Below are 86,598 nucleotides of genomic sequence, written 5' to 3'. Positions count from 1 at the left end.
CATAACAATACAAAGATATATGTATTTTATGGTACCATGCAATACATAGTACCATACGAAACAAAACAAATACATTAATTAGCTGATTATCAAAGTAATAATTTTTTAAAATTATTTGTATTTCATTTCTATCAGGAATTTTTTGGATATTTATCCCCATGATTAAAATCCTACTGGACTATAAATGGTGTTTTATTTGGGCCATCATAGTCATTGTTTTATGTACACTCCCCGGAAATAATTTTGATACAGTTCCCAGCTACCCTGGAATGGACAAACTCGTTCATGCAGGGATGTTCTTCGTATTTTGTACACTTATGTACAACGGTGTTATCCAACAATTTAGCGGAAAACCAACTCGCTGGTTACCTATCTTTATTGTCTCTTTTTTCGGTTTTCTATTTGCAGGATTAACAGAGTTACTTCAGCTCTATATTTTCACTTACCGTAGCGGTGACTGGTGGGATTTATTTGCTGATTCAGTAGGCATTGGTATGGCCGGATTTGCTTATTTATTGAATTACGTGGACCGGAGACATTAATGTCGGTTAAGCCTGGATTTTTTCGATGATCCGGGGATGGGATGGTGTTACTGTGCACGAGCCAAAGTCGCTACGGATACCTTACATCCCAGAGACTCCTGTAAGCCAAGCACACCCGAGACAATAGTCGCACCGGTTGTAAGGACATCATCAACAAGCAAAATATGTGCATCCTGCGCCAACGAAATCTGTTTACAGGTAAAGATGTCTTCCACATTTTCATAACGGGCTAAACGGTCCTTACCTGTTTGCGTCATGGTTGCCCGTTTACGCAACAATAGATCCTCTTGCAACGGAATATGCATTGCTCGTGACAGTCCACGACCAAAATAGGTCGATTGGTTATAACCTCTTTTTCGAAGCTTACTCGCATGTAATGGTATTGGAACAATAGCCGATAATCCAACGTACAGTTCGGATTGAAGGAGCTTGAGGCCGTACTGATAACCAAAATATTCGGCCAAAAATGGTTGGTTATTATATTTAATCTGGTAGATTAGCCGCTCCACACGACTCCCCTTTTGTAGGAGGAGAAAAGAGCAGGCTTCCTCTATTGGAGCTTTCCCCCAAAGCTGTCTCGCAGTGTCATTATCGGAATACGTGTGAAAATTGGTATAAGGCAAATGAAAATCACAGGCAATACAAATGTATTTCTCCTGATATTTAAGTGCACATCCACAACAGGCACATTCTTTTGGAAAGAATATGGTAACAAAATCCCCGAGAATATTCCGTAGATCAAATGACATAAAGCTAACTTCCTCAGCTAAAGATAGCAACAATCTTGCAAACTAAGCCTCAGCGGTCTCTTTATCCTTATCTTTTATGGCCAATTGCCCACAAGCTGCATCAATATCTTTTCCACGGCTCCGCCTAACATTCGTTATGATCCCCTGACTCTTGAGGTAGTTGGCGAATACATCTATCTTGTCAGCTTCGGCATTCAGGAAGTCAGCCAGTGCAATTGGGTTGTATTCAATCAGGTTTACTTTACATGGTACATGCTTACAGAATTTGGCAAGTTCCTTTGCATCTTCCAATTCATCATTGAAATTGTTGAACACAATATATTCAAATGTAATTGGGCTCTTTGTCTTCGCATAGAAGTATTTCAGCGCTTCCGCTAATGCATTTAAGGAATTTTGTTCATTGATTGGCATGATCTCATTGCGCTTTTTATCATTGGCAGCATGTAGTGAAAGCGCCAGATTAAAACGCACCTGATCGTCCCCTAATTTTTTGATCATTTTCGCAATACCAGCTGTGGATACTGTAATTCGCTTTGCAGCCATATTAAGGCCATCCGGAGCTGTGATCCGCTCAACAGATTTCATCATATTGGCGTAGTTTAACAAGGGCTCACCCATGCCCATATAAACAATATTCGTTAGGGGCTGACCGTAATTTTCTTCGGCTTGTTTGCTGATGAGCACGACCTGATCATAAATTTCATCCGCATTAAGATTACGTTTTCGATCCATATAACCAGTCGCACAGAATTTACAAGTTAAACTACAGCCGACCTGCGAACTGACACAGGCTGTCATACGCTCAGGTGCAGGAATCAATACCCCTTCTATGATATTACCATCATAGAGCCTAAAGCTACTTTTGATTGTTTTGTCGGAGCTGATTTGCGATTCCTTAATTTTGACAGCATTGATCGTAAAATTTTCCTTCAGCTTTTCGCGCAAGGCCTTGCTCAAATTACTCATTTGATCAAAATCTACACAAGACTTTTCCCATATCCACTCGTAAATCTGCTTTGCACGAAAGCCCTGTTCACCCAACGCGGTCAATTGATCTTTGATCTGACTCAAAGACAAACTCCTGATATCTATTATTTTACTTTTTTCGATCACGGTACAAAGATAAGAATAATTAAGTGACAAAAAATCCCGTTCTAAAGAAAATAGAACGGGACAACTGTTATGTATGTGTTTTAAAATAGGTAGATTCGCTATTATTTAGCCATGTATAGCCTCTTTATTTCCGTAGGACTGGATTAGCTTACCTTCAAAATCCAACCACTCTTTCCAGCGTTTTTCCACATCGACATCTACGGAATATTTCTTTGCAAAATTCAGGAAGGTTGTATAGTGATTCGCTTCGGAAACCATCAGATCGTAATAAAACTGAGCAAGCTCCTTGTCTTGGATATTTTGGGACAAGACCCTAAACCGCTCACAGCTACGCGCTTCAATCATCGCAGCGAACAATAATCTGTCGATAAAAGCCATATTCCGGCTACCATCTTTTTTGGAAAATTTCATCAGCTGACCTACATAATCATCCTTTCGTTCACGCCCCAACGTATAGCCCCGCTCCTTGATGATGTCAATTACCATCTTAAAATGTTCCATTTCTTCAATGGCTATTGCCGTCAATTCATGAACCAGATCTTCATGTTCTGAATTGTTTGTGATCAAGGATATCGCATTTGAAGCGGCTTTTTGTTCACACCAGGCATGATCGGTTAAAATCTCTTCCAAATTTCCTTCAGCGATATTTGCCCATCGCGGATCTGTCAACAACTTAAGTCCAAGCATCTTACTATCTAACTAAAATTTACTGGCAAAGGTAGGCAATATCCCGGCTTAAAAAAAATGATACTGCGTTCTTAGCTATCTTTGTTTAGTAATGTCCTAATTTTAGGAGCTATTTTTTCCCCATAAATCTCAATAGACCGCAACATCTCTTTATGTCCAGGTGCTCCCACATCCATATGTGCTGAGAAACGTGTCAATCCAAATTTCTCATGGATTTCCAAAATTTTATCAACGGCATATTCTGCGTCCCCAACAATAAGGTGTCCTCTAGAAGACCTGCCGAAATCATATTGTGTCCGTTGATAGGATGGCCATCCACGGCTTGCTCCGATACGGTCCATCTGTGCCGAGTAGATAGGATAGTAATAATCTGCAATCTGTCCACTATTATCGCCAAAAAAAGCATGCATATGAACGCCAACTTGAAATTTCGACATATCATGTCCATTATCTTCATAAGCTTGGCGATACATTTCGAACAAATGATCGAAGTTCTCGTACATGCCGCCAATAATTGCAAACATGACAGGCAGACCAAGTTTTCCGGCACGGATCACCGATGATGTGGTCCCACCAACCGCTACCCATATTGGCAACGATCCATTCTTTGGTCTCGGAAAAATCTCTTGGTTGATCAAAGGTGCCCTAAAATTTCCGCGCCAGGTAACTGTATTCTGTTTATTCAACCGGAGTAATAATTCCAGTTTCTCTTCAAACAAATCCGAATAATCCTTCAAGTCATATCCAAATAATGGAAATGATTCGATAAATGAACCTCTGCCCGCCATAAGCTCTGCCCGACCATCGGACAGGAGATCGACTGTCGCAAAATCCTGAAATAATTTAACGGGATCGGCCGAACTTAGTACGGAAACAGCACTGCCCAACCTGATGTTTTTGGTCACTGTAGAAGCTGCTGCCAATATAATCTCTGGAGCCGCGACGGCATAATCTGCCCGATGGTGCTCACCAATACCAAAGAAATCCAATCCAACCTGATCCATCAGTTTGATTTCTTCAATAATTTCTTTCATTCTATCCTGTGCTGCCTGGATCTGACCTGTACTTGGATCTATCCGAGAGTCACCAAACATTCCTATTCCTAATTCCATGTCTCTATTTTAAAACTAATTCAAAAATAGCTGCTGCATTTCACAATTTATTTGATCTAGGATAAGAAATACTAAAAAAGAGATAACGTTGCTTTAACGACCTGCTCTGCATCGCCACTAAAATGGTGTCCTCCTGAAAGATATTTCTTACTGAAGTTTTTTAATGTAATTTTCTGCAGTGGGAATTCAGCCTCATCATCCCCTAATACCACACTTGTTTTGATACCTTCTATCCGATTTATTTCTGCTATTACATCAAGGCTGCGCTTGGCATTGCTCCTGCCCAAAATATCAGCAATATGAATTTCCAGATCCGTTGAAACTGAGGGCTCCAATAACACAATGCTTTGCACGTTTTTCTTGATCAGGGGATCAATACGGTTTATGATAAAAGGCACCGCATCCGCCCCAAAGGAATACCCCACAATAAAAAGCTGGAGATTCTGCCGCGAGCGCATTAGCTTTTTAAGCGTATTTGATATATCCGCCGCGATATCCTTGGGTGTTTTTTTCTTCCAAAAATAGTTCTTAGAATCAATAGCAGCCACAGCATATCCGGCATGAGCAATTAACTGACATATTTTATTCGAAAAAGTATTGAAACCACCATCTCCGCTTAGGTAAAGTACCAGAGGCAATACCGTTTTATTGTTCCAATATTTCATATTGATCAACCGTTGTTGCGCAAAAGCATGAAAGACCATGCAGCCAATTATAAATAAAATGATCAATTTCTTCATAGAAATCGTTTTTTGCTTAACTGGAATGAACTGATATCAATCATTCGGTTTCATCACTTTAACTAACGCAACCGGAAGCGGTATCAGATCAAAATCGTTATCAAAGATAAGGTATTTGTTTTCCCAAAAAGTCGCATACTTCTCTTTAAAATCACGTAAACTGTGGTAATGTTTAAAATTTCCGAGTCGCGTTGACGCAAATTTCATAATCTTTTCTGCGGGACTCGCTGTTGCTTCCAACCCCGCCATCGGAACCATCCCCAAGTTCAGGTAGCTATATTTTTGCGCTTTTGCATATCGAATCAATTCAACGATTAGCGCATCCATACTTCCACCTGGCGCCGCCATCGACTTCCGAATCATATCATAAGTACACTCATCTTTAGCATAATCAGGAATAATATTCAAGAAAGCAACGATTTTGCCGCTTTCATTTTTAAGGACAATGATATCCTGTTCAATAAGCTCGTCGGCAATAAACATACCTTGTGAAAAGACCATTTCCTTCCTATCGAATTCCTTTAACCATTCGTCAGAAATGACCTTGAGTTCATCCAGGATTACTAGTGGCTGCGGCGCCTTTAACACTGCAGTTGTAAATCCTTTTTTCTGGATCGCATTCAGTCCATTACGTAATGATTTACGCTCTTTCCCCTCCAAGCTAAATGTTTCCAATTCCAAAAGAGCTTCCTGTCCGATCGCTATCTTCTGCTTCCGAAGGGATGAAAAATGAACTAGGCTATTTTCATCAACCCGATAATAAATAGCTTTTAACCCATTTGAATAACAATAACGATCGAATTCTTCAACTAGCTCCTCTTTATCTCCCTGTTCGCATACGGGCTCATCCAATACGATCGCAAACTCATTGGCAAGTCTATAAGCTGTAAAGCCCTCTGAAATCTCGGAGAAAAAAAGATATTTGTCTTTCCCGAGTTTGAAAAAATCCATGGGCGATTGCCCAAATTCATTCAACAATAGTTTCGCCCGTTCGAGTTTAGATTGACTAGAATCCTCATCCGGAATCAAACGCGGACGAGCGAGGGCGTAGATTAAAAGAAACCAGCAAAAAATCCCTAAGACTTGTGTGATACGCAAGAATTCCTGCCCAAAATTTGTTTGAGGCATCAGATCATTATCAGCGAACAACAAAAAACTTTTTGCAGTATGGTAAAGAGACTGCCGCCAAGTAAATTCAACGCCAAAATGCTGTTTATCAATAAAGTAAAAGCTTACTACATCAAATAAACAGACCCCGCCTAATGCTACGGCAAAGGTTATGAAGCCAATCCTTATCCAGCGGATATTACTTTTAATCCGATACTGCTTGTAACTGATCCCCAAGAAGATAAGGGTCAATAGGGCTACCGATGCTTCTTCATAGTCCAATGCTTTAAACACATGTCCAAACAAAGATAAAGCACTGAATACAACAGCAATCCAGAATGCGACACGAAACCCTTTGATGAGATAAGCCGAGGTAACCAACAAACCTATTCCCAGAACAAATACCATAAACTTAGATGCATGGATAGCTTCCAGCGGTAGGTAAAACCGGTCTAATTTCAGTGGAGTTAATACCGAAACGATATTGACCATACCCAAAAAGAAGATCAACAATGCCGGTCCCACCCGTGCCAAAAGCTGTCTACCACGCCAGGCAAAAGCGATCAATCCCAAGAATAAAGGTAACCAGAATTCAAATACACGATATAGGATGGTTATCCCTAATCCTGCTGCCTGCCCGTATCCATATGCCTTGAAAATATAAAGCATGGTTAATTCGACGGCACCCAATCCTCTCAAAAAGGGCGATACAATCATTAGAACTACCGAAACTGTATAAGCGATGGCTGCCGCCTCAAATGAATGATCTAGGCCCAGCGCATACATGCTGACAAAAGCATGCGCTATCCCGCAGCCCTCAACGACCATTGAAGCCATTATTGTCCCTAGGAGGTATTTCATTTTGACTTCCCCAGAAAATATTTCGTCGATATTGGAAGCAACTGCTGGAAATTTTAATTCCATCCAACGATAGATCCCCTTATGCGTACGAAAGGACCATACAAACCAGAATATAATGGTTAAAAGCAATCCCAAAATCAATAGCGAAATCCAAGCGTTACCAAAATTTTTGTTGTCCCAAATTGTATATAATATCACAGGGACGCCAATCATAAAGACAGTCAACAACCCGACGTAACCATATAAAGCGCCAGCTTGATGAATCTGTGTCGTATTTAAATTCCTTTTTCGTAATTGGGTAGTTGTATAAGCCAGGGAGCTAATACCCCCCGCAGGAAGAAAAACACTCAGTAAATTTCTTTTTAAGAATAGGTCTATGGCAATTTTCAAGCTGATCGAAAGACCAATCGCTTTAAAACTCTGCACATACATCAGGCCTTGTAGTAACACATAGAGCAAAGTGATACCAATACCGACCGAAACCCAAGTTAGATCCGCCGTTCTCAGTTGAGGAATAATGGCCGCTAGCTCTTTTCTTTCGTTTCTAAAAAAGACGAAGGCAAGTAAAATAACCAAAACAGCTATTAGCTCCTTCCAATAAGTTTTTGGTGAGAAATGTCGAATGCGTTGAACAATAGTCTTGCCCATATTATCGTTTATTGTCTAATAACCATACCGTATATATAAACACGAAATAAAGCTAATCGTTTCAAAATGACAAATTGTTAAGTTTTCGTCAATTCTTTTGACATTAATCAGTAATTTTCACCCATGAAAGAGAAAAGGGTATTGTTCATCGGACTAGTTTGGCCCGAGCCAACATCATCAGCCGCCGGTTTTAGGATGATGCAATTGATCGAGACATTCCTGGATCGTTCTTATCAAATCACTTTTGCTTCTGCAGCAGCCAAATCTCCTTATAGCGCACCATTGAGATCACTGGGTATCGTCGAACAGCCTATTGTATTGAACAGTGACAGTTTTGATGATTTTATCACCCAGCTACAACCCGATATTGTTGTATTCGACCGGTTTATGATCGAGGAGCAATATGGTTGGAGGGTAGCTCAGCAATGCCCTAGTGCGCTTCGGGTACTCGACACCGAAGATCTCCATTTGCTAAGGCAAGCACGGCAGGCCTGTATCAAAAACAACGACAATTTTTCCTTTCAGGAGCTGTTTACGGAAACAGCGAAAAGAGAGATTGCCTCGATATTGCGTTGCGATCTGTCATTAATCATTTCGGAATCCGAAATGAAAATTTTAACAGAAATATTTCGCATTTCACCAGATATTCTATATTATCTCCCCTTTCTCGAAAATGAGATTACGGCTGAGGATATGAATACATGGAAACCTTTTGAAGAGCGGAAAGATCTGTTATTTATTGGCAACTTTATCCATGAGCCCAACTGGCATACCGTGCAATACCTAAAGACAACGATTTGGCCGGTTCTTCGTAAAATGCTTCCAAAAGTAGAATTACACATCTATGGTGCGTATCCAACGCAGAAAGTCCTTCAACTGCATAATCCCAGAGAAAATTTTCATATCAAGGGAAGAGCAGATTCCGCGAAGGACACTATGTCCAACTACAGGTTATTGGTTGCGCCGATCCAATTTGGAGCCGGAGTAAAAGGCAAATTTATTGATGCCATGCATACAGGCACTCCTTCTGTCACCACTTCCATTGGTGCCGAAGCGATGAAAGGCAATTTATCTTGGAATGGTTTTATCGCAGATACCGCTGAAGTATTCTGCCAAAAAACCACTGAACTTTATAACGATAAAACCGCATGGAAAACAGCTCAAGCCAATGGTATTCGTATCATCAATGAACGTTATGAAAAACGAAAGTATCAAGCGGACTTTATGACCAATTTGTCCCTACTTAAAGTGCAATTGGACAAACATCGGCAACAGAATTTTATTAGCCAGATCCTGTTGCATCATACATTACAAAGCACAAAATATATGTCGCTGTGGATTGCTGAAAAGAATAAGCAATAATTTAATTTACATCCCGCCACCAAGGAGCATATACGCTGTCTAATTTGTTCAGATGCACCAGTTCACCTATTTTTGGGGTAATCAGTTTGCTACGCTCTTTTTGGGCGATCTCATAAAACTTCTCCATAGGCTCCCTCCATCCGTGCATGGCCAAAGCAAATTTCGAAGAGTGGACAGGCAAGGTGGCTTTAGCTTGCAGATCTTTCGTTTCGAGGCCCCATTCTTCGGGCAACGAATGGATATAATGCCAGGCATCATTATACTGTCCATTTTCTAATATCGCCAGATCAAACGGACCAAATCGCTCGCCTATGGTCTTGAAGTGTTTCCCATAACCACTGTCACCGCCCAAAAACAAATTGTATTTTGGAGTTTTCAGTACAAAGGAAGTCCAGAGGGTATTATTCCTTGTAAATCTGCGTCCGGAGAAATGTCTTGCAGGGGTAAAAGTTATCTGAAAATTGGGATCAAGGTTCACTTGATCATACCAATCGCCCTCTATAATTTGCTCAGGTTTATACCCCCAGGCTTCAAAATGTGCCCCAACACCTAAACCACAAATAACCTGGACGACTTTCTCACGCAGTTTGGCTACCGTCTCATAATCGAGATGGTCATAATGATCGTGCGAAATAAAAAGGTAATCTATTTTAGGAAAGTCAGCTGCAGTATAATCCACTGCAATTTTAAAAGCTCTGTTACTCCCTGGCACAGGTGAAGCATTTTGACTGAACACAGGATCAACGAGCAGCAGTTTTCCGTCAATCTTCAGCAGATAGGAAGAGTGACCAAACCAGACCAAAATATCCTGTTCCGGCAGATTTTTCAGATCACATTTCACCGCCGGTAACACAACCAATGGCTTCAGTCCCGGTTTTTTATTGAAAAGAAAATCCCACATTAAAGAGACGATATTTACATCATTCTTTAGGGCGGGAGTCACTTCAAGATTATGAAACACCCTATTTCTGAAGTTGGGCGACTGTCTCATCCGCGCTAGCCGATCACCTTTCATGCTTCCGCCAAACATCGGGTGGACAAAATAATAGAGCAACCCACTGACGAAAACAATCAATAGCATCCCTAAAATAATCCATCCCACATTCCTCATTTAGAAACTATTTTTCCACATCATGGATTCGACCGGACGAACGGTCTTGCCATTATATTTTGCATTACCTTTTGTATTGTAGAAGGTTTCAATCTCTCCTTCCACAGCAAAATAAATCAACTGGCCAATTGGCATTCCGGCATATATTCTGACTGGCTGTGCGACAGAGATCTCCAATGTCCACGTATTACAAAATCCCACATCACCTTTACCAGCCGTAGCATGGATATCAATCCCCAAACGGCCAGTACTAGATTTCCCTTCCAAAAAAGGAACATGCTTGTGCGTTTCTGTATATTCCTGCGTGACGCCTAAATAAAGGGTATTAGGTTCTAATACAAACCCTTCCTCTGGAATTTCAAAATGATCAATTTCATTATGTTTTTTGGCATCCAGTACACGGTCTACATAGGTTGCCAAATATTTCCCCAAATGCACATCATAGGAATTTGTTCCTAAACACTTACGGTCAAACGGTTGAATGACAATACTGCCATTTTCAATCTCTTCAAGAATTCTTTTATCCGATAAAATCATGTGTATCAAAATAGCAAGAGCATCAGGCCATGCTATATAAATTCAAAAATACGGTTCTCACACAAATTTTTATGTTATTTTTTATTTAAAGTGCTGTTTTTTATTGTCAATTCGCTCTTTTAAAGTTGAGAGCATCTCCATCCGTCCAAACACTTCAATTTTTCAAAACGCCAATACTTGATTGTGCTGTAATATGCGATTTGTTTTTTAAATTTGGGTATGAGTCTAGTGTATTTACGTGAGATCGATAACCAAACCAAATTTGCTATTTGGAGGATTGAAGAATCGGATGATGATTTATTGTCCAAACTTCAGCTGGATGAACGTGAGAAAGCCAAATTAGGCTCTTTTAATAAAGGTAAACGACGGTTACATTGGCTTGCTACACGTGTCTTACTGCGGACCCTTCTAAATACTTCGCGTTATATAGACTGTCCTTCCGATGCGAACGGTAAACCTTATTTAGCCAATTTTCCACAGAAGATATCACTTTCACACTCCTTTGACTATGCCGCCGCAATGATAAGTACCAAGGGAGAGGTTGGGATCGACATGGAAATTATCAAGACGAAGGTAGAGCGGATCCAGCATAAGTTTCTCAAGCCTGATGAACTCGCTTTTATCACAAAAGGTGCAACGCAATACGAACAATTATATGCCTGTTGGTGTGCCAAAGAAGCCATCTATAAACTTCAGGGGAATTCTGGTGTTTCCTTCTTAAACAACATGACGATACAACCATTCGAATATCAAAAACAAGGTGTGTTAAAACTCGAGCTTGACAGTAGCCAGCACAAGCAGATTTATGAGGTGCACTATGAAAAATTCAATGAATATATGCTTGCATATGCTGTTGGATAGTGTCGACAAAAAAATAATTTTTCTCAATTTCAGTGAATTAGCAATAGAAGCGCACTTTTTTTTTGTGCTTATTGAAAAAGCTTCTATATTTGCAGCATCACAAAGAAAATGGCCCGTTCGTCTAGGGGTTAGGACGCAAGATTTTCATTCTTGAAACAGGGGTTCGATTCCCCTACGGGCTACTAAAGAAACAAAAAACCTGCAATTTTGATTGCAGGTTTTTTTGTTTCTATGTACACGCAATAATAGCGATGATGATCAGGCCTTCAATATCTTCGCTTTTTCCTGGTCAAATTCTTCTTGATTGATAATTCCGGCATCCAGCAGATCCTTTAAATCAAACAAAGCTTGCTTTTTAAGTCCCATATCCATCGGCGAAGCTGGTTCAGCTATTCTGGCTCCTGCACTGATGGGGCCATCATCCACTGCGTTTGTTTTCGCGCCGAAGTCTATCAATAATCTTGTTATCTCATTAAATCCCTGCATATTGGAATAATCTATTGGCTTTTGCTCAATAACATTAGAAATATCAGTCAGCGCACCGTTTGAAAGCAAATAACGCAATACATCTTTTTTTCCATATGCTGCCGCATAGTGCAAAGCTGTATTACCGGAGGCATCCTGTTTGTCTATAGTCGCACCACTATCCAACAGCTGTTTTACCAAAGACAGATAACCCATTTTCGTAGCAGTATGTAATAATGTTTCTCCGGCGTAATGTGGTTCATACCCCAAAATAAAAGTACGTCTTCCTGTTTTTGCAATAAGCTTCTCCAAGTATTCTCCATCTTTCCCATCAAATGAATCTACAGGGCGAGCATAATCCGCTGAAAGCCCTCGTTCCAGGAACAAGGTTAACAGTTCCTTTTGATTACTGTTACACACGTACCAAACTGGAGAGATCCCTTCGGCAGATTCGGCAAAAATATCACTGCCTTGCTCTAGTAATCTCTGTGCGAGCACACGATTCCCCATTTTCACGGCTAATAGCAGGGGGCCTTCGCTTAGATCGTTCAACGTGTTGACTGCGGCGCCATTATCCAACAACATATTTACAATGGGCACCGACCCTAATGCTACTGCAATGTTGAGTGCCGTATTGCCTGCTTTATCGGTGATGTCCAAATTGGCTCCTTGTGACACCAGCAATTGAACGACAGGGGGATATTTTGCCTGCACAGCCAACAACAAAGGCGACTCCGCATCATTGTTCAATGCATTTACATCCAATCCTGCAGCGATCAGTTTCTCAGCCATATCCTGCTGTCCGGTTCTAGCTGCGATATGAAGCAAACTATTTCCTGCGAAATCATTGATATGGGCGTTTGCACCTTTATCCAATAAATACACTGCAGCCTGCTTTTGTTTTTGTAATAATGCAAAATACAAGGGTGTCTCCCCTCGGTGATCTTCATAATCTAGCGTAGCTCCCGCTTCAACTAATTTTTTAACCAGATCTTGGTACCCTCGATGGGCTGCATAATGTAATGCTGTTCGACCTAATTCATCCGTATACGACACATCGACTTGGTTTTTTTCCAATAAGATTTCAGCAATCTTGCGTTTTCCCCCTTCGCATGCAACTATAAATGATTGAGACATGAATTTTCTTTTGATTTATTGTTTTAATAACCACTCCACGGTCTTTACCTTGAGATTGTCCTCCATCGCATAATCAACCGCTTTCTTATCGTTTCCATTTTCCACTTGTGGATCAATTCCCTCAGCCACTAAAACCTTCACTTTCTTGTAGAGATCCCGTGCTTTGTTTTCATCGTAATTGATTTGTTCTTGACAGACCTTATGTAGGAGTGTGTTCCCTTCATTATCAATATAGTTTACATCCAGATATCCTTTTGATATTACATCTTGCAACACGGTAGCGGACTTCTCTATCAACCAGTCGACTCCGGTCTTCTCTTTCTGATACCAGAGGGAAGGTTCGGTAAAATCTGCACCATGCTCCAACAGCATGGAAAGAATTTTTAAATTTTGGTCACTGTCCGTATGCATTGTGCGCAGGAAAGCATTAAGCAGATTCTCCCCTTGTTTAGTGGTACTATGGAAATCTGGTACCCCATAATTCAGAAGTTGTTCCAATAAGTTTGCATTGGAATGCCTTACAGCAGCATAATAAAATGAAGTTTCGCCATGCCAATCTTTCTGATTGGGATCTGCGCCAGCATTCAATAAGCTTATCACAACCTCAGGCTTTACGCTGTCTACAGCCATGTGTAAAGCTGTTTTTTGTTCTACATTTGCTGTATTTGGATCAATCCCTTCCGATAATAACCACTCCACAATGTCTAAAACACGGTCGGTAGGTTGCATACGCAGGGTACATATTTTAAACAATAATGTCTGCCCATATCGATCTATTTTGTGAATATCAGCGCCTGCAGCGACTATAGTTTTTAGAAGGGAAATCGCTGTATTTTCTCTCAGTGCATATTCAAGCAATGTTGTCCCTGCGACCTCTTCATTTACATCATCAACCTGCTCTAAATAACTTTCGAACCATTTTAAATAACTTTCGAGCTGGTCCGGAGCCACAATTGGGGGCTTTATTAAAATATTGATAATTGTTGTATCGAAGCGATCATAGTCATATAGATCTGTTGAAATGAAACCATATTCAACAAATTTTGATAAAATGCTATAATGCTGCTGTCGAATCAATTGTCCGACTGCACTGTTTAGTGCATAATCCTGGAATTCAACTTTCCGTGTTACATGTTCAAGGATTTGCTCCATCCCCTTGATATCCCCCTTACCCGAGCACGCGGCAAGCGATCGTAATTCATCATTTGTCATTATTCAATTCTATTAGATCAAAGAAAATGGGCTAAATTTCTTTAAATCCTCTTTATTTCATTATTTTTTTACAGAACGAGCTTTCATATATCTAGAAATGACTATGTGCTCAATTATTGGCCCATGAAGATATTTCTTATCTACCTATAAGAAACGATTGAACGCATAAAAATAGTATAAAATACGCGATGGACACTATTTTTAAAAAAACAAAAATGTTACACTTTCATCCGGTATCCCACTTTCTTATTGGGGGAATTGGGGTGGTCTTTTTTCTAGAAAAGCCGAGACGCCCTCTTTAAAATCCTCCGTTCCGAATAAGTGACCAAAGGCATCCATCTCTACCTTATTACCGTCTCTTTTTTTATCTCCAGCTGCATTGATGGCATCAATGGCATTGGCAACCGCGACACGTGAACGGGTAAATATTTTCCGAAGTATTTCTTCGGCCCTTGAGATCAGTTTTTCTTGCGGAACGACTTCATTCACCAAGCCCATTTCATAGGCTTTATGCGCATCAATCATATCACCTGTTAAAATCATCTGTATAGCAGGTCCCTTTCCGATCAGGGCTGGCAAACGCTGTGTCCCCCCATAACCCGGGATCAGCCCCAACGAAACTTCTGGAAGTCCCATTTTCGCATTTTCAGAGGCAATACGCATATGACAAGCCAGCGCCATCTCAAGTCCACCACCTAAAGCGTAGCCGTTGATGGCCGCAATAACAGGTTTTGGAGCCCCCTCAATAAGATCTGTAAAGATGATATGCCCACGCTCACTTAACCAACGTGCCTGAACAACTGACAAGTCAGTAAACTCCTTAATATCCGCCCCTGCGACAAATGCTTTATGACCAGCTCCCGTCAATATAATTCCACGGACATGATTATCCGAATTGAGCTGTTTGAAAATTTCCTGCAATTCATCGAGGGTCTCCTGATTCAGCGCATTCATTTGAGGCTCACGGTCTATGATGATATAACCAATGCTATCTTTAACCTCATACTTTAAATTCGAATATTGAGTCATAAGACTAAAAATTAAAATGTATGGATGCTGTGAAGGTGTCTGAAGGAACCCCTTCTCCACCTTTGTAGCTCAATCTTTTTTTATACTCTAATCTAAGCAATTTAAAGATATTATCCACGCCCACCAAGCCCTCAACATAAGGTTTATTACGGACAGCTTTCGTCTGAACAATACCATCTTTATCTGCTTCAAATTTAACGTTTTCAGGGGTTACAAAGGGGTTGTTCACATCGCTCAGTTTTCCATAAAAAGCTTTGAAGCCAGACACCTCACGCCATTTCAGTCTTCTGAACAAAGGAATTCTATTAAAGAAAAATCCGTTCCAATTGTGATAATAGGTCAATTTTAAAAACTGATCCGATGCAAACTCCGAAGCTGCCATCAAATCAAAGTTGACCAAGGGACCAGATTTGTCTTTAGTAACTTCAGGAAGTTCCAATAAGGTGTACGGCAAATGTTTCCCCCAGATCCTTCCTCCCGAAAATTCAAAATCTGCTTGTCCGGCCGGAGATAAAAACATCCGTTTGAAGACACTGAACCGCAAAGCATCATAACTATAATCTGCTCCCCAAAAGCCTTTCAAACCCTTGTTATATTGCAGCGTAAAAATTGGATATTTATTTTCTACTGTACCACGGTCCAAATTATGGTACGTAAAATCTTCATTTGGAGCCCAACGCAAGATGAGCTGTAGGTCATTTGTATTTACCGCACGGATCGTATCAGGGTTGGGTAAACTATTGATATAAAATAAATCACCCCGCGGCTGTCTACGTGTATGTGTAAAAGCCGTTCCAATACTGACATGATTACCAAATTCGATCAGATGATCAACGCGATAGATATCATTGAATTGCCATTTATTTGGCCTATTCTTTCCAAAAGAACGGAAAAAACCATCACCTTTCAGAAATCCTAAATTTCGTCCCGGCTCCATCACATCGTGCTGTACTGTAAAGCGCAGGTAGTTTGCGGGAAACTGGACAATGCGTTCTCCATTTAATGTGAACGCAGTACTCAGATAATACTTAAATGCCTTATCTTTGTCGCCATAGGCGGTATACCCTTCGATAAATGCCTTTTCAGAAAACAAACGTGTGGTTCGCCCGCTCAACCGGAAACGATTACCTTCATAATTATTCCGGCTATAGAGATACTCCAACGGCCCAAACTCAAATTTCCCGGCATTATAATACCCCTTTGCCAATAAATAACCCAATGAAACCAATTGGTTGAAAGAACGCATATTCTGAACGGAATCAACTTTCTGATAAGCCCCCAATTCGGCCTTGCTCAATGCTGTAGGCCTCACTTGAATCATCGGGATTTTTGCCGCAGATTGAAGCAGGTATCTTTTTTCAACAGGCACACCTACAAAATTCTCATCCGAGATCGAATCTGTCCGATGCCCCAAATATTGTGTTTCCCTACGTCCATATAAAACGTCCGATTTACTTGCACCAAACAATATTTTTAAATCGGTATGCACCGGAATCATACTACCGTTTTTAAATTCGCTGTAGCTCAGGTCAATCTGTACATCATTGATCCAGTTGATATTTGCCGCCTTTCCAATATTCAATGTTGCCTGCTGAACAGCAAACCGTGTATCATCTGAGATAAGGAGAACACCATAGAACAATAAATCAATCTTGGATTTGCCCTCAAAATGAAGTTCGATATAGTCCTTACCCGCTATTTGAATAGTATCCTGTATACGATATTTATAAAAAGCTGTGGCACCGGTGGCTATTGGACTCAGTATCCCTTTATTCGTAATCTGTATCGTATTCTCATAGAGATCGACATTACGAAGTATTGTTTGGAAACGCGTCTGCCAGTTATCGTTATTGAAAAAACGAGGATTTAATTCCGTTTGATTGTGACTGGTGACAATCTTTTTGCTTCGGTTAGGATTATGCGAAGAAAAGACATTTGCATAATTTTCCTCCATATAGAATGGGGCGATCGTGACACCTCTAAATACGGTAGAGTCTATATTTTCGAAAAGGAATCGAAATGGCTTTGGAAACTTCTTAGCCTTTTCTTCTGGATTTACAAAACCAAATTGTGTCTTCTCATACTCGTCGAAACGAATCTCGGGAATACGGGTATAATGATTTTGCGGGCGATGGGCAATGACTTGTTCTATCAGCGCAATCGCTGGATCTTTTGGTTTCTTATTTTTTCGATTGATGACAACCATATCCAGGGTATTGTCTTTCGAAGTCAAGCGAACCGTCATCATTGTATCAGGCCCCCGGTGTACATCTATCGTCCTTCGTTCATATCCCACTGCCCCAAATGTCAATTGCCGATGCTGCTTTTTGTCCTGAATCTTAAAATAACCGAGTGTATCACTGATACCACCTCCATCCTCTCCAACCCAATTGATTGAAACGCTACCAATCCCCTTCCCGGTCTGTGCATCAACAACCTTCCCACGAAGAAATTCTTGCGCACCCACTTTTCCTCCCAACAGGATGAATAATAGTACCACACTCAAAAAGCTTATCGAAAAAGATTTAACACACACTTTAAACACCATCTGCAAACTGATAGGATTTCTTTTTTACAATATACAATTTGTATTCAAGAGTTATATCAATAAATATAAAAAAAGCATAGCGAAATCGCTATGCTTTAATAAACAACAAGTATTTTAACAGAAACTTTATATTAACATTAAAAAGCAGTCTGGATACACCCCAATAAGAATCGTCAATCCGACTGCAAGCAATAGGACAAATGAATAGTTCCACTGCACATTTACACAGGATTCTTCACTTTCTCTAAAATACATCGCAACCACTACTTTCAAATAATAGTAAACTGCGATAGCTGCATTGATCACCGCTAAAATTAACAATACGATATGGTAGTTCTCCATTACTGAAGAGAACATCATAAACTTACCAATAAACCCTGCAGTCAATGGAATACCTGCAAGTGAAAGCATCGCTACAGTGATTGCAAATGCCAACATTGGATTTCGTTTTCCTAATCCGTTAAATGCTTCAAAATGCTCTGAACCCGTAGTCTTCTTTACAAGAATCAATCCTGTAAATGCAACAACTGTAGCAAGTGAATATGCAAGCCCGTAAGCGAAGATACCATTTGCTGAAGTCGCTCCCACAGCTATGATGGCAAACAGCATATAACCTGCGTGAGAAATACTGGAGTAAGCTAGCATACGCTTGAAAGAAGATTGCATTACAGCGGAAATATTTCCGACAAACAAGGTGATAATTGCGATGATCAGGAATACTGGTGTCCAAAAATCTTGTAAAGGAAGTAAACTGTAACTAAACAATCGCAATAACCCCGCAAAGGAAGCTACTTTAACGACTGTACTCATATAACTTGTTATCAGAATAGGTGCTCCATCATATACATCAGGTGTCCAAAAGTGAAATGGTGCCGCACCAACCTTAAAGGTGAGACCAACAATAAGCAATAGGATACCACCATAAAATAAAGGTGAAATCGCATGTGGGTTGTTTACAACATATGCTTTTATCTCCGCTAGATCAAATGAACCTGTGGCTCCATATAGCAATGTAATCCCAAATAATAAAAAACCAGTAGAGAATGCCCCCATCAAAAAATACTTTAGTGCAGCCTCATTAGATGCCTTATCTCTTTTACGGATGCCCACTAGAATATAAAGCGCAACGGACATGATTTCAATACCTAAAAAGAGCATGGAAAAATTATGATAACTGTTTACCAAAACGGCCCCTGTCAGTGAAAATATCAATAACGAATAATATTCCGCCACTTGTCCACCTTCGTCAAAATACCCCTTTGAGATAATAAATATACACAACGTAACAGCAATACATAAGACCGAAAAAGCAACCGCATAATGATCAAAATGGACCATCCCGCTAAAAAGTGGTCCCTTGTCTATTTTCCAGTCGTTCAATAAGAAACCAATGGCAATCAAGAATCCAAGGATAGAAACAGGTAGAAGCAGTGTTTTTGCCTTGAACAAACCAAGATAAAGAACAACTAATGCTAATATTGAAAGTGTAATTATAGCTCCCATACAATTTGATATATCTATTTATCTGCCTAAAAATGTACTTAAAACTTCCACTGAACCCGCAGAAAGATTCAATAGGAAATTTGGGAATATACCGATATAGAGAATCAAGAAAGAGATCAAACCCAACACAACGAGCTCTCTCCCTTTTATATCCTCAAACTGTATCGTCCTGTCCGTTGTTTCCCCCAACATCGTCTGCTGATAAAGACGAAGCATATATACAGCACCTAATATCAGCGTTAATCCGGCAAAAACTGCAAACCAGAATCCATATTGAAATACACCTTTCAACAGCAGAAATTCACCAATAAAGCCATTCGTTAACGGCAATCCTACAGCGCCCATACAGATAATCATAAAAAATATGGCCAATTTTGGCGCTTTGCTTGCTATTCCGCCAAGTTCGGACAGGCGCCGTGTCTGTGTACGTTGCTGCACGATATCTAGCACATAAAAAAGACCGACAACTGAAATACCGTGATTTAACATCTGTATCGTTGCCCCACTTAGGCCATTTGTATTCCAAGTGAAGACCCCCGCACTGATCAACCCAACGTGTGCAATAGAGGAGTAGGCGATCAAGCGTTTAGCATCGTCCTGTTTAATGGCAATGATAGAAGCATACACAATTCCGATAACGCATAGGATCATTGCGAACTGGCCATACAATGCTACCCCCGTCGGAACCACAGGCAATAGCCAGCGCATCAAACCGTATACCCCCATTTTCAACATAATACCAGCTAACAACATCGTACCCGCAGCCGGCGCATTTGTGTAAGTATTGGGTTGCCAGGTATGAAAAGGGAAAATTGGAATCTTAATCGCAAACGCAATAAAAAATGCCCAGAATAACCAACGTTGCGTGCTATCCCCTAATTCCAAAGCAATAAAGGATGTCCACTCAAAATCATGGTTGGGCACTTGCTGATAGAGATAAAGAATTCCGATCAACATCAAAAGGCTTCCAAAAAAAGTATAAATGAAGAACTTTAGATTAACCCGAATACGGTCACCTTCGCCCCAAAGCGCGCAGATAAAATAAATCGGAATCAACGCAATCTCCCAGCCCACATAAAACGTAAAAGCATCCAATGCCATGAATACAAGCAGTAACCCCGCCTGCATAAACGCCATCAAAGCATAAAAATTACCTTTATAGTTTTTAGCAAAAGTAGTCGCGATAATAAAAGGCATCAATCCGTTGGTCAACAAGATCAACGGTAAACTAATCCCATCTATCCCGAGGTGAAAATGAATATGTAATGTCGAAATCCACTCCCAATTTTTTTCAAATTGCATTCCGCCATTTGGGTCAAATTGACACAGGAACGGAATAGTCAATGCGAGCGATACTAGTGATAAAATCAACGCGATTGACTTTGCGGCATCAGTCTTTAATAGCGCTAAAATCAATGCGCTTATTAACGGCAATAAAATAAGTAGAAAAAGGTTATCCATCGATTATACTAAATATTAAAGACTCAAAAATCCATAAATGAAAATAGCAATCACTCCAATTACCATCATCAATAAATAAAACCCAACATTTCCATTTTGAAGCAAACGGAGCACTTTTCCCGTATCAAATGTCGCCTTACCAGCTCCATTAACGATGCCGTCAATCCCACGTTGATCCACCACATTGCCAAAGAAACTCGACAGCCAGTTGATCGGACGTACAACAACCGCATCATATAGTTCATCGACATAAAATTTATGGTAGGAAAGATTTGCCAGAAAACCACGCGGAACTTCATCTCCCTCCGGTATCTGCTGACGTTTGACGTAAATATTGTAAGCAAGGGCAACCATAATGAGTACACCTACTACGGAAACCGCCATCAGCATATATTCGGTACTATGCTCCAAATGATGTGCAGCAGGCACCAGTGCCTTTCCTTCGGCAAATACCGGTGCCAGAAAATCTTCCAGCCAGTGGTTTCCACCTAGCGCTGCCGGTAAATTGATCGCTCCACCAACAACAGAAAGCACTGCTAATACCATTAAAGGGACAGTCATACTCTTGGGTGATTCATGCAGGTAATGTTTTTGATCGTCCGTGCCTCTGAACGTACCAGAGAACGTCATAAATAGCATTCTAAACATATAGAAAGCCGTCATTAACGCTCCCAAAAATCCGAGGCCCCATAAGAGCGGATTGGCTGCAAAAGCATGAGCTAATATCTCATCTTTGGAGAAAAATCCGGAAAACGGTGGAATACCCGCGATTGCAATCGTTCCGATCAGCATGGTCATATAAGTGATCGGCATTGCTTTCTTTAATCCCCCCATTTTTCGCATATCCTGTTCATCACTCATCCCATGAATCACTGATCCGGCACCGAGAAAGAGTAAAGCTTTAAAGAATGCATGGGTCAATACATGAAAGAATGCTCCTGTAAATGCGCCCACACCAAGCCCGAGAAACATATAGCCAAGCTGTGAAACTGTTGAATAAGCCAAGACTTTCTTAATATCATTCTGCGTTAATGCAATAGCTGCGGCCAGCAAGGCGGTACAAATTGCAATGATGGAAATCAATTGTAGGGTAATCGGCGAGAGTACGAATAATACATTTGACCGTGCGATCATATAGATACCTGCTGTCACCATGGTCGCTGCGTGTATCAAGGCCGATACAGGCGTAGGGCCAGCCATAGCATCGGGTAACCAAGTAAACAAGGGAATTTGTGCAGATTTGCCCGTTGCAGCAATAAAAAGCAATAAGGTGATGCTGACGACGGCGATGTCTCCCGCGGCAAAATTCTTCGCCCCAGCGAATACCGTAGAAAATTCGAGAGAACCAAAAGTTCCCAATATCAAAAATACAGCTAGCAAAAAACCTAAATCACCAATTCTATTCATCACAAAGGCCTTTTTCGCTGCATTTGCATACGAAGTATTTGTATACCAGAATCCAATGAGTAGGTAAGAACAGAGTCCAACACCTTCCCAGCCAATAAACATGACGAGATAGTTAGAGCCCAATACCAAGAGCAGCATGAAAAAGATAAATAAATTTAAGTAGGCGAAAAACTTACCAAATCCCTTATCATGGTGCATATATCCAATAGAATAAATATGGATCAAAAAGCCTATACCGGTGACAATCAACAACATGATTGCGCTCAATGGGTCGACCAAAAAGGAAAGGCCTATTTTGAGGTGCCCCACCGAAATCCAGTCAAATACATGTTGTTCAATTATTCCCGCTTGTCCGGCCTGTCTTGATTGATAGACCTCCGAAAAAAGAATGCAACTGCAGATAAAAGAAATAAGAACCACGGCACTGCCCAAAGCACCGATCATACCTTTGGAAAATGCATTTCTGCCTAATCCATTCACTATAAACCCGATTAAGGGCAAAAGGGGAATCAACCAAATTAATTCACTCATCGTATTTATTTCTTAAGTTCTACCAACGAAGTTTATTTAAGGAATCGATATCCACAGACTTCGTATTCCGATATACCATAATGATAATAGCAAGGCCGACGGCTACTTCCGCAGCTGCAAGAGCCATAATAAAGAAGACAAACACCTGTCCTGATGAATCCCCATGCTGCACCGAAAATGCCGCTAGCAGCAGATTGACAGCGTTAAGCATCAATTCGATGGACATCATAATAATAATTACGTTACGACGGATAAGCACCCCCATCACACCAATAGCAAAAATAATAGTGCAAAAAATCAAATAATGATTTATTGGTACGCCCTGCAACTGTTGAACAACTGTTTCCATTAGATTTGTTTAGGTTCTTTCTTAGCTAATAATATCGCTCCAATCATTGCCGTCAATAATAATAATGAGGACAGTTCAAAAGGAAGCAAAAATTCGTTAAACAATACCTTCCCTAGATTTTTTACCAATCCAATTTCAGGATTAATGACTGTCAGAGGATTGGAGATCTCAAACACACGGTATACGCCCAAAAAAGTCACTAATAGGCAGCAGCCTGCAATCACGCCCATAAATTTGACCAGATTGGATTTCATCGGTTCGGTATCCTTATTTAAATTGAGCAGCATGAGTACAAATAAAAAGAGTACCATAATAGCGCCCATATATACAATAAAATTGACCACCGCCAAAAACTGAGCATTCAATAGAATGTAATGCACTGTGAATGTGAAAAAGGTAATAACTAAATACAATACACTATGCACGGGATTCTTTGTAAAGATGGTCATCAGCGCAAAGAAAATAGACAAGAAGGCTACAAAATAAAATACTGTCATAATTTCTTGAATTAACTCTTTAATTTGGTAATATCAAAGGTCGGCTCGACCAGCTTGTCCTTTCCATAGATAAAGTCTTTACGTAGGTAATCTGCTGTCACATGTGGCCCATCCAAATAAATAGCTTCTTTTGGACAGGCTTCTTCACAAAGACCGCAGAAAATGCAGCGCAACATATTAATTTCATAAACGGATGCATACTTCTCTTCACGATAGAGGTGTTCTTCACCTTTTTTTCTTTCGGCAGCAGTCATCGTAATCGCTTCCGCAGGACAAGACAGCGCGCATAATCCACATGCAGTACAGCGTTCGCGTCCTTCTTCGTCTCGCTTCAACGAATGTTGCCCCCTAAAATTCTTTGAATAAGGCCTTATTTCCTCCGGATATTTAATGGTGGGGATCTTCTTGAAAAAATGTCTCAATGTAATCCGCAGGCCCCTGATAATTGCCGGAAAATAGATTCTTTCCGAAAAGGTCATTGGCTTTTGTTCGATTACTTTTTTACGATTGCTTAGTTGCATAAAATCCTTTCTTATGATGAGAAATAAGTATCTTTAATCAATGTAAATACACCTGTAAGTACAATATTGGCAATGGCCAATGGAATCAGCATCTTCCAGCCCAGATTCATCAATTGATCATAACGGAATCGCGGTAAAGTCCAACGTACCCACATAAAGAAAAAGATAAACCCAAATATTTTCAGGAAGAATACGATTACACCAATAATGGTGATCCAATTTGCTGATAGCCCCAGATCATTCATAAAAGGGAAGTTATATCCTCCGAAATAAAGTGATGCCATTAACGCTGAGGACACAAACATATTAATGTACTCGGAGAACATATAAAGTCCTAATTTCATGGACGAATACTCGGTATGATAACCGCCGACTAATTCAGTCTCACATTCCGGCAAATCAAAGGGAACACGGTTACACTCAGCAAATGCGCAGACCATGAAAATAATAAATCCGAGCGGCTGTGCCCAGATATTCCAATTGACAAAACCAGACTGCTGGACTACAATTTCTTTAAGTGAAAGGCTTTGGGTTACCATCAGCAAGGCAATGATGGAAAGTCCCATAGCAATCTCATAACTGATGCTCTGCGAAGCCGCACGAATTGCGCCCATTAAGGAGAATTTATTATTGGAGGCCCACCCACCGAGCATAATACCATATACGCCCAGGGCAATAACGCCAAACATATACAATATACCAACATTAACATCTGCTACCTGTAGAGACACTACCCGATCCCCAAGATGAAGCTCCTGCCCCCAAGGGATAACGGCCGAACTGATACAGGCGGTAATGATGGCGATAGTTGGCCCGACAATAAAAAGCACCTTGTGTGCACCAGCAGGAATAATTTCTTCTTTAAAGAAGAACTTTCCACCATCACATAAGGGCTGCAGGATCCCAAACATACCTGCCCGGTCCGGTCCATATCGGTCTTGCATAAAACCTGCTATTTTACGTTCCGCCAGTGTCGAATACATCGCTATTACTAAAGTGATAACGAAGATAACCGACACCAATATTAATTTTTCTATAACAAAAGACCACTCCATGATTCGTGCTTATTTCAATTTTTCTGTTCTAGCCAACTGTTCGCGATTTTGCTGTTGAAGTATTGGATTCTCCTTCACTACTTTTGGCGGGTTAAATAGTTCATAATGATTGGCGGAAATCACAGATTGCGGATCGATTTCTGTTGGTTCATCCAAAATCCAATCGCTTGTTTTTTTCTGATCAAAGCGGCAGGTATTACAGATAAATTCCTCCACCTCACCAAATTCATCCTTCCGCGCCGTCACACGTAGAACATCCTGCCCCCTATACCATAATGTCACGTTGCCGGAGCAGGTCGGACAATCGCGGTGTGCATCTACAGGCTTTGTAAACCAGACCCGATTTTTAAATCGGAAAGTTTTATCGGTCAGTGCGCCAACTGGACAGACATCAATCACATTGCCCGAAAAATCATTGTCAATTACATTTTCGATATAAGTCGATATTTCTGAATGATCCCCTCGGCCCAAAATACCATGTACACGCTCATTCGTAAGTTGATTCGCAACATAAACACAACGGTAACACAAAATACAGCGGTTCATATGCAATTGGATTTTGTCCCCTAGATCAATTCGTTCAAAGGTGCGTCGATCAAATTCATAGCGTGTTTCTGCACTGCCGTGCTCATATCCTAGATCCTGTAGTTTACATTCTCCAGCTTGATCACAGATCGGGCAATCCAAAGGGTGATTGATCAAAAGAATCTCAACAACGCCCTTTCTAGCCTCTACCACCTCCGGAGAAGTAATGTTCTGCACTTCCATGCCATCCATAACGGTGGTGCGACAGGATGCTACGAGTTTTGGCATTGGCCGAGGGTCCTTTTCGGAACCTTTCGATACCTTAACCAAACAAGTGCGGCATTTTCCACCACTCCCTTCCAGTTTAGAGTAATAGCACATTGCAGGCGGAACGATATCCCCGCCAATCTGCCGTGCAGCATTTAATATAGTTGTCCCCGGTGCCACCTCTACTGGTATACCGTCTATTGTGACCTTAAACTTTACATCTTCCGCTTCTGCCATGATCGTTATAATTTATCGTTACAGCTTTTATTATGATACAATTGGTTGTAATGGATCCGCATAATGCGCCAGCCCATAATTTCTTGTCTGAGACTCTTCGGGGTGTAATATATGCCATTCAAACTCATCCCTAAAGTGCCTGATTGCCGCAGCCACAGGCCAGGCGGCTGCATCGCCTAATGGACAGATGGTATTTCCCTCGATCTTGCGCTGTACATCCCAAAGCAAGTCTATATCAGACATGGATCCATGTCCACTTTCTATTTTATGCAACACCTTTTCCATCCAGCCTGTTCCTTCCCGACATGGCGAACATTGTCCACAGCTTTCATGATGATAGAAACGGGCAAAATTCCAGGTATTTCGGACCACACACTGATCCTCATCAAACACAATAAAACCACCCGAGCCAAGCATAGTCCCTGTCTGAAAACCACCATCGGACAAGGATTCATAGGTCATCAAACGACTGTTACCAGCAGCTGTTTTTAAAATAAGGTTTGCTGGCAGAATAGGTACCGACGAACCACCTGCCACAACTGCTTTCATCCGCTTTCCGTTGGCTATACCACCACAATATTCATCTGAATAAATAAACTCTTCTACCGGTAGACCAAGTTCGATTTCATAAACACCGGGTTTAACGATATTACCACTGGCCGAAATCAATTTAGTTCCCGTACTACGCTCCACACCGATCTTTGCATACTCCTCTCCACCCAAATTAAGAATAGGTACAGTTGCTGCAATAGACTCCACATTATTTACTACTGTAGGGCAATTATATAATCCCGCTATAGCCGGAAAAGGAGGTTTGATACGTGGATTACCACGCTTACCTTCTAGAGACTCCAATAATGCGGTTTCTTCACCACAGATATAAGCACCTCCACCCGGCTGTACATAGATTTCCAAATCATATCCTGAGCCCAAGATATTTTTACCTAAAAACCCCTTCTCTTTTGCTTCAGCAATCGCACGTTCCAGGATTCTGATCTGCGGCATCATCTCACCGCGCACATAGATATAAGATGTATTTGCGCCAAGGGCAAAACTAGACACAATCATTCCCTCGATCAAGGCGTGTGGGATATGTGTCATCAAATAACGATCCTTGAATGTGCCTGGCTCAGACTCATCCGCATTACAGACCAAATAACGGGGCACTCCCTCAGGTTTTGCGAGAAAAGACCATTTCATTCCTGTCGGAAAGCCTGCGCCACCTCTACCACGTAGTCCAGATTTTTTCACCTCCTCAACCACATCTTCGGGAGACATTGTCTTTATTACTTTTTCAACAGCAACATAGCCCCCTTTTTGACGATAAACCTCAAAGGTATTGATGCCGGGAACATCGATATGTGTCAACAAAAGTTTACGTGCCATATTATTCTGTTTTAGCTTTTAAATTATCAATCAATTCATCCACTTTAGCTTCATCCAAATTCTCATAGAAGGTATATTCAGGTCCAATTTGTAGCACTGGGCCAAATCCGCAGGCAGCCAGACACTCGACTCCACGCCAGGAAAAAAGACCGTCAGCCGTCACATCACCCTCTTTTACGCCGAGTTTTTGTTCTAAATGTCCCATGATTCGCTCTGCCCCCACTAAACAACAAGGACCAGTACGACAGATTTCCAACACATATTTACCTTTAGGCTCCAGCAGAAACATCGTATAAAATGTCGCCACCTCGTAGACTTCAATCGGTAAAATATGGAGATAAACAGCTACTTGATCCATTGCATCAGCACTGACCCAGCCAAATTCCGCCTGAACCAAATGCAAAATCGGCAATAGACCCGATTTCTGTTTCCCCTCAGGATAACGGCTTACTACTTCTCCAAACTTGGCTAGCAATTCGGGAGAAAACGTTACATTTTCATTATGTTGTTTTACACTAAGCATCTAATTCTCCTGCTATAACGTTAAGACTACTCATATTTAAAATCGCATCTGAAAGCAGCATTCCTGCACTCATAGGCGCAAACATTTGATAATTGACAAAGGATGGCCTTCTAAAATGAAGTCGGTAGGGTGAGCGACCACCATCGTGGATTAAGTAAAATCCAAGTTCACCATTTGCTCCTTCCACCGCATGATATACTTCGGCCTTAGGCGTGTCTACCTCGCCCATGACGATTTTAAAGTGATAGATCAGCGCTTCCATATTGGTATAAACCTGTTCCTTCGGTGGCAGGTAGAAATCAGGCACTTCGGCATGGAACACGCCTTTGGGTTCCTTTTCTATTTTTTCCAGCGCCTGCTCAATGATGCGAAGTGATTGCCACATCTCCTCATTTCTGACCATAAACCGGTCATACACATCACCTGTTGTACCCACAGGGACCTCAAAATCAAACTCTTCATATGAGCAATATGGATTTTGTACCCGTACATCATAATCCACACCTGTTGCCCTTAGGATAGGTCCGGACCAACCATAGTCCAATGCTTCCTCAGGAGTAACGGCAGCGACACCCGAAGTTCGTTCGATAAAAATCCGGTTACGCACAAACATTTCCTCAAACTCCTTCAATACCGGTGGGTAGCGTTTCAAAAATTCACGGATTTTCTCAAAAGCAACGGTATTAAAATCCCGTTCAAATCCGCCAATGCGGCCGATATTTGTTGTCAGGCGAGCGCCACAGATCTCCTCAAAGATCTCATAGATAAACTCGCGTTCCTGCATCACATACAAGAATCCCGAAAAAGCTCCGGTATCAACTCCCAGGATTCCGTTGCAGATGATATGGTCCGCTATTCGGGCAAGTTCCATCACAATGACCCGCATATATTGTACACGCTTCGGAATCTCGATTTTTAACAGCTTCTCAACGGTCATGTGCCAGCCCATGTTATTGATAGGTGCCGAACAATAATTTAATCGGTCCGTCAATGGTGTGATCTGATAAAATGGTCTATGTTCAGCAATTTTTTCAAAAGCACGATGGATATAACCTATAGTAGAAACACCACTGACGATACGTTCTCCGTCAATTTGTACAACATTCTGGAATACACCATGTGTGGCCGGGTGCGTGGGACCAATATTCAAGGTGATCAGCTCATCCTGTGGATCATTATCATCAAAGACTGGCTGATTCGATGTCATCTTGCTTATAAACTCGCTCATATCATATAAATTAACGGCCGAAATACAAATCTTTCTTATCTACACGATTTGGATCTTCCAAGGGATATTCCTTTCGCATCGGAAAAACATCCATATCGTCAACATTCAGAATCCTTCTTAAATCCGGATGCCCTATAAAGTTTACACCAAAAAAATCATATGTCTCACGCTCCATCCAGTTCGCACCCTTCCACACAACCGTAGCCGTTGGTATTTCAGGATTTGGACCATACAGAAAGACCTTAACCCGTACGCGGATATTGTAAATCAAACTATGAATATGATAGACAACAGCATACTCCTTTTCGAGATGAGGATAGTGTACCGCAGTAATATCAGTTAAATGAACAAACTGTAATTCATTATCCAACTTCAGAAAACGCAACACATCGATGATATCATCCACATCCACAAGGATGGTCATTAAATCATGTGCATCCGGAATCTCTACGATCTTTGAAGGAAAACTTCCTTGTAGTTTGTCTAATAAAAAACTGTTTTCCATCTTTTATTTATTAGTATGTATACCGTATTTTTCTAAGAGTGCCTTATATTCAGGCGTATTTCGCCTATTTAAAGTCTCATTTTTGACTATATCCTGTAAGCGCAATACACCATCTAAAATAGCTTCGGGCCGCGGCGGACAGCCCGGCACATACACATCCACAGGGATGATCTCATCAATCCCCTGCAACACAGAATAGGTATCAAAGATTCCGCCGCTAGAGGCACAGGCCCCCACGGCAATCACCCATCGTGGCTCCGCCATTTGGACATAGACCTGCCGCAAGACGGGAGCCATTTTTTTTGCGATAGTGCCCATGACCAACAACATATCTGCCTGACGTGGAGAAAAACTTGGACGTTCCGCACCGAATCTAGCCAAATCGTACGTTGATCCCATGGTAGCCATAAATTCGATGCCACAGCAGGATGTAGCAAAAGGCAAAGGCCACAATGAATTTGCACGCGCCAATCCAATAGCTTTATCCAAACTTGTCGCAAAGAAACCTGCGCCCTCTACTCCCGGAGGAGCTTCTGCCAATTTTATATCACTCATGAAAAGACGATTTATAAGGTTTAAGTACAATCGGCCCTTGTAGCCAATTTAGTATAGGACAACTTAGTCCCAGTTCAATGCTTTTTTCTTAATGACATAGATAAAGCCCAATAAGAGCAATCCCATGAATATAAACATCTCGATTAAGCCTTGAAAGCCCATTTCTCTAAAGTTGACAGCCCATGGATACATGAAAATAACCTCAACATCGAAAATGACAAACAAGATCGCCACCAGAAAATATTTTATGGAAAAGGGCTGCCTCGCATTACCGATGACTTCAATCCCGGACTCAAATGCCCCAAGCTTATTCTCGGTCCTGACTTTCGGCCCTATAAGGTGTGTAATAATTATGGTCCCTACTCCGAATCCTACTGCTACGATAAGCTGTATGAATATAGGTAAGTAGTCTATCGGCATACTATTGGCGTGCTCCATCTCAATCAGAATTTATATTGGTAACTGTCTCTAAATATAGAGATTCCAAGACTAAATTCAAAACAAAAAAGGCGTAGATATTACTATCTACGCCTAATTTAGAATGATTTTAGTTAAGCTTATTTTAAAGCTTCTAAGTATCCTTTAACATCCTCGTTCGCTGGATCAATTTCCAATACTTTCTGGAAGGCTTGTTTTGCTTTCGCTGTATCTTGTTTCAAATAGTGGAAAAGGCCTATGTAAGTATAACCATCCACTAAATACGCTTTATTTTTTTCTTGCGTACCTCTTTGATTAATTGTATCAATCAATTTTTGGAATGCAGCGACAAAATCACCTTTTGGCTGTGCCATATCATCGGAACCCAAAGCTGAAAAAGCTTTGTAATATAACGCGTTAATCAGGTATTTATCTTGCGCCTCTTTGTTATCAGTGGTTTCAATGATCGTGAGCTCTTTTTGAGCATTGCCAAAGTCCGCAATAGCTTGATTTCTCAATTCTTGATTAACGTAGTTTCCTTCCGCATCTTTCGCCTGGCTATCTTTTTTGAAACCGATTTGGTAATTACCTTCACCAGCATAATAGTGCGAATCGAAGTAGTAAGGCGTATCTTTATACTCACCTACAAGTCCAAATAATGAAACCGCGGTTTGTAATTCTTGCTCTTGGTATTTCGCAAATGCCAATTCTGCAACCTCGCCCAACAGCTCTTTGTCACCTTCAATTGCTTTCTTAATGTTTGCAATACCTTTTTGGATATTTGCTGTGTTTTCCGGAGTCAAAACTGGAGCAGCCGCTACAGCCGTGCTATCTGTTGCAGTACTATCCGCGCCAGCAGCCGGAGCAGCAGGTTTCGGACTGTTAGTCGCAATCTCAGCCATACCCAAGTACATGTAATCCAAAGGAATTACACGGTCTTTTTCCATCTTGCTGAACATTTGATTTAAATAATCCAATGCTTTTGGATAGTCTTTCGATTTTTGGAACGCAATATATCCTAAATAACGATAGATTTTTGGATCTATAGATGGGTTTTTTGCCAATTCTTCCGAAACCGTTTTTAACTCATCATATTGACGTGCGTAAACCAAGAAATCGGCATAACGAATTTTAGCCTCCAAAGTATTGTCACCCGCTACTTCTAAATATTTCTTGTATTGCGCAACACCTTTATTGTTTAATTCAACGTATTTCTCATCCGTAGTACCAGGCATTTTCGACCATTGGTAATACGTTTCTGCCAACTCACGATAAGTAGGCGCATAAGTAGGCGTCTCTGCAACGATAGCCTCCAATTGTGTTACCGCCTCGTCGTAAGCTTGAGCGCCACGAACAATAACTGCCTGCCCGACTTTAGCTTGAACAGAATTTGCATCAATATCCATGGCATCACCATAGCTTGTATAAGCCAATGAACCTTCTCTCAAACCACGGTATGCATCACCTAAGGCCAAAGGAATAGCAATATCTTTGGTATTTTTTGCTTTCGCTTGCGTCAAATATTCCAAAGCTTTCGCATAATCCGGTTCTGGTGTATTGATGTATGCACGACCGATTTCCAATAATGGTTCGTAATCTTTTTTACCTAATTTTGCAGTTGCCAAGGCAAACTTAGATTCAGCGCTAGCTTTATCTTTTTTCAATAAGTCAACATAACCCAAACCAACATTATTAATCGTCGCTTTTGGATCAGCAGTCAAACCTTGGTTAAAAATCGCAGCGGCAGAGTCTGCTCTGTCGTTTACCAAATAAACTTGACCCAAATAGAAATAATTATCTCCATTCTTAGGTTGCTTAGTCACTAATTGTTGAAGAATAGTTTTCGCTTTACCATAGTTTTCAGCCTCGATGGCTGCTCTAGCATCTTTCAAACTCTGTGCACTTACGGTGCCCACAGACCCAGCCAATAAAAGACTAAATAATAATTTACTGTTTGTCATAATCTATTTTTGTACTATTTATTATCTATTTAATATAACTCTCATCTCTAATAATGATCTCGCGTCCGGGCATTGTTTCAGGGACCAATCCCGCTTTTAATACAATGCGCTGTCCGCGATCTCCTGTCAAAAATGCGCTAAAGCCTAAGCCCAAACCCATATTTGGCTGATAATTCATGATGTAAACCGGTCGTATGAACGGATACACTCCGTCGGCTATGGTTGACTGTGATGGCTTATAAAAAAGCCCCTTAGACTCTCCCGCACCCACATTTTCAATGCTCAATGTACGAATTTTATCCAATAATTTCGAATTTTTTTCAACAGCTTTTAAATACCAATTATAACCGATAACGCCCACAGCATTTGTATTCTCACTGATATACTTCATTACGTCCTCGCTATCCTTCATCGCTGAAATAGCCTTTGGATCAACTTTCTCCAGTTTATAGTAGTCCTTTAAAAAACGTAGTGTACTTGAATTCGCATTGTCAAAAATCAAACGTTGGCCACTTAAATTACCCTCCAACAAAGACTTAACGTTCTTTTGGGACATTATAGTATCGGCACTGCTACGATTATTGATTAATACAACAGCGTCGGATGCCATCTGAAAAATTTTAGGCTGAATACCGCGCTTCTTAAAATAGTCATCCTCCTGGCCAGTTAGCTTTCTGGTTAACACAATCACATAAGCAGAATCTGCTAACAATGCATTGACCGCTTTGATTTCTGGTCTTACCATAAGCTCAAGACTGGAATTCGGATATGAACTCTCAAATACATCAGCAGATTCTTTAATGATCGGCAATAACGTCTGATCGACTAAAACCGGCAATTTGCCAGTTAGAATATCATCACTCTCCTTTTTCTCCTTAGTCCTGTCTTTGCAGGATTGAAATAATCCCGCACAAAGTCCAAGCGTTACAAGAATTACACTATATTTTCTCATACGATACATCATACAATTAGACAATTAAAATAAAAGAATAGTTTAATTTTTGAAGAGAGTTGATTGAATTAAAAAGAGCGCCAGCCGCTAATTAAAATTGTTTTGCCAAAGTCGTACAAACCGCATAAAAGAATAGAGGATCAATACAACGCCAAAGACTGTTTTGTACGTCGGATTAATCTCAATGGGAAAATTATCCCAAAAAATAATCAGTAGGCCCAAAACAAAATAAAAACCAAACATAAATAGTCCTAAAATAGACAGAAATCGCTTTAAAGGCGATTTCTGTCTATAATTAGAATTATTATTCGAATTAAAATCTGTCATTCTAATTTTGAATAGTATTCAAACGAATTGGCAGGGTGTAAGCTACACGAACTGGACGACCATTTTGAATACCTGGTTTCCATTTTTTAGCTTTTTTCAACAACTTAACAGCTGCATCTCCCGTACCATATTTCAAATCGCGTTTTACGTTGATATCTGTCAAGCTACCATCTCTTTCCACGACGAAAGAAACTTCCACAACACCGTTGATTCCATTTTCTAATGCCGCTTGCGGATAATCATAGTTAGAAGAAATCCATGACATAAACGCTTTCATACCTCCAATTGGCTCTGGATTTACCTCTACCGCCGTAAAGATTTTATCTCCATTTGGATCTCCATTTGGATCTCCTTTTGAAACACCTGTGATTCCACCGTCTTGTTTCTTCGAACCAAATTCACCACGTGCTACGGAAGTACCTGTCGGACTACCTTTCAACGTGATACGCGCCGGAGTTTTGTTTGGATCTTTCAACTCTTCCTGAGAAGCAACTTCTTCCACAACTTTATTTGCAGGAGCTACTTTTGGTTCAGGAAAACGAATCAAATCCTCTTTCGGCACATCCATTGCCACTTGCTGAGGTTTCTCTTCCGGTTCTTGTGGAAGGGGCTCCTCTTCTGGCGGTTCTGGTGGTTTGATCTCTTCAAGGTCTTCCAAGGTAACTTCTGTTACTGCCGGAGGTGCTTCAACAGGTTTCTTCGGAAAAATTTTATCTCCGAAAAGACGAAGAAGACTTGCAAGAACTACCACGCCAATTACGACAAGTAATCCTCTATTAGTCGCTTTAGGGGCAAGTCTACGTAGCTCATAAGCGCCGTATTCCTTGTTACGTCCCTGAAAAACGACATCAAGCCATTCTTTCTTAAAAATATCTAATTTTGACCCTATCATATTTTTATACTTTATCGTGCTACCTAATAATGATTAATCATTGTAGATATTATCACGTTTTAAAACCTCCACTTCTTCTGGACTGATTTTAGCAATCATGTAACGTTTGACATCAACGATTTTCATTTCGTCAAGAATATCAACTAGGTTACGTTGCGTGCTTTTATCACTCGGTCTAATGATAACGATCAAATCCTTACCGCCAGCAACGCGTGGTACATAGGCTTTTTTCTCCATCAATACCTTGCGAATACCATCAGCTCCGTAACCAACAGTCGTTGGTCCTTCGATCGGATTTTTTACTTGTCCGTAAATCACAGAGACTTTGTTATCAGATCCCAATAAAACTGTCAATGAACGGTTGTCAGCTGTCAATAAATCCGGCTGAGGCTCATCCTTAACTTTATTTTTATCTGGCATCGCCACGTCCATCGCTTGTGGTTTATTTAAAGATGTGGTCAACATGAAAAAGGTAATCAATAGGAAGGCCAAATCCACCATGGCTGTAAGGTCGACCTTACCACCATTTTTCTTGGACCGAACTTTCCCGCCTTTGCCTTTTTTACCACTATCCTGATTTAATTCTGCCATTTTTTGTTCTTATTAAATCGTCAATTATTTTTCCTCAGCACGCATGCCAGTGATGAAACTAAATTTGTTTTGCTTTTGATTACGCAACGTTTCAATAACCTGGTTTACAGAAGGATATTTTTCATTTGCATCAGCTTTGATCGCAATCTTCAAAGGACCCGGGTGAACAAAATTCTTGTCCGATGATTCCTTTTCTTTATTTACTTCTTCAGCAGCTAAACGTGTGTTTTGCACCCAGTAGTACAACTCATTAGAGGTATTTTCTGTACTGTCAATCGGAATACCAGTTTGTACACCTTTTTCAGTGCGCTTGCTGCCGTCCAGAGCCAATAACCCCTTCAACTTAGACATTGGTACACCAAAATTTTCCATCAGTTTGAAATGATCATAGTCCTCTTGCGAAAAGCCAATGCCATATTTTGCAGACATTCTTTCCAATGCTTTTACGCGAACCTGTTGATCTGTCGTTCCAAAGAAAACTTTTCCACCATCACCGATCGTAATCATACCCACATTAGAGTCAGGTAATTTATCTTTCGTAGTTGATGCTGGGGTATCCACCGTCAATGCTTCCGGTTGGCGCGCTGTCGCCGTTAATACGAAGAACGTAAGCAGCAAGAACGATACGTCACACATCGCTGTCATGTCGATTGACGTACTGGCTCTTTTTACTTTTGCTTTACCCATTTTAAATTCTTCTTTTTAAATTAATTAAACTCAATCTTCTACACTATGATGCTTTAGATTTTTGATTTCCATAAAATAAAATCAAAAATTTTCATCACAGTTCCTATTTGTGGTTTGCAGCGTATGTTTGTACGATTGAGAAACCAGCTTCGTCGATAGAGTAAGTTAATTTATCGATTTTTGCAGTAAAGATGTTATACAATACGATAGCGAATGTTGAAGTCGCAATACCTGTAGCTGTATTGATCAAGGCCTCAGAGATACCGTTTGCTAATTTAGCTGAATCAGGAGCGCCACCGGTTGCCAATGCCGAGAAGGCTTTGATCATGCCTGTTACTGTACCTAATAGACCACATAGTGTACCGATAGAAACTAATGTTGCGATTACGTTTAAGTTTTTCTCTAACATTGGCATTTCTAATGCTGTAGTTTCTTCAATTTCTTTTTGAATTGCGATAGTAGCTTTTTCAGTATCAACATTAACGTCAGCTGATACGGCTTTGTATTTCAATAAACCAGCTTTTACTACGTTTGCCACTGAACCTTTTTGTTTGTCACACTCAGCGATAGCTGAATCGATGTTTCCACCATTAATCAAAGATTGGATTTTTCTAACAAAGTTTCCAACGTTTCCAGTACCAGAAGCTTTGTTGATAACGATAAAACGTTCTACAGAGAAAACCCATACCATCAAGAATAAACCAAGCAAAACAGGTACGATAGCCCCAGCGTGGTAAACCATTCCTAAATAGTTACCTGGATTAGGAGCATTTTCAGGATTGTTGTCAACGAAGTTAGTTGGATTACCCATTACAAATTTCCATAAACAGAAACCAACGATGAAACAGATGATAATTGCAGCTTGAGCGAAGAAAGATCCTCCGTTGTTGCTTTCTTGTTTTGCAGCAGTTTTAGGTGCGTTTGCCATTTTTCTAATTTTTAGTTTTTTACTGTTGTTTAAATATATAATGTTGTTTAAATTATATGCACTCTTATTTGCTTTTGAAACCAATTTTGCAAAGCAAATTTAATATTTAATGTCAAATTTAAAATATTCATCTCAAATATATAAAAAAAATCAAATTTGTTTTTTCAAACTGAATACACCTACCATGGTGTCATTTTTCTCAGCAGTTCCCGTTATATAATCCTTATTACTATCAGCTAAATCGCTTATTAGCAATAATTATTTTACAATGAAAACCATTTTTTTTTTGATATGCAAGAAAAACGAGGAATTTAAGCGACAAAAAGTAAGTGATTACTCATGTTTTTTAATAATTCATTGTGTCTCGCTCTTGTCATATTCACCTAATAAACAATTCATTAGATTTGCTATAATTAGCACAGATATAGTTGTTTAACCACCAACCAATTTTACCCGATATCCTTCCTTAAGTAACAACTCATAGATCTTTTGCTTAAATTCGCCTTGGATCATAATCTCTCCATCTTTGACCGCCCCGCCTACTCCGCACTTTTGTTTCAACAATTTGCCCAAAGCTTCCAGATCTTCTGTCTGTCCCACAAATCCGGTCACTAAAGTAACAACTTTGCCCTTCCGCATTTTCCGGTCGAGCTGCACTTTAAGATTCTGCTGGTTTACCGGTAAGGTCTCTTTTTCCTGAAATAAATCAGCAAGTTGATAGTTAAAACTATCATCTGTCGAATATACAACGCCTTCGTATGACTGTTTCTTATTTTTGCTCATAATTTTAACAAATAATTTTTATTGCCTTGGGCATAATGGAAATATTTAGTTTATCACCTAATTCGATGGGCTCCCCATCCACATGAACTGGTGAAATCGAATCTACCTCGATCTGAATATTCTTTCCTGGTATAATTTCCACGTAGCTTGACTGGTCTGCAGACTTATTGAATAGGTGGAAAATCATTTTTGGCAAGATATACAGCGGAAACTTATGTACAATACATACATCAAGTATGCCGTCATTCACCGAAGCTTGAGGGGCAATATATGCATTGTTTCCGTACTGCGGTGAATTAGCAACACTAATCATAAAGGCCTGCCTTTGGTATACCTTACCGTCTATCGTTAATTTATAATGAGCAGGTTGGTATTTGCTCAACACGTTAAAAACAGATTTCATATATCCCAAGGGCCCCCGGATATTTTCGTTGGCAAAATTCTCACTTACAGAAGCGTCGAAACCTAATCCGGCAATATTAAAAAAGCGTCGGTCATTAATAACACCACAGTCCACTTCAATGGATTCAAAACGATTTATGCGGCGAATTGCTGCAGCTTCATTCATTGGAATACCTAAATAGAGTGCCAGCCCATTTCCAGAACCCTCCGGGATAATCCCCAAAGGTATTCCCGATCCGACCAAAGCAGAGCCCAACTCATTGATTGTCCCGTCTCCGCCGACCGCTATTACCGCATCATAGCCTTCCTTAATGGCCTGTAAGCCGATTTCATAGGCATGATTGGGTCGCGCTGTCTGCTGAAATGTCGGATCAAATTTCTGTAAATCCAGTACATCTAATACCTGCTTTTTGAAGGAAGTCTTGCGTTTTCCTCCTGAAATAGGGTTAATAACAAACAATATTTGTTTACGTTCTGACATATCCAAAGATAGCGGAATTTACCAATTTCTTAAAATAATGTAATCTTGTACCGTTTTAACGTCGCTTTCTAATTTTTTAAAATTAAAAGACAAATTTGATTTTAAATATCCCACAAAGTATCGTAGCTTTGTCGCAACAAAAAATAGAATGTGGACTGATTTGCGTGCTGTTGCATACACAAAGCAACGACAAGGAGATTGCAACCACAGTAAAAAAGTGCTAAAAACCCTTCGCTATCACGGCTCTTATCACTTTGCTGTTATTTCATTTCTAGCGCAAATCCAATATTAAAATTACGTAAGGCATGGCTTATTTATTTACGTCAGAATCTGTTTCTGAAGGGCATCCGGACAAAGTTGCGGACCAAATTTCAGATGCATTAATAGACAATTTTTTAGCATGGGATGAAGACTCACGTGTTGCTATTGAGACTTTGGTGACGACTGGACAGGTCGTTCTTGCTGGTGAGGTTAAATCAAACATCTATCTGGATGTACAAAAAATAGCCCGCTCTGTTATTCAGAAAATTGGCTATACAAAGTCTGAATATATGTTTGAAGCAAATTCTTGTGGTGTGTTATCTGCAATCCACGAGCAGTCTGCAGATATCAATCAGGGTGTGGATCGAAAGACGAGACAAGAGCAGGGAGCTGGCGACCAAGGAATTATGTTTGGCTATGCCAATAATGAAACGGATAATTTCATGCCTTTAGCCCTAGACCTTTCTCACCGTCTTTTATATGAGCTCGCAGAACTACGTAGGGAAAACAACGAAATAAAATATTTACGGCCTGATGCGAAGTCACAAGTAACATTGGAATACGGTGATGACCACAAACCGAAGAGGATTGATACCATTGTCATCTCTACACAGCATGATGACTTTGACGCCGAGCCAGTCATGTTAGACAAAATCACACAGGATATAAAAACAATCTTAATCCCTCGTGTCAAAGCGCAATTAAAGCCAGAGCTTCAGTTGTTATTTAACGATGAGATTAAATTTCATATCAACCCTACCGGAAAATTCGTTATCGGCGGCCCGCATGGAGATACTGGACTTACTGGCCGTAAGATTATTGTCGATACGTATGGTGGAAAAGGTGCTCATGGTGGAGGAGCCTTTTCTGGGAAAGACCCCTCAAAAGTGGATCGTTCGGCGGCTTATGCAACCCGCCATATTGCCAAAAACTTAGTTGCGGCAGGGGTAGCTGACGAAATCCTCGTTCAGATTTCTTATGCAATTGGTGTAAAAGACCCTATGGGAATTTATGTGAATACGTACGGTACATGCAAAGTAAATCTGACAGACGGTCAGATTGCTGATAAAATAGCGCATTTGTTTGACATGACTCCTTATGGCATTGAAACTCGTCTTGGTCTAAGAAATCCGATCTACTCCGAGACAGCAGCATACGGTCATATGGGTAGAACACCAAGAAAAGTGACGAAGGAATTCGAAAGTTCCACAGGAGAAAAGAAACAAATTGAGGTTGAATTATTCACCTGGGAAAAATTGGATTACATTGAAAAGGTAAAAGAAGCGTTTGGTCTGTAAGGACTAATCAATAAAATAAAAAGAGATGCAAAAAATGTATCTCTTTTTTTGTATCTTACTATTTCTAAACCATTCATAATGAAAAGAAGAAATTTTTTACTTGCGCCAATGGTGCTCATCACAGCCCCAACATGGGCAAATCCAGCAAAGTCAGAGGATGACCTGCACTCAAATACGATTGTACATGTTGTTAATTTTTGGCTAAAGAAAGACATCAGTGAACAGGATAAAAAGGACTTTGTTGGCTTCTTTGAGGAACTACGAAAAATAGATACCATCAAGACACTCAACTATGGTGTTCCAGCAGCAACCAATGCGCGCCCCGTCGTCGACAATAGCTTTGACTACACATTGATTGTCACGTTCAAAGACCTTAAAGATATCACTGTTTACGAAACACACCCAATCCATCTTAAGGCGATCGAAAAATATCAGCATTTTTGGACGAAAGTAATGGTCAAAGATACTTCCATCATCAAATAAGTCCGCGCGCCTTAATCTCTAAATATTTATTGATTGAGTTGATGGTTAAATTTTCTGGCGCAGTATATATCGTCTGAAACCCATTACGAATTAATTCCTGCACAATAAGTTGCTTCTCATAGATAAACTTTTCAGCGATAATCTGATTGTAGATTTCAATGGTCTTTTTCGGAGTGCTTTTGGCGAGGGCTTCAACTTCAATGTTTTTGAACACAACAACAACGATGATATGGCTTCGGTTTAACATGGACAGATAGTTTAGCTGTCTTCTTAAAGAGTCCAAAGTTTCAAAATTAGTATAAAGAAAAATCAGCGAACGTTTATTGATATGTGCATTTGCATAACTATAGAGTTTGCCATATTCAGGCTCCTCAAAATTTGTAGTCACTTGATATAGCGCTTCCGAAATCTTGAGCATCTGGTTGTTTCTCTTTTCGGCTGGAATAAAGACATTCACATCCTTTGAAAAGGTCAATAACCCAGCGCGATCTTGTTTTAATATCGTAGCATTCGAAAGGACCAGAGATGCATTGATTGCATAATCTAATAAAGTGAGACCATCAAACGGCATCCGCATCGCGCGCCCCAGATCAATAAATGAATAGATTGGCTGGGATTTTTCCTCTTCATACTGATTGACCATCAGCTTTTTGACCTTTGCTGTGGCCTTCCAATTCATATGGCGATAATCATCCCCCTGAACATAGTCCCTAACATGGTCAAATTCCATTGCCGATCCAATGCGCCGTATACGCTTTATGCCCAATTCATTCAACCTGTTGCTGGTGGCCAAAAGCTGATATTTTCTCAATTGAATATAAGACGGATAACATGGGATTTCCTGTGTCTGACTGGTTACAAACCTCCGTTTGAAAAATCCAAAACGTCTTACCAATGCCATACATCTACCAAACTTATATTGCCCCCGTTGTGTTGGCCGCATTAAATAAGAAATTTCTGTACTTTGATGAGCGGATAGACGGGTAGAAAACTCCTTATTCCGAATTTGAAGTTGTATTGGAAATTCTTCGAGGATTTCTATGACAGTGGGAAACGGATAAAAAGAATTGACAATGAGCTTCATGGGATTTTCATCGCCATTGGACAACTTCTCCGGGTATACCCGCGTGATTTCGATATGCCCTTTCCCCGAAAATAATACGATGAAATCAAAAATCAATACAGCCAGCCAAAGCCAAAACAGAATCCAGGCAACAACAAGCAATCCTTTTATAAAAAATGAAATCACAAAGAATGTCGCTATCGCCAACAACGAATAGAAAAACTGATTGGTTAGAAAGAGCTGTTTTAATTTTCTCATTATCTTGGAATTTCTACCGTATTAATGATTTGGTCAATAACATACGCGGTTGTAAAACCCTCCATTTCGCGTTCAGGAGTCAGCATCACCCGATGTCCCAACACCGCTGCCGCTACTCTCCGAATATCTTCTGGCGTGACAAAGTCTCTTCCACTCAACGCCGCTGATGCTTTGGCCGATTCGAGCAAGGCAATTGAAGCTCTTGGCGATGCTCCCAAGGTCAAACTTGGATTGCTACGTGTCTTTATAATCACTTGAGCAATATAGTTTAGCAATTCCTCATGCACGAAAATAGACTTAATAAGGCGTTGAAACGAAGAAATTTCCGCTGCTGAAACGACTGTGTTGACTTGATCCTCTTTATTCAAAGCTTTTTGTGCGTGATGCTCTTTTAAGATCTCCAACTCCTGTTCCAGTTCGGGATAATTCACATTGATTTTAAAAAGAAAGCGGTCGAGTTGCGCCTCTGGCAAACGATAGGTCCCCTCATGCTCGATCGGATTTTGCGTAGCGAAAACAATAAATGGAACAGGCAAAATATAGGTACTTCCATCGACCGAGACCTGATGTTCGGCCATACTTTCAAAAAGAGCAGCCTGAGTTTTTGCGGGTGCACGATTGATCTCGTCAATCAAAACAACATTGGCGAATATCGGCCCCTTTCGAAATTCAAATTCATTACTTTTTAAATCCAATATCGACGATCCGGTCACGTCTGAGGGCATCAAATCTGGTGTAAATTGAATGCGTTTAAAGTCACTGCTGATGGTCTTGGCAATTAATTTTGCGGATAAGGTTTTCGCAACGCCCGGCAAGCCTTCTATCAACGAATGCCCCGACGCCAAGATCGAAATCAATAACATATCAATCAATTGATCCTGCCCAACGATAACCTTTTTTACCTCCGACTTTACCTGAGCCATTTTATCATACAAAACCGATATATCAATTCGGTTTTCAAAGGATATATATCTATCGAAGTCACTCATATCATTTTTGCTTTATGTTTAAAATCTTCTATAATTTCATTAATCTGCCGTAATCCGGTCAAGTCATGTTGTTGTATTCCCTGCATTCGAATTATTAGTCCTATTAAATGCTGAATGTCGGCTAAAGGAACACCTGATCTTTCTGCCAATTCCTCGCAGAAACCATCTTCTTCTAAGGCAAGGGTATCCATATGAAAACGGGTCCGTAGGTCATGTAGAAAATAATCAATTTTTTTGTCAACCATATTGCCCGGTGTACCATTTTCGTAATATAGTGTCGCAATCGTTTCACAAAATTCTTTGGAAAGATTCTGTTCGGGTTTGATAATCGCGACTGCGCGTTGTTCTCTTTTACTCTTAAACACCAGTAAAAGGATAAGTCCCCCCAATAGGACATACCATGCCTGTCGTAAGCCCGTGCTGGTCAACAAAACCCGTAAGGGCGTACGATACTGATCCCTATTCGCTTTAAAATCATACCAGGCGATTGGCTTATCATTTAAATAAGATAATGCTTTTGCAGCATAAGCATATTGAGAAGCTGAATTCAGTAGATAATAGTTTCCAAATAAATCGGGGGTCAGATGCAGGTAAAGCCTACCTTTACCAACCTTTACCTCGACAAAATTGGGTAATAGATAGTCCTGGTAAGTAATCCCCCCAAGGATGGTTGTATTCTTTGGAAGTTTACTGAAGACCGCACTTAAGTCCGATTTACCATAATGAATTTTAGTATTATCATTGGTTAGCTTAACGCTCAAATGACTTTTAATTTCCACGCCTTTCTTATAGCCGTAGAAATTTTGCACCTTGATACCTAGGGAATCTAAAAGATTATAGTCAATCGATTCAGCGATAATCATCGCTTTTCCTCCGCGAGCAACATATGTAAGTAATTTATTTTTCGCAGCTTCGCCTAAGGAAAAATACGACGTATAAAACAGCAGATTCATCGCTGTTCCTTTCGTACTATCCAGGTATTCATATAATGGTCGCCTGACATCCACATTACGTTGATCAATAATATGCTTTAATTCTTGCCTGAGCACATAAGCTCCAAAAGGATTTTTATCTTTTGCATCGAAGGTCCGATCCCAAATAATCGGTTTCTTGCTCGTGATATCAATGACACCAATCAGCAATAAGACAGCTCCCAATAATATCAATCCAAATTTTACTGACCCTTTCATTTAATTTGATGTTGATATTGGTTAAACAGTTGTTCATACTGACTAAAATCGGACTCATTTAATTCAAATTGTCCGAACCAGATGTAGTCAAATACTCGTGTGCACTCCTCAAATCCAGCACGCAGGGCATTATGCTGAATCTCATTCGCAAAATCGGCATTTGTCTTACTATGCTTCCATTTGATATGACCCGCATGTGCTAGCTTTTGGATATTCAATAATTGTAGGTAACGAATTCCCAATGCATAATTTCGCCGCTCGATAGCCTCCTTGATATACGGACTAAGGTCGCTGTTCATCAGGTTTCTCTCCACATAAGCCAATGTATCCAAGGGATCTTTTCCCTGCTCATGTTTAATGAAATACTGGTTTTTATTGTATAACACTTTGTAAAGTACAAAAGCCAATGCGATTAAGGCTAGGAAGGCAAATACATATCCAAATTCTTCGTTAAATTTATACGGATTATCAGGCATGATATCCCCCAGCCATTGGGAAATACGTTGTAAAATCCTTTGCAGTACACTTACCTTATCTTTAATATTTTCGGAATACACAAAATCATCATGCTCGTATCGCTTGATAATTTCTGGATAGGGGTCCATTTTATAAGCTCGTCCCTGGCTATATTTGGGAATAGAATCAAATAAATGTGGGTCCCAAAGAGCCTCTTTACTATTCACAGCTTCGGTCATTGCAATAGAATCCACCGTAGCAGAATCTATGGCGTCGGCGGCAGAATCCACAGCCACAGAGTCTGCTGTATACGTTTCCGAATCCTCAGTCTGCGGTTTGGGGTCACAGGCGCTTAATAAAAGCATAGATACAAAAGCAAAAACGAATAGCAGCCTATTCATCTGTACCTCCGATCTGATCAATCATCCCATAAATACGTTCACCGAATTTGAGATCCTTGGCCGTTTCGTAAATTATACCATTAGCCAAAACACCGGACATGTATAAGAATAATGTAAATAATGTAATAAACATACCGCCCAAAGTCATCAGTAGTTTTCCCCAGGACGAATCAAAGAAGGCTGTGTCCATTCCCAAAAAATTGTAAGATATCAGGGAAACGATAATTAAAGGGACAACAGAAATCATCATAACGGCCATTTGGAAGATAAAATTGACAATATAAGTTGCTACACCATATTGAATCAATTTTTTGCTCAACATCACATAGGCATCCGTGAAACAGCTACCTAGATCAGAATAACCTTCGCGATAAAATAGAAAAGAACTGAATAACCAGATTCCCACCATAGACATCAATATACCAATCGCAAAACTTCCAATAAAGGGGATAAAGGCGGAGAGAACTGCAACAATGGCGAGTGGTATAAAAACGACGATCAAAGCCAAGATCATCGCCAGTAGGAACATGAAATACCGGCCGATATTTACCCTAAAATTGTGAAGCACCTCTTTTCCCGTAAACAATGTATTTTTACGTTCTTTCAGCAGAAGAAAATACTCTATAGAAATGCCATACACATATAGACCAAGCGCAATCAATGCTAAAATCAGTAATGCAGCCCAAGTAAATCCATCTATATCTTCAAACGAATTACTGTTGGCCGAAAAGGTAATTTTTGTCGAAAGGAAATAATAGACCAAGGCTATTCCAGCTAGCGGTAATGCCGAGAGACCAAAAATAGTCGTCACAAAGTGCTTATAGATCAATTTAAAAAGATCAATAAAGTTTTGGACAAAATCGCCTATCTTTCGTTCTTTCTGAAATTCAAAATCTACTTCCATTGAAATCGTTTTGCTAATCGATAGGGATTAATAACATAAAAAAATAATATAGCCAGCAAAGATAGCAGAATGATAAATAGACTGAGCCATATTGATACCTGATAATATCTTGTTACAAAGCCCTCCAACGTGCCCGCGACAATAAAAAATGGTATCGTGCTGACCAAGACCTTCATAGCAATCTTTGCGGTCTGAACGAAAGACGCCAACCGGGTATACGATCTTGGAAACAAGATGCTATTTCCTATCGCAAGGCCACAGCCACCAGCCACAATAATTACAGAAATTTCAATCGTGCCATGGATCCAAATCGCCGACATAGCCTTTCCCATCACACCGTATTGAAAAAACATCTGGTGGAAAGCGCCCAACATAATGCCATTGCTAAACAATACATAGCCTGTACCAATACTTAGAAACAATCCAAATGCAAAAGCCATAAAGGCTACGCGAACATTATTGATTGTAATCCAGATGGCCGAGCCAAAATTACTTCCTTTTCCATAGACGGCAGCCGGATCGCCCGCTCTTATGCTTTCTATCGTTGAATCAACATAAAAATCACCTAAGATAAGCCGAATAAAATCGATGTCATACATCGCTGAAAGAAAACCAATAGCTGATGCGAGAATAAAAATCAATAAGGAATAAAAGAGCGGCCTACGGATCGACCAAATTGCATGTGGAATCTCCTGATTAATAAAAGATTTGAATTTATTGTTCGAGGCCTTACGGTCCTTATAGATTTTTTGATGGGCGGTTACAGCAAGTTCATTTAAATAATTTCGTACCTTACTGTTGGGATAAAATGTCTGCGCGTAGGCCAAGTCATTTGTTAGCTCAATATAGTTCGATGCCAGTTCATCTGGATCAACCTGCATGTTAATTGACAAATTATTTTCAATTAACGTCCATTTTTCTTTATTTCGTTCTACAAATGATGCTTCTCTCATTAATTTTTTTAACTGGCTAAACCAAATATATGAATAAGCTTGAGATAAACACAGCACAAAATGTAAAAATCCAGTATAATCTTGCTAGCCTGGGTTCGAGGATGATCGCATTTGCCATCGATTATTTTATTATCGTCTGCTACTTTTTCTTTTGCATGTTTCTATTGGATGCATTAAATATCACGAGTAAAGACCCTTATCTTTTCTATGGTATAATTATGGGCATGACCTTACCAGCATTTTTTTATACCCTAATTACCGAAACGGCATTTGCTGGCCAGACCATCGGTAAAAAAATCATGAAAATAAAAGTTGTTAAACTTGATGGTTCACGTGCAGACTTTTATCAATATCTATCCCGATGGACATTATCAATAGTAGATATATGGATGACAATGGGCGGTATTGCAATTACCTCAATTGTCCTATCGAAACATGGTCAACGTATCGGAGATATTGCTGGGGAAACATCCGTCATTAGTCTAAAACCCAGCCTGAAACTCAGTGATACCATTTATGAGGAGACTTTTGAGAACCATCCTATTTTATTTCCTCAGGTCATCAAACTGAGCGACAAAGATGCCAATGTTATCAAAGAGGTTTATCAAACGGCATTTGACAGGAGGGACGTAGGCATATTGACGGCTTTGGTTCAACGTTTGGAAGCGGTGATGGAGGTTAAACATCCTGAAAAAATGACTCCGAACGACTTCGTTCTACAAGTCATGAAAGATCATTACAGCATGTTTAAGGACAAATAGCCCCGCAATACCTTATTAAGTTCTACTATCACCTGGTTAAGAGACGAATATTCCTCGGATATAACACGGCTTTTATACGCTCATGACCGAATCAGCACCGTACAATCACCGAAGAAGAACCGTACAAGTACCGTTAGAAGTCAGCTATTGATGTACCCTTTAATCCGCATTTATCAAGAAAGTGCTGTGGATTTTAAATATAAAAAAAGGGGCAAGTTGTGAACTGCCCCTTTAAATTCTTTAGTTACGACAAATTTTAAGCTGTTACAGAAGCCGCTGAAGTTTGTACTTGACGATCGACTTTTTTCACTAAGCCTTGCAAAACGTTGCCTGGCCCCACCTCTACGAATGCAGTAGCACCATCCTTAAGCATATTTTGTACTGTCTGCGTCCAACGAACAGCACCAGTCAACTGTGCAATCAGATTCTGCTTAATAATAGCAGGTACGGTCTGTGGCTGCGCATCAATGTTTTGATAAATAGGGCATCTTGGAGAAAGGATATTCGTTGCTTCAATTGCCGTTTGCAACTCTACTTTAGCCGGTTCCATTAATGGCGAGTGAAATGCACCACCAACATTTAATTTTAGTGCTCTCTTCGCTCCTGCCTCTGTCAACAAGGCGCAGGCTTTATCTACGCCTTCAATTGATCCGGAGATGACCAATTGTCCAGGGCAATTGTAGTTCGCAGCAACAACCACCGCATCCACTTTGGCACAAATTTCTTCCACGACACTGTCTTCTAACCCCAAAATTGCAGCCATCGTTGAAGGCTGTAATTCACATGCTTTTTGCATCGCATTGGCACGCTGGGACACCAGCTTCAATCCATCTTCAAAACTTAAAGCACCCGCCGCTACCAACGCTGAAAATTCACCTAAGGAGTGCCCTGCTACCATAGCTGGCTGAAAAGAGTCTCCTAAGGCTTTAGCCAGAATAACAGAATGCAAAAAAATTGCAGGCTGTGTGACATTGGTCTGTTTCAATTCCTCATCCGTACCAGAAAACATAATATCTGTGATGCGAAACCCTAAAATATCATTGGCTTTCTCGAATAAAGCTTTTGTTTCTTCATTTAAATTATACAGGTCCTGACCCATTCCAACAAATTGGGCTCCTTGACCAGGAAATACGTATGCTGTTTTCATCTGTTATATTTTTTTCTTTAAAGGCTGATGAGCACTCAGAAGCTCGCTTTCATATTTAAGAATTACTGTAACCGCAAATATATAGAATTCTATCAAATATTAATCCTCTGGGACAAAACTCAACGACAGCATCTTCCGGGGGTCAAATACATCCTGCGCAATATTTAAGAGATTAGCGCTATCTAAATGCTGTATTTTTTCAATCACCTCATCCAATAAAATAACACGGTCATAATCCATCACATTTTTGGCGGCCGAAATAATCATGCTCATCCTATTTTCTTCTGTCAAGGCAATTTGACCAATAAACTTTTGTTTTGCCTTCTTCAACTTAATAGCTGACAAGGGTTGCTCACACATTTTATATAGCTCTCTAAATACGAGTTTTTTAGCCTTTTCTACCTTTTCTTCGTCAGTCCCGAGATAAATGCTAAATAATCCTGTATCCGAGAAGATCGTGTAATTAGATTCGATCGTATAGGCAATACCATATTTTTCGCGGATGGAAAGGTTGAGGATAGAGCCCATTCCCATTCCCCCTAGCATATTATTCAAAAGCAACAGCCCTGTTTTACGTTCATCACGATAGTCATAGGCCAATGACCCGAGCATATAATGTACCTGATTAATAGGCTTGGGAACTTCAAGGTGTTGTACCGTAATTGGTTGCACATCATTTCTGGAACGCGAAATAGCATGTTGTCCTATAGCTCCGAAAGCCTTATGTAACAACTTTTCTACCTCTTTTAAACTGTAGTTACCTGTAATACCGATGACCATTTCATGGGTATCGTAATTAGCCTGCATAAAGTCTGTGATATCGTTCTTTTGCAATGCTAAAAGTTGATCTTCAACGCCCAGTATATTGTGTCCTAAACCTGATCCGCTGAATACAAGATCTTCGAAATCATCGACAATCGATTCTTCAGGGCTATCCAGATAAGAGGCCATTTCATCAACGATAACCGATTTTTCTTTATCAATTTCCACTTCAGGAAAAGTAGAATGAAAGAAAATATCCTCAAATAAATCCAGCGCCCGGTTGAGATATGGTTGCAATATAGAGGCATGAACACAAGTGTATTCTTTTGTCGTATAGGCATTCAGGTCCCCCCCGACGGACTCCAGATAATTGATAATCTGCTGTGTAGAGCGCTTCTCGGTCCTTTTAAATATAAGATGTTCAATAAAATGGGCAACACCATACTTACCCTCCGATTCGTCCCGGGAGCCTGCATTGATGACCATACATACATGGGTTACTGGCAAATTTTGATATTGGAATACCACACGGATTCCATTTGAAAGTCTAATGATTTCGTACTCCATTCAGTTTTTGAAATTTCTCTAATTGATGTGTTTACGCATAAATTTGCGTGGGTGAAAGGCAAAACCACTCTTCTTATAGAGATGAATGGCCCGCTCATTATGTTCCTCGACTTCCAGCAGGATCATTTTGCAGTTTTTCGATTCCAAGTAGGAAGATACAAAATCAACGGCTAGTTTTCCAAGTCCCATTCCTCTAGCTTTCTCGCCTACAAAAAGTTCATCGAGAAGCCCTACCAAGCCTTTGAATTCAAAGCTAAAAAAATAGGTGACGATCATATAGCCTAAAACATCTTCTCCATTGCGAATCAACCAAGCTTGCCCGAATTGAGGATTGTTGATAAAAAGATCAAAATTATCAATTGTTATATCGCGGTCGATAGCATACCCATCGATGGCATAAAACTCTTCCATCATTGCTACAATGGACGGAATATCTCCTACCGTTAACTTATCAAATCTTATCATTTCACACACTTTTTTGCAAAGCTAGGGATTTTTAAATGCAAAACGGTCATAGTGAAATCACTATGACCGCCTTTATTTTTTTGTAATACAGCTATAGGTTACATACGAGGAGGTCTCATCCCTCCGGGGAATCTGTTTTCGCCTTGTGGATTACCCATCGCAAATTTTTGGAATTTGTAAGTGAATAACAACATAAAATAACGTCCGAGACGGTTCGTCCGGCTATCTGTCGTTAAGAAGCCATCTACAGTACGAGAAAGATTTGTTTGCTGATTTAACAAATCAAATGCCTGCAGACGTAAAGTCCCACGTTGATCTTTTAAGAATCTCTGTTCCACATAGGTATTGATAATGAACGGATTGGAAGACAAACCTTGACCATAGCCCTGATTGAAAGATTTCGAAAGATCAGCGCCAAAGATTGTGTTCTTCAAAATATTATATGAACCAATTAATGTTGGTGTCCAGGTCTGAATATCGCTATTTCGCTGTAGTAAGCTATTTTCTGTATGTGTAAATTGGTAACGAACACCCGGATTAATTTCCAGATTCTCGGATGGATTGTAACGAAACATTAATCCCTGAGTCAGGACAAAATTACGGGCAACATTTTTCTGTCCGATATTATCATTTTCATCTATGGAAGAATAACCAATAGTTTTATTCACCGAAATACCACCCATCAACATCACATTGAAGGTTTTTTCTTTCCAGGATTTACCATAATGGTAAAATGAATTGATCGCATACGGACGATCGCCGTTCTCATTCAAATAACGTGTTTCTGAGATCAATGCAGAATCTATTTTTCCTGTTGTAGGGTCTTTCTGGATAGGACCGTAATACGATTTGTTTAAACTAACAATCTTATTGTCAGTTAGGGAACCATTGAGGAATACAAAGAAATTATTACCCTTTTGAAAGTCGTTTTTACGGAATCGTAATTTCAAATCGTGATTAAATTCTGGATTTAGGTTTGCATTACCATACACGATATTCGTTGAACTTGTACTCAAATTATAAGGCAATATTTGCGATACACCCGGTTCTGTCGGGGACCCGGAGTAGTTTACACTTAAGTTGGATTGACGTGAGAATTTATATTCAAAACGCGCAATTGGCATCCAGTTCATGTTGTTGCGGGAAATCGGAATGATCTCGCCCGAGTTGATTGCTGCCCCAGTCAGATGAGAAGGTTGCCCGGCCACACCCACCGAATACGTCACCTTGTCATTGCTAAAGAGATAGTTGGCTCCGATCTTGTGAGTTATAAAAGCGTAGTCATAATTATAATCTAGATTTAGCTTCGCATTTTCGAATGCGTTTTCAATACTGTTGTCATCTCTATCGTAACCTTTTTGACTGATATTATTGTCATATTTATTCTTGTTGAAGTCATAGGTCACCTCTAATTTGCCATTTTTAGATAAAGGTTCGGTATAATTTACGGAAGCTCCTGCATTCCAGCTTTTATTGAGCGCCTCCTGAATTGTACGTTGATATATGTTGCTCATGGACTGATTGACATTGGACGGATCGGAAATATACCTGTCAAGTATCTGATTTACATCTTTATCAGTTTTGGCATTATTGTAATTGAAATTAAAAAACAAGTTGCGTCCATTATCATTCAATTTACGATTATATAAACCACTGATACCGAACCGCGGCGCTGTGGAGTTTGTTCCATTTGTCAGCGTCTGCCTATTATCCAAAATCTCCCTTAAATATGTAATAGAATTCGTTATGGAATTATTATCTCCGTCATCATATCCAAACTGCGGCACAATCTTAATATAATCTTTTGCTGTCGGCTTCCACTCTACGTTTGCTTCAAAACGATGATTTCCGCCAATGGTATTTGAATTCGCATCGACACTGTCCGCTTGTGACCGACCGGGCGTTGCATTTACAATATATCTTTGTGAAAGGGTTGTATTATTGCTATGGCTATAACTATAGCTGCCGTAAGCTGTCAGCTTATCCGAAAAATCTTTACGAAAATTAAGTCCAATGGAACCTATCTTGGTCAGGCCATCCGAGCCGCCAAACATACCGCCTCCACGACGTCCACCGCCACCTTGGCCGCGACGGGCCCCACCTCCCGTGGTATTGAAATCAAACAGGGGTGCATTGGTATTGTTTAAATTTCCGAGAATGGAAAGCTGCTCCCCTTCGCGCATCCCCATCCACATTCCTGTCGCCTGATAACGATCTTCTGTCCCATAGCCCGCACGAAGTGTCGTCATATGGCCTTGGTTATATTTCGGATCAATCTGAATATTCAGGACTTTTTCAGATTCGCCATTTTTATTTCCGGTAATGTTGGCCATATCGCCATAGTCGTCAATAATTTGCATTTTTTGCACAATATTGGCCGGAAGATTCTGAGTGGCGGTCTTAACATCGCCTCCAAAGAAATCTTTCCCATTGATTCTGACCCTTTTGACAGACTCGCCCTGTGCAGTGACATTGCCATCTTTATCGACTTCAATACCTTGTAATTTTTTCAGTGCATCCTCTGCAACTGCCCCATCACGTAATTTCAGATCCTTCATGGTATACTCCAAGGTATCGCTTTTCACAACCACCGTCGGCACACCGTCCACAACAACTTCCTCAAGCATCTGAGAATTCTGCTGCAGGGTCAGACTAGGGATAATATATTTTGCCTTACCTTTAGGAAATACGAACTCTTTTTCGAAGCGCTCAAAACCCAGGTTGGAGACCGTAATCTTAAACGTATCGGCTTTGATTTTATCAAAGGTAAAAATCCCCGCCATGTTTGACCCAGCAGTCATGGAATCCAATTTTGACGTCAACTTAACTGTCGCTCCCGCAATGACGCGGTTCTTGTCATCTTTCAACATTCCCTGTACGCCTTTGGTCTGTCCGTATACGGTCCATCCTGTTAACATACTTAACAAAAAAAGCAAGAAGCCTCTCATAATACTTATTTTTATATTTCTATAACTGACAATCTTTGACCGAATGCCCCTGTCTAAGTTTAACCAACCCATCTCTTTCCTATTTGCAACAGCGCATTCTAAATCTTTACAAAAGAAGATATTATTAGTGTTAATTAATGTAAAAGGGCATTATTCACACAGAAGTTACAATGCATAACTCTAATTTTATTTGTAATTTCGTTCATTTACAGAATAAGAAAGATGCTATTATCATATTATCAAGATCAACAAATTGAAGCTGGATGTGACGAAGCGGGTAGAGGTTGTTTGGCGGGTCCAGTTTTTGCCGCGGCAGTAATTTTCCCAACTGACTATCATCATGCATTGCTCAACGATTCGAAACAGTTAAGCGAGAAAAAACGGATGGAAATGCGTCCCATTATCGAACGGGAAGCACTTGCCTATGCTGTGGCGAGTGTCTCTGCCGAAGAAATAGACCGCATCAATATTCACAATGCCAGTTATCTTGCCATGCATAAAGCTTTGGATATGTTAAAGATAAAAGCTGAATATATTATTGTGGATGGCAATAGGTTTATTCCCTATCAGACAGTCCCTCATTCCTGCATTATCAAGGGAGATGGAAAATATCTTTCTATTGCAGCGGCTTCCATTCTAGCAAAAACTTACCGCGACGAATACATGGATACGATTGCTTCGGACTATCCTGCTTATGACTGGCTCAATAATAAAGGCTATCCGACTGTAAAGCACCGGACTGCAGTGCTTGAATACGGGTCAACACCACATCATAGAAAAAGCTTTAGAATAACTGATCCACAGCTCAAATTATTCTAAAGCTTCAAACTTTTTAAAAGAAACAGCCAATTATACAGCTGTTTCTTTTTTTGTATTCCGTAAAGAGAAATATGCTGCTGCGACTATCCCTAACCCGAGGATAATCGACGATATTAAAGTCAATAAATTCCCCATCTTGTGTGACTCTGGATCAAAGATAAATTCGACTTTATGCGTTCCCGCAGGCAACTGTAAGGCTCTTAACAAATAATCGGCACGTATTATTGGTGTTTCCTTTCCATCCACATAAGCTTTCCAGCCCTTATCATAAAAAACCTCGGAAAATACCGCAAAAGCATCATTAGCAGCAGTATATTCATACTGCATTTTATCGGGATGATAGGATGTCAGTTTAATTTCGCCTGCTGTCGCCGCACTTGAAGTTTTTGCCTTGATTTCATTTTGATATTGTTGGTTCAAGAAAGCTTCTTTACGCGGATCAAAAGAGCTTATTGCTTGCATTTCCTCGGCGTTTCCTTTTACAAACGTCACTTTGTCCACAAACCAGGCATTACCGGCCGCTGTGCTCCGTCTGACAATTCGCTGCGATTGATTTTGAGGATCTGTCGTAATCAGGTAACGCACATTAAACATATCAAGCACGTCTTCATTAAGCGCTCCATTGAACTGATTCTCTAAAATCTCTTGGAAACGCATCAATTTCGCCGCATGGTAACCTCCTAACGATTTATGGAAATAGGATGGACGGGCATCAGCGAATGGATCGGTCGTTAGATCCAATACGCGATAACTTAGATCTTTATCCAATAAAATTAATTGATCGACCTCGCGTTGCTGGAATACCTGTTGTGTAGTCGCTCCTTTTTCCATAAACGATTTATCGTTTAAAAAGCGTTTATCCACACTCCACAGATCGAACAGGAACAAGACAAGCAATGTACCCAATAACACGCCCTCATTAAGCTTATTCTTTAGATAAAACCAAACAAGTCCAAATGTAAGCAATACAATGACAAAGGAACGGTAAGCATCTTTACTTGCGATATCCTTCCGATCTAGGACCAGCTGATTCACCAACTCTGTAGCTGCAGACTTATCACCGATTTGCTGAGTGAAGGTTTCGATTAAATTATTATGTTCGGCATTTCTGAAATTTAAGAACAGATCGGGTAGCAAACCGATCAGCAGACAAACTCCGCCAACACCAGCAAAAGTATACAGCACTTTTTTGTTCAAATTCGTAATTTCTTTGGCCCTCGTCAACAGTTCATTTACTGTCATAATAGCCATCAGCGGTACTGTGATTGAAACGAGTACCAAGATGGATTCAACGGCTCTAAATTTATTATACATTGGAAAATAGTCAAAGAATAAATCCGACACCAGTGTAAAATTCTTACCAAACGACAAAAGCAGTGCTAAAACTGTAGTCGTTAATATCCACCATTTGAAGCGGTTTTTAACAATGACAAGTCCCAAGATGAATAAGAAGAAAACACCAGCTCCAAAATACCAAGGTCCAGATGTAAAACGCTTATCTCCCCAATAGGTAGGCATTCCTTGGGCAATTTGACCTGCTTGAACAGCCGACATTCCGCCTTTTTCCATGAAGAATTTGGCCACATGCGACTTTTCGTCCAATTGGCCACCACTAGCGCCACCATAGGCATTGGGAATCATGAAGGTCATGGTCTCGCCAACACCTTGGCTCCATTCATAAGCATATTCCTTGTCAAGCCCTTTCTCCTTTGTATTATTATTGTCCACCTTTGTGATATTCGCATGACCACGCGTACTCAGTTTACTGTACTCCCAGGTAGGCAATAAAATGGAAGCATTTACCATTAAAGCAATAATAACCGCAATTACCTGTCTGCCTGAGGCAATAAAGAATTCCTTTAGTTGTTTTTGCTTGATCGCATCGGCTAATGTAAAAATGACGTATACCATCAAGGCCATTAACAAGTAATAAGTCGTCTGTAGGTGATTGACACGAATTTCCAAGGAAAGAAACAACGCAAGCAGCACCGGCCCCCATAACTTGCTCCCACGGTAACACATGATCACCGCAGCAATTACAGGTGGTATAAAGGCGATGGCATTGGCCCTGGTAATATGGCCTGCTTCTATATAAATAAAGTTGTAGGAAGTAAAGGCTATAGCCACTGCGCCCACCGCAGCGAGCCAGGGTTTGATACGTAGTACGCTAAAAAGAAAATAGGCCCCCAATAGATAAAACAACACCGTATCCATCGGACTTGGAAAAACAAATTTGACAGCTTTCAGCACATAGGTACCAATGTTATTTTCATTTCCCTGCCAGATTTGATAGGTAGGCATCCCGCCAAACATGGAATTCGTCCATAAAGGAGTCTTCCCGTCTTTGGCTTTATAATCAAACAATTCCTTTTGTCCAGCTTGCGCCTGTACCACATCAGATTGAGCAAGAGTCTTTCCCTGCCAAACGGGCGTGAAATAAAAAAATACTAGCACAATAAAGATCGCAATAACAATCAAATGTGCCGAATTTACCTTAAACCAATTTTTCATTTATCCTCTTAGGTTGTTTAAAAGTCTTAAAAGCCAAACTTAGATAAATTTGTTTTTATATACAATTATAATTATACGCAATCAATTAAATACACGTCCCTTAGTTCGGGAAAGAAAAAATCCCCGAATCCTGTATTTCGCAACACGATTTTCCCACCATCTTCAATATGCTCAGCCCTTAAGGATGCGTTCAGGTCCAATTTTACCAAAAAAAGAGGCTGCACCATCATTGAAATTCATGATTGTAAAATCAGAATTAAATTTGGACATATGTTTTAATATTATCGATCGTATAAAAGAGGGCCAAAATCTTAATATGTTTTGGCCCTCTTTTGTTAAATCGAATGTAGTGTCAAAATTTCAGTTGGCATCAAACGCCAAAACTGACTTTTGATGTAGCCTCCACTCTAGGTCTATTTCATCTTAACAGCGGTGCCTGTTGCGCCGACCATCATCATCCCACCCGTTCCTACTGTTTGGAAATCCAACCGCACGCCGACGACAGCATCAGCACCCAATGCCCTGGCACGATCTTCTAATTCACGCAATGCAGCCTCACGGGTTTCCTGAAAGGCACGCTCATAAGAATTGGATCTTCCACCAAAAAAATCCCTAAAACCAGCCATCATATCTTTAATGGCATTCGCTCCCAGGACAACCTCCGAAGAAACTATCCCCAGATAACGGTCGATCTGGTGTCCCTCAATAACACTTGTTGTTGTTAATAACATAATTTTTATTCTCCTTTTTGAATTAACTTATTGATATTGGACAATTCTCCAAAAACCACTAAGATATCTCCTTCTGCCATCACGGTTTCAGATGTGGCAATACCCGATGCTTCCTTTTGCTCTTTGGTGATTCCGTCTTTTTTTGTCTCTGTAATTTTTACTGTTGTCAGCACGATAATTTTATAAAGGTTGGTCAGATTTGCCTCCTGTAGGGTCATACCCACATAACGCAAGGGAACCTTTGTTTCAACGATAGAATATCGATCTGAAACCTTAAACGAATCAACGATATCAATATTGTCCAACCGCATCGCCAATCGCTCAGCGGCTTCCTCCTCTGGCATAATATACTCATTGATCTCCATGGCTTCTAAAACCGTTTTCTGCAGATCAGATACGATACGGCCAATGATCCGTTTTACTTTTAGTTGCTTCAGAAGCGCTACTGTCATGAGAGAGGCCCCTTCATCTTCTCCTATGGCGACAATTACCGCGTGGGCATCTTTTAAAGGCAATGAAGATACAGCTTCCCGGTCTGTAGTATCTAAACATACGGTGTGCGTGATCTTATCTTTGAGTTGCTCTACGATACTTAGATTTCGATCTGCTCCGATCACTTCATGACCGAGTTCGGTCAGATGAACGCCCAAAGAGCGGCCGAAGTGCCCTAATCCTAAAACAATATACTTCATAACTCAAACTAAGATAAATTTATTTTATTTACAAGTTTAATTGATCGTCCGACAAAAACAGCCCGCTTTAATTCGCTTAAATCCTTAAACATCCAAAGGAACAAACATTTAAAACAGGATCTTTTCCTCAGGAAATATAATATTTCTGCGAGTCGTATTTTTGATAAAGGCAACCAATAACGTCAACATACCCACACGACCGACCAACATCGTCACAACAATGATCAGTTTACCACCCATGCTTAGGGAAGGTGTAACACCTAAGCTCAATCCGCAGGTCGTATAAGCAGATAATGATTCAAAAAGTAAATCTTTCATGCTTTTGTCCGGATCGGTAAAAATAAGGACAAAAAAACTCAGTCCAACGACAAGGAATGACAATAAAATAATCGCAAAAGCTTTATTGACGGATTCGCTCGCTATTCTTCGTTTAAAAATCTCGATATATTCCTTTCCCTTTGCCAAGGATATGATATTCATAAAAGACAGCGCCACAGTTGTCACTTTTACGCCACCGCCGGTAGATCCCGGAGAAGCACCCACCCACATCAATACCATGACCAGAAAAATAGTTGGCGCTCCGACAAAGCTCAAATCAATGCTATTATAACCCGCCGAACGCGCAGCATTTGCCATAAAAAAAGACGTCGCCCATTCGCCATCCCAGCCTTTTTCCAAAGAAAGGGTGTTCTTTCTTTCCAAAAAATAAAAGAAAAGTGTAGCTGCAACAATAATAATCCCATTACACAGCAAGACCAATTTGGAATTAAAACTAAAGCTCCAAGCTTTATGTTTGTAATTTTTCTTGGTGACCAAACGGTGATACCAGAGCAACAAGAACTCCTTTATATAGGTATAGAAGTTCAGCACAATTCCAAAGCCTAATCCTCCGAGAATAAACAAAGTGGACAGCGCCAGTTGGAATGGATAGTTGAACTTATAGGCCTCATTGGTGATTCCTCCTGACAAAATAGAGAACCCAGCATTACAGAATGAAGAAATGGAATGGAAGATCGAAAAGAAAATCATACTCCCCATATTGGGGAAATTAGTACTTTCCAAGGTCGTAAAGATTAATACTGCACCAAGAAATTCAAATAAAAGCGTAATAAATATTATGGTCAATAAGGTTTTTATGACTGAAGCTACTTTATTTTCTCCCAAAATCTCACCAAACATCAATTGGTTTTTGAATGAAAATCCACCGGAGAAAAAATAACCAAAGAAACCCGTAAATGTCATAATTCCCAATCCACCGACCTGTATCAATACTATAATAATCGTCTGACCGAACATGCTGAAGTTGGTCGAGATATCGGCCACCGACAACCCGGTTATGCAAACAGCACTCGTGGCCATGAACAGTGCATCTACAAAACTCAATGGCGCTTCTATCGTCGTGCGTGGCAGCATCAGCAGAACTGTCCCTATCAGGATAAGCACAAGAAAGCTAATAACAAACAGTATGGTAGGATTAAAATAAAAATTATCAAAAAAGAGGGTACTTTTAGACAGTTCAGCAATAAAAATAATATAGATACCCAAGTAAATCCATTGTTCGCGCCCAAAAACAGAAAGGGCATCGATACCCGCAAAACGGGCAACCAGAATAAAAATAAAGTAAATCAGGATGAGGAGCCCTGAGTAATGTTCAACAGCAATTTTTTTTAGTGCATAGATGGATGATGATTCCCGCAATGCAATCATAAAGAAAAGGACAAAAAATAGGTAATGAATCGTTTTCCCTAGTAGTATACCTAATACGGGGTCTGTTACATACCCTACATTGAAAATAACAATCACAGCACAAATCATGCTGGCATAAAACATGATCTTATCTACAAGACCGTTTTTATATTTGAAAACAAATCGAACGAAACTTAATATCGAATCTACCATTATAAACCGCAAACTAAGATAAATTTGCCTTTATTCAAAAATCTATCTATTTCTTCTTCATGTAGGTGCGATAATTTCACGTGAAACGGAAGTCGCTACCACTTTTCTCCACTTCATTCCAGACAATCTTCTAGCCTCCGGGATTTTCTTTCTCTAATTCCTTTTCAGCTTTTTCCCGATCCCGTTTTCGCTTTTCTTCTATTTTGGCGGCCGCTTTTTCTTCTTCTTCTTTTTCTTCTTTTAACAATTCCTCAGCAGTTTTATGCTTCTTAAATATCCCTGAGAATAATTTCTTCGCTTTTTCGACACCACTTACCACCTTTTCAACCCGATCAGCTGTATTCATCAATTTTGCCTCCCGTTCAGGCCCCAAACCAACACATTGTTTAATTCCCATGAGCAAACTTTGCCACATCGCCTTGAAAAAAGGATGATAAGGATCCCGATGCTTATTGATATGACCAACAGTGTATTTACCATACAGATCCGGATTGCCAGGATTAAACAACACCTGATTAACCATAAATGAGAGAAATCCCTTCTTTTCCCTGCGCCCATCGTCCCCTGTTTCGGAAAGAATATTGACTTTCAGATCGTTGTAATCCATTTTAAATGTACCCTTGCTCCGGTAATCATTCGCCCAAACATCAAATACGATCCGTTTCAGATTACCAGATTTAACTTCAACGTTCAGCAGTGGTCGAATCATTTTGTTGACAACCGTTAAATCCATCTGGCCAAGACTGCCTTTATAAGTATAGGCTCCCACTTTGGAAGTCATATCAAAAACAAAATTAGTGAGTAACTTGCCCGAGTTCATAAAGTTGGTGCTCAGGTTAGCACGCATAAGCTTTTGTTTGAGCAATTTTGTTGAATCATTCGTTACATTCAGAATTGTGCCATAAGTGTGATCAAAAGTAATGGTTCCAATCTGACTGTATTTGTCGCTCATCTCGGAATAAGAAACACCAATATTATCCAAAAAAAGCGAATCAATTCCTAACCGGGTCGACATTTGCATCAATTTCATATGGGGAGCATTTCCGATCTGACGCGTAGCAGTACCCTTGTAATGTTTATCACTATAAATCGAAAGCTGCCCATTTTTTAAGAATGCTTTCTGTGCATAGACCTTTTTATCTCGGGAAAGCTGCCCAAAATTAAATTCCGCTAATTGCAGGGTGTCCATTTTAAAAACAACATAACTTCCTCCTTCCCCCTTCTTTCTATAATAAGCAGCCTTGTTTAGCGTCGGTTGGTAAGCAACTTTAGTCAAAAGGACGTTCCGGTCCTTACTATTGATCTTAAGTTTATCAAAATCAATTTTATAAAAGCCATCCGGAGTTTTATAGGTAAACCCAGGGACTTCTATATCAATCATCTTCGTGTGATAAAAACGTTGTTTATCTTGTTCAGAAGTTGAATCAATAAGAACATCATCAATTCGCACTTTTACTTTTTTTATTTCAAAGTCTTGCTGTACGCCCTTTTGTACCTGCGTATATTTAAAATCAATATCATTCAAGTTGATCGCTTCAACATGGATCTTTTTTAGATTTTCCTTTATTTTCTCATATAAAGGCTTTTTAGGGCCATGACTAACTGTATCGTTATAACGGTGTACTTCATTGATTACATGGATTGTCGGTGTATCTACAGTAATATCGTGCAAGAAAAGCTCTTTGTCCATCAACACCTTACGAATACCAAAGCTTTTGATCTTAAGCTTGTTAATAGTAATCTCGAAACGATTGTCAGGAGCCTTTTCCATCCGTTCCAATTTCTTATACACTAAACTATCTGGAACTAAATGAAGATTTTCAATCGTTAGATTGCCAAGAGCCAAATTAACGTGGATATCCTCATAATGAACAGTATATAAACTGTCCGTCGCCTGCAAAACCAGCTGCTTAATTTTGGTATCCAATAAAGGCTTCCACTTATTGCTAAAATACCAGATGCTTCCAGTCAAAGCCAGAAGAATAAACACAGCAATACCAATGATCCACTTAAAAATAGGCTTCATAAAGTCACAATCTCTTTGTAATTTAGTCTTTATTTTATTGAATAACAAACCATATTAAGCCGGTTTTGTTTCAAATACTATTAAATAATGCAATTATGCAGCTCCGAATACGACTTTTTTTATTTCTCGTACCTTTTTGGCTACTTGTACTCAGTTCTTGTTCAAATTCAAAACCCGAAACAGGCTTCTATTTTTGGAAAACAGTATTTCAGCTTGACACTGTAGAACATCGCGCACTAAAGGAGGTTGCTGCTAAATCCATATATACACGAATTATGGATATAGACTTTGACCCTTCTGGTGTTCAGGCTGTGCCCGTTAGCCCCATTACCTTCTCCCAGCCAGTCCCTAAAGAACAAGCGTTAATACCAGTTGTATTTATCAATCAACGCATTTTTTCTGAAATGGACAGCTTAGAGATAAGAGCCCTAGCCAATAAAATTGTCCCATTTGTCTCTGCAAAAATTAAACAAGCTGGCAAAGAAGAATTTAATGAATTACAATTGGATTGCGACTGGACGCAATCCTCGCGTGACAAATTCTTTTATTTGCTCAAATATATACAGGAATTACCAGCCTTAAAAGGGATTGTAGTAAGTTCAACCTTAAGGTTGCATCAAGTAAAAAACACCGTTACAAGCGGTATCCCGCCAGTCAAGAAAGTGACTTTAATGTGCTATAACATGGGCAACCTACGTCAGTTTGGAAATCAGAACTCCATTCTGAATCAACAGGACCTAAAGACCTATTTGGGTGGTACACTTCGCAATTATCCTTTGGAAATGGATATCGCACTTCCCCTATTTCAATGGTTTGTAGTTTTTAGAAACAATAATTACATCGGTATTTCAAAGCATATCAGTGAACAGGATATCAATAATACAACCCTATTCACCCATAATCCCAACAGTAATTTATATATTTTAACTGTCGATCTCCCCAAAGCAAACCTCAAAAAAGGAGATGTCGTGCGCTTTGAGAAAGTAACACAAAACGATCTTTTACAAACGGCAAAATTTTTGAGGGGAGAATTGAAAGGGAAAAAACATCAGCTTATTTTTTATCATTTAGACCAAGCTACATTAGCAAATCATGGCAATGCCGAGTTACAGGAAATTATTCGTGCTTTCTAGCACTACACTTGCATTCTTCTTTGGAGAAATTGCAGTCAATATCGCATGTGGTCCTGAAGTTGACCCTTATGACAACCAGACGACTTACTATCTTCCGAATCTTGAGGACAATGGATTTTCTGCATTTCAATACATTCCTTATCAATTTTTATATACTGAAGAAGCTCCGATCAAAGAAAGTCGCGTCAATAGCGAAGCTTGGGCAAAGCACTTAGGATCAGGTGTAAATACAAAAGATATCGAACAATTGATGTACCAAAGCGATTCCGCAACATCCAATCTGGTCAGTAATCAACAAAAATCATCCTGGGGCACTCTTCCTGACTCCATCAAGGGAAACACATTTTTACAAACCTTAATTGATGGTAAACATGAGCCTGAACGCGCCTACTTTGTTTTTACAAAAAAACAAGAACCCATAACAAATGTTGAGCAAAATTACTGGGATCCCGATACACGGAATTTTAAGGAGATCGTCCAATACGCTCAACTGGCTGAAGAGCAGATCAACAAGCATAAAAAAAACAGTTTCCTTTTTGTGCGTTATGCCTATCAAGCTGCTCGCTTATATTTATTCGGACAGGAATATGCTAAAAGCATCGCTGTCTATGAAAAATATTTACAGCCGATCACAGGAAACGAGGCGATCTTAAATTGGGCGCTTTCCAACTATGCTGGAGCTGTCCGTAAAAATGGGGATGGTGCGAAAGCCGCCTATCTATTCGCTAAGCTATTCACAGCCAGTCCGGAAAGACGTGTTTTGGCCTACTCAAACTTTCATTATATCACAGCTTCTGACACTGAAATTTTTCAATATGCAGCCAATGATGCGGACAATTTTAACCTAAACGCCATTATAGGTTTCGGCACAGGTGATCGCACCATGAAATATCTAGACGCCTGTTACAGGCTTGACCCCGCTAACACCATTAATGCCGTTTTGCTAGGAAGAGAAGTCAACAAAATAGAAGGAGACATGAATGAGTCTTTTTATATCGGCTATGGAGAAAATTACAGCTATTATTCCCGAAACGAGAATAAAAACACTGTTAAACAGCACTTGGATTCCCTTCGCAATTTTGCTTTAAACCTCTATCAGGACAAAAAATACATTCAGCCACAACTCGGCCTAATTACTGCCGCTTATCTAAGCTGGATGAATAGAGAAAATGAACAGGCAAAAAAATATCTTGTCCAAGTAAAAGAAAATGAATTGAATCCTAGGTTGGGCGATCAATATCAGATTACTGTGTTGCTTACCCAGTTAGCCGACTGGCAAACCAGCAAACAGATTGATCAACCAAAGCTGGTCAAAACATTAACATGGCTAGAGGAGAAAGCCAAGCAGGATGGAAAAAACTCAAGCAACAGAAAGGAATGGAGCTATAGTGCTTTCGAATACAGCAATTATAGTTTAATCGCCAGAAACATCCTTCAAAATCTCGTCGTCAAACATTATCTCAGCACACAAGATACGGCTATGGCGAGTTTAGCAGCTGTGAAAGCCGATATCTTCTACAATTACGGCGTCGCTAAGGATTCTCTTGAAGACAACATGCAATGGTCTACCATGCATTTTTGGGAAAATAATCTCACACCTAAAACATTGTTAAAAATAAGAGCTTTATTGTCTGACAATACACAACAAAATACACTATCCCGGTTTTTACTTGAAGATATCAAGCATTTTAATCGGGATTATCTGACAGAGCTTTTAGGTACCGCATATTTACGGGAACTGGATTTCCAGAAAGCAGCAACGACGCTACAGGCGCTTCCTACGAACCACAAAATAAGGGAAATAAAGAATTGGTATAATGAAGATGAAACAGATGTTATACCCAATCCGTTTATCGTTACCGTCAATGACTATCCCAAGAAATACGGAAAAGAGAACACAACGAAACTAAAATATGCGGAGCGCATGGCGCGATTGGAAAATGCAATAAAAAGCGAAAAAAACAATCAGAAAAAAGCCGATTATTACTTTCAGATGGCTACGGGAATTTACCAGACCAGCACCTACGGAAATGCCTGGTCATTAGTTTCCTACGATTGGTCATCCACGGATAGTCATGCCGCCTCAACAATACACTGGCAGCGGAATTATTTACAGGCAAAATCAGCAAAAGAATGGTATGGCAAAGCACGTTCACTAAGCTCAGATAAAGAATTTAAGGCCAAATGTACATTTATGCTTGCAAAATGCGAACAGAAAGATTTTGTTTATAAAGAAGACACACGCTGGAAATATTATGATTCTCCATTGAAAAATCCGTTCTATCGCTTTTCGCTGCAGAATAAGTATTTTAGGGAACTTAACACACAGTATAAGGACACTCCATTTTTCAATACCGCTTCAAGGGAATGTACTTATCTAAGAGACTATATAAATCTTACACAAGCCTTAAAATAAAGACGCTCTTTCCTTTAAATAAAGAAAGGCTTCCAAATGTGTGGAAGCCTTTCTTTATTATGCTCTACTATCTTCATTATGATACATACTGAGATAACTATCGTAACGGGATGATTCAATCTCGCCTTCCTCGACAGCTTCCATAATGACACATCCCGGTTCGTTGATATGTCGACAGTTATTGAACCGACATTGGTTCATCAACGCACGCATCTCAGGGAAAAAGTGAGACAGTTCTTGTTTTTCGATATCCACAATTCCCAATTCGCGAATGCCGGGTGTATCAATCAGTTTTCCCCCAAATGGTAAATCAAACATTTCCGCAAATGTAGTCGTATGCTTCCCTTTATCTGACCAATCCGAAATTTCACCGGTTTTCAAACCATATTCTGGTACAATAGCATTAATCAACGTAGATTTGCCTACACCGGAATGCCCCGACACCAATGTAATCTTATCCTGAAGCAATTCCTTAACAAGATCGATATTTTTTCCTGTCAACGCCGATACCTCATAGCATGGATAACCTATCCGTTCATAAATGGCTTTATACTCGGCCAATATTTCTAGGCCCTCATCACTAAAAAGATCGAGTTTATTAAAAATAAGCACTGCCGGTATGCTATAAGCTTCAGTGGTCACCAAAAAACGATCGATAAAGCCCAGCGATGTTGGTGGAGAAGCTAAAGTAACCACCAGAAAAGCTTGATCTAAGTTAGCACCAATAATCTGCGTTTGTTTGGATAGATTGACCGACTTTCGAATAATATAATTGCGGCGGGGTTCCAGTTCACGAATGACAGCACTTTCAAGATCCGGTTCCACATCGAAATGTACCCAATCTCCCACAGCCACAGGGTTGGTTGTTTTAATTCCTTTGGTACGAAACTTTCCTTTGATCCGGCAATCATATCGCTTGCCGTCTTCGCCCAAAACCTGATACCAGCTACCCGTGGACTTTGTTACCAATCCTCTCATAGAACCTCTTGCATTAAATGTGTCATAGCACAAAAATCGGAAAAATTTATTAAACTTACGGTTTGATGAATTTCTTACCTTTGTAAGGAGACTAAAATTCAATTTTGTGAAAAAACTATTTCTTTTAGATGGAATGGCTCTTATATATAGGGCATATTTTGCATTGAGCAAGACCCCACGTATCACCTCTACAGGGTTGAATACTGGGGCAATCATGGGATTTACCAATACACTATTGGAGGTATTGAAAAATCAGCAACCTTCTCATATAGCGGTAGTGTTCGACACGGCTGCACCTACAGCACGCCATATTGAATTTGAAGCCTATAAAGCACACCGCGAAAAAATGCCCGAAGATCTTTCGGCTTCTATCCCATACATCTACCGACTGATTGAAGGATTCAATATCCCGATAATTACCATGGACGGTTATGAAGCCGATGATATCATCGGAACATTGGCAAAAAAAGCGGAGCAAGAAAACTTTCAAGTCTACTGTATGACACCTGATAAAGATTTTGGTCAACTTGTCTCGGACAATATTTTTATTTACAAGCCCGCCCGTATGGGTAATGGAGCCGAAGTACAGGGAGTGAAAGAAATCCGAGAAAAATGGGAAGTCACTGATGTCTGCCAGGTCATTGACATTTTGGGTCTATGGGGTGATGCAGTAGATAATATTCCAGGAATTCCTGGCATTGGAGAGAAGACCGCAAAGAAATTAGTGCAAGAATTTGGTTCAGTTGAAGGAATAATAGCCAACGCCGATCAGCTTAAAGGCAAAATGCGTGAAAATGTCGAAAATTTTGCAGAACAGGGATTGATCTCAAAAAAATTGGCGACAATTCTATTGGACGTCCCCGTTGAGCTTGACGAAAAAGCATTGGAACTTGAGGATCCAAATAAAGATATTCTCGAGCCCCTCTTTGCTGAGCTGGAATTTAGAACGCTTGGAAAAAGAGTTTTTGGAGAAGATTTCTCCATACTTGAAAAGAATAGCCCTTTGAACGGACAAATGGATTTATTCGCTGTACAAACGACAACGGTAACAACGACTACAGATATCGCAATAGAAGTTTCGAATGAAAATATCGCCTTAAAAAACATTCATAATACTGCGCACGAATACACTTTAATTGATACGACCGAAGAACAAGAAAAGCTTGCCAAGGAGCTTGCGGCAAAGGAGAGCTTTTGTTTTGATACTGAAACAACAGGATTAGACGCAAACCTTGCTGATGTTGTTGGACTCTCTTTTTCATTTGAAACGGGAAAAGCATACTATATTCCCACGCCAGCAAATCGAGAAGAAGCACAGCGCATCCTCAACATTTTTAAACCTGTATTGGAAAATCCAGCAATTGAGAAGATCGGTCAAAATATCAAATACGATATTTTATTATTGGCCCGATATGGCATTAAAGTTCAGGGAACTCTATTTGACACCATGTTAGCGCATTACCTCATTGATCCCGATACAAGACACGGAATGGATGTGCTCGCTGAAAACTATTTAAATTACAGCCCTGTTTCAATTACCGAGCTCATTGGCGAAAAAGGGAAAAAGCAAGGTAATATGCGTGATGTCGAATTCGAGCAGATCAAAGAATATGCGGCCGAAGATGCGGATATTACACTGCAGCTTAGAAACATATTTCAACCTCTTTTAGTGGAAACAGACACGTTACAATTAGCCCAGGAGGTTGAATTTCCACTTGTCTATGTACTAGCAGAAATAGAACGGAATGGCGTAAAGATTGATGTCCCTGCTTTAGGAGAATTTTCTAAAACCTTAGAGCAGGATATTCGGAATCTCGAAGACTCTATATTTGAAAAAGCGGGAGTTAACTTCAATATCGCCTCGCCAAAACAGTTAGGTGAAGTATTATTCGACAAGCTCCAATTGGATCCGAAGGCAAAAAAAACAAAAACGGGACAATATAAAACTGGTGAAGATGTTTTATTGGCGTTGGCACATAAATCGGATATCGTTCAGGACATTTTAAATTTTAGGCAATTACAGAAATTAAAATCCACTTACGTAGATTCATTACCCGAATTGATCAATCCAGAAACTGGCCTCATCCATACGTCCTACAATCAGGCTGTTGCCGCAACAGGCCGTTTGAGCTCCACCAACCCAAATCTGCAGAATATCCCAATCCGGACGGAAAGAGGACGGGAAGTGAGAAAAGCATTTATTCCCCGCTCAGTGGACAATGTGATCTTATCCGCCGATTATTCACAGATCGAATTGCGCCTGATTGCGGAATTGAGTAAAGATCAGAATATGATGGAAGCTTTTAGTCAAGGTCACGATATCCATCGCGCTACGGCAGCGAAAGTTTATAACATGGCTTTCGACGAAGTAACGTCCGAACAACGACGCAATGCGAAAGCAGTCAACTTTGGCATTATTTATGGCCAATCCGCCTTTGGTCTATCCCAAAATCTAGGTATTTCACGTAAAGAAGCAGCGGACATCATTAATGAATATTTCAATCAATATACGGGTATCAAGAAGTATATGAGTGATGCTGTTGAATTTGCCAAAGAGAAAGGGTACGTTGAAACAATTTTAAAGCGCAGACGTTATTTGAGAGATATTAATTCCGCAAATATGACCGTTCGCGGATTTGCTGAACGAAATGCGATCAATGCACCGATTCAGGGCTCAGCAGCAGATTTAATCAAGATTGCTATGATTGCGATACAAAAAGAAATCGAACAGCAGGGACTCATAGGTAAAATGATTATGCAGGTGCATGATGAGCTGGTATTTGATGTTCCGAGACAAGAGGTTGAAGCATTCAAAACCATTATTCTGGACAAAATGACAAACGCGATTTCAACAACCGTTCCATTGGTCGTTGAAATCGGAGAAGGTAAAAATTGGCTTGAGGCACATTAAATTTTGTTATGACTAAAAAATTCATTTATATACTGTTGTTGTTATCCTCATTCTGCTTTAAGAATATTCAGGCGCAAGAAGATAAACCTGTATTTTACGAAAAATTAGATCAGGGATTAATTCGTTTCTATTTTGATAAATATTATTATCTGGCAGCAAAAGATTGCGAATTCAAAACAATTGAACGCGTCAGCAAATTTGATTTCACAAAGCAAATTTTCGAAGGGGAATTTCGTGATTTTGCCCCCAATGGCAATCGCTTGCTTATCGGAAACTATAAGGATGGTAAAAAAGAAGGCCTATTTCAAGCTTTTCACCCAAATGGCGTGCTGAAATGGGAAATAAATTTTAAAGACAACTACCCTATTGGCGATTGGAAATATTATTATCCCGATGGGAAGCCATTATTGACAGTCAGCTACGGCGATTTTGGATATTTCATCAAAGATTATTGGGATAACAGGGGGAAACAGGAAGTCGTTAATGGTGAGGGCAACTACGAGTTTGCAATACCATTCGAAGGCTTTACCGAATTTGGTTATGATTTTTATTTGCGCAAAGGGAAAGTAAAAGGTGGAAAACCACAAGGGAATTGGAACACCTACTTTTATAATGTGGGACAGCAGCCGATTTATGCAATGACACAACGGTTTGTTAATGGACAAATTACGGTTACCTACGATGACAATGGGGAGCTTCCAATCGAAGATTTTCAGTCGTTGAGTATTCTTCCATACGATTATTTCGTCCGTGCAGAATTACTAAACAGTAAATCCTGTAGTTTTGATGACTTCTCAAATTTCTATGCGTTTCTTGCCAAACGTTTTACTGATGGAATCAATAAAAGCGGAATCGCAGTTACCAATCAATTAAATTTCTCTTATGAAGTTGAGGTGAAAAAAACAGGAGCAGTCAATATGCGAAGCCTCAAGCTCAATGTAGACTCCAGTAATGAAAATTACCATAATATTTTGAACCGGATTGCGAAAGGCATAGATTTTTATTTTCCAACCTATAAACAAGATCAACCTCAGGACGATACGATTAAAGTTTCCGGAAGCATTGCAACAGCAAGTGATGGAAAGGTCTATACGCATTCAATTAAAATTGAAAGACAAATCGACAATTCGAGTAAATAATTATCTTTGCAGAAATAAATAGATATGAAATTCCATAAAGAAGGATATACTACCTTAGCGATTGCTATACTTTTTATCTTTATCATCAATGCCGTTGCGGATTATTATGATGCATCACAGTATGTAAAATGGTTTATTTATGCCCTTTCAGCATTCCTATTCATCACTGTTGTCCAGTTTTTTAGAAGTCCCAAGAAAGTCGTTAGTCCACAAGATGGTACAATCTTATGCCCTGCAGATGGAAAAGTTGTGGTTATCGAAGAAACCGAAGAAAACGAGTATTTTCACGATAGAAGGATACAGGTCTCTATTTTCATGTCTCCCGTCAATGTCCATGTGAATCGAAATCCCATTAGTGGTCTGGTCACTTTTTTCAAATACCATCCAGGGAAATTTTTGGTTGCCTGGCATCCAAAATCCTCTACAGATAACGAAAGAACGACTGTCGTGGTGAAAGATAAAGAAGGAAGGGAAGTTCTCTTTCGTCAAATCGCCGGCGCATTAGCCCGCCGCATTGTTTGGTACGTAAAGGAAAATGATCAGGTTGTACAAGGCAACGAGTTCGGTTTTATCAAATTTGGTTCACGTGTCGATCTATTTCTACCGCTAGGAACAGAAATCAATGTGAATATTGGCGATAAAGTTACTGGGGCCAAGACCATTATCGGAAAATTTTAACAATTTATTAATACCATAATAAGTAACTTAGGCTCCAATTAGGGGCCTTTTTTATTCAACAGATGAATTTTAGACAATTATTACTGGCAAACTCCGCTGGCGTTGGTATCGCAATATCCACCATCAGCTTTTATTATAAACATGATCTTCAGACCGCGCTGATTATATTTTTTGTTGCGCTGGTAGTCTGCTTTCTTCTATTCAATTATCTTTTCGAGAAATACATCTATCGCCGTCTCAACACCATGTATAAGCTAATTCACAACCTCAAACTTGGCAAGGATCTTAAAGATGCAATTGGTGAACATGTCAGTGAAGATCCCATTACAGACGCCGAAAATGATGTAAAAGCCTGGGCAAAAGATAAAAAAAATGAAATTGAACAATTAAAATCTCAGGAGAAATTTCGACGTGAATTTCTATCCAATATCTCACATGAGTTCAAAACTCCCCTCTTTGCAACCCAGGGTTACATCGAAACCCTGCAAGACGGATTAATGGAAGAGGATATGGAAATGGCAAAAAATTTCTTGGATAAAGCTGCCCGCAATCTTGATAGATTGAATTACCTCATTCAAGATTTAGATGAAATATCCAAATTAGAATCTGGAAAAATGGTCTTGAACATTGAAAAATTTGACATTGTAGACCTGATCAAAGACATCTCCTATTCATTAGAAGACAAAGCCAAACAGCACCATATCAAAATCGAGTTTAAGCCTAAGGCCGGCACACCGCACTGGGTCAAGGCCGATCGCAACAAAATACATCAGGTGCTCTATAATCTGATAGACAATTCCCTCAAATATGGGAAGGAAGGTGGGACTACAAAAATCAAAATTTTTCCACTATTTGAGCAGGTGCTCATTGAAATCACCGACGATGGTTATGGAATTGAAGAAAAAAATCTGAGCCGCGTATTCGAGCGGTTCTTCCGAACAGACAAAAGTCGTTCAAGAGATATCGGCGGATCCGGACTAGGCCTTGCTATTGTAAAACATATCATTGAAGCCCATCAACAGAACGTCAATGTACGTAGTACTGAGGGGATTGGAACTACTTTCGGCTTTACTTTGCAAAAAGTTCAAACCGGAGATTAAACAATTGATGACACTTTTGTGTTTAAACAAAACCAATGTTAACATTAACTTAACATTAGGGTGTTACTTTTGCAAAAATAAATTTAAGATATGTCTTTAAATAGCATTTTTCAATACTTCGTTCCAAAGGACAAAAAATTCTTTCCTTTGTTTGAACAGGCAGGCAACAATTTGATCGAAATGTCTCAATTGTTAAAAGATATTGTTAACTCAAACAATCCGGAGAAGAAGAAGGAGTTCACACGCAAGATGGAAGACCTGGAGCACAGAGGCGACAACATCACCCATCAAATTCATTTGGAACTAGGTAAAAATTTCATTACACCTTTTGATCGCGAAGATATACACTCTTTAGCAAGTTCATTGGATGATGTAGCGGACTTTATCCATGGCGCTGCCAACAGAATGGATTTATACAAGGTTGAAAAAGCAACAGAGCCGATGATCGAAATCGCGGATCTCTTGGTAGAAGCTACTGAGCATGTCTCAAAAGCAATACATGAACTTCGTGACTTAAAAAACATTCGCAACATTACTGATTCGTGCGTACGTATCAATAGTGTTGAAAACAAAGCAGACTATATTTTTGACAAAGCGGTGGCTGATCTTTTTGAATTTGAAAAAGATGCGATCTCATTGATCAAACACAAAGAGGTATTATCCGCAATGGAAGATGCAACAGACAAATGCGAGGATGTTGCTAATGTCTTAGAAAGTATTCTAGTTAAAAACGCATAATCATTCGATCATTAGTGCATAAAAATTCTACGAGATTATGATGTCAACATTACTCGTTGTTGTGATTGTCCTAGCGATTGCATTTGACTACATCAATGGATTCCATGATGCCGCCAACTCAATTGCGACAGTTGTATCAACAAAAGTTCTCACACCGGCAATGGCTGTATTATGGGCTGCCATATTCAACTTTGCTGCTTATTTCTACTTTACAGACCATAAAGTAGCCAACACCATTGCCAAAACGGTATTGGAAGAATATATTACCCTTGAGGTTATCTTTGCGGGCTTGCTCGCAGCAATTGGCTGGAACTTGTTTACCTGGTACTACGGAGTACCATCGAGTTCATCACATACCTTAATTGGAGGTTTTGCGGGATCAGGAATGGCCTACGCCTTTATTCTAGGAGCAGATCCTATTCATGCCATTAATATCGATGCGACTTTAAAAATTATTGCTTTCATCGTTCTGGCACCAATCATTGGTATGACCATATCCATTATCATTACATTAATCGTGATTAATCTGGCAAGAAAATCACGTCCAAGCGTAGCTGAAAAATGGTTTAAAATCTTGCAATTGATTTCCTCCGCAGCATTGAGTTTTGCCCATGGTGGTAATGATGCCCAAAAGGTAATGGGAATCATTCTTGTTGCTATGGTTGCTGGAGGTTATATGGAAAACACTGAACATATGCCTGAATGGATTCCATTAACTTGTTACGCAGCAATTTCTGCCGGAACTATGAGTGGTGGTTGGAAAATTGTAAAAACAATGGGCACAAAGATCACAAAAGTGACACCATTAGAAGGAGTCTGTGCTGAATCTGCAGGTGCTGTTACATTAGGGATAACAGAACATTTCGGTATCCCAGCTTCAACTACACACACGATTACAGGTGCTATTATTGGTGTCGGCGTTGTCAAGCGTGTTTCAGCAGTTCGTTGGGGTGTTACTATCAGTCTATTATGGGCTTGGATTTTGACGATCCCGGTATCTGCACTGCTTGGTGCTCTATCATTAGTTATCGTCCATTATTTACTTTAGAAAGAATTTCTTAATTTTTTTCTTAAAGCTATTGAAACAAAACAAAAATTTGGTACTTTCGTACCGAATTTTTGTTTTGTTGTTTCACATTAAATACTTAATTTAGTACGAAATATAGCGAAAACAAAAATTTAACATAATTTTAAGACTTTGGCACGGCAATTGTACTGTTCCAAGTATTAATACAAGTGAATTTAAAATTGAAAACAATTAAAATTAATAATAACCTTAAAAACAAGAGTATGAACTATTCTACAATTAAAAAAACAGCTGTTGCTGCTACATTAGTTGCCGCTTTAGGTTTCGCTGATACAGCACAAGCTCAACAAGTATTCGGTGGTAGATCACAATACAGAACTTGGTCTATCGGAGTTCAAGGTGGTATCACTACACCAAATAACGTAATCGGTGGTGGTAACGCTTTTGGTCAAAAAGTTGGTTACTTCCAAAACAAAGTTGGTGAGTACTATGGCTTGACAGTACGTAAACAATTCTCTCACCTATTCGGTTTGGAAGTTGAAGCAAACCGTGGTAAGATCAAAACTTACAATCACGATTTATCAGGTCCTAAAGCAGAAAACAGTTTAGGTGCTCGTTCAGTGGAAACTAGTGTAAACTGGGCGGCTAGCTTAAATGGTGTATTTCAATTGGGTACAATCGATTTCTTGAGAAGAGAAAATTCCGTTAACTTCTACGCTAAAGTTGGTTTGGGAGCTATGGCATACAACCCTGTTCAATTTGATGGTAATGATTTCAATGGAAAAGTGGTTTATGATAACTCAGGAAAATGGGGTGAAGGTGTTATTGGTGACCGTGACAAAAGCGATGAAGGTCGTGACAATAAATTAACAGCATTCGTTCCTGTAGGTGTAGGTGCTAAATTTAAATTGTCTGAAGTTGTAGCTTTAAATTTAGGCTATACAATGAACTTTACTGATGATCAAATCTACGGTCCAGCTCGTCAGTCATCTTACAAAGGTAAATTCTCTTCAGTTATGGCTGGTTTAGAATTCACTTTAGGTTCAAAAGACAAACAAAACTTGACTTTTGCTAACCCAGTTGCTACAATGTATGATGAATTGAAAGATCCATCATTGAGAAACGAAGTTGAAGCATTGAAACAACGTGTAAGCACTTTAGAAGGTACTGTTAACACTTTAAGCGCTGATGCTGATGGTGACGGTGTATCTGATAAATTCGATAAATGTCCTAACACACCGGCTGGTACTCCAGTAGATGGTTCAGGATGTCCGATCAAATTTCCAGAGCCAGTAGTTGAAAGCGCTACTGCTAATGGTTACTATGCTCCAATTCAATTCGAATTTGATAGCTCAGTATTGAAAACTTCATCTTACTCAACTCTAGACAAATTGGCTAAAGAAGTACGTGATAACAATTCAACTGTAACTTTAGATGGTTATGCATCTGCTGAAGGTACAGAAGCTTACAACATGACTTTGTCTAAAGACCGTGCTAACTCTGTAAAACAATATTTGGTAAATGCTGGTGTTTCTTCATCAAGCATCACTGCTAACGGTTACGGAGAGGCTAACCCAGTTGCATCTAATTCAACTGAAGAAGGCCGTGTTCAAAACCGTCGTGTTGAGATCAAAAAATAATCGTATATAATTTATACCATTATATTTAAAAGCCGGCTCTGGAGCCGGCTTTTTTATTTTGACAGTATTTATCCTTAACTTTGTGGATGATATCTAATTTGTGGAAAAGTTAATCCATAAAATTAGATAAGAAATTAGTATTTTGATTTAAGGAACAAAATACTGGTTTTAAACTTTTGAAAATGGAAGAGGATTTTGAATTTGAAAACCCCGAAGAAAGAAAAATCTCGGTGGACCGATATGAGGAAATGCTTCGAAACGAGGATCAGTATTTTTTTGACTCCAAGGCCTTCGAAGGAATTATTGACTATTACGCTGAAAAAAATGATCCTGTAAAAGCACTACAAGTAACAGAATTTGCGATTAGCCAACATCCTTTTGATATCACATTTCTGTTGAAGCAAGCTCAATTGTTTTCAACAATTCAGCAATATCAGAATGCGCTGGCGGCTTTGGACAAAGCTGAGCTATTGGAAGCTTCAGAGGGTGATATATTTTTGATTAGAGGCGGAATTTTAGGAAGCATAGGACAGTTTGATGACGCATTAGAACAACTATTTAAAGCATTACCATTATTAGACAATAAGGATGAAGTCTACTTTCATATAGCGATGATTTTCCAAGCCCAAATGGATTATGACAAAGCTATTGTTTATTTAAAGAAAGCGCTTGAGCTTAATATGGACTATCAAGAGGCGCTCTATGAACTAGCGTATTGTTACGACGTGCTTGATAGACAAGAAGAAAGCATATCCTTCTATAACAAATATATAGACTCAGACCCTTATTCATATTATGCCTGGTATAACTTAGGCAACTCTTATCATAAAATCGGCAAGTTCGACGCGGCGTTGGATGCTTATGATTATGCCATATTGATCAAAGAGGATTTTTCATCAGCTTATTTCAACAAAGGAAACGCGCTCGTCAATTTAGATCGTTATCAGGAGGCTTTGGACGTCTATAAACAAACCTTCGAATATGAGCAGCCTAGTGCGGACACTTACTGTGCAATCGGCGAATGTTATGAAAAGTTGGAGCAGATGGAAGAAGCGCGAAACTATTATAAAAAAGCGGTGAAATTGGATGCTGAGTTAGCGGATGCATGGTTCGGTATCGGTGTTACCTTGGATTTTGAAGAACGTTATTTTGAATCTCTTCATTTCTACAAAAAAGCATTAGAACTAGAGGACACAAATCCCGACTATTGGTTTGCTATTGCAGATGCGCGTTATAAATTGCAACAAATTGATCAAGCTGAAGAGGCCTACAAAAAAGTAGTAGCATTGAATCCATCTGATATAGATGCCTGGCTCGATTACTCATCCATTTTATTTGAACAGAGCAAAGTTGATGAAGCTATCAATGTTATGTCCGATGCGATTACCCAAAACCCTCAAGCAGCAGAATTGTACTATCGTGTTGTCGCTTATTTATTCGCCAACGGACAATATAATGAGGCTTTAAACTTCTTAGAATTAGGCTTAGCGACGAATCCAGAAAAACATTATATTCTCTTTGATTACCTTCCTCAATTACAGGGAAATCAAATTATCACTGAAATCGTAAAAAAATACACAAAACCAAAAGATTAAAAAATATACCTGCAGGCAATCACAAAGATTATCTGCAGGTATAAAATCCGATACAATTACATTAAGAAGCTTGTAACCCAAAGACGTAGTAAACCCTCCGATGAAAAAATTAGGTTTGATAGGATACCCTTTAGGGCATTCTTTTTCCAAGAAATATTATTTAGGGAAGTTTGAGAAAGAAAATATCCAGCATATAGATTATGGGCTATATCCGATTGAACGCATAGCAGAGTTTCCGTCAATTTTTATGAACAAGGACTTCTATGGCGTTAATGTGACCATCCCCTATAAGATAGAAGTGATGGATTATTTGAACGAACTGTCAGAAGAGGCTAAAGCCATACAGGCGGTAAATTGTATCCGCATCACCCATCTTGCGGATGGTAGCGCCTATCTTAAAGGTTACAATACAGATGCATATGGTTTTGAAGCATCACTAAAACCCCTTTTAAAAGAACACGATAAAAAGGCCTTAATTTTGGGAAACGGTGGTGCTGCAAAGGCAGTTATGTATGCATTGGATCAATTAAATATCACATACAAGATCGTCAGCAGAACAAAGCAAACAGAGAACTACACCTATGATGAATTAGATGCGTCAATTTTAGCAGAACACACATTAATTGTCAATTGCTCCCCCGTTGGTACATTCCCCAATATTACAGAGTCTCCTGCTTTACCTTATGAATACATCAATGAGAAGCATTTATTCTACGATCTAATCTATAATCCTGAGGAGACATCCTTTCTAAAAAAAGGAAAAGAGAAAGGTGCTCGAATTAAGAATGGCTACGAAATGTTATTGCTTCAGGCTGAAAAGAATTGGGAAATCTGGAATAGCTGATTTTTCACTATTTAGCGAACAAAAAAACAGTAATTTTGCCTTATGTTAAAGATTAGAACATTTACTTTCAACGCATATCAAGAAAATACCTACTTATTGTATAATGAACAGGGAAATGCACTTATTATTGACCCAGGTATGTATGTCGAAAATGAGCAGGCAGAGTTTTCGACATTTATCGATCATCATAATCTCAATCCTCGATTGTTATTAAATACGCATTGTCATATCGATCATGTTTTAGGTAATTATTTCATTCACGAGAAGTTTGGTCTTTTTCCTCAATTTCACGAAGGTGAACTATCTACCTTGGTTGCTGTTCAAAACTATGCCCCCCAAATGGGATTTCGCTATGAGATCTCTCCCATTGGAGAAGTATTTTTAAATGATGGGGATATAATCCAATTGGATCATGATGAATTGAAAGTTATCTTAGCTCCCGGCCATTCGCCTGCCCATATTTGTTTTTATTCCGCTTCACAAAAATTTCTAATTGGTGGAGATGTTCTGTTCCGTAACAGCATTGGTCGTACTGATTTACCAGGAGGAAACCATCAGCAGCTTCTGGATAGCATCAAACAAAAAATTTACAGCTTACCTGATGACACCGTTGTTTATCCTGGTCATGGCCCATCAACGACTATAGGTTTTGAAAAGAACTCCAATCCATTTATTCAAGGATAAGATATGAACTTGCCTTTTCTATTTGCCAAAAGATATCTCTTTTCAAAAAAATCGGTTAACGCGATTAATATCATTTCCTCAATCAGTGTGATCGGTGTGATGGTAAGTAGTGCGGCATTAATTATACTCCTATCCTCTTTTAATGGCATGGAAGAGCTTATTCTATCCATGTATAGCAAATTCGCACCCGAACTAAAGATTGAGCCCCAAAAGGGTAAGCTTTTTGAGACCAATAAACCGATTTTCCAAGAGCTTCGAAACGATCCCAATGTCGTTCATTATACAGAAGTATTAGAAGAAAAAGTATTGCTGCAATACGGTAACCGGCAATATATTTCGACCATAAAAGGAGTCGAGCCCCAATCGCTCAATACAAGTATTGGTGATAGTATTCTTGTAGACGGGACATATCAACTCGTGCGAGATTCAACGAAGTTGGCTATACTCGGGGCAAGTGTTCAGGCCAACCTTGGTGTATCAATACAGAATACACCTGATTTAATCCAAGTTTATTCTCCAAGAAAAGGAGTCAAAAATTCAGCTAATCCAGCAGAAGAATTTAATATTCGATCTATTACCCCTACGGGAGTCCTCAGATATCAGCAGGATTTTGATAATTTCATTATTACGCCGATTTCATTTGCAAAGGAAGTACTTGGTGAATATGATCGGGTATCGTCCATTGAGTTTTATTTAAAGGAAGGAACTCTGGTCAGAGAATTCGAGCGAGATCTTCAAAAAAAATTGGGGGTGAATTATCTAGTTAAGAATAGAGAAGAACAAAACCCAACCTTATATAAAAATGTCCGTGTAGAGCGCTGGGTTGTGTTTTTCATTCTAACATTGATCAGTGTCATCGCAATTTTCAATATTGTGGGATCATTGACAATGTTGGTATTGGATAAACAAAAGGACATGACGGTCTTAAAGAGCTTAGGTGGAAACAATAACTTAATTCAACGTATTTTCTTTTACGAGGGACTAATGATCGCAATTATCGGTTGCATTTTAGGTTTATTACTGGGAGCTGTCTTCAATTATATTCAGTCAACATACGGTATAATACGCGTTGAAGATGGTGCAAACGCTATTTTAGATAGTTATCCTATGGTTAGCAGATGGAGTGACTATCTATTAGTATTTATTACGGTCACCAGCATATCAGGATTAGTCTCTTATTTCTCTGCGAAGATAAGTGTAAAAGAACTGAATAAACTAAAAGCAACAGATTAATAGCGGGAACTTTTAGAACGGCTTTGATTACCCTTAGTTATTTGTTGGATTAAGCTTCCCCAAGCAAAAGGATTTAATAAAGGATTAGCATAACGCTGGTTGATGACTTTATTATTCATCGTATTGAAGCTCTGGGCATTATTGATTGAACGCATCTCGCTGCCATCACGGGGTACTACTGCAGCCATAGCTGATAATGATTCATAGGAAAGCGATCTTCTGGCCCGCACTATATTATCTTCAGATACATCCAAGTTCATAAACGCAATATTAAACTCTTCAATACTAGCCCATGGATAAGGGGTGACCATGGGTAATTCCGTAACCAAGTTTTGCATGACAATATTAGCGGTATATTTGTCTCCGGCAACTTCAGGAATTGTTATAGTGAGAGGATCGAATCCGACGGAGGTAAAACGAATTGTATCTCCTACATGGGCCACAAAGGAAAAATAGCCTTCATTATTTGCTGCAATCGCCTCGTTACGAAAGGACAAATTGGTTACCGTAGCATAGCCAACGGGTAGTCCTGAACCCACAGTAGTTACAATACCAGAATATTGAATGATTTTTCTCTCTTGAGCATTCAAAATAGAAAAATCAAAAAATATTGATAAAACTAATAATATAGGAATCAGCAACTTCATAGAACAAATTTACACAAAAACAGCCGAGCTAGCCGTTAAATTGTGTTAATAGATAAATTAGTTAGCCGATGGCATAGTCGCATCAGGAGAATCCGGATCAGTAAGATTGATCGCTTCTACAGCTGTAATCTCGGGCACAGCTTTTTTGATAGCCTGTTCCAATCCGGCTTTAAAAGTCATGATGCTCATTGAACATGAAGCACAAGCGCCCAATAGTTTTAATCGCACGACATTATCTGCTGTAATCTCTTCAACACTCACATTTCCGCCGTCAGTTTCCAAATAGGGTCTCAAGGTATCCAGTGCTTGCTCCACTCTTTCTTTTAAAGTCATACTCTTAATTAAAATCAATGATTGTATATGTAAAGATAGTCAAATATTTTAAAATCTACATTTTTCCTCTACATGGGCCTTAGAAAAACAACAAGTCTATGACAATACCGCTACTAAATTGCATTAACGAGTTAAAGAATGTTAATATAAAATGTAGTTTTTGGGATCAAATAATTATTAAACTATATTGCGCAGTAAAATTTAATTGATTAGTATAACAAATTCACTTATCTTTGTAAAATGTTTTTAAATAGGCGTATAGCGGCTATCTGTGCCGGCATGATGTTTCTATTGGTGTTTACTGGTTGCAAGAGTAAATTTGAGAAATTGCGCGCAAGCAATAATATCGCTCAAAAGTATGAAGAAGCCGTAAAACTATATGAGAAAAAGAAATATACAAAGGCATTAGTTTTGTTCGATGACTTGCGGACCAAATTTCGCGGGCAAGCTGAAGCAGAAAATATCTACTATTATCTGGCATTTGCCAATTACCGTCTGAAAGATTATACTTCAGCAGCATACCATTTTAAGGACTTTGCCGATGTTTACCCAAACAGTGCTCGGGCTGAAGAATGTCGTTTCATGCATGCCTATTGCTACTATTTAGATTCACCTCGATCAACTTTGGATCAAGCAAATACAAAAAAAGCAATCGATGCTTTACAACTTTTTGTCAATCTCTACCCAGAATCTGAACGCGCTAAAGAAGCTGCAGATCTGATTCAAAAGTTAAGAGACAAACTTGAGCTTAAAGCTTTTGCGAACGCGAGACTCTATTATGACATGGGGCTTAATGATGATTATAGAGCTGCTGTTATTGCTTTACAAAATGTATTAAAAGAATATCCTGACACCAAATACGCTGAAGAAATTGAATTTCTGACGTTAAAGGCACAATACATTTTTGCATCAAAAAGTATTCTGCAAAAGCAGGAAAGCAGATATGACGAAACATTGGATTATTACCGTAATTTTGCAAGCAATTACCCCAATAGCAAACATATAAAAGAAGCGGAATCCATTCGTGAAGATTCTGAAAAAGGAATTAAAACAGCCACTTCTCACATGAAAGAATATAAGAAGGCTCTTGCTGAGCAAGAAGCGTATATAAAAGAACAAAAGGCGAAAAAAGAAAAAGAAAATACCGAAAAAGATGAGTCAAAAAAATAACAATTCAATTCCAAATTCTACAGTTACACGTGACCTTAGACAATTGGACAAAGGAACTGACAATCTCTATGAATCTATTGTAGTTATTTCCAAACGCGCAAATCAAATTGCGGTAGATGTAAAAGAAGAACTCAACGGAAAACTTGCTGAATTTGCAAGCAATAACGATAATTTAGAAGAGGTATTCGAAAACCGCGAACAAATTGAGATTTCTAAACATTATGAGCGTATGCCAAAACCAACTTTGGTAGCAATTGATGAGTTTTTACACGACAAAGTGTATTACAGAAATCCTTCAAAAGAGCAGGACTAATCGCCAATCCCATAAAATGGCTTTAGCAGGGAAAAATATTGTAATTGCTGTATGCGGTAGTATCGCCGCATACAAAATTGCGTCCCTTATTCGTCTGCTCATAAAAGCGGATGCCCAGGTTAAAGTGATTATGTCTGAGGAAGCCACAGCTTTCATTACCCCTCTTACGCTTTCTACACTATCCAAAAATTCGGTTTTAATTGACTATTACCAACCCAATACAGGTGAATGGAATAATCATGTAGAAATTGCTCTGGAAGCCGATTATATACTCATAGCTCCTGCAACAGCAAATACCATCGCTAAGATGGCTAACGGGCTCTGTGATAATCTACTTATGGCAGTATATTTATCAGCAAAGTGTCCAGTGTTCTTTGCTCCGGCAATGGATTTAGATATGTGGAAACACCCATCTACACAATCCAATATCGCCAAACTTGTAACTTACGGCAATATAATCATACCTCCTGAAAAAGGTGAGTTAGCCAGTGGATTAATAGGTGAAGGACGTCTTGCCGAACCAGAGGAACTTTTCCGCTTTCTAGCAGATTTTGCCAACGAAAAGCTTCCCCTATCGGGTCTAAAGGCGCTCGTATCAGCCGGGCCAACGCATGAAGCCATAGATCCTGTCCGCTTTATTGGCAATCATTCCAGTGGAAAGATGGGCTTTGCCATTGCCCAACAATTAAAGGAACTCGGAGCCGATGTCACATTAGTTTCTGGACCTACTGCACTGCCACATCCCCAACAAATGACAGTCGTCCTTGTCACTTCCGCGGCCGAAATGCTTCAAGTCTGTGAAAAGTATTTCGACGATGCTTCCATTATTGTCATGAGTGCCGCAGTTGCGGATTATACTCCTATCGAAGTGGCATCTCAGAAAATAAAGAAGAAAGAAAATGAATTTTCTATCGCTTTGAAGAAAACAACTGACATTCTAGCGACTTTAGGTGCAAAAAAGAAGAAAAATCAATTACTAATTGGATTTGCTCTAGAGACCAATAATGAACTCGAGAATGCAAAAGACAAATTAGTTCGAAAAAATCTCGATTTTATTGTGCTCAATTCCATGCAGGATCAGGGTGCTGGGTTTGCTACAGATACAAACAAAGTCACAATTATCAATCGTTTGGGCGAAAAAAAAACATTTGCTTTGAAATCGAAGAAAGATGTTGCAAAAGATATTTGTTCGATCATTGTGCAGTATATTCCCCTCGAAAATTGATCTTAGAATCCCAAGTAATATGTCACGTCCCTTATTCCACTAAAGATTCATAATTCTTAGTTCTTTCGGGTAGTAATTATTGATCCTATTTGGTAAGATTTTCATCCACCCTAATGACATCCCTTTATATTTTGCTAGGGCCCAGCCCTTAATATTGGGAGAGTCTGCCCCTAATGTCAAGTTTTCCTTCCTAAGGTAATTTTGAGCCTCCTCGAGTGTAAATTCAAGACTTTGTACATTAGGGTTCAATACATTACTTAATGCTAATGCGTGGCTTGGAATAAGCTCCTTTCGATTGAGCTTTCCTATATTGATTCCAGCATTCTTGAGATAAAGCACATTCTGGAGATACTTCAAATCATTTTCATATTTTTTTGGGAATATATAGAGTTCATCGTGATGGATAAATGGAGAGAACTCATCCACATCTAATATCCAAGTGTCCAAAATTCCCTTCGGCACATCCGATTTTTCTGGTTTTATCCGCTTTCTATTAAATGTAGATTGCTCAGCTATTTTGCGCAAAACAGTAATAAAAAAACCTTCTCCGTCTAATTTATGGGGATAGAAACGGTATCCATGTGCGGTGTATTCAACCGATGTTGTATGCTCGATCCCCCAATTATCATCAATTGCAATCTCAATTGACTCAAAATCTCCCGTCCCTATTAACCAATCTGCTATATCTTCATTTTCCTCTTCAGAATAAGAGCAGGTTGAGTAAAGGAGATATCCACCTGTTTTCAATGCAGCGATACTTTCTGCTAATATTCGTTGTTGTCTTTCACTACAAAGTTTAACATTAGCTTCCGACCATTCATCTATCGCATCGACATCCTTTCTAAACATACCTGATCCTGAACAAGGCGCATCTACGACCATGAAATCAAAATATCCAGGCAGACGACCAAATGTCGAAGGATCATTATTTGTGACCACCGCGTTCGCATTTCCCCATTTTATTAGGTTATCCTGTAAGATATTTACACGAGTCTTGATTATTTCGTTGGCGACAAGTAGACTGTCGGGATGTAAACTACTGTTCAGCAAAGTCGATTTTCCACCAGGAGCTGCACATAGGTCCAGTGCATAAACCGGTTTAGATTCTACCTTCAGCTCACGGATGATGTGGTCTATAAACATAGATGAGGCATCCTGGGGATAATAGCCTCCTGCATGAAATAAAGGATCGAGTGTAAATATGGGGCGTTCTTTGAGATAAAAAGCGCTCTTGCACCAAGGTACCATTCCCTTACTGGAAAATGGGCATTCCTCCAATTTTCGTGTGTTTAACCGTATCGCTGTTGCCCGTTGGGCCTCTTCATGTACTCTAATAAATTCAGCAGTATTAAATAACGGATTTGCACCTAATTTTTTTACTAATGAATTTGGCAGAAAATTACTCATGTCGTCCTAATAATTTGTGCTAAAATTAATATAAATAAAAATGAACTCAAAATAAGTAGTAAATTACGGGAAAGAGTAAATTTGTATCATGAAAGATCTCAAAAAATACGCTATTATCCCGGCGACACCAGAAGAACTGTATCTCGCCTTAACGACCGAAATTACTGCCCGTCTTTGGACCGGTGATCTTGTCTCAATAGATCCGACAGTAAATGGTGAATTTTCATTATGGGATGGTGCAATTACTGGTCGATTCTTGGAATTAGAACCTTCCATTAAAATTGTCCAGGAATGGTATTTTGGAGAAACCGACAGCCCTTCAATTGTTACCTTGAAGCTGCATGAACACAAAAAGGGAACATCATTAGAGATTAGACAAACCAATATACCCGATGAAGATTACGAAAATATTGCCGAAGGTTGGGAAGATCCCTATATCTCTTCCTTAATTGATTTCTATACGGAAGAAGATTAATCTTGAACAATATCGCCGGAGAGCCTAGTTTTTTGGAAGCTAGGCCCTCTTCGTTATCCTATTTAAAAAATCCGTAACCTTTGTCTGAGAATCCTTTTTCCAGTATATAAAATTTAAAAGCTTCTTTTCCATAAGACCTTTTTAACAGCTTTAGCATCCTTAATATCTGCCATCTATTAAAGCCTCTAACTCCAAAAATAACTTAATTTAATCCATCTGTCCCTTTCAATTACTAGGTTCGCATCTATTTGAGGAAGATCACCGGCATTAGGCTAGACCAACAACGACTGAGATAAGCGCTATTATAGAAGAATGGTTTAATCCGGAGCTCGCTTTCAGAGGCGCTTGTCTTCTATACCTATTTCAAGGCATGAATAGGAAGTATAAATCAAGAACAACAGTGCGATATAAGGCTATTGCGAGATAGTGAAAGAACCTTTAAGAAGCCCAAGAATGGGATCGTATGGACTAGCATTCCCGGTGCAAGCCGGATTCATGGCTGCCTGCCGGTTTGCATTGTTTTCTGTGAGAAGTAT

General features: G+C 39.6%; 77 protein-coding genes and 1 tRNA gene. 25 read left to right on the top strand and 53 right to left on the bottom strand.

Features of this window, described 5'->3' with window-relative positions; all coding sequences use genetic code 11:
- The first annotated feature begins 158 nt into the window (after positions 1-158).
- Positions 159-542 carry a VanZ family protein gene (locus B4A24_RS19175; RefSeq protein ID WP_172395968.1) on the top strand — a complete coding sequence of 128 codons (384 nt, stop codon included), beginning with the start codon at positions 159-161 and terminating at the stop codon, positions 540-542.
- 47 nt (positions 543-589) lie between these two features.
- Here B4A24_RS19175 and B4A24_RS19170 read toward each other — a convergent pair whose 3' ends face one another.
- From B4A24_RS19170 to B4A24_RS19145, 6 genes are all read right to left on the bottom strand, one after another.
- Positions 590-1,291 carry a ComF family protein gene (locus B4A24_RS19170; protein WP_293946601.1) on the bottom strand — a complete coding sequence of 234 codons (702 nt, stop codon included), beginning with the start codon at positions 1,289-1,291 and terminating at the stop codon, positions 590-592.
- 42 nt (positions 1,292-1,333) lie between these two features.
- Complete coding sequence (gene rlmN / locus B4A24_RS19165; protein WP_216660843.1) at positions 1,334-2,434, bottom strand: 23S rRNA (adenine(2503)-C(2))-methyltransferase RlmN; 1,101 nt, start codon at positions 2,432-2,434, stop codon at positions 1,334-1,336.
- A 75-nt stretch (positions 2,435-2,509) separates the two neighbouring features.
- Positions 2,510-3,091: a tRNA-(ms[2]io[6]A)-hydroxylase gene (locus tag B4A24_RS19160; RefSeq protein ID WP_172395966.1), complete on the bottom strand. Its 582-nt coding sequence runs from the start codon at positions 3,089-3,091 to the stop codon at positions 2,510-2,512.
- Positions 3,092-3,162: 71 nt separating this feature from the next.
- Positions 3,163-4,203: an Atu2307/SP_0267 family LLM class monooxygenase gene (locus tag B4A24_RS19155; protein ID WP_293946600.1), complete on the bottom strand. Its 1,041-nt coding sequence runs from the start codon at positions 4,201-4,203 to the stop codon at positions 3,163-3,165.
- A 71-nt stretch (positions 4,204-4,274) separates the two neighbouring features.
- Positions 4,275-4,943, bottom strand: a complete 669-nt coding sequence (locus B4A24_RS19150) for an AcvB/VirJ family lysyl-phosphatidylglycerol hydrolase (protein ID WP_293946599.1) — start codon at positions 4,941-4,943, stop codon at positions 4,275-4,277.
- A gap of 36 nt (positions 4,944-4,979) precedes the next feature.
- The gene (locus tag B4A24_RS19145) at positions 4,980-7,559 is read right to left on the bottom strand and encodes a phosphatidylglycerol lysyltransferase domain-containing protein (protein ID WP_293946598.1); all 2,580 of its coding nucleotides are present in this window, start codon (positions 7,557-7,559) and stop codon (positions 4,980-4,982) included.
- 123 nt (positions 7,560-7,682) lie between these two features.
- Here B4A24_RS19145 and B4A24_RS19140 point away from each other — a divergent pair, with 123 nt between their 5' ends.
- Positions 7,683-8,921, top strand: a complete 1,239-nt coding sequence (locus B4A24_RS19140) for a glycosyltransferase (RefSeq protein WP_293946597.1) — start codon at positions 7,683-7,685, stop codon at positions 8,919-8,921.
- Position 8,922: 1 nt separating this feature from the next.
- Here B4A24_RS19140 and B4A24_RS19135 read toward each other — a convergent pair whose 3' ends face one another.
- Positions 8,923-10,032, bottom strand: a complete 1,110-nt coding sequence (locus B4A24_RS19135; protein ID WP_293946596.1) for an MBL fold metallo-hydrolase — start codon at positions 10,030-10,032, stop codon at positions 8,923-8,925.
- On the bottom strand, positions 10,033-10,569 hold the full coding sequence (dcd, locus tag B4A24_RS19130) for a dCTP deaminase (RefSeq protein ID WP_172395961.1): 537 nt from the start codon (positions 10,567-10,569) through the stop codon (positions 10,033-10,035). It abuts the gene before it with no gap.
- A gap of 219 nt (positions 10,570-10,788) precedes the next feature.
- Here dcd and B4A24_RS19125 point away from each other — a divergent pair, with 219 nt between their 5' ends.
- The gene (locus tag B4A24_RS19125; RefSeq protein WP_293946595.1) at positions 10,789-11,430 is read left to right on the top strand and encodes a 4'-phosphopantetheinyl transferase family protein; all 642 of its coding nucleotides are present in this window, start codon (positions 10,789-10,791) and stop codon (positions 11,428-11,430) included.
- A 110-nt stretch (positions 11,431-11,540) separates the two neighbouring features.
- Positions 11,541-11,612 (top strand) — tRNA-Glu (locus tag B4A24_RS19120).
- Positions 11,613-11,688: 76 nt separating this feature from the next.
- Here B4A24_RS19120 and B4A24_RS19115 read toward each other — a convergent pair.
- From B4A24_RS19115 to B4A24_RS18990, 26 genes are all read right to left on the bottom strand, one after another.
- Positions 11,689-13,032, bottom strand: coding sequence for an ankyrin repeat domain-containing protein (locus B4A24_RS19115; protein WP_293946594.1), 1,344 nt, complete (start codon positions 13,030-13,032; stop codon positions 11,689-11,691).
- 15 nt (positions 13,033-13,047) lie between these two features.
- A complete protein-coding gene (locus B4A24_RS19110; RefSeq protein ID WP_293946593.1) occupies positions 13,048-14,244 on the bottom strand; it encodes an ankyrin repeat domain-containing protein in 1,197 nt (398 codons plus the stop codon).
- A 246-nt stretch (positions 14,245-14,490) separates the two neighbouring features.
- Positions 14,491-15,273 (bottom strand): enoyl-CoA hydratase/isomerase family protein, encoded by a 783-nt coding sequence (locus tag B4A24_RS19105; protein WP_293946592.1) that lies wholly within the window; start codon positions 15,271-15,273, stop codon positions 14,491-14,493.
- Positions 15,274-15,277: 4 nt separating this feature from the next.
- Positions 15,278-17,773, bottom strand: coding sequence for a DUF5686 family protein (locus tag B4A24_RS19100; protein ID WP_293946591.1), 2,496 nt, complete (start codon positions 17,771-17,773; stop codon positions 15,278-15,280).
- Positions 17,774-17,947: 174 nt separating this feature from the next.
- The gene (locus B4A24_RS19095; RefSeq protein ID WP_293946590.1) at positions 17,948-19,324 is read right to left on the bottom strand and encodes an NADH-quinone oxidoreductase subunit N; all 1,377 of its coding nucleotides are present in this window, start codon (positions 19,322-19,324) and stop codon (positions 17,948-17,950) included.
- Between the two features lie 18 nt (positions 19,325-19,342).
- Positions 19,343-20,785 (bottom strand): complex I subunit 4 family protein, encoded by a 1,443-nt coding sequence (locus B4A24_RS19090; protein WP_293946589.1) that lies wholly within the window; start codon positions 20,783-20,785, stop codon positions 19,343-19,345.
- A 15-nt stretch (positions 20,786-20,800) separates the two neighbouring features.
- Positions 20,801-22,723 (bottom strand): NADH-quinone oxidoreductase subunit L, encoded by a 1,923-nt coding sequence (nuoL, locus tag B4A24_RS19085; protein WP_293946588.1) that lies wholly within the window; start codon positions 22,721-22,723, stop codon positions 20,801-20,803.
- A gap of 19 nt (positions 22,724-22,742) precedes the next feature.
- Positions 22,743-23,072, bottom strand: coding sequence for an NADH-quinone oxidoreductase subunit NuoK (gene nuoK / locus B4A24_RS19080; RefSeq protein ID WP_293946587.1), 330 nt, complete (start codon positions 23,070-23,072; stop codon positions 22,743-22,745).
- Complete coding sequence (locus B4A24_RS19075; RefSeq protein ID WP_293946586.1) at positions 23,072-23,569, bottom strand: NADH-quinone oxidoreductase subunit J; 498 nt, start codon at positions 23,567-23,569, stop codon at positions 23,072-23,074. The genes nuoK and B4A24_RS19075 overlap by 1 nt, the downstream gene beginning before the upstream one ends.
- Before the next feature lie 11 nt (positions 23,570-23,580).
- Positions 23,581-24,090, bottom strand: coding sequence for a NuoI/complex I 23 kDa subunit family protein (locus B4A24_RS19070; protein ID WP_172395950.1), 510 nt, complete (start codon positions 24,088-24,090; stop codon positions 23,581-23,583).
- An 11-nt stretch (positions 24,091-24,101) separates the two neighbouring features.
- A complete protein-coding gene (gene nuoH, locus B4A24_RS19065; protein WP_293946585.1) occupies positions 24,102-25,145 on the bottom strand; it encodes an NADH-quinone oxidoreductase subunit NuoH in 1,044 nt (347 codons plus the stop codon).
- A gap of 9 nt (positions 25,146-25,154) precedes the next feature.
- A complete protein-coding gene (locus tag B4A24_RS19060; RefSeq protein WP_293946584.1) occupies positions 25,155-26,174 on the bottom strand; it encodes a 2Fe-2S iron-sulfur cluster-binding protein in 1,020 nt (339 codons plus the stop codon).
- 30 nt (positions 26,175-26,204) lie between these two features.
- Complete coding sequence (nuoF, locus tag B4A24_RS19055; RefSeq protein ID WP_293946583.1) at positions 26,205-27,560, bottom strand: NADH-quinone oxidoreductase subunit NuoF; 1,356 nt, start codon at positions 27,558-27,560, stop codon at positions 26,205-26,207.
- Between the two features lies 1 nt (position 27,561).
- Entirely contained in the window at positions 27,562-28,083 is a 522-nt protein-coding gene (gene nuoE / locus B4A24_RS19050) for a complex I 24 kDa subunit family protein (RefSeq protein ID WP_293946582.1), read from the bottom strand.
- On the bottom strand, positions 28,076-29,311 hold the full coding sequence (locus tag B4A24_RS19045) for an NADH-quinone oxidoreductase subunit D (RefSeq protein WP_293946581.1): 1,236 nt from the start codon (positions 29,309-29,311) through the stop codon (positions 28,076-28,078). Before B4A24_RS19045 ends, nuoE begins: the two co-directional genes overlap by 8 nt.
- A 10-nt stretch (positions 29,312-29,321) precedes the next feature.
- The gene (locus B4A24_RS19040) at positions 29,322-29,816 is read right to left on the bottom strand and encodes an NADH-quinone oxidoreductase subunit C (protein ID WP_293946580.1); all 495 of its coding nucleotides are present in this window, start codon (positions 29,814-29,816) and stop codon (positions 29,322-29,324) included.
- A gap of 3 nt (positions 29,817-29,819) precedes the next feature.
- On the bottom strand, positions 29,820-30,371 hold the full coding sequence (locus B4A24_RS19035) for an NADH-quinone oxidoreductase subunit B (protein ID WP_172395944.1): 552 nt from the start codon (positions 30,369-30,371) through the stop codon (positions 29,820-29,822).
- Between the two features lie 63 nt (positions 30,372-30,434).
- A complete protein-coding gene (locus tag B4A24_RS19030) occupies positions 30,435-30,809 on the bottom strand; it encodes an NADH-quinone oxidoreductase subunit A (RefSeq protein WP_172395943.1) in 375 nt (124 codons plus the stop codon).
- A gap of 119 nt (positions 30,810-30,928) precedes the next feature.
- Positions 30,929-32,749: a tetratricopeptide repeat protein gene (locus B4A24_RS19025; RefSeq protein WP_293946579.1), complete on the bottom strand. Its 1,821-nt coding sequence runs from the start codon at positions 32,747-32,749 to the stop codon at positions 30,929-30,931.
- A gap of 25 nt (positions 32,750-32,774) precedes the next feature.
- On the bottom strand, positions 32,775-33,701 hold the full coding sequence (locus B4A24_RS19020; protein ID WP_293946578.1) for a PstS family phosphate ABC transporter substrate-binding protein: 927 nt from the start codon (positions 33,699-33,701) through the stop codon (positions 32,775-32,777).
- A gap of 328 nt (positions 33,702-34,029) precedes the next feature.
- Positions 34,030-34,920, bottom strand: a complete 891-nt coding sequence (locus tag B4A24_RS19015) for a TonB family protein (RefSeq protein ID WP_172395940.1) — start codon at positions 34,918-34,920, stop codon at positions 34,030-34,032.
- A gap of 33 nt (positions 34,921-34,953) precedes the next feature.
- Complete coding sequence (locus B4A24_RS19010) at positions 34,954-35,511, bottom strand: ExbD/TolR family protein (protein ID WP_172395939.1); 558 nt, start codon at positions 35,509-35,511, stop codon at positions 34,954-34,956.
- A gap of 24 nt (positions 35,512-35,535) precedes the next feature.
- Positions 35,536-36,198: an ExbD/TolR family protein gene (locus B4A24_RS19005; protein ID WP_172395938.1), complete on the bottom strand. Its 663-nt coding sequence runs from the start codon at positions 36,196-36,198 to the stop codon at positions 35,536-35,538.
- A 103-nt stretch (positions 36,199-36,301) separates the two neighbouring features.
- Positions 36,302-37,126, bottom strand: coding sequence for a MotA/TolQ/ExbB proton channel family protein (locus B4A24_RS19000; protein WP_172395937.1), 825 nt, complete (start codon positions 37,124-37,126; stop codon positions 36,302-36,304).
- Positions 37,127-37,558: 432 nt separating this feature from the next.
- Complete coding sequence (locus B4A24_RS18995) at positions 37,559-37,909, bottom strand: translation initiation factor (RefSeq protein WP_293946577.1); 351 nt, start codon at positions 37,907-37,909, stop codon at positions 37,559-37,561.
- A 4-nt stretch (positions 37,910-37,913) separates the two neighbouring features.
- A complete protein-coding gene (locus B4A24_RS18990) occupies positions 37,914-38,792 on the bottom strand; it encodes a diacylglycerol/lipid kinase family protein (RefSeq protein WP_293946576.1) in 879 nt (292 codons plus the stop codon).
- A 305-nt stretch (positions 38,793-39,097) separates the two neighbouring features.
- Between B4A24_RS18990 and metK the strand changes: the two genes are divergently transcribed.
- A complete protein-coding gene (gene metK / locus B4A24_RS18985; protein WP_293946575.1) occupies positions 39,098-40,351 on the top strand; it encodes a methionine adenosyltransferase in 1,254 nt (417 codons plus the stop codon).
- Between the two features lie 78 nt (positions 40,352-40,429).
- Positions 40,430-40,834 carry a Dabb family protein gene (locus B4A24_RS18980; protein WP_293946574.1) on the top strand — a complete coding sequence of 135 codons (405 nt, stop codon included), beginning with the start codon at positions 40,430-40,432 and terminating at the stop codon, positions 40,832-40,834.
- Here the strand turns inward: B4A24_RS18980 and B4A24_RS18975 are convergent.
- From B4A24_RS18975 to B4A24_RS18950, 6 genes are read right to left on the bottom strand one after another with little or no spacing between them, the layout of a single operon-like run.
- Positions 40,827-42,155 carry a DUF58 domain-containing protein gene (locus B4A24_RS18975; protein ID WP_293946573.1) on the bottom strand — a complete coding sequence of 443 codons (1,329 nt, stop codon included), beginning with the start codon at positions 42,153-42,155 and terminating at the stop codon, positions 40,827-40,829. The two genes, B4A24_RS18980 and B4A24_RS18975, sit on opposite strands and share 8 nt — an antisense overlap.
- Entirely contained in the window at positions 42,155-43,144 is a 990-nt protein-coding gene (locus tag B4A24_RS18970; protein WP_293946572.1) for an AAA family ATPase, read from the bottom strand. The genes B4A24_RS18975 and B4A24_RS18970 overlap by 1 nt, the downstream gene beginning before the upstream one ends.
- Entirely contained in the window at positions 43,141-44,334 is a 1,194-nt protein-coding gene (locus B4A24_RS18965; protein WP_293946571.1) for a DUF4350 domain-containing protein, read from the bottom strand. Before B4A24_RS18965 ends, B4A24_RS18970 begins: the two co-directional genes overlap by 4 nt.
- On the bottom strand, positions 44,331-45,155 hold the full coding sequence (locus B4A24_RS18960; RefSeq protein WP_293946570.1) for a DUF4129 domain-containing protein: 825 nt from the start codon (positions 45,153-45,155) through the stop codon (positions 44,331-44,333). The genes B4A24_RS18965 and B4A24_RS18960 overlap by 4 nt, the downstream gene beginning before the upstream one ends.
- A gap of 28 nt (positions 45,156-45,183) precedes the next feature.
- Entirely contained in the window at positions 45,184-46,095 is a 912-nt protein-coding gene (locus tag B4A24_RS18955; protein WP_293946569.1) for an ABC transporter permease, read from the bottom strand.
- Entirely contained in the window at positions 46,086-47,048 is a 963-nt protein-coding gene (locus tag B4A24_RS18950) for a stage II sporulation protein M (protein WP_293946568.1), read from the bottom strand. The genes B4A24_RS18955 and B4A24_RS18950 overlap by 10 nt, the downstream gene beginning before the upstream one ends.
- A 29-nt stretch (positions 47,049-47,077) precedes the next feature.
- Between B4A24_RS18950 and B4A24_RS18945 the strand changes: the two genes are divergently transcribed.
- Positions 47,078-47,809 (top strand): RDD family protein, encoded by a 732-nt coding sequence (locus B4A24_RS18945; RefSeq protein WP_293946567.1) that lies wholly within the window; start codon positions 47,078-47,080, stop codon positions 47,807-47,809.
- A gap of 256 nt (positions 47,810-48,065) precedes the next feature.
- Here the strand turns inward: B4A24_RS18945 and fabD are convergent, their stop codons facing one another.
- From fabD to B4A24_RS18925, 4 genes are all read right to left on the bottom strand, one after another.
- The gene (fabD, locus tag B4A24_RS18940; protein ID WP_293946566.1) at positions 48,066-48,956 is read right to left on the bottom strand and encodes an ACP S-malonyltransferase; all 891 of its coding nucleotides are present in this window, start codon (positions 48,954-48,956) and stop codon (positions 48,066-48,068) included.
- 99 nt (positions 48,957-49,055) lie between these two features.
- Positions 49,056-50,285, bottom strand: coding sequence for a M16 family metallopeptidase (locus tag B4A24_RS18935; protein WP_293946565.1), 1,230 nt, complete (start codon positions 50,283-50,285; stop codon positions 49,056-49,058).
- Positions 50,286-50,303: 18 nt separating this feature from the next.
- Positions 50,304-50,750: a GNAT family N-acetyltransferase gene (locus B4A24_RS18930; protein ID WP_293946564.1), complete on the bottom strand. Its 447-nt coding sequence runs from the start codon at positions 50,748-50,750 to the stop codon at positions 50,304-50,306.
- A 98-nt stretch (positions 50,751-50,848) separates the two neighbouring features.
- Entirely contained in the window at positions 50,849-53,698 is a 2,850-nt protein-coding gene (locus B4A24_RS18925) for an outer membrane beta-barrel protein (RefSeq protein ID WP_293946563.1), read from the bottom strand.
- A gap of 222 nt (positions 53,699-53,920) precedes the next feature.
- Between B4A24_RS18925 and B4A24_RS18920 the strand changes: the two genes are divergently transcribed.
- Complete coding sequence (locus B4A24_RS18920; RefSeq protein WP_288813134.1) at positions 53,921-54,517, top strand: ribonuclease HII; 597 nt, start codon at positions 53,921-53,923, stop codon at positions 54,515-54,517.
- Between the two features lie 30 nt (positions 54,518-54,547).
- Here the strand turns inward: B4A24_RS18920 and B4A24_RS18915 are convergent, their stop codons facing one another.
- From B4A24_RS18915 to B4A24_RS18895, 5 genes are all read right to left on the bottom strand, one after another.
- Complete coding sequence (locus tag B4A24_RS18915; RefSeq protein ID WP_293946562.1) at positions 54,548-57,028, bottom strand: YfhO family protein; 2,481 nt, start codon at positions 57,026-57,028, stop codon at positions 54,548-54,550.
- 413 nt (positions 57,029-57,441) lie between these two features.
- Complete coding sequence (locus tag B4A24_RS18910) at positions 57,442-57,759, bottom strand: YbjQ family protein (protein ID WP_172395921.1); 318 nt, start codon at positions 57,757-57,759, stop codon at positions 57,442-57,444.
- 5 nt (positions 57,760-57,764) lie between these two features.
- The gene (locus B4A24_RS18905; RefSeq protein ID WP_293946561.1) at positions 57,765-58,451 is read right to left on the bottom strand and encodes a potassium channel family protein; all 687 of its coding nucleotides are present in this window, start codon (positions 58,449-58,451) and stop codon (positions 57,765-57,767) included.
- Positions 58,452-58,559: 108 nt separating this feature from the next.
- Complete coding sequence (locus tag B4A24_RS18900; RefSeq protein WP_293946560.1) at positions 58,560-60,350, bottom strand: TrkH family potassium uptake protein; 1,791 nt, start codon at positions 60,348-60,350, stop codon at positions 58,560-58,562.
- Between the two features lie 130 nt (positions 60,351-60,480).
- On the bottom strand, positions 60,481-62,376 hold the full coding sequence (locus B4A24_RS18895) for a hypothetical protein (RefSeq protein ID WP_293946559.1): 1,896 nt from the start codon (positions 62,374-62,376) through the stop codon (positions 60,481-60,483).
- Between the two features lie 95 nt (positions 62,377-62,471).
- On the opposite strand from B4A24_RS18895, the gene B4A24_RS18890 reads away from it, so the two are divergent.
- A complete protein-coding gene (locus tag B4A24_RS18890) occupies positions 62,472-63,509 on the top strand; it encodes a hypothetical protein (protein WP_293946558.1) in 1,038 nt (345 codons plus the stop codon).
- Entirely contained in the window at positions 63,469-65,925 is a 2,457-nt protein-coding gene (locus B4A24_RS18885; RefSeq protein ID WP_293946557.1) for a hypothetical protein, read from the top strand. The genes B4A24_RS18890 and B4A24_RS18885 overlap by 41 nt, the downstream gene beginning before the upstream one ends.
- Positions 65,926-65,982: 57 nt before the next feature.
- On the opposite strand, the gene rsgA is transcribed toward B4A24_RS18885, so the two are convergent.
- Positions 65,983-66,903, bottom strand: a complete 921-nt coding sequence (gene rsgA / locus B4A24_RS18880) for a ribosome small subunit-dependent GTPase A (protein ID WP_172395916.1) — start codon at positions 66,901-66,903, stop codon at positions 65,983-65,985.
- A gap of 106 nt (positions 66,904-67,009) precedes the next feature.
- On the opposite strand from rsgA, the gene polA reads away from it, so the two are divergent.
- The 11 genes from polA (at position 67,010) to B4A24_RS18825 (ending at position 80,492) form a co-directional block, all read left to right on the top strand.
- Entirely contained in the window at positions 67,010-69,814 is a 2,805-nt protein-coding gene (gene polA, locus B4A24_RS18875) for a DNA polymerase I (RefSeq protein ID WP_293946556.1), read from the top strand.
- An 8-nt stretch (positions 69,815-69,822) separates the two neighbouring features.
- On the top strand, positions 69,823-70,953 hold the full coding sequence (locus tag B4A24_RS18870) for a toxin-antitoxin system YwqK family antitoxin (protein ID WP_293946555.1): 1,131 nt from the start codon (positions 69,823-69,825) through the stop codon (positions 70,951-70,953).
- Positions 70,954-70,977: 24 nt separating this feature from the next.
- Positions 70,978-71,631 carry a phosphatidylserine decarboxylase family protein gene (locus B4A24_RS18865; protein ID WP_293946554.1) on the top strand — a complete coding sequence of 218 codons (654 nt, stop codon included), beginning with the start codon at positions 70,978-70,980 and terminating at the stop codon, positions 71,629-71,631.
- Positions 71,632-71,693: 62 nt separating this feature from the next.
- Entirely contained in the window at positions 71,694-72,731 is a 1,038-nt protein-coding gene (locus B4A24_RS18860) for a sensor histidine kinase (RefSeq protein WP_172395912.1), read from the top strand.
- Between the two features lie 90 nt (positions 72,732-72,821).
- Entirely contained in the window at positions 72,822-73,469 is a 648-nt protein-coding gene (locus B4A24_RS18855) for a DUF47 domain-containing protein (RefSeq protein ID WP_108634567.1), read from the top strand.
- A 37-nt stretch (positions 73,470-73,506) separates the two neighbouring features.
- Positions 73,507-74,517 (top strand): inorganic phosphate transporter, encoded by a 1,011-nt coding sequence (locus B4A24_RS18850; RefSeq protein ID WP_293946553.1) that lies wholly within the window; start codon positions 73,507-73,509, stop codon positions 74,515-74,517.
- Between the two features lie 242 nt (positions 74,518-74,759).
- Positions 74,760-76,136 (top strand): OmpA family protein, encoded by a 1,377-nt coding sequence (locus tag B4A24_RS18845; protein ID WP_293946653.1) that lies wholly within the window; start codon positions 74,760-74,762, stop codon positions 76,134-76,136.
- Positions 76,137-76,318: 182 nt separating this feature from the next.
- Positions 76,319-77,731, top strand: a complete 1,413-nt coding sequence (locus B4A24_RS18840; protein WP_172395910.1) for a tetratricopeptide repeat protein — start codon at positions 76,319-76,321, stop codon at positions 77,729-77,731.
- A 100-nt stretch (positions 77,732-77,831) separates the two neighbouring features.
- A complete protein-coding gene (locus tag B4A24_RS18835; RefSeq protein ID WP_293946552.1) occupies positions 77,832-78,575 on the top strand; it encodes a shikimate dehydrogenase family protein in 744 nt (247 codons plus the stop codon).
- 42 nt (positions 78,576-78,617) lie between these two features.
- On the top strand, positions 78,618-79,259 hold the full coding sequence (locus B4A24_RS18830; protein ID WP_293946551.1) for an MBL fold metallo-hydrolase: 642 nt from the start codon (positions 78,618-78,620) through the stop codon (positions 79,257-79,259).
- Between the two features lie 3 nt (positions 79,260-79,262).
- Positions 79,263-80,492 carry an FtsX-like permease family protein gene (locus B4A24_RS18825; RefSeq protein ID WP_293946550.1) on the top strand — a complete coding sequence of 410 codons (1,230 nt, stop codon included), beginning with the start codon at positions 79,263-79,265 and terminating at the stop codon, positions 80,490-80,492.
- Here B4A24_RS18825 and B4A24_RS18820 read toward each other — a convergent pair.
- Positions 80,489-81,139 (bottom strand): carboxypeptidase regulatory-like domain-containing protein, encoded by a 651-nt coding sequence (locus B4A24_RS18820; RefSeq protein ID WP_172395906.1) that lies wholly within the window; start codon positions 81,137-81,139, stop codon positions 80,489-80,491. The genes B4A24_RS18825 and B4A24_RS18820 overlap by 4 nt on opposite strands.
- A gap of 57 nt (positions 81,140-81,196) precedes the next feature.
- On the bottom strand, positions 81,197-81,472 hold the full coding sequence (locus B4A24_RS18815) for a NifU family protein (RefSeq protein WP_172395905.1): 276 nt from the start codon (positions 81,470-81,472) through the stop codon (positions 81,197-81,199).
- Positions 81,473-81,712: 240 nt separating this feature from the next.
- Between B4A24_RS18815 and B4A24_RS18810 the strand changes: the two genes are divergently transcribed.
- The 3 genes from B4A24_RS18810 to coaBC are packed head-to-tail and all read left to right on the top strand — an operon-like array spanning position 81,713 to position 84,180.
- Positions 81,713-82,642, top strand: coding sequence for an outer membrane protein assembly factor BamD (locus tag B4A24_RS18810; protein ID WP_293946549.1), 930 nt, complete (start codon positions 81,713-81,715; stop codon positions 82,640-82,642).
- Positions 82,626-82,955 (top strand): DNA-directed RNA polymerase subunit omega, encoded by a 330-nt coding sequence (locus tag B4A24_RS18805; protein ID WP_172395903.1) that lies wholly within the window; start codon positions 82,626-82,628, stop codon positions 82,953-82,955. The genes B4A24_RS18810 and B4A24_RS18805 overlap by 17 nt, the downstream gene beginning before the upstream one ends.
- Before the next feature lie 16 nt (positions 82,956-82,971).
- Positions 82,972-84,180, top strand: coding sequence for a bifunctional phosphopantothenoylcysteine decarboxylase/phosphopantothenate--cysteine ligase CoaBC (gene coaBC / locus B4A24_RS18800; protein WP_293946548.1), 1,209 nt, complete (start codon positions 82,972-82,974; stop codon positions 84,178-84,180).
- A 39-nt stretch (positions 84,181-84,219) separates the two neighbouring features.
- Here the strand turns inward: coaBC and B4A24_RS18795 are convergent, their stop codons facing one another.
- Entirely contained in the window at positions 84,220-85,587 is a 1,368-nt protein-coding gene (locus tag B4A24_RS18795) for a methyltransferase RsmF C-terminal domain-like protein (RefSeq protein ID WP_293946547.1), read from the bottom strand.
- An 88-nt stretch (positions 85,588-85,675) separates the two neighbouring features.
- Here B4A24_RS18795 and B4A24_RS18790 point away from each other — a divergent pair, with 88 nt between their 5' ends.
- Complete coding sequence (locus B4A24_RS18790) at positions 85,676-86,062, top strand: SRPBCC family protein (protein ID WP_172395900.1); 387 nt, start codon at positions 85,676-85,678, stop codon at positions 86,060-86,062.
- Positions 86,063-86,598: the final 536 nt, after the last annotated feature.

Origin of the sequence: Sphingobacterium sp. UBA7249 (genome assembly GCF_002472835.1) — a bacterium.
Taxonomy (GTDB): Bacteria; Bacteroidota; Bacteroidia; order Sphingobacteriales; family Sphingobacteriaceae; genus Sphingobacterium; species Sphingobacterium prati.
This window is presented reverse-complemented; position numbering and strand designations above follow the sequence as displayed.

Excerpts from the sequence above, each read along its gene's own strand:
- B4A24_RS19175 (WP_172395968.1), top strand. The coding sequence starts at position 159 with ATGATTAAAATCCTACTGGACTATAAATGGTGTTTTATTTGGGCCATC.
- B4A24_RS19170 (WP_293946601.1), bottom strand. The coding sequence starts at position 1,291 with ATGTCATTTGATCTACGGAATATTCTCGGGGATTTTGTTACCATATTC.
- B4A24_RS19160 (WP_172395966.1), bottom strand. The coding sequence starts at position 3,091 with ATGCTTGGACTTAAGTTGTTGACAGATCCGCGATGGGCAAATATCGCT.
- B4A24_RS19155 (WP_293946600.1), bottom strand. The coding sequence starts at position 4,203 with ATGGAATTAGGAATAGGAATGTTTGGTGACTCTCGGATAGATCCAAGT.
- B4A24_RS19150 (WP_293946599.1), bottom strand. The coding sequence starts at position 4,943 with ATGAAGAAATTGATCATTTTATTTATAATTGGCTGCATGGTCTTTCAT.
- B4A24_RS19145 (WP_293946598.1), bottom strand. The coding sequence starts at position 7,559 with ATGGGCAAGACTATTGTTCAACGCATTCGACATTTCTCACCAAAAACT.
- B4A24_RS19140 (WP_293946597.1), top strand. The coding sequence starts at position 7,683 with ATGAAAGAGAAAAGGGTATTGTTCATCGGACTAGTTTGGCCCGAGCCA.
- B4A24_RS19135 (WP_293946596.1), bottom strand. The coding sequence starts at position 10,032 with ATGAGGAATGTGGGATGGATTATTTTAGGGATGCTATTGATTGTTTTC.
- dcd (WP_172395961.1), bottom strand. The coding sequence starts at position 10,569 with ATGATTTTATCGGATAAAAGAATTCTTGAAGAGATTGAAAATGGCAGT.
- B4A24_RS19125 (WP_293946595.1), top strand. The coding sequence starts at position 10,789 with ATGAGTCTAGTGTATTTACGTGAGATCGATAACCAAACCAAATTTGCT.
- B4A24_RS19115 (WP_293946594.1), bottom strand. The coding sequence starts at position 13,032 with ATGTCTCAATCATTTATAGTTGCATGCGAAGGGGGAAAACGCAAGATT.
- B4A24_RS19110 (WP_293946593.1), bottom strand. The coding sequence starts at position 14,244 with ATGACAAATGATGAATTACGATCGCTTGCCGCGTGCTCGGGTAAGGGG.
- B4A24_RS19105 (WP_293946592.1), bottom strand. The coding sequence starts at position 15,273 with ATGACTCAATATTCGAATTTAAAGTATGAGGTTAAAGATAGCATTGGT.
- B4A24_RS19095 (WP_293946590.1), bottom strand. The coding sequence starts at position 19,324 with ATGGGAGCTATAATTACACTTTCAATATTAGCATTAGTTGTTCTTTAT.
- B4A24_RS19090 (WP_293946589.1), bottom strand. The coding sequence starts at position 20,785 with ATGGATAACCTTTTTCTACTTATTTTATTGCCGTTAATAAGCGCATTG.
- nuoL (WP_293946588.1), bottom strand. The coding sequence starts at position 22,723 with ATGAGTGAATTAATTTGGTTGATTCCCCTTTTGCCCTTAATCGGGTTT.
- nuoK (WP_293946587.1), bottom strand. The coding sequence starts at position 23,072 with ATGGAAACAGTTGTTCAACAGTTGCAGGGCGTACCAATAAATCATTAT.
- B4A24_RS19075 (WP_293946586.1), bottom strand. The coding sequence starts at position 23,569 with ATGACAGTATTTTATTTTGTAGCCTTCTTGTCTATTTTCTTTGCGCTG.
- B4A24_RS19070 (WP_172395950.1), bottom strand. The coding sequence starts at position 24,090 with ATGCAACTAAGCAATCGTAAAAAAGTAATCGAACAAAAGCCAATGACC.
- nuoH (WP_293946585.1), bottom strand. The coding sequence starts at position 25,145 with ATGGAGTGGTCTTTTGTTATAGAAAAATTAATATTGGTGTCGGTTATC.
- B4A24_RS19060 (WP_293946584.1), bottom strand. The coding sequence starts at position 26,174 with ATGGCAGAAGCGGAAGATGTAAAGTTTAAGGTCACAATAGACGGTATA.
- nuoF (WP_293946583.1), bottom strand. The coding sequence starts at position 27,560 with ATGGCACGTAAACTTTTGTTGACACATATCGATGTTCCCGGCATCAAT.
- nuoE (WP_293946582.1), bottom strand. The coding sequence starts at position 28,083 with ATGCTTAGTGTAAAACAACATAATGAAAATGTAACGTTTTCTCCCGAA.
- B4A24_RS19045 (WP_293946581.1), bottom strand. The coding sequence starts at position 29,311 with ATGAGCGAGTTTATAAGCAAGATGACATCGAATCAGCCAGTCTTTGAT.
- B4A24_RS19040 (WP_293946580.1), bottom strand. The coding sequence starts at position 29,816 with ATGGAAAACAGTTTTTTATTAGACAAACTACAAGGAAGTTTTCCTTCA.
- B4A24_RS19035 (WP_172395944.1), bottom strand. The coding sequence starts at position 30,371 with ATGAGTGATATAAAATTGGCAGAAGCTCCTCCGGGAGTAGAGGGCGCA.
- B4A24_RS19030 (WP_172395943.1), bottom strand. The coding sequence starts at position 30,809 with ATGGAGCACGCCAATAGTATGCCGATAGACTACTTACCTATATTCATA.
- B4A24_RS19025 (WP_293946579.1), bottom strand. The coding sequence starts at position 32,749 with ATGACAAACAGTAAATTATTATTTAGTCTTTTATTGGCTGGGTCTGTG.
- B4A24_RS19020 (WP_293946578.1), bottom strand. The coding sequence starts at position 33,701 with ATGAGAAAATATAGTGTAATTCTTGTAACGCTTGGACTTTGTGCGGGA.
- B4A24_RS19015 (WP_172395940.1), bottom strand. The coding sequence starts at position 34,920 with ATGATAGGGTCAAAATTAGATATTTTTAAGAAAGAATGGCTTGATGTC.
- B4A24_RS19010 (WP_172395939.1), bottom strand. The coding sequence starts at position 35,511 with ATGGCAGAATTAAATCAGGATAGTGGTAAAAAAGGCAAAGGCGGGAAA.
- B4A24_RS19005 (WP_172395938.1), bottom strand. The coding sequence starts at position 36,198 with ATGGGTAAAGCAAAAGTAAAAAGAGCCAGTACGTCAATCGACATGACA.
- B4A24_RS19000 (WP_172395937.1), bottom strand. The coding sequence starts at position 37,126 with ATGGCAAACGCACCTAAAACTGCTGCAAAACAAGAAAGCAACAACGGA.
- B4A24_RS18995 (WP_293946577.1), bottom strand. The coding sequence starts at position 37,909 with ATGAGCAAAAATAAGAAACAGTCATACGAAGGCGTTGTATATTCGACA.
- B4A24_RS18990 (WP_293946576.1), bottom strand. The coding sequence starts at position 38,792 with ATGTCAGAACGTAAACAAATATTGTTTGTTATTAACCCTATTTCAGGA.
- metK (WP_293946575.1), top strand. The coding sequence starts at position 39,098 with ATGGCTTATTTATTTACGTCAGAATCTGTTTCTGAAGGGCATCCGGAC.
- B4A24_RS18980 (WP_293946574.1), top strand. The coding sequence starts at position 40,430 with ATGAAAAGAAGAAATTTTTTACTTGCGCCAATGGTGCTCATCACAGCC.
- B4A24_RS18975 (WP_293946573.1), bottom strand. The coding sequence starts at position 42,155 with ATGAGAAAATTAAAACAGCTCTTTCTAACCAATCAGTTTTTCTATTCG.
- B4A24_RS18970 (WP_293946572.1), bottom strand. The coding sequence starts at position 43,144 with ATGAGTGACTTCGATAGATATATATCCTTTGAAAACCGAATTGATATA.
- B4A24_RS18965 (WP_293946571.1), bottom strand. The coding sequence starts at position 44,334 with ATGAAAGGGTCAGTAAAATTTGGATTGATATTATTGGGAGCTGTCTTA.
- B4A24_RS18960 (WP_293946570.1), bottom strand. The coding sequence starts at position 45,155 with ATGCTTTTATTAAGCGCCTGTGACCCCAAACCGCAGACTGAGGATTCG.
- B4A24_RS18955 (WP_293946569.1), bottom strand. The coding sequence starts at position 46,095 with ATGGAAGTAGATTTTGAATTTCAGAAAGAACGAAAGATAGGCGATTTT.
- B4A24_RS18950 (WP_293946568.1), bottom strand. The coding sequence starts at position 47,048 with ATGAGAGAAGCATCATTTGTAGAACGAAATAAAGAAAAATGGACGTTA.
- B4A24_RS18945 (WP_293946567.1), top strand. The coding sequence starts at position 47,078 with ATGAATAAGCTTGAGATAAACACAGCACAAAATGTAAAAATCCAGTAT.
- fabD (WP_293946566.1), bottom strand. The coding sequence starts at position 48,956 with ATGAAAACAGCATACGTATTTCCTGGTCAAGGAGCCCAATTTGTTGGA.
- B4A24_RS18935 (WP_293946565.1), bottom strand. The coding sequence starts at position 50,285 with ATGGAGTACGAAATCATTAGACTTTCAAATGGAATCCGTGTGGTATTC.
- B4A24_RS18930 (WP_293946564.1), bottom strand. The coding sequence starts at position 50,750 with ATGATAAGATTTGATAAGTTAACGGTAGGAGATATTCCGTCCATTGTA.
- B4A24_RS18925 (WP_293946563.1), bottom strand. The coding sequence starts at position 53,698 with ATGAGAGGCTTCTTGCTTTTTTTGTTAAGTATGTTAACAGGATGGACC.
- B4A24_RS18920 (WP_288813134.1), top strand. The coding sequence starts at position 53,921 with ATGCTATTATCATATTATCAAGATCAACAAATTGAAGCTGGATGTGAC.
- B4A24_RS18915 (WP_293946562.1), bottom strand. The coding sequence starts at position 57,028 with ATGAAAAATTGGTTTAAGGTAAATTCGGCACATTTGATTGTTATTGCG.
- B4A24_RS18910 (WP_172395921.1), bottom strand. The coding sequence starts at position 57,759 with ATGTTATTAACAACAACAAGTGTTATTGAGGGACACCAGATCGACCGT.
- B4A24_RS18905 (WP_293946561.1), bottom strand. The coding sequence starts at position 58,451 with ATGAAGTATATTGTTTTAGGATTAGGGCACTTCGGCCGCTCTTTGGGC.
- B4A24_RS18900 (WP_293946560.1), bottom strand. The coding sequence starts at position 60,350 with ATGGTAGATTCGATATTAAGTTTCGTTCGATTTGTTTTCAAATATAAA.
- B4A24_RS18895 (WP_293946559.1), bottom strand. The coding sequence starts at position 62,376 with ATGAAGCCTATTTTTAAGTGGATCATTGGTATTGCTGTGTTTATTCTT.
- B4A24_RS18890 (WP_293946558.1), top strand. The coding sequence starts at position 62,472 with ATGCAGCTCCGAATACGACTTTTTTTATTTCTCGTACCTTTTTGGCTA.
- B4A24_RS18885 (WP_293946557.1), top strand. The coding sequence starts at position 63,469 with ATGGCAATGCCGAGTTACAGGAAATTATTCGTGCTTTCTAGCACTACA.
- rsgA (WP_172395916.1), bottom strand. The coding sequence starts at position 66,903 with ATGAGAGGATTGGTAACAAAGTCCACGGGTAGCTGGTATCAGGTTTTG.
- B4A24_RS18870 (WP_293946555.1), top strand. The coding sequence starts at position 69,823 with ATGACTAAAAAATTCATTTATATACTGTTGTTGTTATCCTCATTCTGC.
- B4A24_RS18865 (WP_293946554.1), top strand. The coding sequence starts at position 70,978 with ATGAAATTCCATAAAGAAGGATATACTACCTTAGCGATTGCTATACTT.
- B4A24_RS18860 (WP_172395912.1), top strand. The coding sequence starts at position 71,694 with ATGAATTTTAGACAATTATTACTGGCAAACTCCGCTGGCGTTGGTATC.
- B4A24_RS18855 (WP_108634567.1), top strand. The coding sequence starts at position 72,822 with ATGTCTTTAAATAGCATTTTTCAATACTTCGTTCCAAAGGACAAAAAA.
- B4A24_RS18850 (WP_293946553.1), top strand. The coding sequence starts at position 73,507 with ATGATGTCAACATTACTCGTTGTTGTGATTGTCCTAGCGATTGCATTT.
- B4A24_RS18845 (WP_293946653.1), top strand. The coding sequence starts at position 74,760 with ATGAACTATTCTACAATTAAAAAAACAGCTGTTGCTGCTACATTAGTT.
- B4A24_RS18840 (WP_172395910.1), top strand. The coding sequence starts at position 76,319 with ATGGAAGAGGATTTTGAATTTGAAAACCCCGAAGAAAGAAAAATCTCG.
- B4A24_RS18835 (WP_293946552.1), top strand. The coding sequence starts at position 77,832 with ATGAAAAAATTAGGTTTGATAGGATACCCTTTAGGGCATTCTTTTTCC.
- B4A24_RS18830 (WP_293946551.1), top strand. The coding sequence starts at position 78,618 with ATGTTAAAGATTAGAACATTTACTTTCAACGCATATCAAGAAAATACC.
- B4A24_RS18825 (WP_293946550.1), top strand. The coding sequence starts at position 79,263 with ATGAACTTGCCTTTTCTATTTGCCAAAAGATATCTCTTTTCAAAAAAA.
- B4A24_RS18820 (WP_172395906.1), bottom strand. The coding sequence starts at position 81,139 with ATGAAGTTGCTGATTCCTATATTATTAGTTTTATCAATATTTTTTGAT.
- B4A24_RS18815 (WP_172395905.1), bottom strand. The coding sequence starts at position 81,472 with ATGACTTTAAAAGAAAGAGTGGAGCAAGCACTGGATACCTTGAGACCC.
- B4A24_RS18810 (WP_293946549.1), top strand. The coding sequence starts at position 81,713 with ATGTTTTTAAATAGGCGTATAGCGGCTATCTGTGCCGGCATGATGTTT.
- B4A24_RS18805 (WP_172395903.1), top strand. The coding sequence starts at position 82,626 with ATGAGTCAAAAAAATAACAATTCAATTCCAAATTCTACAGTTACACGT.
- coaBC (WP_293946548.1), top strand. The coding sequence starts at position 82,972 with ATGGCTTTAGCAGGGAAAAATATTGTAATTGCTGTATGCGGTAGTATC.
- B4A24_RS18795 (WP_293946547.1), bottom strand. The coding sequence starts at position 85,587 with ATGAGTAATTTTCTGCCAAATTCATTAGTAAAAAAATTAGGTGCAAAT.
- B4A24_RS18790 (WP_172395900.1), top strand. The coding sequence starts at position 85,676 with ATGAAAGATCTCAAAAAATACGCTATTATCCCGGCGACACCAGAAGAA.